The 107,867-nt window shown below is 69.2% G+C and carries 93 protein-coding genes, 3 tRNA genes and 4 pseudogenes; 58 read left to right on the top strand and 42 right to left on the bottom strand.

The window, feature by feature from the left end:
* Positions 1 to 462, top strand: a 462-nt coding sequence (locus AC5Y43_RS21775) for an MCE family protein (RefSeq protein WP_499975912.1), incomplete at its 5' end; no start/stop codon positions are given.
* Between the two features lie 9 nt (positions 463 to 471).
* Here the strand turns inward: AC5Y43_RS21775 and AC5Y43_RS21780 are convergent.
* Together AC5Y43_RS21780 and AC5Y43_RS21785 are read right to left on the bottom strand one after the other, a co-directional pair.
* Positions 472 to 544 (bottom strand) — tRNA-Arg (locus AC5Y43_RS21780).
* A 33-nt stretch (positions 545 to 577) separates the two neighbouring features.
* Positions 578 to 666 (bottom strand) — tRNA-Ser (locus AC5Y43_RS21785).
* An 89-nt stretch (positions 667 to 755) separates the two neighbouring features.
* On the opposite strand from AC5Y43_RS21785, the gene AC5Y43_RS21790 reads away from it, so the two are divergent.
* A complete protein-coding gene (locus AC5Y43_RS21790) occupies positions 756 to 1,835 on the top strand; it encodes an aromatic amino acid aminotransferase (RefSeq protein ID WP_499975916.1) in 1,080 nt (359 codons plus the stop codon).
* A complete protein-coding gene (locus AC5Y43_RS21795) occupies positions 1,832 to 2,293 on the top strand; it encodes a DUF4334 domain-containing protein (protein WP_499975918.1) in 462 nt (153 codons plus the stop codon). The genes AC5Y43_RS21790 and AC5Y43_RS21795 overlap by 4 nt, the downstream gene beginning before the upstream one ends.
* A 19-nt stretch (positions 2,294 to 2,312) precedes the next feature.
* Here the strand turns inward: AC5Y43_RS21795 and AC5Y43_RS21800 are convergent, their stop codons facing one another.
* The gene (locus AC5Y43_RS21800; RefSeq protein WP_499975921.1) at positions 2,313 to 2,735 is read right to left on the bottom strand and encodes a DUF1398 family protein; all 423 of its coding nucleotides are present in this window, start codon (positions 2,733 to 2,735) and stop codon (positions 2,313 to 2,315) included.
* 70 nt (positions 2,736 to 2,805) lie between these two features.
* On the opposite strand from AC5Y43_RS21800, the gene AC5Y43_RS21805 reads away from it, so the two are divergent.
* Complete coding sequence (locus tag AC5Y43_RS21805; RefSeq protein ID WP_499975923.1) at positions 2,806 to 3,261, top strand: MarR family winged helix-turn-helix transcriptional regulator; 456 nt, start codon at positions 2,806 to 2,808, stop codon at positions 3,259 to 3,261.
* On the opposite strand, the gene AC5Y43_RS21810 is transcribed toward AC5Y43_RS21805, so the two are convergent.
* Positions 3,236 to 3,820 carry a TIGR03086 family metal-binding protein gene (locus AC5Y43_RS21810; RefSeq protein WP_499975925.1) on the bottom strand — a complete coding sequence of 195 codons (585 nt, stop codon included), beginning with the start codon at positions 3,818 to 3,820 and terminating at the stop codon, positions 3,236 to 3,238. The two genes, AC5Y43_RS21805 and AC5Y43_RS21810, sit on opposite strands and share 26 nt — an antisense overlap.
* Before the next feature lie 23 nt (positions 3,821 to 3,843).
* Between AC5Y43_RS21810 and AC5Y43_RS21815 the strand changes: the two genes are divergently transcribed.
* From AC5Y43_RS21815 to AC5Y43_RS21830, 4 genes are read left to right on the top strand one after another with little or no spacing between them, the layout of a single operon-like run.
* Positions 3,844 to 4,668, top strand: coding sequence for a crotonase/enoyl-CoA hydratase family protein (locus tag AC5Y43_RS21815; RefSeq protein ID WP_499975927.1), 825 nt, complete (start codon positions 3,844 to 3,846; stop codon positions 4,666 to 4,668).
* Positions 4,669 to 4,693: 25 nt separating this feature from the next.
* On the top strand, positions 4,694 to 5,929 hold the full coding sequence (gene lipE, locus AC5Y43_RS21820) for a lipase LipE (RefSeq protein ID WP_499975929.1): 1,236 nt from the start codon (positions 4,694 to 4,696) through the stop codon (positions 5,927 to 5,929).
* Between the two features lie 29 nt (positions 5,930 to 5,958).
* Positions 5,959 to 6,150: a hypothetical protein gene (locus AC5Y43_RS21825; RefSeq protein WP_499975931.1), complete on the top strand. Its 192-nt coding sequence runs from the start codon at positions 5,959 to 5,961 to the stop codon at positions 6,148 to 6,150.
* Between the two features lie 46 nt (positions 6,151 to 6,196).
* A complete protein-coding gene (locus AC5Y43_RS21830) occupies positions 6,197 to 7,312 on the top strand; it encodes an Rv2629 family ribosome hibernation factor (protein ID WP_499975933.1) in 1,116 nt (371 codons plus the stop codon).
* A gap of 17 nt (positions 7,313 to 7,329) precedes the next feature.
* Here AC5Y43_RS21830 and AC5Y43_RS21835 read toward each other — a convergent pair.
* Positions 7,330 to 7,416 (bottom strand) — tRNA-Ser (locus AC5Y43_RS21835).
* Positions 7,417 to 7,453: 37 nt separating this feature from the next.
* On the opposite strand from AC5Y43_RS21835, the gene AC5Y43_RS21840 reads away from it, so the two are divergent.
* Positions 7,454 to 8,425: an NAD(P)H-quinone oxidoreductase gene (locus AC5Y43_RS21840; protein ID WP_499975934.1), complete on the top strand. Its 972-nt coding sequence runs from the start codon at positions 7,454 to 7,456 to the stop codon at positions 8,423 to 8,425.
* A 76-nt stretch (positions 8,426 to 8,501) separates the two neighbouring features.
* On the opposite strand, the gene AC5Y43_RS21845 is transcribed toward AC5Y43_RS21840, so the two are convergent.
* A complete protein-coding gene (locus tag AC5Y43_RS21845; protein ID WP_499975936.1) occupies positions 8,502 to 9,698 on the bottom strand; it encodes a cysteine desulfurase-like protein in 1,197 nt (398 codons plus the stop codon).
* Positions 9,699 to 9,819: 121 nt separating this feature from the next.
* On the opposite strand from AC5Y43_RS21845, the gene AC5Y43_RS21850 reads away from it, so the two are divergent.
* The 11 genes from AC5Y43_RS21850 to AC5Y43_RS21900 all read left to right on the top strand — a co-directional run bounded on the left by AC5Y43_RS21850 (position 9,820) and on the right by AC5Y43_RS21900 (position 23,521).
* Positions 9,820 to 11,799, top strand: coding sequence for a DUF6541 family protein (locus tag AC5Y43_RS21850; protein WP_499975938.1), 1,980 nt, complete (start codon positions 9,820 to 9,822; stop codon positions 11,797 to 11,799).
* 11 nt (positions 11,800 to 11,810) lie between these two features.
* Positions 11,811 to 12,359, top strand: a complete 549-nt coding sequence (locus AC5Y43_RS21855; protein ID WP_499975940.1) for a bacterial proteasome activator family protein — start codon at positions 11,811 to 11,813, stop codon at positions 12,357 to 12,359.
* 10 nt (positions 12,360 to 12,369) lie between these two features.
* The gene (gene wzt / locus AC5Y43_RS21860) at positions 12,370 to 13,173 is read left to right on the top strand and encodes a galactan export ABC transporter ATP-binding subunit Wzt/RfbE (protein WP_499975942.1); all 804 of its coding nucleotides are present in this window, start codon (positions 12,370 to 12,372) and stop codon (positions 13,171 to 13,173) included.
* The gene (gene glfT1, locus AC5Y43_RS21865) at positions 13,170 to 14,087 is read left to right on the top strand and encodes a galactofuranosyltransferase GlfT1 (RefSeq protein WP_499975944.1); all 918 of its coding nucleotides are present in this window, start codon (positions 13,170 to 13,172) and stop codon (positions 14,085 to 14,087) included. Before wzt ends, glfT1 begins: the two co-directional genes overlap by 4 nt.
* A complete protein-coding gene (wzm, locus tag AC5Y43_RS21870; RefSeq protein WP_499975947.1) occupies positions 14,084 to 14,914 on the top strand; it encodes a galactan export ABC transporter permease subunit Wzm/RfbD in 831 nt (276 codons plus the stop codon). Before glfT1 ends, wzm begins: the two co-directional genes overlap by 4 nt.
* Positions 14,915 to 15,321: 407 nt before the next feature.
* The gene (locus AC5Y43_RS21875) at positions 15,322 to 15,801 is read left to right on the top strand and encodes a GreA/GreB family elongation factor (RefSeq protein WP_499975951.1); all 480 of its coding nucleotides are present in this window, start codon (positions 15,322 to 15,324) and stop codon (positions 15,799 to 15,801) included.
* 7 nt (positions 15,802 to 15,808) lie between these two features.
* A complete protein-coding gene (locus AC5Y43_RS21880; RefSeq protein WP_499975953.1) occupies positions 15,809 to 16,222 on the top strand; it encodes a GtrA family protein in 414 nt (137 codons plus the stop codon).
* A 31-nt stretch (positions 16,223 to 16,253) separates the two neighbouring features.
* Positions 16,254 to 17,609 carry a decaprenylphosphoryl-beta-D-ribose oxidase gene (gene dprE1 / locus AC5Y43_RS21885; RefSeq protein ID WP_499975955.1) on the top strand — a complete coding sequence of 452 codons (1,356 nt, stop codon included), beginning with the start codon at positions 16,254 to 16,256 and terminating at the stop codon, positions 17,607 to 17,609.
* Complete coding sequence (gene dprE2, locus AC5Y43_RS21890) at positions 17,609 to 18,373, top strand: decaprenylphospho-beta-D-erythro-pentofuranosid-2-ulose 2-reductase (protein WP_499975957.1); 765 nt, start codon at positions 17,609 to 17,611, stop codon at positions 18,371 to 18,373. Before dprE1 ends, dprE2 begins: the two co-directional genes overlap by 1 nt.
* A 2-nt stretch (positions 18,374 to 18,375) precedes the next feature.
* Positions 18,376 to 20,244, top strand: coding sequence for a galactan 5-O-arabinofuranosyltransferase (locus AC5Y43_RS21895; RefSeq protein WP_499975959.1), 1,869 nt, complete (start codon positions 18,376 to 18,378; stop codon positions 20,242 to 20,244).
* 10 nt (positions 20,245 to 20,254) lie between these two features.
* Positions 20,255 to 23,521 carry an arabinosyltransferase domain-containing protein gene (locus tag AC5Y43_RS21900; RefSeq protein WP_499975960.1) on the top strand — a complete coding sequence of 1,089 codons (3,267 nt, stop codon included), beginning with the start codon at positions 20,255 to 20,257 and terminating at the stop codon, positions 23,519 to 23,521.
* Positions 23,522 to 23,524: 3 nt separating this feature from the next.
* On the opposite strand, the gene AC5Y43_RS21905 is transcribed toward AC5Y43_RS21900, so the two are convergent.
* The 6 genes from AC5Y43_RS21905 to AC5Y43_RS21930 all read right to left on the bottom strand — a co-directional run bounded on the left by AC5Y43_RS21905 (position 23,525) and on the right by AC5Y43_RS21930 (position 26,900).
* Positions 23,525 to 23,911, bottom strand: coding sequence for a hypothetical protein (locus tag AC5Y43_RS21905; protein ID WP_499975963.1), 387 nt, complete (start codon positions 23,909 to 23,911; stop codon positions 23,525 to 23,527).
* A 29-nt stretch (positions 23,912 to 23,940) separates the two neighbouring features.
* Positions 23,941 to 24,756 (bottom strand): HTTM domain-containing protein, encoded by an 816-nt coding sequence (locus AC5Y43_RS21910; protein WP_499975965.1) that lies wholly within the window; start codon positions 24,754 to 24,756, stop codon positions 23,941 to 23,943.
* Positions 24,753 to 25,247, bottom strand: coding sequence for a hypothetical protein (locus AC5Y43_RS21915; RefSeq protein ID WP_499975966.1), 495 nt, complete (start codon positions 25,245 to 25,247; stop codon positions 24,753 to 24,755). The genes AC5Y43_RS21910 and AC5Y43_RS21915 overlap by 4 nt, the downstream gene beginning before the upstream one ends.
* A gap of 39 nt (positions 25,248 to 25,286) precedes the next feature.
* Entirely contained in the window at positions 25,287 to 26,072 is a 786-nt protein-coding gene (locus tag AC5Y43_RS21920) for a hypothetical protein (RefSeq protein ID WP_499975967.1), read from the bottom strand.
* Between the two features lie 165 nt (positions 26,073 to 26,237).
* On the bottom strand, positions 26,238 to 26,573 hold the full coding sequence (locus AC5Y43_RS21925) for a hypothetical protein (RefSeq protein WP_499975969.1): 336 nt from the start codon (positions 26,571 to 26,573) through the stop codon (positions 26,238 to 26,240).
* A 30-nt stretch (positions 26,574 to 26,603) separates the two neighbouring features.
* Complete coding sequence (locus AC5Y43_RS21930; RefSeq protein WP_499975971.1) at positions 26,604 to 26,900, bottom strand: hypothetical protein; 297 nt, start codon at positions 26,898 to 26,900, stop codon at positions 26,604 to 26,606.
* A gap of 93 nt (positions 26,901 to 26,993) precedes the next feature.
* Between AC5Y43_RS21930 and AC5Y43_RS21935 the strand changes: the two genes are divergently transcribed.
* The 3 genes from AC5Y43_RS21935 to AC5Y43_RS21945 are packed head-to-tail and all read left to right on the top strand — an operon-like array spanning position 26,994 to position 28,428.
* Positions 26,994 to 27,329, top strand: a complete 336-nt coding sequence (locus AC5Y43_RS21935) for an ArsR/SmtB family transcription factor (RefSeq protein WP_499975974.1) — start codon at positions 26,994 to 26,996, stop codon at positions 27,327 to 27,329.
* Positions 27,326 to 27,808 (top strand): SRPBCC family protein, encoded by a 483-nt coding sequence (locus AC5Y43_RS21940; RefSeq protein WP_499975975.1) that lies wholly within the window; start codon positions 27,326 to 27,328, stop codon positions 27,806 to 27,808. Before AC5Y43_RS21935 ends, AC5Y43_RS21940 begins: the two co-directional genes overlap by 4 nt.
* On the top strand, positions 27,805 to 28,428 hold the full coding sequence (locus tag AC5Y43_RS21945) for a maleylpyruvate isomerase family mycothiol-dependent enzyme (RefSeq protein WP_499975977.1): 624 nt from the start codon (positions 27,805 to 27,807) through the stop codon (positions 28,426 to 28,428). The genes AC5Y43_RS21940 and AC5Y43_RS21945 overlap by 4 nt, the downstream gene beginning before the upstream one ends.
* A gap of 5 nt (positions 28,429 to 28,433) precedes the next feature.
* On the opposite strand, the gene AC5Y43_RS21950 is transcribed toward AC5Y43_RS21945, so the two are convergent.
* The gene (locus AC5Y43_RS21950) at positions 28,434 to 29,573 is read right to left on the bottom strand and encodes a BTAD domain-containing putative transcriptional regulator (RefSeq protein WP_499975978.1); all 1,140 of its coding nucleotides are present in this window, start codon (positions 29,571 to 29,573) and stop codon (positions 28,434 to 28,436) included.
* 246 nt (positions 29,574 to 29,819) lie between these two features.
* Here AC5Y43_RS21950 and AC5Y43_RS21955 point away from each other — a divergent pair, with 246 nt between their 5' ends.
* From AC5Y43_RS21955 to AC5Y43_RS21980, 6 genes are all read left to right on the top strand, one after another.
* Positions 29,820 to 33,116, top strand: a complete 3,297-nt coding sequence (locus AC5Y43_RS21955; protein ID WP_499975979.1) for an arabinosyltransferase domain-containing protein — start codon at positions 29,820 to 29,822, stop codon at positions 33,114 to 33,116.
* Positions 33,113 to 36,358, top strand: coding sequence for an arabinosyltransferase domain-containing protein (locus AC5Y43_RS21960; RefSeq protein ID WP_499975981.1), 3,246 nt, complete (start codon positions 33,113 to 33,115; stop codon positions 36,356 to 36,358). The genes AC5Y43_RS21955 and AC5Y43_RS21960 overlap by 4 nt, the downstream gene beginning before the upstream one ends.
* Before the next feature lie 117 nt (positions 36,359 to 36,475).
* On the top strand, positions 36,476 to 36,982 hold the full coding sequence (locus AC5Y43_RS21965) for a hypothetical protein (RefSeq protein WP_499975983.1): 507 nt from the start codon (positions 36,476 to 36,478) through the stop codon (positions 36,980 to 36,982).
* Positions 36,983 to 37,129: 147 nt separating this feature from the next.
* Complete coding sequence (locus tag AC5Y43_RS21970; protein WP_499975984.1) at positions 37,130 to 37,597, top strand: hypothetical protein; 468 nt, start codon at positions 37,130 to 37,132, stop codon at positions 37,595 to 37,597.
* 61 nt (positions 37,598 to 37,658) lie between these two features.
* Positions 37,659 to 39,425 (top strand): acyl-CoA dehydrogenase family protein, encoded by a 1,767-nt coding sequence (locus AC5Y43_RS21975; protein ID WP_499975987.1) that lies wholly within the window; start codon positions 37,659 to 37,661, stop codon positions 39,423 to 39,425.
* Positions 39,426 to 39,462: 37 nt separating this feature from the next.
* The gene (locus AC5Y43_RS21980) at positions 39,463 to 40,329 is read left to right on the top strand and encodes a cyclopropane mycolic acid synthase family methyltransferase (protein ID WP_499975988.1); all 867 of its coding nucleotides are present in this window, start codon (positions 39,463 to 39,465) and stop codon (positions 40,327 to 40,329) included.
* Positions 40,330 to 40,349: 20 nt separating this feature from the next.
* On the opposite strand, the gene AC5Y43_RS21985 is transcribed toward AC5Y43_RS21980, so the two are convergent.
* The 11 genes from AC5Y43_RS21985 to glf form a co-directional block, all read right to left on the bottom strand.
* Complete coding sequence (locus AC5Y43_RS21985; RefSeq protein WP_499975990.1) at positions 40,350 to 41,915, bottom strand: acyl-CoA carboxylase subunit beta; 1,566 nt, start codon at positions 41,913 to 41,915, stop codon at positions 40,350 to 40,352.
* A gap of 16 nt (positions 41,916 to 41,931) precedes the next feature.
* Positions 41,932 to 47,298 (bottom strand): polyketide synthase Pks13, encoded by a 5,367-nt coding sequence (gene pks13 / locus AC5Y43_RS21990; protein WP_499975991.1) that lies wholly within the window; start codon positions 47,296 to 47,298, stop codon positions 41,932 to 41,934.
* Positions 47,299 to 47,308: 10 nt separating this feature from the next.
* The gene (gene fadD32 / locus AC5Y43_RS21995) at positions 47,309 to 49,207 is read right to left on the bottom strand and encodes a long-chain-fatty-acid--AMP ligase FadD32 (RefSeq protein WP_499975993.1); all 1,899 of its coding nucleotides are present in this window, start codon (positions 49,205 to 49,207) and stop codon (positions 47,309 to 47,311) included.
* Between the two features lie 275 nt (positions 49,208 to 49,482).
* Positions 49,483 to 50,493 carry a carboxylesterase Culp6 gene (culp6, locus tag AC5Y43_RS22000; RefSeq protein WP_499975994.1) on the bottom strand — a complete coding sequence of 337 codons (1,011 nt, stop codon included), beginning with the start codon at positions 50,491 to 50,493 and terminating at the stop codon, positions 49,483 to 49,485.
* 123 nt (positions 50,494 to 50,616) lie between these two features.
* Positions 50,617 to 51,528: an esterase family protein gene (locus AC5Y43_RS22005; RefSeq protein ID WP_499976078.1), complete on the bottom strand. Its 912-nt coding sequence runs from the start codon at positions 51,526 to 51,528 to the stop codon at positions 50,617 to 50,619.
* 358 nt (positions 51,529 to 51,886) lie between these two features.
* A complete protein-coding gene (ag85A, locus tag AC5Y43_RS22010; RefSeq protein ID WP_499975995.1) occupies positions 51,887 to 52,927 on the bottom strand; it encodes a diacylglycerol acyltransferase/mycolyltransferase Ag85A in 1,041 nt (346 codons plus the stop codon).
* Positions 52,928 to 53,323: 396 nt separating this feature from the next.
* Positions 53,324 to 55,282, bottom strand: coding sequence for a terminal beta-(1->2)-arabinofuranosyltransferase (gene aftB / locus AC5Y43_RS22015; RefSeq protein ID WP_499975996.1), 1,959 nt, complete (start codon positions 55,280 to 55,282; stop codon positions 53,324 to 53,326).
* Complete coding sequence (locus AC5Y43_RS22020; RefSeq protein WP_499975998.1) at positions 55,269 to 56,177, bottom strand: decaprenyl-phosphate phosphoribosyltransferase; 909 nt, start codon at positions 56,175 to 56,177, stop codon at positions 55,269 to 55,271. Before AC5Y43_RS22020 ends, aftB begins: the two co-directional genes overlap by 14 nt.
* On the bottom strand, positions 56,170 to 56,709 hold the full coding sequence (locus AC5Y43_RS22025; RefSeq protein WP_499975999.1) for a phosphatase PAP2 family protein: 540 nt from the start codon (positions 56,707 to 56,709) through the stop codon (positions 56,170 to 56,172). The genes AC5Y43_RS22020 and AC5Y43_RS22025 overlap by 8 nt, the downstream gene beginning before the upstream one ends.
* Positions 56,702 to 58,597, bottom strand: coding sequence for a glycosyltransferase (locus AC5Y43_RS22030; protein ID WP_499976000.1), 1,896 nt, complete (start codon positions 58,595 to 58,597; stop codon positions 56,702 to 56,704). Before AC5Y43_RS22030 ends, AC5Y43_RS22025 begins: the two co-directional genes overlap by 8 nt.
* Positions 58,598 to 59,815 carry a UDP-galactopyranose mutase gene (gene glf, locus AC5Y43_RS22035; RefSeq protein WP_499976001.1) on the bottom strand — a complete coding sequence of 406 codons (1,218 nt, stop codon included), beginning with the start codon at positions 59,813 to 59,815 and terminating at the stop codon, positions 58,598 to 58,600. It abuts the gene before it with no gap.
* Between the two features lie 278 nt (positions 59,816 to 60,093).
* Between glf and AC5Y43_RS22040 the strand changes: the two are divergent.
* From AC5Y43_RS22040 to AC5Y43_RS22050, 3 genes and pseudogenes are all read left to right on the top strand, one after another.
* Positions 60,094 to 60,975: pseudogene (locus tag AC5Y43_RS22040) on the top strand (PirG); the annotation flags it as partial.
* A gap of 470 nt (positions 60,976 to 61,445) precedes the next feature.
* Entirely contained in the window at positions 61,446 to 63,098 is a 1,653-nt protein-coding gene (locus AC5Y43_RS22045; RefSeq protein ID WP_499976002.1) for an N-acetylmuramoyl-L-alanine amidase, read from the top strand.
* 100 nt (positions 63,099 to 63,198) lie between these two features.
* A complete protein-coding gene (locus AC5Y43_RS22050) occupies positions 63,199 to 64,746 on the top strand; it encodes a PE family protein (protein WP_499976003.1) in 1,548 nt (515 codons plus the stop codon).
* Positions 64,747 to 64,748: 2 nt separating this feature from the next.
* Here the strand turns inward: AC5Y43_RS22050 and AC5Y43_RS22055 are convergent, their stop codons facing one another.
* Genes AC5Y43_RS22055 through AC5Y43_RS22070 form a run of 4 tightly spaced genes read right to left on the bottom strand, consistent with a single transcriptional unit; the run spans position 64,749 to position 67,956 of the window.
* Positions 64,749 to 65,564, bottom strand: a complete 816-nt coding sequence (locus tag AC5Y43_RS22055) for an HAD family hydrolase (RefSeq protein ID WP_499976005.1) — start codon at positions 65,562 to 65,564, stop codon at positions 64,749 to 64,751.
* Positions 65,565 to 65,610: 46 nt separating this feature from the next.
* A complete protein-coding gene (locus AC5Y43_RS22060) occupies positions 65,611 to 66,396 on the bottom strand; it encodes a lysophospholipid acyltransferase family protein (RefSeq protein WP_499976006.1) in 786 nt (261 codons plus the stop codon).
* A 15-nt stretch (positions 66,397 to 66,411) separates the two neighbouring features.
* Complete coding sequence (locus AC5Y43_RS22065; RefSeq protein WP_499976007.1) at positions 66,412 to 67,182, bottom strand: lysophospholipid acyltransferase family protein; 771 nt, start codon at positions 67,180 to 67,182, stop codon at positions 66,412 to 66,414.
* A gap of 3 nt (positions 67,183 to 67,185) precedes the next feature.
* Entirely contained in the window at positions 67,186 to 67,956 is a 771-nt protein-coding gene (locus AC5Y43_RS22070; protein ID WP_499976008.1) for a lysophospholipid acyltransferase family protein, read from the bottom strand.
* 116 nt (positions 67,957 to 68,072) lie between these two features.
* On the opposite strand from AC5Y43_RS22070, the gene AC5Y43_RS22075 reads away from it, so the two are divergent.
* Together AC5Y43_RS22075 and AC5Y43_RS22080 are read left to right on the top strand one after the other, a co-directional pair.
* Positions 68,073 to 69,620, top strand: a complete 1,548-nt coding sequence (locus AC5Y43_RS22075; RefSeq protein WP_499976010.1) for a Rieske 2Fe-2S domain-containing protein — start codon at positions 68,073 to 68,075, stop codon at positions 69,618 to 69,620.
* Complete coding sequence (locus AC5Y43_RS22080; protein ID WP_499976011.1) at positions 69,617 to 69,949, top strand: hypothetical protein; 333 nt, start codon at positions 69,617 to 69,619, stop codon at positions 69,947 to 69,949. The genes AC5Y43_RS22075 and AC5Y43_RS22080 overlap by 4 nt, the downstream gene beginning before the upstream one ends.
* Here AC5Y43_RS22080 and AC5Y43_RS22085 read toward each other — a convergent pair.
* Both AC5Y43_RS22085 and AC5Y43_RS22090 read right to left on the bottom strand, forming a co-directional pair.
* A complete protein-coding gene (locus AC5Y43_RS22085; protein WP_499976012.1) occupies positions 69,946 to 71,523 on the bottom strand; it encodes a phytoene desaturase family protein in 1,578 nt (525 codons plus the stop codon). The genes AC5Y43_RS22080 and AC5Y43_RS22085 overlap by 4 nt on opposite strands.
* Before the next feature lie 47 nt (positions 71,524 to 71,570).
* A complete protein-coding gene (locus AC5Y43_RS22090) occupies positions 71,571 to 72,194 on the bottom strand; it encodes a TetR/AcrR family transcriptional regulator (RefSeq protein WP_499976013.1) in 624 nt (207 codons plus the stop codon).
* 86 nt (positions 72,195 to 72,280) lie between these two features.
* Between AC5Y43_RS22090 and AC5Y43_RS22095 the strand changes: the two genes are divergently transcribed.
* The gene (locus AC5Y43_RS22095) at positions 72,281 to 72,763 is read left to right on the top strand and encodes a DUF2834 domain-containing protein (RefSeq protein ID WP_499976015.1); all 483 of its coding nucleotides are present in this window, start codon (positions 72,281 to 72,283) and stop codon (positions 72,761 to 72,763) included.
* Between the two features lie 21 nt (positions 72,764 to 72,784).
* Positions 72,785 to 72,973: pseudogene (locus AC5Y43_RS22100) on the top strand (helix-turn-helix domain-containing protein); the annotation flags it as partial.
* Here the strand turns inward: AC5Y43_RS22100 and serS are convergent.
* Entirely contained in the window at positions 72,915 to 74,171 is a 1,257-nt protein-coding gene (gene serS / locus AC5Y43_RS22105; protein ID WP_499976016.1) for a serine--tRNA ligase, read from the bottom strand. The pseudogene AC5Y43_RS22100 and the gene serS sit on opposite strands and share 59 nt — an antisense overlap.
* A 129-nt stretch (positions 74,172 to 74,300) precedes the next feature.
* Here serS and AC5Y43_RS22110 point away from each other — a divergent pair, with 129 nt between their 5' ends.
* The 3 genes and pseudogenes from AC5Y43_RS22110 to AC5Y43_RS22120 all read left to right on the top strand — a co-directional run bounded on the left by AC5Y43_RS22110 (position 74,301) and on the right by AC5Y43_RS22120 (position 76,277).
* On the top strand, positions 74,301 to 75,629 hold the full coding sequence (locus AC5Y43_RS22110; protein WP_499976018.1) for a septum formation family protein: 1,329 nt from the start codon (positions 74,301 to 74,303) through the stop codon (positions 75,627 to 75,629).
* A 4-nt stretch (positions 75,630 to 75,633) separates the two neighbouring features.
* Positions 75,634 to 76,062: pseudogene (locus AC5Y43_RS22115) on the top strand (metallopeptidase family protein).
* On the top strand, positions 76,059 to 76,277 hold the full coding sequence (locus AC5Y43_RS22120; RefSeq protein WP_499976019.1) for a hypothetical protein: 219 nt from the start codon (positions 76,059 to 76,061) through the stop codon (positions 76,275 to 76,277). The pseudogene AC5Y43_RS22115 and the gene AC5Y43_RS22120 overlap by 4 nt, the downstream one beginning before the upstream one ends.
* Here the strand turns inward: AC5Y43_RS22120 and AC5Y43_RS22125 are convergent.
* Entirely contained in the window at positions 76,254 to 76,940 is a 687-nt protein-coding gene (locus AC5Y43_RS22125; RefSeq protein WP_499976021.1) for a histidine phosphatase family protein, read from the bottom strand. The genes AC5Y43_RS22120 and AC5Y43_RS22125 overlap by 24 nt on opposite strands.
* Positions 76,937 to 77,872, bottom strand: a complete 936-nt coding sequence (gene pheA, locus AC5Y43_RS22130; protein WP_499976022.1) for a prephenate dehydratase — start codon at positions 77,870 to 77,872, stop codon at positions 76,937 to 76,939. The genes AC5Y43_RS22125 and pheA overlap by 4 nt, the downstream gene beginning before the upstream one ends.
* A 95-nt stretch (positions 77,873 to 77,967) precedes the next feature.
* Between pheA and AC5Y43_RS22135 the strand changes: the two genes are divergently transcribed.
* Positions 77,968 to 78,774 (top strand): DUF2470 domain-containing protein, encoded by an 807-nt coding sequence (locus AC5Y43_RS22135; protein ID WP_499976024.1) that lies wholly within the window; start codon positions 77,968 to 77,970, stop codon positions 78,772 to 78,774.
* A 380-nt stretch (positions 78,775 to 79,154) separates the two neighbouring features.
* Complete coding sequence (locus AC5Y43_RS22140) at positions 79,155 to 80,102, top strand: LCP family protein (RefSeq protein WP_499976079.1); 948 nt, start codon at positions 79,155 to 79,157, stop codon at positions 80,100 to 80,102.
* Here AC5Y43_RS22140 and AC5Y43_RS22145 read toward each other — a convergent pair whose 3' ends face one another.
* A complete protein-coding gene (locus AC5Y43_RS22145; RefSeq protein WP_499976025.1) occupies positions 80,103 to 80,921 on the bottom strand; it encodes a glycerophosphodiester phosphodiesterase in 819 nt (272 codons plus the stop codon).
* A gap of 4 nt (positions 80,922 to 80,925) precedes the next feature.
* Complete coding sequence (locus AC5Y43_RS22150) at positions 80,926 to 81,972, bottom strand: DUF4328 domain-containing protein (protein ID WP_499976027.1); 1,047 nt, start codon at positions 81,970 to 81,972, stop codon at positions 80,926 to 80,928.
* Between the two features lie 552 nt (positions 81,973 to 82,524).
* Between AC5Y43_RS22150 and AC5Y43_RS22155 the strand changes: the two genes are divergently transcribed.
* From AC5Y43_RS22155 to rraA, 10 genes are all read left to right on the top strand, one after another.
* Positions 82,525 to 82,680 carry a hypothetical protein gene (locus tag AC5Y43_RS22155; protein ID WP_499976029.1) on the top strand — a complete coding sequence of 52 codons (156 nt, stop codon included), beginning with the start codon at positions 82,525 to 82,527 and terminating at the stop codon, positions 82,678 to 82,680.
* Between the two features lie 164 nt (positions 82,681 to 82,844).
* A complete protein-coding gene (locus AC5Y43_RS22160; protein WP_499976032.1) occupies positions 82,845 to 83,468 on the top strand; it encodes a superoxide dismutase in 624 nt (207 codons plus the stop codon).
* A 157-nt stretch (positions 83,469 to 83,625) separates the two neighbouring features.
* The gene (locus AC5Y43_RS22165; protein ID WP_499976036.1) at positions 83,626 to 84,159 is read left to right on the top strand and encodes a peptidase; all 534 of its coding nucleotides are present in this window, start codon (positions 83,626 to 83,628) and stop codon (positions 84,157 to 84,159) included.
* Positions 84,160 to 84,410: 251 nt separating this feature from the next.
* Positions 84,411 to 85,106, top strand: coding sequence for a TMEM165/GDT1 family protein (locus tag AC5Y43_RS22170; protein ID WP_499976038.1), 696 nt, complete (start codon positions 84,411 to 84,413; stop codon positions 85,104 to 85,106).
* A 453-nt stretch (positions 85,107 to 85,559) separates the two neighbouring features.
* Positions 85,560 to 85,958 (top strand): transcriptional regulator, encoded by a 399-nt coding sequence (locus AC5Y43_RS22175; RefSeq protein WP_499976040.1) that lies wholly within the window; start codon positions 85,560 to 85,562, stop codon positions 85,956 to 85,958.
* Positions 85,959 to 86,159: 201 nt separating this feature from the next.
* The gene (locus tag AC5Y43_RS22180) at positions 86,160 to 86,816 is read left to right on the top strand and encodes a DUF6474 family protein (RefSeq protein ID WP_499976042.1); all 657 of its coding nucleotides are present in this window, start codon (positions 86,160 to 86,162) and stop codon (positions 86,814 to 86,816) included.
* Positions 86,817 to 86,832: 16 nt separating this feature from the next.
* Positions 86,833 to 87,483 (top strand): YcnI family protein, encoded by a 651-nt coding sequence (locus AC5Y43_RS22185; protein WP_499976043.1) that lies wholly within the window; start codon positions 86,833 to 86,835, stop codon positions 87,481 to 87,483.
* Positions 87,480 to 88,004: a copper resistance CopC family protein gene (locus AC5Y43_RS22190; RefSeq protein ID WP_499976044.1), complete on the top strand. Its 525-nt coding sequence runs from the start codon at positions 87,480 to 87,482 to the stop codon at positions 88,002 to 88,004. Before AC5Y43_RS22185 ends, AC5Y43_RS22190 begins: the two co-directional genes overlap by 4 nt.
* 117 nt (positions 88,005 to 88,121) lie before the next feature.
* On the top strand, positions 88,122 to 88,574 hold the full coding sequence (locus AC5Y43_RS22195; RefSeq protein ID WP_499976046.1) for an Rv3852 family protein: 453 nt from the start codon (positions 88,122 to 88,124) through the stop codon (positions 88,572 to 88,574).
* Position 88,575: 1 nt separating this feature from the next.
* Positions 88,576 to 89,064, top strand: a complete 489-nt coding sequence (gene rraA / locus AC5Y43_RS22200) for a ribonuclease E activity regulator RraA (protein WP_499976047.1) — start codon at positions 88,576 to 88,578, stop codon at positions 89,062 to 89,064.
* Here rraA and AC5Y43_RS22205 read toward each other — a convergent pair.
* Positions 89,061 to 90,530: a flavin-containing monooxygenase gene (locus tag AC5Y43_RS22205; protein ID WP_499976049.1), complete on the bottom strand. Its 1,470-nt coding sequence runs from the start codon at positions 90,528 to 90,530 to the stop codon at positions 89,061 to 89,063. The two genes, rraA and AC5Y43_RS22205, sit on opposite strands and share 4 nt — an antisense overlap.
* 76 nt (positions 90,531 to 90,606) lie before the next feature.
* Between AC5Y43_RS22205 and AC5Y43_RS22210 the strand changes: the two genes are divergently transcribed.
* The 3 genes from AC5Y43_RS22210 (at position 90,607) to AC5Y43_RS22220 (ending at position 94,866) form a co-directional block, all read left to right on the top strand.
* Positions 90,607 to 91,248: a TetR/AcrR family transcriptional regulator gene (locus AC5Y43_RS22210; protein ID WP_499976051.1), complete on the top strand. Its 642-nt coding sequence runs from the start codon at positions 90,607 to 90,609 to the stop codon at positions 91,246 to 91,248.
* A 77-nt stretch (positions 91,249 to 91,325) separates the two neighbouring features.
* On the top strand, positions 91,326 to 92,525 hold the full coding sequence (dinB, locus tag AC5Y43_RS22215) for a DNA polymerase IV (RefSeq protein ID WP_499976053.1): 1,200 nt from the start codon (positions 91,326 to 91,328) through the stop codon (positions 92,523 to 92,525).
* A 403-nt stretch (positions 92,526 to 92,928) separates the two neighbouring features.
* Entirely contained in the window at positions 92,929 to 94,866 is a 1,938-nt protein-coding gene (locus AC5Y43_RS22220; protein WP_499976056.1) for a PE family protein, read from the top strand.
* 20 nt (positions 94,867 to 94,886) lie between these two features.
* Here AC5Y43_RS22220 and AC5Y43_RS22225 read toward each other — a convergent pair whose 3' ends face one another.
* Together AC5Y43_RS22225 and AC5Y43_RS22230 are read right to left on the bottom strand one after the other, a co-directional pair.
* Positions 94,887 to 95,894: a PHP domain-containing protein gene (locus AC5Y43_RS22225; RefSeq protein WP_499976058.1), complete on the bottom strand. Its 1,008-nt coding sequence runs from the start codon at positions 95,892 to 95,894 to the stop codon at positions 94,887 to 94,889.
* The gene (locus AC5Y43_RS22230; RefSeq protein ID WP_499976061.1) at positions 95,894 to 96,343 is read right to left on the bottom strand and encodes a hypothetical protein; all 450 of its coding nucleotides are present in this window, start codon (positions 96,341 to 96,343) and stop codon (positions 95,894 to 95,896) included. Before AC5Y43_RS22230 ends, AC5Y43_RS22225 begins: the two co-directional genes overlap by 1 nt.
* Before the next feature lie 49 nt (positions 96,344 to 96,392).
* Here AC5Y43_RS22230 and AC5Y43_RS22235 point away from each other — a divergent pair, with 49 nt between their 5' ends.
* On the top strand, positions 96,393 to 97,235 hold the full coding sequence (locus AC5Y43_RS22235) for an LLM class F420-dependent oxidoreductase (protein WP_499976063.1): 843 nt from the start codon (positions 96,393 to 96,395) through the stop codon (positions 97,233 to 97,235).
* Between the two features lie 358 nt (positions 97,236 to 97,593).
* Here AC5Y43_RS22235 and AC5Y43_RS22240 read toward each other — a convergent pair whose 3' ends face one another.
* Positions 97,594 to 99,060, bottom strand: a complete 1,467-nt coding sequence (locus tag AC5Y43_RS22240; protein ID WP_499976064.1) for a glutamate synthase subunit beta — start codon at positions 99,058 to 99,060, stop codon at positions 97,594 to 97,596.
* Complete coding sequence (gene gltB / locus AC5Y43_RS22245) at positions 99,053 to 103,630, bottom strand: glutamate synthase large subunit (RefSeq protein WP_499976066.1); 4,578 nt, start codon at positions 103,628 to 103,630, stop codon at positions 99,053 to 99,055. Before gltB ends, AC5Y43_RS22240 begins: the two co-directional genes overlap by 8 nt.
* Positions 103,631 to 104,095: 465 nt before the next feature.
* Between gltB and AC5Y43_RS22250 the strand changes: the two genes are divergently transcribed.
* Entirely contained in the window at positions 104,096 to 105,343 is a 1,248-nt protein-coding gene (locus AC5Y43_RS22250; protein WP_499976069.1) for a MinD/ParA family ATP-binding protein, read from the top strand.
* Here the strand turns inward: AC5Y43_RS22250 and sigI are convergent.
* Positions 105,331 to 106,191: an RNA polymerase sigma factor SigI gene (gene sigI / locus AC5Y43_RS22255; protein ID WP_499976071.1), complete on the bottom strand. Its 861-nt coding sequence runs from the start codon at positions 106,189 to 106,191 to the stop codon at positions 105,331 to 105,333. The genes AC5Y43_RS22250 and sigI overlap by 13 nt on opposite strands.
* A gap of 110 nt (positions 106,192 to 106,301) precedes the next feature.
* Between sigI and AC5Y43_RS22260 the strand changes: the two genes are divergently transcribed.
* Positions 106,302 to 107,141, top strand: coding sequence for an NAD(P)H-binding protein (locus AC5Y43_RS22260; protein WP_499976073.1), 840 nt, complete (start codon positions 106,302 to 106,304; stop codon positions 107,139 to 107,141).
* A gap of 13 nt (positions 107,142 to 107,154) precedes the next feature.
* A complete protein-coding gene (locus AC5Y43_RS22265) occupies positions 107,155 to 107,601 on the top strand; it encodes a nitroreductase family deazaflavin-dependent oxidoreductase (RefSeq protein WP_499976076.1) in 447 nt (148 codons plus the stop codon).
* Between the two features lie 103 nt (positions 107,602 to 107,704).
* Here the strand turns inward: AC5Y43_RS22265 and AC5Y43_RS22270 are convergent.
* Positions 107,705 to 107,867: pseudogene (locus AC5Y43_RS22270) on the bottom strand (hypothetical protein); the annotation flags it as partial.

Raw genomic sequence — 107,867 nt, forward strand, 5'->3', positions numbered from 1 at the left:
ACCGCGCAGCTGCTGGACACCTACAGCCCCGAGCTGTATTGCATGATTCGCAACAACCACGACATCGAACCGGCGGCTGGTGCGGCCTTGGGCAGGCACAACGGCTACTCGCTGAACATGGACATCGAAGTGACGTCCGGGCTGGGGCTGCTCGCGAACCCGGTATCGCTGGGTGCCCTCGTCGCGCTCACCATGGGCCAGGGCGCCCTGGCCGGCCTGGTGGGCGGCGCCCCCAATCCCTATGTGTGGCCGGAGAACCTGCCCCGGATCAACGCCCACGGCGGACCGGGCGGCGCGCCGGGGTGCTGGCAGCCGATCACTCGTCATCTGTGGCCGGCGCCCGAGTTGGTGATGGACACCGGCAACAGCCTCGCGCCCTACAACCACCTCGACACCGGTTCGCCGTATGCGATCGAGTACGTCTGGGGCCGTCAGGTCGGCGACAACACGATCAACCCGTAAGTCACAAAGCGCGCCCGAAGGGATTCGAACCCCCAACCTTCTGATCCGTAGTCAGATGCTCTATCCGTTGAGCTACGGGCGCCTGTCTTCAGTTGTCTAGTTCCAAAGGACCCAGCGGAGGCGAGAGGATTTGAACCTCCGGTCCCCGGTAAGGGGGACAACTCATTAGCAGTGAGTCCCATTCGGCCGCTCTGGCACGCCTCCATCGGACTTCCTGAGGGTACCCGAACCCTTTCGGCTGTCCCCGAACCGCCGGAGGCATAGCGTACACAGCGCCGACATATGCTGTCGAAGTGACCGCCCGCCTGCGCCCCGAGCTGGTCGGTCTGCCCGTCTACGTGCCCGGCAAAACGGTCCCCGGTGCCATCAAACTGGCGAGCAACGAGACGGTGCTCGGCCCGCTGCCCAGCGTGCGCGAGGCCATCGACGGGGCCACCGACCGGATCAACCGCTACCCCGACAGCGCCTGCATTCAGCTCAAGGCGGCGCTGGCCAAGCACCTCGGCTCGGATTTCGCTCCCGAGCATGTCGCGGTCGGCTGTGGTTCGGTCAGCCTGTGCCAGCAGCTGGTTCAGATCACCGCGTCGGCGGGCGACGAGGTGGTGATGGGGTGGCACAGTTTCGAGCTCTACCCGCCACAGGTCCAGGTCGCCGGCGCGGTGGCCGTCAAGGTGCCGCTGCGCGACCACACCTACGACCTGTACGCGATGCTCGCCGCGATCACCGACCGCACCAGGCTGATCTTCGTCTGCAACCCCAACAATCCGACCTCCACGGTCGTCGATCCCGACGCGCTGGCGCGCTTCGTCGAGGCGGTGCCGCCGCACATCCTGATCGCCATCGACGAGGCCTACGTCGAATACATCCGCGACGGCATGCTGCCCGACAGCTTGGCGTTGGCCCGCGCCCGCGGCAATGTCGTTGTGCTGCGGACCTTTTCGAAGGCCTACGGGATGGCGGGCCTGCGCGTCGGCTACGCGGTCGGCCACCCCGACCTGATCACCGCGCTGGACCAGGTCTACGTGCCGTTCTCGGTGACCAGCATCTCGCAGATCGCCGCGATCGCCTCGCTGGAGGCGGCCGATGAGCTGCTGGCCCGCACCGACGCCGTCGTCGCCGAGCGCAATCGGGTCAGCGCCGGGCTGCGCGGCGCGGGGTATGACCTGCCGCCGTCGCAGGCCAACTTCGTGTGGCTGCCGCTGGGCCGCCGCACCCAGGACTTCGTCGCGCGGGCCGCCGAGGCGGGCGTCGTGGTCCGCCCGTTCGCGCCCGACGGGGTGCGGGTGACCGTCGGGGCGCCGGAGGAAAACGACGCCCTGCTGCGCTTCGCCCGCGAGTGGATAACGCAAACACAACCGAGGAGTGACCGATGACCCTGGCGCGCAAGAAGTTCACCGAGTTCAAGGAGCGCGCCGGCGGCGTCGACGATGGCGAGCTCGACGACTACTGGGCGACCCTGGAGCCCGCGACCATCGAGGGCATGCTCGGCGAGTGGAAGGGCGGCGAGTTCGTCACCGGCCACAAAATGAACGGGCAGCTGGAAAAGGCGGGCTGGTTCGGCAAGACCTTCAAGTCGGCCGCCGACGTGCAGCCGTTGGTCTGCCTGGACGCCGACGGGAACAAGTTCTCCAACAAGGAGATGGGCAAGGGCGAGGCCAGCCTGTGGCTGGAGGACTTCCGCGGTGAGGTCACCGCGACGATGGTCTACGACGGCCAGCCGGTGCACGACCACTTCAAGAAGATCGACGACGACGCGGTGATGGGCATCATGAACGGCAAGGGCGTCCGCGACAACGGCAAGTACTACTACTTCTATCTGGAGCGCGTCTAGCGCCCGGTCCGCATCACCGCTAGCCGGCCGGGAGGTCGACGTCGGCGTAGGACTCCACGTACCGTTCGTCCGCGGCCCCGACGTAGGTGCAAGTCCGAGATGATAAGTCAACCTCGTAGTGCACCACACCAGCCTGCCAGCACGCCTGGGTGAACTCGCCGTAGTCCGTCTCGCCGGCCTGGTCGGCACGCAGCGCAGCGATCAACGCTTCCCGGTTCCAAGGAGCGACGTCGGCGAAGCCGTCGACGATCGGACTGGCCTGACTGACGACGGGTCCGGCTTCGGTGAAGTACAGGCTGGTAGCCGCCGGGACCATGTGCTGGTAGCGGTGTACGCCGGCTCGGCGGAGTACCTCGGCGAGGTAAGGGAAGCCGCCTACCTGCGCCCGAATGGACACAGCCCGCTTATGGGCGACTTCAAGGTTCTCGGTCGCGCTACTCATCTTGTCCTCCCTCGGATCGCTTGACATCAAAATGCTATAGTGACAACACATTGTCAAGATCGGACGTCGTATGCCTGACGATTTGGCCCTGCTGATCGCCGATATCTACGAGGCCGCGGGTGCGCTTCGCAAGTCCGGTGAGGCGATTGCGGCCGCCGAAGGACAGACCCAGGCACGCTGGCAACTGCTCAGCGTGGTGTCCGAGGAGGCGCTCAGCGTGCCTCAGGCTGCCCGCCGGCTGGGTGTGTCCCGCCAAGCCGTACAACGCGTGGCGGACCTCTTGGTTGCCGGAAATTTGGCGCAGCTGCGGCCCAACCCCGACCATCGCACGTCGCCTCTGCTCGACCTGACCCCTCGGGGCCGCCAAACACTGGAGCGAATCGCCGCGCGTGCGCGCCCCTCCAGCGCAGCACTCAGTGCCGACCTTCAGCCCGCAGACATTGCGCTGATGCGCGCGCTCTTACAACGATTGATCGCCAATGTGCATCGGCTCGAGACCGCTACCGCGCCGGGTTGCGCCCGGTGAACGCGACCAGCTGCGCCAGTGCGCCGACATCCGGCGACACGTCGACCGGGTCGTCGAACCCGGCGCCGGCGCGCACTTCGGGCCGGAGGATCCGGCGCGCCAGGTCCAGCACGTATTCGGCCAGCGGTTCGGGGGCGTCGACCTCGTGTCCCACCGCGGTGGCGTAATCCCAGGCGTGGACCAGGAATTCGAACGACAGGATCCCGCACGCCGCTTTGGCGGGCATCTCGCTTTTGCCGAACGGCACGGTGCCGTCCAGGCCGTGGCGGTGCCATGCGTCCAGGGCCGGGCGGGCCGCGGCGACGATTTGGCGTTCCACCGAATCGCTCGCGTCGGGTTCGGGGATCTCCGCGCCGACCATGCCGCCGATCGCGGTGATCGAGTTCAGCAGGTGCGCGGTCAGCTGTGCCACGTCAAACTCCGCACACGGCGTCTGCCGTGTCATGTCGTCGGCGGCGATGGGGTGCAGGACTCGCTGCAGCACGCCCAGCGTGTCCTCGGCGCTGTGCAGCTCGTCGGTCGGTACGGAATGAGGTCCGGGTCGCAGATCACGCGGCATGTTTGCCACGCTACGGTCTCGCTATGGGCGAAACATACGAATCCGTCACCGTCGAGGTCAAAGACCAGGTCGCGCAAGTGACGCTGATCGGGCCGGGCAAGGGCAACGCGATGGGGCCCGCGTTCTGGGCGGAGATGCCGGAAGTGTTCGCGGCGCTCGACTCCGACCGTGAGGTGCGGGCCATCGTGCTCACCGGATCGGGCAAGAACTTCAGCTACGGCCTGGACCTGCCGGCCATGGGCGGATCGCTGACCGCGGTCATGACCGACGGCGCGTCGGCCCGCCCGCGCGCGGAGTTCCACGCCGAGGTCCGGCGCATGCAGGACGCCATCAGCGCCGTCGCCGACTGCCGCACCCCCACCATTGCCGCCGTGCAGGGCTGGTGCATCGGCGGCGGCGTCGACCTGATCTCCGCGGTGGACATCCGCTACGCCACCGCCGACGCCAAGTTCTCGGTGCGCGAGGTCAAGCTCGCGATCGTCGCCGACGTCGGCAGCCTGGCCCGCCTGCCGCTGATCCTGTCCGACGGGCACCTGCGCGAGTTGGCGCTGACGGGCAAGGACATCGACGCGGCCCGCGCCGAGAAGATCGGTTTGGTCAACGCCGTGTACGACGACGCCGAGGCCACGCTTGCCGCGGCGCACGCCACCGCCGCCGAGATCGCCGCCAACCCGCCGCTGACCGTCCACGGCGTCAAGGACGTCCTCGACCAGCAGCGCATCGCGGCGGTGTCGGCGAGCCTGCGCTACGTCGCGGCCTGGAACGCGGCCTTCCTGCCGTCCAAGGACCTGACCGAGGGCATCTCGGCGACGTTCGCCAAGCGTCCGCCGCAGTTCACCGGGGAGTAGCGCACTGCCACGTACCCTCGCTGGGGTGACTTCCGACGGCAGAATTCGCGTCCCGGCCGATCTGGACGCCGTCACCGCGATCGGCGACGAGGACCACTCCGCAATCGACGGCGCGGCCGTCGAACGGATCTGGCAGGCCGCGCGGCACTGGTACCGGGCCGGCTTCCACCCCGCGATCCAGCTGTGCCTGCGGCACCGCGGTCGCGTCGTGCTCAACCGGGCGATCGGGCACGGCTGGGGCAACGCCCCGACCGACGACCCGGAAGCCGAGCAGGTCCTTGTCACCACGGGCACGCCGTTCTGCGTGTACTCGGCGGCCAAGGGCATCACCGCGACCGTGGTGCACATGCTCGTCGAGCGCGGCGTCTTTTCCCTCGACGACCGGGTCTGCGAATACCTGCCCGGCTACACCAGTCACGGCAAGCACCGCACCACCATCCGGCACGTCCTGACGCACAGCGCGGGTGTGCCCTTCCCCACCGGGCCGGCGCCCGACCTCAAGCGCGCCGACGACCACGAGTACGCGCAGGAGCAGCTGGGCAAGCTGCGGCCGCTGTACCGGCCGGGGCTGGTGCACATCTACCACGCGCTGACGTGGGGTCCGCTGATGCGCGAAATCATCTACGCCGCCGCGGGCAAGGACATTCGCGAAATCCTGGCCGCCGAAATCCTCGAACCGCTGGACTTCCGATGGACCAACTTCGGGGTCGCCAAGCAGGACATCCCGCTGGTTGCGCCCAGCCACGCCACCGGCCGGCCGCTGCCGGCGCCGATCGCGGCGATCTTCCGCAAGGCGATCGGCGGAACCGTGCACGAGATCATCCCCTACACCAACACCGCGGACTTCCTGTCCACCGTCGTCCCCTCGTCCAACACCGTTTCGACCGCCGACGAGCTGTCCCGGTTCGCCGAAATGTGGCGGCGCGGTGGGGAACTCGATGGCGTGCGGATCCTCAGCGCCGAACGGATGTACGGGGCCGTGCAGGAATGCCGGCGGCTGCGGCCCGACTTCGCGGTGGGCCTGCAGCCGGCGCGCTGGGGCACCGGATACATGTTGGGCACGAAACGGTTCGGGCCCTTCGGGCGCAACGCGCCGGCGGCGTTCGGGAACCTCGGCCTGGCCAACATCGCGATCTGGGCCGACCCGGCGCGCGCGCTGGCCGCCGGCGTGATCAGCAGCGGCAAACCGGGCCGCGATCCCGAAATTCGCCGCTACACCGCGCTGATGGACACCGTCGCCGCCGAGATTCCGATCGGTTGAGGCCGCCCGGCGGTGGGAACACTGCCGGGATGGCTACGTATCGAGTGCTCAACCCGAAGGGCGACGTCGTCGCCACCAAAGACATCGACAGCGCCGACAAGGCGCACGCGTGGTTCGCCGACGACGCGGTCGAGGGCAACGAACTTGGCTGGCGCATGGAAGTCGAGCAAAACGGCGAATGGCACTTCTTCGACCACAGCGAGGGCGACCGAAGCTATTAAGGGCGATCAGGGTTTGCCTGCCGACGGGCCGGGCACCCAACAACGCATGGACTCTGACCGCTTCCGCAGACTCCTCGACGCGCCGAGGCCGTTCGCGTCGGTCTACTTCGACGATTCTCACGACACGCACGATGCCGAGGCGCAACTCGAACTCAAGTGGCGGGCGGTGAAAGAAGAACTGGAAAGCCAGGGTGCCGCGCAAACCGTCATCGACGGCATCGAGGACGCGGTGCTGAACCTGCGTCCGCCGATCGGTCAGAGCGGGCGCGCGGTGATCGCCGACGCCGAGGGCGTGGTGATCAACGAGCATTTGGCGCGGGCCACCCCGGCCACGGTCGTCCGGGTTTCCGAATTGCCCTATGTCGTACCAATTCTCGAGCAGAGTTTCGACCACCCCGACTACGTGCTGGTCGAGGTCGACCACAGCGGCGCCGATATCACCACCCACATCGGTGGCACGCTGCGGTCGGAAACCGTTGACGGCGGCGGCTACCCGGTGCACAAGGCGGCCAGCGCCGAGACGGCGGGATACGGCGACCCGCAACCGCGCACCGACGAGGCCGCCCGCAAGAACGTGCGCGCCGTCGCCGACCGCGTCGGCGAGCTCGCGGAGAACAAGGGCGACAAGGGCATCGACGTCGTCTTCGTCGTCGGCGAGGTGCGGTCGCGCTCGGACCTGCTTGCCGCGCTGCCCGAACGCCTGCGGGAACGCGCGGTCGCGCTCGACGTCGGGGCGCGGCACAGCGGTCACGACTTCTCCGAGGTCGCACAGGCCATCGAGGACGAGTTCGTCAAGCGCCAGCTGCGCACGATAGACGCTGTGGCCCAACGCTTTACCGCCGAGCTCGGCCGCGATTCCGGCCTGGCCGCCGAGGGGCTCGGGGCGGTCTGCTCGGCGCTGCGCCAGGGCGCGGTCGACACGCTGATCGTCGGCGACCTCGGCGATGCGACCGTCGTCGCCGACGAGGGTTTGACGACCCTGGCCCCCGACGCGAACGTGCTGTCCGAACAGGGCGCCGCCCCGGCCAGGACGCTGCGGGCCGACGAGGCGCTGCCGCTGTTCGCGATTTCGGTCGGAGCGTCGCTGCTGCACGCCGACGAGCGGATCGCGCCCGCCGACGGCGTCGGCGCGGTGTTGCGCTACGCGCCGAGCCTGCACTGATTCGGGACCGCACGCTGCGGTGGCGGAGGGATTTGAACCCCCGGACGGTTTTAGCCGTCTCTCGCTTTCAAGGCGAGTGCATTAGGCCGCTCTGCCACGCCACCGCTAGTAAGGGTAACGGCGCTGGGTAGCGTTGGCTTCATGCGTGCCATCGTCGCCGAATCCCCCGACCAACTGTCCTGGCAGGACGTGCCCGACGCCGCCGCCGGTCCCGGCGAGGTGCTGATCAAGGTGGCCGCCGCCGGCGTCAACCGCGCCGACGTGCTGCAGGCCGCCGGCAAGTACCCACCCCCGCCTGGGGCCAGCGACATCATCGGCATGGAGGTGTCGGGCGTCGTCGCCGAGGCGGGTTCAGATGTTACCGAATGGGCTGTGGGACAACAGGTTTGCGCCCTCCTGGCCGGTGGCGGCTACGCCGAATACGTGGCGGTGCCGGCCGGTCAGGTGATGCCCATACCCGGCGATGTGGAGGTCGTCGACGCCGCCGGACTGCCGGAAGTGGCGTGCACGGTGTGGTCGAACCTGGTGATGACCGCGCACCTGGGCAAGGGCCAGCTGCTGCTGATGCACGGCGGGGCCAGCGGCATCGGCACCCACGCCATCCAGGTCGCGCGGGCGCTGGGCGCGCGGGTGGCCGTCACCGCGGGGTCGGCGGAGAAGCTGGAGTTCTGCCGCCAGCTCGGCGCCGAGATCACCATCAACTACCGCGACGAGGACTTCGTGGCCCGGCTGCGGGACGAAACCGCTGGGGCAGACGTGATTTTCGACATCATGGGCGCCGCCTACCTGGACCGCAATCTCGACGCCCTCGCCAACGACGGGCAGCTGGTCATCATCGGCATGCAGGGCGGGGTCAAGGGCGAGCTCAACCTCGGCAAGCTGCTGATGAAGCGGGCCCGGGTCATCGGCACCACCCTGCGCGCGCGGCCGGTGAGCGGCCGCAACAGCAAGAGCGAGATCGTGCAGGCGGTGACGGCCGCGGTCTGGCCGATGATCGGCGAGGGCCGGGTCCGCCCGATCATCGGCGCGCGCCTGCCCATCCAAGAGGCGGCCGCGGCGCATCGGCAGCTGGTGTCGGGCGAGGTGACCGGAAAGGTCGTGCTGACGGTCTAGCCTGGGTCGCGAGCCGAACCTGGCTGCGACCTACGGGCCGGATTTTCGCAGTGCGGTTCGGCTCGCGGACCGACGATCAGCCCAGCGAGGCCAGCGCGCGCACCAGCTGGTCCACCTCGGCCGTCGTCGAATAATGCGCCAGCCCGACGGTGACGGCACCGCCCACGTCGTTGACGCCCAGCACGTCCAGCGCGCGGGAACTCTCGTTGGAGACGGCCAGAATCCCGTTGTCCGCCAGGCGCTGCACCACGCGCTCGGCGGGGACCTCCTGCAGGGCGAAGCTGACAACCGGTATCTGCGCTTCGGGGCGGCCGATGACCATCACCAACGGCAGCGACCGCAACGACACCATCAGGTAGTCGAAGACCCGATGGAGGTACGACGCGGCGGACTGGGTCGAGACCGAGAGGCGCTCGCGGCGGCTGCCGCGGGCGGACTCGTCGAGCGCGGCGAGGTACTCGATGCTGGCGACCAACCCGGCCAGCAGGCCGTACTGGTGCGCACCGACCTCCAGGCGGGCGGGTCCGGCGGCCTGCGGGTCGGTCGAGACCGCGCCGAACGTGTTGATCAGCGCCGGGTCGCGGAACACCATCGCACCGATCGGCGGGCCTCCCCACGCCAGCGCGTTCACCGCGACGACGTCGGCGTCGGTTTCCTTGACGTCGAGCAACCGGTAGGGCGCGGCGGCGGAATGGTCGACCACCACCAGCCCGCCGACCTCGTGCACCAGCTTGGTCATCGCCCGCAGATCGGTGACGGTACCGAGCGTCCCCGACGCCGAAGCGACGGCGACCAGCCGGGTCGACTTCCCGATCAGGCCCTCCCACTGCCACGTCGGCAGCTCGCCGGTCTCGATGTCGATCTCCGCCCACTTCACCTTGGCGCCGTAGCGGTGCGCCGCCCGCAGCCACGGGGCGATGTTGGCTTCGTCGTCGAGCCGGCTGACGATCACCTCGTAGCCAAGGCCGGCTCGCGAGGACGACGCCTCGGCCAGCGACGACAACAAGATGGCGCGATCGGCGCCCAGCACGACGCCCGCCGGGTCGGCGTTGAACAGGTCGGCCACCGCCTCGCGCGCCGCGTCCAGGATGGTGGCGCTGCGCCGCGCCGACGGGTGTGCGCCGACGGTGGTGGCGCTGGACCGACGGAACGCCGTAGACACGGTGGTCGCGACGGAATCGGGGATGAGCATCCCGGCCGGGGCGTCGAAGTGCACCCATCCGTCACCCAGCGACGGATGAAGTCCGCGCACCCGGGCGACGTCGTAAGCCATGCCAGCCACCTTAGAGCTTCCGCAATTCCGCGAAATTGTGACGGTAGCGGGTGCCCCCTAGGCATTCCAGCCGGGACGAGGCTTGGCGAGCCCGGGCCACCCGGGCAGCCATACTAGTCGAGTGGGGCTCTGGATCGGAACGCTGCTCGCACTGTTCTTGCTGATCGCGCCCGGTGTGATCGTCGCCCGGATCGGCCAGCTAACTTGGCCGGTCGCTATTGCGGTTGGCCCGGCGCTGACATACGGCGTGGTGGCGATGGCGATCATTCCCTTCGGCGCGCTCGGAATCCCTTGGAACGGTTGGACTGCGCTGGCCGCGCTTGTCGCGGTGAGTGTGGTGGCGATCGGTTTGCAGCTGGCACTCGCCCGCTACCGCGAGACCGCGGCCACCGAGGCCGAATCCCGCGGAATCGGCCGCGGGCCCGCGGTGCTGGTGGCCGCCGGCGTGCTGCTGGGCGTTGCGCTGGTCATGTGGGCGGCCTACCGCGGCCTGACCCATTGGGAGTCGGTGCCCAGCACCTGGGACGCGGTCTGGCATGCCAACGAGGTGCGCTACATCCTCGACACCGGCCAGGCGTCGTCCACCCACATGGGCGAGCTCCGCAACGTCGAGACGCATCAAACGCTGTATTACCCGTCGGTGTTCCACGCCCTGACGGCCGTTTACTGTCAGCTGACCGGGGCGGCGCCCACCACCGGCTACACCATCAATTCGCTGGCCGCGGCGGTGTGGCTTTTCCCGACCGGCGCCGCCACACTCACCTGGTTCCTGCTGCGACCGCTCGGCACGCAGTGGCGCGCGGCGAGCGTGGCAGCCACGGCGGCGGCGCTGTCGGCATCGTTCACGGCGGTGCCCTACGTCGAGTTCGGGGTCGCGGCGATGCCCAACCTGGCCGGCTACGGGGTCGCGGTTCCGACCTTCGTGCTGGTCGCCTCGACGCTGCGGCACCGCGACCGGATCCCGGCGGCGGTGCTGGCGCTGGTGGGTGTCTTCTCGGTGCACATCACCGGAGGTTTCGTCGTTCTTTTGTTCTTGTCGGCGTGGTGGCTGTTGGGCCTGTTGCGGCAACCGGTGCGGGGCCGGGTCGCGGATTTGGTGACGCTCGCCGGGGTCGTCGTCGCCGCCGGGTTGATCCTGCTGCCGCAATTCATCAGCGTCCGGCAACAGGAAGACGTCATCGCCGGACACTCTTTCCTGACCCACCGCACGAAGCCGCAGGGACTTTTCGACGCCGTCTTCCAGCATTCGCGCCATCTCAACGACTTCCCGGTCCAGTACGGGCTGATCGCGCTGGTGGCCCTGGGCGGGATCATCCTGCTGGCCAAGCGGATCTGGTGGCCGCTGGCGGTATGGCTGCTGCTGGTGGTGGTGGACGTCGACGCCGGCGCCCCGCTGGGCGGCCCGATCGGCGCGCTGGCCGGGGCATTCGGCGAGTTCTTCTACAAGGATCCGCGACGGATCTCGGCCGCCATCACGCTGGTGCTCGAACCGATGGCGGGCATCGCGTTGTTTGCGATCGTCACCGCGGGCGTGGCGCTCGCCAAAAGAGTGGCTGGTCGGTACAAACCGCGACCTGACCCGTTCTGGACCGCCGCCACGGCGGTCCTTCTGCTGGTGGCCACCGTGCTCATCGGCCGGCACTACCTGTACCGGCACCTGGTGCTGTTCGGCGACAAGTACGACTCGGTGATCGTCGACCAGCGCGACCTGATGGCGATGGCCTACCTCGCCACGCTGCCCGACGCGCGCGACACCGTGATCGGCAACTCGAACGTCGACGGCACCGCCTGGATGTACGCCGTGGCCAATCTGCATCCGCTGTGGACGCACTACGACTTTCCGCAGCAGACCGGCCCGGGCTACTACCGCTACATCTTCTGGACCTCGGCGCGCAAAGGCGAATCCGATCCGAAGGTGGTCGAGGCGATTAAGGCGCTCGATATCAGGTACATCTTGACCAGCACGCCGAACGTGAGGGGGTTCGCCACCCCGGACGGGCTAGTGTCTCTGGATAAATCGACGTCGTGGGCGCTGATCTACGACAACGGTGGGGCCAGGATTTACGAATGGCGCGGCACCGCCCCGGCCACCCACCCCTAGGTCGCAAGAGGATGGTGAATGGAATGACCAGCGGCAACGACGGCCCGGACGCCGACGGCATCGAGGTCATCGGCGGCGTCGACCCGCGGATCATGGCGCTTCGCGCCATGGACGACGAGGGCGGAGACGACGACGAGCGCTCGCTGACCGACCTGGTCGAACAGCCCGCCAAGGTGATGCGGATCGGCACCATGATCAAACAGCTCCTCGAGGAGGTCCGCGCGGCACCGCTGGACGAGGCCAGCCGCAACCGGCTGCGCGAGATCCACGCCACCAGCATCCGTGAGCTCGAAGACGGCCTGGCGCCCGAGTTGCGCGAGGAACTGGATCGGCTGACGCTGCCGTTCAACGAGGGCGCCGCGCCGTCGGACGCCGAATTGCGCATCGCCCAGGCGCAATTGGTCGGTTGGCTGGAAGGACTGTTCCACGGCATCCAGACCGCGCTGTTCGCCCAACAGATGGCCGCCCGGGCGCAGCTGGAGCAGATGCGTCAGGGCGCGCTGCCCCCGGGCATCAGCCGGGGCCACGGGCCGGGCTCGGGCACCGGGCAGTACCTGTAAGCAGGTGACGGTGCCGGGTCCAGGTCCGCATATCGAGACGCGCGACGCGTGGGTGGAATTTCCCATCTTCGATGCCAAGTCGCGGTCGTTGAAGAAGGCTTTCCTGGGCAAGGCGGGCGGCACGATCGGCCGCAACAACTCCAACGTCGTGGTCATCGAGGCGTTGCGCGACATCACGATGTCGCTGGAGCTGGGCGACCGCGTCGGCCTGGTCGGGCACAACGGCGCCGGAAAATCGACACTGCTGCGGCTACTTTCGGGCATCTACGAACCCACCCGCGGCTGGGCCAAGGTCACCGGCCGGGTCGCGCCCGTCTTCGATCTCGGCGTCGGCATGGACCCCGAGATCTCCGGCTACGAGAACATCATCATCCGCGGCCTGTTCCTCGGGCAGACCCGAAAGCAGATGTTGTCCAAAGTCGACGAGATCGCCGAGTTCACCGAGCTGGGTGACTACCTGTCGATGCCGCTGCGCACCTACTCCACCGGGATGCGGGTCCGCCTGGCGATGGGCGTGGTCACCAGCATCGACCCCGAGATCCTGCTGCTCGACGAGGGCATCGGCGCGGTGGACGCCGACTTCTTGAAGAAGGCGCAGTCGCGGTTGCAGAGCCTTGTGGAACGATCCGGAATCCTGGTGTTCGCCAGCCATTCCAACGAATTCTTGGCCCGGCTGTGCAAGACCGCGATGTGGATCGACCACGGCGTCATCCGCATGACCGGGGGCATCGAGGACGTGGTGCGCGCGTACGAGGGCGAGGACGCGGCCCGGCACGTGCGCGAGGTGCTGGCCGAGACCGCCGGACAGCCATGACCGAGACCGTCTTCGCCGTCGTGGTGACCCACCGGCGCCCCGACGAGCTGGCCAAGTCGCTCGACGTGCTGAGCACCCAGACCCGGCTGCCCGACCACCTGATCGTGGTCGACAACGACGGATCATCGGGCGACGGCCGCGTCCGCGAACTGGTTGCCGGGCAACCGATTCCGACGACCTACCTGGGCTCGCGCCGCAACCTCGGCGGGGCGGGCGGTTTCGCGCTGGGCATGTTGCACGCGCTGGCCCAGGGCGCCGACTGGGTGTGGCTCGCCGACGACGACGGGCGGCCCCAGGACTCCCGCGTGCTGGCGACGCTGCTGGGCTGCGCCGAGAAGTACGGCCTGGCCGAGGTGTCGCCGATGGTGTGCAACATGAACGACCCCCAGCGGCTGGCGTTTCCGCTGCGGCGCGGGCTGGTATGGCGCAGGCGCGCAAGCGAATTGCGCACCGAGCCCGGGCAGGAACTGCTGCGCGGGATCGCGTCGCTGTTCAACGGCGCGCTGTTCAAGGCGTCGACGCTGGACGCGATCGGCGTGCCGGACCTGCGGCTGTTCATCCGCGGCGACGAAGTCGAGATGCACCGCCGCCTGGTGCGCTCCGGCCTGCCGTTCGGAACCTGCCTGGACGCGATCTATCTGCACCCGTGCGGATCCGACGAATTCCGGCCGATCCTGGGCGGCCGGATGCACACCCAGTACCCCGACGACCACGCCAAGCGGTTCTTCACCTACCGCAACCGCGGGTATCTGCTGTCGCAGCCGGGCCTGCGCAAGCTGCTGGCCCAGGAATGGCTTCGGTTCGGCTGGTTCTTCCTGGTGACCCGCCGCGACCCGGCGGGCCTCGTGGAGTGGATTCGGTTGCGCCGCTTGGGGCGTCGTGAGCGGTTCGGGAAGCCTGGAGGACGCGCATGACGTTCATCGACGCGGCGGCACAGTCGCGGACGCTGGCCCGCGCCCGCGGCGATCTGGCCGCCGGATTCCGCCGCCACGAGCTGTGGCTGCACCTGGGCTGGCAGGACATCAAGCAGCGCTACCGCCGTTCGGTTCTCGGGCCGTTCTGGATCACCATCGCGACCGGCACCACCGCCGTCGCGATGGGCGGCCTGTATTCCAAGCTGTTCCACCTCGAGCTGGCGGTGCACCTCCCGTACGTGACGCTCGGGCTGATCATCTGGAACCTGATCAACGCGTCGATCCTGGAGGGCGCGGACGTGTTCGTCGCCAACGAGGGACTGATCAAGCAGTTGCCGACGCCGCTCTCGGTGCACGTCTACCGGCTGGTGTGGCGGCAGATGATCCTGTTCGCGCACAACATCGTCATCTACGGCGTCGTCGCGATCATCTATCCCAAGCCGTGGTCGTGGGCCGATCTCTCGGTCCTGCCGGCGCTGGTGCTGATCGTGGCCAATTGCATCTGGGTGTCCCTGTGTTTCGGCATCCTGGCCACCCGCTACCGCGACATCGGGCCGCTGCTGTTTTCGGTCGTGCAGCTGCTGTTCTTCATGACGCCGATCATCTGGAACGACGACACCCTGCGGCAACAGGGTGCCGGACGCTGGTCGAGCATCGTCGAGCTCAACCCGCTGCTGCATTACCTCGACATCGTCCGGGCTCCGCTGCTGGGCTCGCATCAGGAACTGCGGCACTGGGTGGTGGTCCTGGTGCTGACCGTCGTCGGCTGGGTGCTGGCGGCGTTCGCGATGCGCCAATATCGCGCCCGCGTGCCGTACTGGGTTTGAGTCCGGGGCCGCCAAGAATTCTTCAAGGGGCCGTCGAGGCGCCTTTCCGACGCTGGGTCGCATCAACACGACCAGGCTCGGGCGGGAGCACCGGATAATGAGTTGGCGGCCCGGCGCTGGGCATAGCCGGGGACGTTGGGAGTGAATCCTGGGCCTTGGTTGTGAAGGCTGGGCGGAGCTTTCGGCCGCCGATGCCGCCCTACGCTCACAACCAGGTGCGTGGGTTCACACTCGAGGTCGTCAGGTCACACCCGGCGCACACCGGGGATAAATCCGCGGCCGTTGTGGGTATGCACGTGTGCAACAACAAATACTGCAGGCCGCGTAGGGTGGCGGCCGTCTGGCGGTGGTGCAACACTGTAGCGCTACGGCCAGCAGCGACGGCAGACAGGAATCGGGTCGACGACGTGAGAAAAAAAGCCCAATCGGCGGCGGACGCGGCGCGGGAGAATCTCGCCGCGGAGCTGGACCGGCTGAAGCAGCGCCGCGACCGCCTGGAAGTCGAGGTCAAAAACGACCGCGGCATGATCGGTGATCACGGCGACGCCGCCGAGGCGATCCAACGCGCCGACGAACTCGTCGTTCTCGGCGACCGGATCAACGAGCTGGACCGGCGGCTGCGGAGCGGGCCCTCAGCCTCGGACGACGGGGAAACGCTGCCCGGCGGCACCGAGGTGACGCTGCGGTTCCCCGACGGCGAGGTCGTCACGATGCACGTGATCTCCATCGTCGAGGAGACTCCGATCGGCCGCGAGGCCGAGACGTTGACCGCGCGCAGCCCGTTGGGCCAGGCCCTGGCGGGGCACAAAGCCGGCGACACGGTGACCTACTCGACGCCGCAAGGGGAGAACCAGGTCGAGCTGATCTCGGTCAAGCTGCCCAAATAGCTCGCCCATGTCTGCAGCCGCGCCGCCGCGCCCACAGCTGAGTCTGACGACGCAGGTGTGGCGCTTCGTCGTCACCGGTGGCCTGGCCGGTATCGTCGACTTCGGCCTCTACCTGGTGCTGCACGGGCTGGGCCTGCCCTGGGACCCCGCCAAGATGCTCAGCTGGTGCGCCGGCACCATCACCGCCTACCTGATCAACCGTCGCTGGACGTTTCAGGCGGCGCCCAGTACGGCACGGTTCGTCGCCGTCATGGTGCTGTACGGCATCACCTTCGCGGTGCAGGTGGGCCTCAATCACTTGTGCCTGGCCTTGCTGCACTACCGGGGGTGGGCGGTGCCCGTCGCGTTCGTGATCGCGCAGGGCACCGCGACGGTGATCAACTTCGTCGTGCAGCGAGTCGTGATCTTCCGCATCCGCTGAGCCCTGCGCGCAGGCGGTACCCTCTTTGTCGATGTTCACCACCAAACGGCTCACCGGCTGGGGCCGCACCGCGCCCTCCGTGGCGACGGTGCTTTCGACCCGCGACCCGGACGAAATCGCCAAGGCGGTCGCGGACGCCGGCGACCGCGGCGTGATCGCGCGCGGGCTGGGCCGCTCCTACGGCGACAACGCGCAAAACGGCGGCGGGCTGGTCATCGACATGACGGCGCTCGACCGCATCCACTCGATCAGCGCCGACACCCGGCTGGTCGATGTCGACGCCGGGGTCAACCTCGACCAATTGATGAAGGCGGCGCTGCCGTTCGGGCTGTGGGTGCCGGTGTTGCCGGGAACCCGGCAGGTCACGATCGGCGGGGCGATCGCCTGCGACATCCACGGCAAGAATCATCACAGCGCCGGCAGCTTCGGCGACCACGTGCGCGGCATGGACCTGCTGACCGCCGACGGCGAGATCCGCCGCCTGACTCCCCACGGCGACGATTCCGAACTGTTCTGGGCCACGGTCGGGGGCAACGGCCTGACCGGCATCATCCTGCGCGCGATCGTCGAGATGACGCCGACGGAGACGGCGTATTTCATCGCCGACGGCGACGTCACCGGCAGCCTCGACGAAACGATCGCGTTTCACAGCGACGGCAGCGAGGCCGACTACACCTATTCCAGCGCCTGGTTCGACGCGATCAGCGCGCCGCCCAGATTGGGGCGCGCGGCCATTTCGCGCGGCTCGCTGGCCAGGCTGGATCAGCTGCCCAAGAAGCTACAGCGCAACCCGCTGAAATTCGAGGCGCCACAACTTCTTACGCTGCCCGACATTTTCCCGAACGGGCTGGCGAACAAGTACACGTTCATGCCGATCGGCGAACTGTGGTTCCGCAAATCGGGAACCTACCGCGGCAAGATCCAGAATTTGACGCAGTTCTACCATCCGCTGGACATGTTCGGCGAATGGAACCGCGCCTACGGCCCGGCAGGCTTCGGTCAGTATCAGTTCGTGGTGCCCACCACCGCCGTCGAGGAATTCAAGGGCATCATCCACGACATCCAGAAATCGGGACACTACTCGTTTCTCAATGTGTTCAAGCTGTTCGGCCCGGGCAACCAAGCGCCGCTGAGCTTTCCGATTCCGGGCTGGAACGTCTGCGTCGACTTTCCCGTCAAGCCCGGGCTCAACGAGTTCCTCAACGAACTCGATCGCCGCGTGCTGGAATTCGGTGGGCGGGTCTACACCGCCAAGGATTCCCGCGTCAGCGCCGAAACCTTCCACGCCATGTATCCGCGCATAGACGACTGGATTGCGGTGCGCCGCAAGGTCGATCCCACCGGGGTGTTCGTTTCCGACATGGCCCGACGTTTGGAGCTGCTGTAATGGTGCTGGACGCCGTGGGAAACCCCCAGACAATCCTGCTGCTCGGTGGTACCTCCGAGATCGGGCTCGCCATCTGCGAGCGCTATCTGCAGAACGCCCACGCCCGAATCATCCTGGCGGCCATGCCCGACGACCCGGGCCGCGACGACGCCGTGGCCCAGATGAAGGCCGCGGGCGCCAGGTCGGTGGAGCTGATCGATTTCGAGGCCACCGCCCCCGACACTCACCCCAAAATGATCGACGCGGCCTTCGCCAACGGCGATGTCGATGTGGCCATCGTGGCCTTCGGCATACTCGGGGACGCAGAGGAGCTGTGGCAAAACCAGCACAAGGCGGTCCTCGCCGCCGAAATCAACTACACGGCAGCCGTTTCGGTGGGCGTGCTGCTCGCCGAGAAGATGCGCGCCCAGGGCTTCGGCCAGATCATCGCGATGAGCACGGTCGCCGGCGAGCGGGTGCGGCGGTCCAACTTCGTCTACGGCTCCACCAAGGCCGGCCTGGACGGCTTCTACCTGGGTCTCTCGGAGGCGTTGCGCGACTACGGCGTTCGCGTCCTCGTGATCCGGCCGGGCCAGGTGCGGACCCGGATGAGCGCGCACATCAAGGAAGCCCCGCTGACCGTCGACAAGGAGTACGTCGCCAACCTCGCGGTGACCTCGGCCGTAAAAGGTAAGGAATTGGTTTGGGCGCCAGCAGCATTCCGTTACGTGATGATGGTGTTGCGACACATCCCGCGGGGCATCTTCCGCAAGCTGCCAATCTGAGCATGCGCAACGCGCTGGCCACCCTGGGCCAGATGGCTGTGGCGGTCGTCGTCGCGGTGATCGTCGCGGCGGTGTCGCTGATCGCCATCTCCCGCGTGCAATGGCCGGCCTTCCCGTCGTCGAACCAACTGCACGCGCTGACCACCGTCGGGCAGGTCGGCTGCCTGGCCGGGCTGCTCGCCGTGGGCTGGTTGTGGCGGCGTGGGTCCCGGCTGCCGGCCCAGCTGGGCGGGCTGGTGTTCGTCTCCGCGTTCACCGTCGTGACATTGGGCATGCCGCTGGGGGCCACCCGGCTGTACCTGTTCGGCATCTCCGTCGACCAGCAGTTCCGCACCGAATACCTGACCCGGCTCACCGACAGCCCGGCCCTGCACGACATGACCTATATCGGGCTGCCGTCGTTCTACCCTCCGGGCTGGTTCTGGATCGGCGGGCGCATCGCGGCGCTGACGGGAACGCCGGCCTGGGAGATGTACAAGCCGTGGGCGATCACGTCGATCACGATCGCGGTCGCCGTCGCGCTGGTGCTGTGGGCGCGGATGATCCGCTTCGAGTACGCGGTCGTCGTCACCGCCGCGACCACCGCGGTGACGCTCGCCTACAGCTCGCCGGAGCCCTACTCCGCGATGATCACCATGCTGCTGCCGCCGGTGCTGGTGCTGGCCTGGTCGGGCCTGCGCGCCGGCGGGCGGGGCGGTTGGGCCGCGGTGATCGGCGCGGGGTTGTTCCTCGGGTTCACGGCCACCTGGTACACGCTGCTGCTGGCCTTCAGCGCGTTCACGATCGCGCTGATGGCGCTGGCCCTGGCCGCCGCGCGCTGGCGGCAACACGGCGTCAAAGCCGCGCTGGATCCGCTGCGCAGGCTCGCCGTCATCGCCGTCATCACGGCGGCCATCGGGATCACCACCTGGCTGCCGTTCGCGCTGCGCGTGGCGACCAGCCCGGTCAGCAACAGCGGCAGCGCCTTCCACTACCTGCCCGCCGACGGAGCCGAGCTGACCTTCCCGATGCTGCAGTTTTCGCTGCTCGGCGCGTTCTGCATGGTGGGCACGCTGTGGCTGGTCGTGAGAGCCCGTTCGTCGGTGCGGGCGGGCGCGCTGGCGATCGGCGTGCTGGCCGTCTACCTGTGGTCGCTGCTGTCGATGCTGACCACGCTGGCGCGCACCACGCTGCTGTCGTTTCGGCTGCAGCCGACGCTGAGCGTGCTGCTGGTCGCCGCCGGCGCGTTCGGGGTTCTCGAGGCGGCGCTGGCGCTCAGGCATCGCAGCCGCGCGGTCGTCCCGGTGGCCGGCGCCATCGGCCTGGCCGCCGCCATCGCGTTCAGCCAGGACATCCCCGACGTGCTGCGCCCGGACCTGACCATCGCCTACACCGACACCGACGGCCACGGTCAGCGCGGCGACCGGCGCCCGCCCAGTTCCGAGAAGTTCTACTCCGACATCGACGCCGCCATCCGCAAGACCACCGGCAAACCGCGGGACCGGATCGTGGTGATGACCGCCGACTACAGCTTCCTGTCCTACTACCCCTACTGGGGCTTTCAGGGCCTGACGTCGCACTACGCCAACCCGCTGGCGCAGTTCGACCTGCGGGCCGCACAGATCGAGAAGTGGTCCAAGCTCAAGACCGCCGATGAGTTCATCCACGCGCTGGACACCTCGCCGTGGCCGCCGCCGACGGTGTTCCTCATGCGCCGCGGCGCAAACGGCAACTACACGTTGCGGTTGGCCCAGGACGTGTACCCCAACCAGCCCAACGTGCGCCGCTACACCGTCGACCTGCCGGCGGCCCTGTTCGCCGATCCGCGTTTCGTCGTCGACACCGTCGGTCCGTTCGTGCTGGCCATCCGCAAGCCGGCGGCCCGACCGTGACGAGCAGCTGATGGCCACCGAAACCTCGGCTGACTTGGCCGAAGAACTACCATCTACCCCCGTGGACGACGCGGGAGGAAACCACCGGATCGCCCGGGTGGTCGCTACCGTCGCCGGCCTCCTCGGGGCGCTGCTCGCGATCGCCACCCCGCTGCTGCCGGTCAACCAGACCACCGCCCAGCTGAACTGGCCGCAAAACGGGACGTTCGGGAGCGTCGAGGCGCCGCTGATCGGCTACGTGGCCACCGACCTGAACATCACCGTGCCCTGCCAGGCCGCCGCCGGGCTGGCGGGCCCGGGCAACGCCGGCAAGACGGTGCTGCTGTCCACGGTGCCCAAGCAGGCCCCCAAGGCCGTCGACCGCGGGCTGCTCATCCAGCGCGCCAACGACGAGCTGGTGCTGGTGGTCCGCAACGTCCCGGTGGTGACGGCCCCACTGAGCCAGGTGCTCGGGCCGGCCTGCCGGCGGTTGACGTTCACCGCGCACGCCGACCGCGTCGTCGCCGAATTCGTCGGCCTGACCCAGGGCCCCAACGCCGAGCACCCCGGTGCGCCGCTGCGCGGGGAGAAGAGCGGCTACGACTTCCGGCCCCAGATCGTCGGCGTGTTCACCGATCTCGCCGGACCGGCCCCGCCGGGGCTGAGCTTCTCGGCGACCGTCGACACCCGCTACAGCAGCAGCCCCACCCAGCTGAAGATGGCCGCGATGATCCTCGGGGTGGTGCTGACCGTGGCCGCGCTGGTCGCGCTGCACGTCCTCGACACCGCCGACGGCACCCGGCACCGCCGCTTCCTGCCGGCGCGGTGGTGGTCGATCGGCGGCCTGGACGCCCTCGTCATCGCCGTGCTGGTGTGGTGGCACTTCGTCGGCGCCAACACCTCCGACGACGGCTACATCCTGACCATGGCCCGGGTGTCCGAGCACGCCGGCTACATGGCCAACTACTACCGGTGGTTCGGTACCCCCGAGGCCCCGTTCGGCTGGTACTACGACCTGCTGGCGCTGTGGGCCCACGTCAGCACCACCAGCATCTGGATGCGCCTGCCCACGCTGGCCATGGCGCTGACCTGCTGGTGGGTGATCAGCCGGGAAGTCATGCCGCGGCTGGGGCACGCCGTCAAACGGAACCGGGCCGCGGCCTGGACGGCGGCGGGCATGTTCCTGGCCGTGTGGCTGCCGCTGGACAACGGCCTGCGTCCCGAGCCGATCATCGCCCTGGGCATCCTGCTGACCTGGTGCTCGGTGGAACGCGCGGTGGCCACCAGCCGGCTGCTGCCGGTGGCGATCGCGTGCATCATCGGCGCGCTGACCCTGTTCTCCGGGCCGACCGGGATCGCGTCGATCGGCGCGCTGCTGGTCGCGATCGGGCCGCTGCGCACGATCCTGCACCGCCGGTCCACCAGGTTCGGCGCGCTGCCGCTGGTGGCGCCGCTGGTGGCCGCCGTGACCGTCGCCGCCATCCTGATCTTCCGCGACCAGACCCTGACCGGCGAATTGCAGGCGACCGCACTCAAGCGCGCCGTCGGGCCCAGCCTGAGCTGGTTCGACGAACACACCCGCTACGAGCGGCTGTTCATGGCCAGCCCCGACGGCTCGGTCGCTCGCCGCTTCGCGGTGCTGGCGCTGGTTTTGGCGCTGGGCATCACGGTCGCAATGTCGTTGCGCAAGGGCCGAATTCCGGGCACGGCCGGCGGTCCGAGCCGCCGCATCGTCGGGATCACCATCATCTCGTTCGCCGCGATGATGTTCACCCCCACCAAATGGACCCATCACTTCGGTGTGTTCGCCGGGCTGGCCGGGCCGCTGGGCGCGCTGGCCGCGGTCGCGGTGACCTCCGTGGCGATGCGGTCGCGACGCAACCGCACGGTGTTCGCGGCCGTGGTCCTGTTCCTGGTGGCGCTGTCGTTCGCCAGCGTCAACGGCTGGTGGTATGTCTCCAATTTCGGTGTGCCATGGTCGAATTCGTTCCCAGCATGGCATTACGCATTCGCCACCGCGCTGCTCGTGCTGACCCTGCTGGTGCTACTGCTGGCCGCCTGGTTCCACTTCGTCGCTCCGGACAACGGGCCACCGAAAACCCGCTACGGGGCCCGCGCGGCCGGAATCGTCCAGTCGCCGTTGGCAATTGCGACGTGGGTGCTGGTGGTGTTCGAGGTTGCGTCGCTGACACTGGCGATGACCGCGCAGTACCCCGCGTGGTCGGTGGGCCGTTCCAACCTCGAGGCGTTGACGGGCAAGTCCTGCGGCCTGGCCGAGGACGTGCTGGTGGAGCCCGACCCCACCGCCGGCATGCTCACGCCGATGGGCGCCCCCGTCGCGGACGCGCTGGGGGCGGGTCTGTCGGAAGCCTTCACGCCCAACGGCATCCCCGCCGACGTCCGCGCCGACCCGGTGATGGAGCGCCCGGGCGACCGCAGTTTCATCAACGACGACAAGCTGACCACCGGCGCCGAGGCCGGCACCGAGGGCGGCACCAACCCGGCACCGGGAATCAACGGCTCGGCGGCCCAATTGCCCTACAGCCTGGATCCCGCCCGCACGCCCGTGCTGGGCAGCTGGCGCCCGGGCATCCAGGTGCCCGCCCGGCTGCGGTCGGGGTGGTACCGGCTGCCGGCCCGGGACGCGGCGCGGCCGCTGCTGGTGGTCAGCGCGGCCGGCCGCTTCGACCCCCGGGAGGTCCAGGTGCAGTGGGCCACCGACGACCAGGCGGCAGGCGGCCATCCCGGCGGTTCGTTCCAATTCGCCGACGTCGGCGCCTCCCCGGCCTGGCGCAACCTGCGGTTGCCGCTGTCGGCCATCCCGGCCGATGCCACCCAGGTCCGCCTCGTCGCCGACGACGAAGACCTGGCCCCGCAACACTGGATCGCGCTGACGCCGCCGCGGATTCCGCAACTGCGCACGCTGCAGGACGTGGTGGGGTCGAAGGACCCGGTGTTCTTGGACTGGCTGGTCGGCCTGGCGTTCCCCTGCCAGCGGCCGTTCGGCCATCAGAACGGCGTCGACGAGGCCCCGAAGTGGCGCATCCTGCCCGACCGGTTCGGCGCCGAGGCCAACTCACCGGTGATGGACAACCTCGGCGGCGGCCCGCTGGGCGTCACCGAGTTGCTGGTGAAGGCGACGACCATGGCCACCTATCTCAAGGACGACTGGTCGCGTGACTGGGGATCGCTGCAACGGTTGACGCCCTACTACCCCAACGCGCAGCCCGCCCAGCTGCAGCTGGGCACGGCCACGCGCAGCGGCCTGTGGGGCCCGGCGCCGCTGCGCAAGACTTAGCGTCTAGTGCCTCCGCCAACCAGCTTCAGTCGCGAGTGTCGACGGATCGCGGATACCGAAGTCGCCGACCCGCAACGTTATTGGGAAGAAGATGAACCCGAACTCGGGTAGCCCTTCGCCGTCGTCGGGAACCAGGGTGATGAAATCAAACGATTCGGTCTGGTCACCCGTTCGATGGGCCGTTGTCGCCGAGGCGGATGAACTCAAGATCCATCGTCCCCGCAGAACGCCGACCGTCAAATCGCCTTCTTCGATCAGCCGGAAGGTTTGGTCGTCGCGCAGTTCCAGCTGATAAGTCCGGTGCGTCGTGTCCGCACCGATACCGATACTCGGCGCGGGCGGGGATGCGGAGTATGTGCCGATCCATGCGAAGCCATTGTCGACTGGCATGAAACCGGACTCTACAACGTTGAGCCGGACTAAAACCCGCGAGATTCGACGCAAAAGGCAATCGCCGGATACGTCGCCACGAACGCCACAAAGAAGGTGTTGAGCCCCATGACGACGGCGTTGACGAAGTGAAATGCGATGCCGACGCACAGCAGGCTCGCCGCAATCGGGGGCGGCGCGACCAGAACGATCGGAGACATGCTCTCCCACAAGATGATCAGCCAGCTGACTGCAATGGAGGTGTGCCGTCGCGCCGCCAGGAACGCCGAAATCCGCTGCTGCCCGTACATCGAAGTCTGAGCTATCGCGACGAGGAAGCTGCCGTCTCGCCACCCTCGCGCGGAGAGCTTGGCGACACCGGCGACGAAGTATGAGAGGCACGCTTGCAGGGCGACGAACCACAGGTAGATGCGTGACGCACCGGCGGCGATCGGCAGGGTCACCAGGGCGAGGCCACCGACGAGTATCCACAGCATCTGATCGGCACCGTCCAGGCCATAACTACTGTGCAGCAACACCAGAAGCGACGTCAGCGCTAAGGGGACCGTCAGCACAGGGCTCACCGCGAACGGGCCGGGTAGAACCAACACCGCGACGGCGAAGGCAGCACGCACCGCCAACACCGCGAGCACGCTCGGATAGCGCACGGCCACATCCAGACTGGCACCGAGGAGACCACTCGCGAGCCGCCGGTGTCGAAGCCGAGTGATGGACCAGGACATCAAACCCGCATCATCCAGCGACTGTGGTCGACATAGGAACTCCAGACTGCAGATGAGCAGGCCGAGCGCGGTCATCTTGGCGACAACGAGTAAGGCGGTGTGCGCGTCGGAGAAGACGTTCACAGTCGGTGAAACCCCGAAACGTAGACGATTCGCTTGTCCTCAGTATCGGCGCTGGCACTGGCGCGCATCATAAGAAACCGGGTGAAGTGCGGTGGGGTTGTCCGTGGTAGGCGCGAGATGTAGTTAAGCAGTGTGAGGTAAGGAACCGACACCGCGATGCCTTTGTCATCCGCCGCGAGGTGCACGTTCATCTGTTGCTCGACATCGAAAAGCGCTTTGCGCAAACGCTTGTCGGGGTTCCACGCCAGATTGAACCAACGGCGCCGGCCGTTGATTCTCACCTCGGTCCATTCACTCAGGGTTCCGTCTCCATATTTGTCTTGGTAGAGAAAGTGGCAATCGTGGCGTGCGGGTATCGGGGCGAAGAACTGCCAATTCGGGACGAGCAGCAGCTGATCGTGTCGCCGGATCACCTTGCTCGAACGGGGAAGGTAGACGAGAACCGACGCCAACAGCCACACCGCGAAAACCGTGGCGATCGCGATCTGCATTGTCCGGTAACGGCTCCTGGAAAACCGGTCGATCGGGGACTATTGGCTCCGGCCGCGGAGTCGGGTGCGCAGCAGGCGTCGTCGCACCTCTAGCAACTGGTCGATCGACGCCGAATCATCGAACCCCGCGAGTTCGTCCTCCGAGAGTCGGTCGATCTGATCATCGACCCTCATCGCCGCAACCGTCACCACTACTGTGATCCCGACGGCGCCCGCGACCAAACCCGCCGCCAAAGCCACGCCCCACCAGGTGGTGGCTTCGCAGACCGCTGCCTCGACCATGCGGTCGGCGGGTGCGGCTGCGAGCAACGTTCTTTCGGCATCGGTCAAAGGCGGCGCAATCTGCACCACAACCCCGTCGAGCTCCAGGTCGCTATCGGGTTGATAGTACTCAGCGAGGGCGCAACCGTCTGGGGAAAGCCGGCCGCCCGTGTAGGCCAACGCCGTCCCCACCAGTTCCGCGCCCTCGGGAAGGAACAACCCGCGGTTGAGAACTTCGCCGCCGTGCAGGAAGTGCGCGAACACCGGCGCTGCGGCCATCGCCTCGGCGATGGCCTGGCTTGCCGCATGCGAGGGTTCCTCGGACACCTGGTGGCCGTAGCGTGAGCGCAGTTGATCGGCACTGTTCTCATCGCCGCGGGCCGCGGCCCGCACCGCGTCGAGCACCGCGGATCCGCGCCGGGCGATGAAGACGAGCAGCGACCCCGGGAACCCGATCGCGGATTGCGAGCCGTCGATCACCTCGAGCGGCGTCGTCCGCATCGGCCGTGCCCGGGCCTCGGCGGTGACGATGGCGTACGGCCCGTCGAGATTCTCCTCAGGCATGCGACCTCGCTCTCGTATCGAGTGCAGCGCGCGGCAGTGTGCATCACCGTATACCAGGAGAAACGCGTTGAGCCAGGGCTGAAATGAATCACTTTTCGGCGCTTTACTTCCGGGTCCGTTTGGGAGAACAGCGGACGACCGGCCTCTGCGCAAGACGTAGTCGCGTCAGCCTCCCGGTGGCTCGGGACAGAAGAACAGGCCGCAATTTCCCGGCGGCTTGCGGATTGGCGCGGGCGGGTCAGGGCCGTCCCAAATGGTGTTCCACCGGCCGCCGACGTTGCCCTTCGGGCCGCCCACGAGCAGGTACCAGGTGTGGCAGGCGCCCATGTCCCACCGGATGTCGGCCTGCGGCAGGGGCTGTCCCGGGCACCATTGATGCGGCCCTTCCGCCCACGCGTCGGCGTGCGCGGTCCCGGTGGCCGCGGCGAAACCCGCCGCCGCCACGCCGGCCGACAGCACCGCCCCGGCGATCGTCCGCTTCCACGTTCGAGGGGTGTTCATGGCTGATTCCTTCTGTCGTCCCTTGTCGTGTCACAGCCCGGGCAGGCACAGCCCGGGGATGCAGCCGAGATTCGGCGGCGGACGGTCGCCCTCGTAGACGAAGTGGCCGCGGTTGGCCTGGAACCCGTAGTCGACCCAGTACCAGGTGTGGCAGACGTTCATGTCCCACACCACGTCGGTTTCCGGTAGGTGTTGGCCCGGGCACCACTGGTACGGACCCCTCGGGCCGGCCTGGGCGGTGCCCGCGGCCAGCCCGCATCCCGCCACCCCGACGGTGCCCGAGAGCAGTGCCCCGGCGACGATCCGCTTCAGGTAGCCGGTGTTCATGTGACGAAGTGTGCCGCCGGGCCTTAGTGAAATCCTTGCGAATTTGTTGTGGGCGTTGCTTCGCACGTATTGGTAAGTCTAGACTTACGGTTCGTGGCCACTTACCAAGCCGCTCGAAACGGGGACGCCTGGGTGGCCCTGGCCGACGGGACCCGGCGCGCCATCGTGGAACGCCTCGCGCACGGCGGCCCGGCGCCCGTCGGCGAGCTGGCCCGCGATCTGCCCGTCAGCCGGCCCGCCGTCTCGCAGCACCTCAAGGTGCTCAAGTCCGCGGGACTGGTTCGCGACCGCGCCTCGGGAACCCGTCGGGTCTATCAGCTCGACCCCACCGGCCTGCAGGCGTTGCGCGCCGAGCTGGACCGCTTCTGGGCCCAAGCGCTGGCCAACTATGCGCAGCTGATCGACGAGAGCAAAGGAGAGCCGTCATGACCCGAACCCCGAACGTCGCACACCATGTCGTCGTCGACGCCCCGATCGAGCGCGCCTTCGCCGTCTTCACCGACCGATTCGGCGACTTCAAGCCGCGCGAGCACAACCTGCTCGCCGTCCCGATCGCCGAGACGGTCTTCGAGGCCCGCGTGGGCGGGCACATTTACGACCGCGGCGTCGACGGCAGCGTGTGCCGGTGGGCGCGCATCCTGCTCTACGAGCCACCCCACCGCGTCGTGTTCGCCTGGGACATCGGCTCCACCTGGCAGGTGCAGGCCGACCCGTCGAGGGCCAGCGAGGTCGAGATCCGCTTCACCGCAGAGTCGCGCGAGCGCACGCGCGTCGACCTCGAGCACCGCCACCTGGACCGCCACGGTGCGGGCTGGGAGTCCGTCGCCCGGGGTGTCGACGGTGACGCGGGCTGGCCGCTGTACCTGGACCGCTACGTTGCCCTGCTCGGCACCGGAGTCCACCAGTGACGGAGACCCTGATGACCATGGCCCGCGCCGAGCGGGCCGACCTCGCGGATTTTCTGGCCACGTTGTCGCCCCAGGACTGGGCGGCGCCGAGCCTGTGCACCAAGTGGACCGTCAAAGATGTTGTCGCGCATGTGGTCAGCTACGAGGAGCTCGGCCCTCTCGGGCTGCTGGGGCGGTTCGCCAAGGGCGCGATCGTACGGGCCAACCAGGTGGGCGTCGACGAGTTCGCCGAGCTGAGCCCCGAACAGCTGCTGGAGTTCCTGCGCAATCACCTCCAACCCCGGGGGCTGACGGCGGGTTTCGGCGGCATGATCGCACTCGTCGACGGCACCATCCATCACCAGGACATCCGCCGCGCGCTCGGTCGTCCGCGCAACGTCCCGGCCGACCGGCTCGCGCGGGTGCTGGCGCTGGTGCCGGGCAATCCGAGGCTCGGCGCCGGGCGCCGGGTCAGGGGACTTCGGCTGCGCGCCACCGACATCGACTGGGCCCACGGCAGCGGGCCCGAGGTCACCGGCCCCGGCGAGGCGCTGTTGCTGGCGATGTCCGGGCGCCCCGCGGCGCTCGCCGACCTCGACGGCCCGGGCCTGCGCACGCTGGCCGGGCGCCTGCGCAAGTAGCGCCGTCAGGCGGGGCCGACCTCGAAGGTGAACTCGAGGTTGCCGATGCGGATGTGGTCGCCGTCGGCCAGCGTGGCGCTGCCCCGGATGCGCTGGCCCTGCACCTCCACGCCGTTGGTCGACCGCAGGTCGGTCATCATGAAACCCGTTCCGGTGTCGGTGATCACGGCGTGGTGGCGACTGACGTCGGTGTCGTCGAGCACGATGTCGTTGTCGGTGTAACGCCCGATCCGGGTGATCGCGCCCGCCAGCCGATACAGCCGTCCCCGCGGGCCGCGCAGCCCGGCCGCCGCGGAGTCCGCGAGCGGTATCGACGACGTCGTCGGCTCGAAGCTGGCGGCGCCGCGCTTGTGCGTGGTCAGCTCGCCCGCCCTGGCGCCCACCGGTTCCTGGCGCAGGATCCGCTCGTGCAGGGCGCTGACCGTCGGGCCGGGGTCGATGCCGAGCCCCTCGGCCAGCGCCGTCTTGAGCCGCCGGTAGGCGCCGAGGGCATCGGACTGACGTTCGGTCATGTAGTAGGCGACGATCAGCTGCGCCCACAGCGGTTCGCGGTAGGGATGTTCGGCGGTGAGCGCCTCTAGCTCGCCGATGACCCCGTCGGCGCGCCCGCACGCGATCTCCGCCTCGGCGCGCGCGGTGTGGGCCGCCACCTTTTCTTCGGTCAGCGCGGTGGCGAAGGCGTCGACGAACGCGAAGCCGCGCAGGTCGTCGAGCACCGGCCCGCGCCACTCGCCCAGCGCCAACGACAGGTTCCTGCTGGCCTCTTCGTAGCGTCCGGCGGCGGCGGCCTGCGTTCCGGCCACCTTCGCCGCGGTGAAGCGTCCCAGGTCGCAGTCGGCGTCGGCGACACTGAGCTGGTAGCCGGGCGGGGCGCTGGCCAGCACCTGGTTGGCGTCGGCGCCGGCCGAGCGCAGCAGCCGGCGCAGGTTGGAGACGTGGGCCTGGATGCTGGTGCGCGCGGCCGGCACCGGATCCTCGTCCCACACCGCGTTGATCAACGAGTCGACGGACACCGCCCGGTTGCGGTTGATCAGCAGCATGGCCAGCACCGCCCGCTGCTTCGGGGCGCCCACCGGCACCCGCACGCCGTGGCTTGTCAGCAGCAAGGGTCCCAAGGCGCCGAACCCGAGACCCGTGTTCGTCATCGCGCTGCCAGCCTCCCGCGTCATCGGAGCGGTTCCGGGTGCTCCCGGGTCCCCATTTTGAACGCAAACGTTGGGACGAGAGTTTATTTCGTGCGCCGGCCGCGCCAAACCACAACAGCCCGTCGAGACTGCACACAGATCGCGGCCGGCCCCCCGCAAGGCGCGCTGGACGCAGACTCGGCGACAAATCGTTGAGCGGCCCTGCGTCCTCACCCGAGCAGGCGGCGTCCCCTACCATCGAGCCTCGTGCCCCACGACGGACCCCACGACGGAAATGAGCGATCGCAGCGCATCCCGTTGATCGCCGCCGTCGCGGGATTGGTGGGCCTGCTGCTGTGCCTGATCGTCCCGCTGCTGCCGGTGAAGCAGACGACGGCGACGGTCCTGTGGCCGCAGGGCACCACAGACGGGCACGTCACCCAGGTCACCGCCCCGCTGGTGTCGGGCGCGCCGCGCGCGCTGGACGTCTCCATCCCCTGCTCGGCCATGGCGACCCTGCCGCCCAGCGGCGGCCTGGTCGTCTCGACCCTGCCGGCCGGCGGCGTGGACGCCGGCAAGAACGGGCTGTTCGTGCGCGCGGACAAGGACGTGATCGTCGTCGCCTTCCGCGACACCGTGGCCGCGGTGGCGCAGCGGTCGGCCGTCGCGGCCAGCGCCTGCAGCGTGCTGCACCTGTGGGCCGACGTGGGCGCGGCGGGCGCGGACTTCGTCGGCATCCCCGGCGCCTCCGGCGTCCTGCCGTCCGAGAAGAAGCCTCAGGTCGGCGGGATCTTCACCGACCTGAAGGTGCCGCCGCAGCCGGGGTTGTCGGCGCGCGTCGACATCGACACCCGGTTCATCTTGGCGCCGACGGCCCTCAAGAAGGTCGTGCTGGTCGTGGGCGGGCTGGCGGTGCTCGTCGCCATCGTGGGGCTCGCGGCCCTGGATCGGCGCAGCCGCGGCCCATTCCGCACGAGGTGGCGCGTCGGCGCCGCGACTCCCCCGCGAGCGGGAGGTGCCCCCAGGCTCGCCGACGCCGGGGTGATCGCGACGCTGCTGCTCTGGCATGTCATCGGCGCCACCTCGTCGGACGACGGGTACAACCTGACCATCGCGCGGATCGCGCCGAAGGCCGGCTACGTCGTCAACTACTACCGGTACTTCGGCACCACCGAGGCGCCGTTCGACTGGTATCTCGCGATGCTGTCCAAACTGGCTTCGATCAGCACCGCCGGCGTGTGGATGCGGCTGCCGGCCACGCTGGCCGGGATCGCGGGCTGGCTGATCATCTCCCACTGGGTGCTGCGGCGGCTGGGGCCCGCGCGCGGCGGCCTGGCCACCAACCGGGTGGCGGTGTTCACCGCGGGTGCGGTATTCCTGGCCGCGTGGCTGCCGTTCAACAACGGGCTGCGTCCCGAGCCGCTGATCGCGCTCGGCGTGCTGGTCACCTGGGTGCTGGTGGAACGCGCCATCGCGCTGGGCCGGCTGGCGCCCTCCGCGGTCGCGATCGTGGTCGCGATGCTGACCGCCGCCCTGGCGCCGCAGGGGCTGATCGCCGTCGCCCCGCTGCTGACCGGCGCCCGCGCCATCGCCCAGGTGATCCGGCGGCGCCGGGCGGCCGACGGGTTGTTGGCACCGCTGGCGGTGCTGGCCGCCGCGGTGTCGTCGATCGCGCTGGTGGTGTTCCGCAGCCAGACGCTGGCCACGGTCGCCGAGTCGGCGCGCATCAAGTACAAGGTCGGGCCGACGATCGCCTGGTACCAGGACTGGCTGCGCTACTACTTCCTGACCGTGGAAAGCAACGCCGAAGGATCGATGGCGCGGCGGTTCGCCGTGCTGGTGATGCTGCTGTGCCTGTTCGGGATGCTGGTCGTGCTGCTGCGCCGCGGCGCGGTGCCGGGGCTGGCGACCGGCCCGGCGTGGCGGTTGATCGGTGCCACCGCGATCGGCCTGCTGCTGCTGACGTTCACGCCGACGAAGTGGGCCGTGCAGTTCGGCGCGTTCGCGGGGGTGACCGGCGCGCTGGGGGCGGTCACCGCGTTCACGCTGGCGCGCCTCGGCCTGCACAACCGCCGCAACCTGACGTTGTACGTGACCGCGCTGCTGTTCGTGCTCGCGGTGGCGACCTCCGGCATCAACGGCTGGTTCGACGTCGCCAACTACGGGGTGCCGTGGTACGACATCCAGCCGGTCGTGGCCAGCCACCCGGTGACGTCGATGTTCCTGACGTTGTCGATCATCACCGGCCTGCTGGCCGCCTGGCAGCACTTCCGGATGGACTACGCCGGCCACACCGAGGTCAAGGACAACCGGCGCAACCGCGTGCTGGCGTCGACCCCCCTGCTGGTGGTCGCGACGATCATGGTCGTCGGCGAAGTCGCCTCGCTGACCAAGGGCGCGGTCTTCCGGTACCCGCTCTACACCATCGGCAAGGCCAATCTCGCCGCCATCAGTTCGGGCCTCTCCACGACCAGCTGCGCCATGGCCGACGACGTGTTGACCGAGCCCGACCCCAATGTCGGCCTGCTGCAACCGCTTCCGGGGCAGGCGTTCGGCCCGGACGGCCCGCTCGGGGGCGCCAATCCGGTCGGCTTCAAACCCGACGGCGTGGGCGGTGACCTGAGGTCCTACCCGGTGGTGACCAAGCCGGGGGTGGTGAACTCCGACGCGTCGCCCAACAAGCCCAACGCGGCCATGAGCGACTCCGCGGGCACCGCCGGCGGGAAAGGCCCTGCGGGAGTGAACGGTTCGCATGCGGCGCTGCCGTTCGGCCTCGACCCGGCGCGCACCCCGGTGATGGGCAGCTACGGGGAGAACTCGCTGGCCGCCACCGCCACCTCCGCCTGGTACCAGCTGCCCCCGCGCACCGGCGACCGCCCGATCGTCGCGGTGACGGCATCCGGTGCGATCTGGTCGTACAAGGAGGACGGCACCTTCACCTACGGCCAGTCGCTGAAGCTGCAGTGGGGCGTCGCCCACCCGGACGGCACCACCCAGCCGCTCGCGGAGGTGCAGCCGATCGACATCGGGCCGGAGCCGGCGTGGCGCAACCTGCGCTTCCCGTTGACGTGGGCGCCCCCGGAGGCCAATGTGGCACGCATCGTCGCCTACGACCCGAACCTGAGCTCGGATCAGTGGTTCGCGTTCACGCCGCCGCGGGTCCCGGTGCTGCAGACCCTGCAGCAGCTGTTCGGTTCGCGCGACCCGGTACTGATGGACATCGCCACCGCCGCAAACTTCCCGTGCCAGCGGCCGTTCTCCGAACACCTTGGCGTTGCCGAACTTCCGCGGTACCGCATCCTGCCCGATCACAAACAAACGGCGTCGTCGTCCAACGGGTGGCAGGCGGGCGAGGCCGGCGGGCCGTTCCTGTTCCTGCAGACAATGCTGCGCACCGCGACGGTCCCGACGTATCTGCGCGGCGACTGGCATCGCGACTGGGGATCGGTCGAGCAGTACTTCCGGTTGGTGCCGGCTGAGCAGGCGCCGGACGCCGCGATCGAACAGGGTGTGATGACAGTGCACGGCTGGAGCCGGCCGGGACCGATTCGGGCCCTGCCATGAGCGTGATCGACGAACGGGCGGCCACCTCGCGGCGTGAGACGCGCGACGGCGTGCGGGTGACGCGCTGGGTCGCGACGATCGCCGGGCTGATCGGCTTCGTCCTGTCGGTCGCCACGCCGCTGCTGCCGGTCGTGCAGACCACCGCGACCCTGAACTGGCCGCAAAGCGGACAACTGAACAACGTTACGGCGCCACTGATTTCGCTGACCCCCGTCGACGTGACGGCGACCGTGCCGTGCTCGCTGGTGCGGGGCCTGCCGCCCGACGGCGGGGTGGTGCTGAGCACCGCGCCCAAGAAGGGCAAGGACGCCGCCCTCAACGCGCTGTTCGTCGTCGTCAACGGCAAGCGGGTCGACGTCACCGACCGCAACGTGGTGATCGCCAGCGCGCCCCGCGATCAGGTTGCCTCCCCGCAATGCCGGCACATCGAGATCACGTCGACCAAAGCGGGCGCGTTCGCCACGTTCGTCGGGCTCAATGATGCGGCGGGCAAACCCATTTCGGGCGGCTTCCCCGACCCGAACCTGCGGCCGCAGATCGTGGGGGTGTTCACCGACCTGAGCGGCCCGGCCCCGCCGGATCTGAAGTTGTCGGCGAACATCGACACCCGGTTCTCCACGACCCCGACCACGCTGAAACTGACCGCGATCGTGCTGGCGATCCTGGCCACCGTCGTCTCGCTGGTCGCGCTGTGGCGCCTCGACCAGCTCGACGGTCACCGGATGCGGCGACTGATCCCGGCGAACTGGCGCACCTTCACCGTCGCCGACGCCACGGTGATCGCCGGGTTCGTGCTCTGGCACGTGATCGGCGCGAACTCGTCGGACGACGGCTACATCCTGGGCATGGCCCGCGTCGCCGACCGGGCCGGCTACATGTCGAACTACTTCCGCTGGTTCGGCAGCCCGGAGGACCCGTTCGGCTGGTACTACAACCTGCTGGCGCTGATGACCCACGTCACCGACGCCAGCCTGTGGATGCGGCTGCCGGATCTGGTCGCCGGGCTGGTGTGCTGGCTGCTGCTGTCGCGCGAGGTGCTCCCCCGGCTCGGACCCGCGGTCGCCTCCAGCAAGGCCGCCAACTGGGCGGCGGGCCTGGTGCTGCTGACGGCGTGGATGCCGTTCGACAACGGCCTGCGCCCCGAGCCGATCATCGCCGTCGGTTCGCTGATCACCTACGTGCTGATCGAACGCTCCATGCGGTACAGCCGGCTGACCCCCGCGGCGCTGGCCGTCATCACCGCGGCCTTCACGCTCGGCGTCCAGCCCACCGGGCTGATCGCGGTCGCCGCGTTGATCGCCGGTGGGCGCCCGATCCTGCGCATCCTGGTGCGCCGCCACCGGTTGGTCGGTACCTGGCCGCTGGTGGCGCCCATGCTGGCGGCGGGTGCGGTGATCCTGACGGTCGTGTTCGCCGACCAGACGCTGTCGACGGTGTTGGAAGCCACCAGGATTCGCACCTCGATCGGGCCCAGCCAGGCCTGGTACACGGAGAACCTGCGCTACTACTACCTGATTCTGCCCACCGTGGACGGCTCGCTGTCGCGCCGGTTCGGCTTCCTGGTCACCGCGCTGTGCCTGTTCACGGCGGTATTTATCATGTTGCGGCGCAAGCGAGTTCCCGGCGTGGCGCGCGGTCCGGCGTGGCGGCTGATGGGTGTCATCTTCGGCACCATGTTCTTCCTGATGTTCACCCCCACCAAGTGGGTGCACCACTTCGGGCTGTTCGCCGCGGTGGGCGCGGCGATGGCCGCGCTGACCACCGTGCTGGTGTCGCATGAGATATTGCGCTGGTCGCGCAACCGGATGGCGTTTTTGGCGGCGCTGCTGTTCGTGCTGGCGCTGTGTTTCGCCACCACCAACGGCTGGTGGTACGTGTCCAGCTACGGTGTTCCGTTCAACAGCGCGATGCCGCGAATCGGCGGAATCTCCATCAGCACAATCTTTTTCGCCCTGTTCGCGATTGCCGCGCTGTGGGCGGTGTATCTGCACTTCGCGGCCCGGAGCCGCGGCGAGGGGCGCCTGGCGCGGGCGCTGACGGCTGCGCCCGTCCCCATTGCGGCCGGCTTCATGGCGCTGGTGTTCATCGGGTCGATGGTGGCCGGCATCGTTCGTCAGTACCCGACCTACTCCAACGCCTGGGACAACCTGCGGGAATTCAGCGGGGGCTGCGGCCTGGCCGACGACGTGCTCGTCGAGCCGGACAGCAACGTCGGCTTCATGGCGCCCCTCAAACTCGGGGAGCGCGGCGACTACGGCCCGCTGGGCCTGTTGGGCGGCGTCAACCCGACGGGGTTCAACCCCAACGGCGTGCCCGAACGCACCCTGGCCGAGTCGATCAAGGAGACGACGGTGGCGCAGCCCGGCACCGACTACGACTGGGACGCCCCGACCAAGCTCGACGCGCCGGGCGTCAACGGCTCGCTGGTGCCCCTGCCCTACGGGCTTGACCCCGACCGGGTTCCGGTGGCGGGCAGCTACACCACCGGCGCGCAGCAGCAGAGCAGGCTGACGTCGGCGTGGTACCGGCTGCCCAAGCCGGACGACGGCCACCCGCTGGTCGTGGTGACCGCCGCCGGCAAGATCACCGGCAACAGCATCCTGCACCACCACACCAGCGGCCAGACCGTCGCGCTCGAGTACGGCAGGCCCGGTCCCGGCGGGCCCGACGATGTGCGGGCGGCCGGCCGGCTGACCCCCTTCGACCTCTACGGGGAGCAGCCGAAGACCTGGCGCAACCTGCGCTACGCCCGCTCCGAGATGCCCGCGGACGCCGTCGCCGTGCGGGTGGTCGCCGAGGATCTGTCGCTGACGCCGGAGGACTGGATCGCGGTGACCCCGCCGCGCGTGCCCGAGCTGCGCTCCCTGCAGGAGTACGTCGGCTCGTCGCAGCCGGTGCTGATGGACTGGGCCGTGGGGCTGGCGTTCCCCTGCCAACAGCCGATGCTGCACGTCAACGGCGTCACCGAGATCCCGAAGTTCCGCATCACGCCGGACTACAACGCCAAGAAGCAGGACACCGACACCTGGCAGGACGGCGTCAACGGCGGCCTGCTGGGCATCACCGACCTGCTGCTGCGCGCCCACGTGATGTCGACCTACCTGTCCCGCGACTGGGGCCGCGACTGGGGCTCGCTGCGCAAGTTCGACACCCTCGTGGATGCCGGGCCCGCGCAACTGCAGCTGGGCACCGCGACCCGCAGCGGGCTGTGGTCGCCGGGGCCGATCCGCATCAAGCCCTGACGCGCGGCCGGCAATTGACGTTCAAGTAATTCCGGCCGGATGTTTACCGCGGTAAACCGCCTGGCAATAACTACTTTCCCTGTGGCGTACCTAACAGGAAAGTACGAAGGTGATCCCATGCACGTGCTGACACGTTTCGGGGCTTGTGGTGCGGCGATCGTCGCGTTGACCGCACCGGCGGCGACGGGCGAGAGTGTCACCGCGGCCGCCGAGGGCGGCACCATCGTCGCTTTGGTCAGCTCGTTGCGGCGGTGCGACTTCAGCCGGGTGACCGAGGCGGCGCAGGTGCCCCACCCGCCCCTGGGCACTGGATCGGCGGTGATCAACACCTCCGGGTCGCGCGCCGTCGCGCAGGTGCACGTGACGATTCCGAACGAGCCCGGCACCCATTTCGACGTCGGCCTGATCCAGCTACCCCGGCCCTCCTCGGCGCCCTGTGGTCCCGGGGATCCGGGCACCGCGTTCACCGGCATGGACACCGACGCCGCCGGCAACGCCACAGTGACCGTTCAGGACAGCCTTCGTCAGGGCACGACGGGCGTCTGGGTGATTGTCGAGCGCGCCAACCCGCACTCCCAGAACCCGGCGGAGTTCTACACCTCCGAATTCGTGGTGCCGGCGTAAAGCGCATCGGCACCCGACGTCGTGGCGCGCACTGTCGCCGAGCTTTCATCACCGGAGGACGAAGGCCTCGAACGGACGGGACTTCGGTCCCTTTCCCGCGCTTCGACCGAATGATCCGATGGGGGAATACGAATCGGAGGTACCGCAATGAACGGTTCACCGGAGTCTCAGGCACCGACGCGCACGCTCGCCCGCGCGCTCGGCCCCTTCCTGGTCATCGTCGACGCCACGGCAGTGACCCGTTCTGCCGACATGCAGACGCTCCTGTCTCAGTTCGAGGCGAATTCGCTGTGGACATGGGTGAGCGGCGCCTTCATCCTGCTGCTTGGCCTTCTCGTCGTCGCCGTACACCAGTATTGGCGCGGCGCCGCGGCGATCATCGTGTCGCTCCTCGGCTGGCTGATCGCGCTGCGCGGGCTGCTCCTTCTCTCCTTTCCCCGGGCTTTCGTGTCGTTGGCCAACGACATGGTCGGCGCGCAAGGCTGGTGGATCGCGGCCTGCCTCCTCTTCGCGCTGATCGGGCTGTACCTGACCTACGTCGGCTGGGCTCCAGTCGTAGGCCGGTCCGGGTCGCACGCGGCAGAATCGGCCCCGGGTCTTCGCCCAGCGGCATGATCGAGCGAACTCACGGGTGAGCGCCTACCGCTTGGTGTTTCGGCTGTAATACCGTCGCCGTATGAGCCCGTTTTCTCCGTTCTCCACGCCGGAAAAGGCGCAGCGCTACGAGACGGACAGGTACCGCGGCGCGGTGGGCCTCAACTGGTACCGCACGGACCCCACCCTGCAGTTCACCATGTCCTACTACCTGCGCCCCGACGAGCTGGCGGTGGTCGAGCCCCACCTGGCCAGCATGGGCGAGCTGATGGGCGGCCCGGTCGCGCGATGGGCCGAGGAGACCGACCGCGACCCGCCCCGGCTCGAGCGCTACGACAAGTGGGGCCACGACGTCAGCCGGGTCGTCATGCCGGCGTCGTTCACGCAGTCCAAGCGCGCGGTGCTGGACGCCCAGCAGGCCCTGCGCGACGACGCGCGCGCGGCCAAGGTGAGCTCGGGCCTGGGCCTGTTCGCGTCGAACTATCTGCTCAACCAGGCCGACATCGGGATGGGCTGCGCGCTCGGAACCGGCGGCGGCATGGTCCAGTCACTGGTTGCCGCCTACGCGCCGCCCGACGTTCGTGAGCACGTGCTCGCCAAGTTCGCCTCCGGTGAGTGGGCGGGCGAGACGGCGCAGCTGCTCACCGAACGCACCGGTGGCTCCGATTTGGGCGCGCTGGAGGCGACGGCCACCCGCAGCGGTGATTCGTGGCTTCTGAACGGCGTCAAGTGGTTTGCCTCCAACTGCGCCGGCGAGGCGTTCGTCGTGCTGGCCAAACCCGAAGGCGCGCCGGACTCCACGCGCGGCGTCGCCAACTTCCTGGTGCTGCGCACCCGCCGCGACGGGTCGCGCAACGGGGTGCGGGTGCGCCGCCTGAAGGACAAGCTCGGCACCCGCTCGGTGGCCTCCGGCGAGGTGGAATTCGTTGACGCCGAGGCGTTTTTGCTCTCGGGTGAGCCCGGCACGTCCGACGCCGGCCCGTCGGACGGCAAGGGCCTCGGCCGCATGATGGAACTCACCAACGCCGCGCGCCTGGGCATCGCGTTGTTCGGTCTGGCCAACGCCCGCCGCGCGCTGGTCGAAGCGCTGTGCTACGCCCGGCAGCGCCGGGCGTTCGGCGGTGCGCTCATCGACAAGCCGCTGATGCGGCGCAAGCTCGCCGAGCTGATCGTCGACGTCGAGGCGGCGCAAGCACTCGTATTCGACGGGACCGGCGCGCCCAACCATCGCCAACCCCGCGGCGTGCGCCAACGCATCGCGGTGCCCGTCACCAAGCTCAGGGTGTGCCGGCTCGGCATCACGGCGGCCTCCGACGCGATCGAGATCCACGGCGGCAACGGCTACATCGAAAACTGGCCGGTGGCAAGGCTTTTGCGCGACGCCCAGGTCAACACCATCTGGGAGGGCCCGGACAACATCCTGTGCCTGGACGTGCGGCGCGGCATCGAGCGGGCCCGCGCGCACGAGGCGCTGCTGGCGCGGCTGCGCGATGCCGTCTCGGTGTCCGACGATGACGAGACCACCGGCCTGGTCGCCGGTCGCGTCGAGGACCTCGACGCGGCGATCACCGCGTGGAGCAAACTCGACGGGGGCCCGCACAAGGACATCGCCGAGGCGCGGCTATTCCCCCTGGCCCAGTTCATGGGTGACGTCTACGCGGGCGCGCTGCTCATCGAGCAGGCCGCCTGGGAGCGCGAAACGCGCGGGGGGGACCGCAAGGCGCTGGTGGCCCGGCTGTATGCGCAGCGCTACCTCGCCGATCGCGGTCCGCTGCGCGGTATCGACGCCGACTCCGACGAGGCGCTGGAGCGCTTCGACGAGTTGGTCGACGGGGCGCTGGCGCTCTGAGCCTTAGAGTGGTACACGACCCCCGCGAAAGGTAAGGATGACTGACGAGCTGACGCCGCATTTCGAGGACGTGCAGTCGCACTACGACCTCTCCGACGACTTCTTCCGCCTGTTCCTCGACCGCACCCAGATGTATACGTGCGCCTACTGGCTGGGCGGCGACGACATGACTCTGGAACAGGCGCAGATCGCCAAAATCGACCTCTCGCTGAGCAAATTGGGCTTGCAGCCGGGCATGACAATGCTGGACCTTGGCTGCGGCTGGGGCGCTGCCACGATGCGCGCCATCGAGAAATACGACGTCAACGTCGTCGCCCTGACGCTGTCCAAGAACCAGGTCGCCCACGTCGAGCAGCTGTTCGCCGCGTCGGACAGCCCGCGGGCCAAGCGGGTGTTACTCGAGGGCTGGGAGCGGTTTCACGACCCGGTGGACCGGATCCTTGCGATCGGCGCGTTCGAGCATGTCGGCTACGACCGCTACGACCCCTTCTTCGCACGGACTTACGAGCTGTTGCCGAGCGGCGGCACGATGCTGTTGCACACGATCACCGTCCTGTCGGAGAAAGAGATCATCGAGTCCGGCCTGCCGCTCACTCCGGCGATTGTCGAATTCAGCGACTTCATGAAAACCGAAATCTTTCCCGGCGGCTTCCTGCCGACCATCGAGATGGTCCAGACATTCTCGGCGAAGGCCGGCTTCAGGCTCAAGCGTCGCCAATCGCTGCAGCGGCATTACGCCAAGACCCTGGACGTCTGGGCCGCGGGGCTCGAGGCGCACAAAACCGAGGCCATCGCGTTGCAGTCCGAAGAGGTCTACGAGATGTACATGAAGTACCTGACCGGCTGCGCGAACCTGTTCCGCAAGGGCTACATCGACCTCAACCAGTTCACCCTGCGCAAGTAACGCTCGGCGCGTTCGGCGGCCTAGACCGGGATGAGGCCGTGCTTGCGCGCGACGCGGAACCACAACTGCTTGTCGCGCAGCAGGTGCATCGACTTGCGCAGCAGCAGCCGCGTCTCGTGCGGGTCGATGACCGCGTCGATGAAGCCGCGTTCGGCGGCCGTCCACGGGATCGCCATGTTGAGGTTGTAACCCTCGATGAAGTCCTTCTTGATCTGCTGCGCCTCGGGCGTGGTCGGGTCCGGGAACCGCTTCATCAGCAGCTGGGCGGCGCCCTCGGCGCCGATCACCGCGATGCGCGCGGTGGGCCAGGCGAAGTTGAAGTCGGCGGTCAGCTGCCGCGACCCCATCACCGCGTATGCGCCGCCGTAGGACTTGCGGATCGTGATCGTCACCTTCGGCACGTCGGCCTCCACGACGGCGTAGAGGAACCGGCCGCCGCGCTTGATGATGCCCCGCTTCTCCTCCTCGGCGCCCGGCAGGAACCCGGGGGTGTCCACCACGAAGACCAGCGGGATGTTGAACGCGTCGCAGAACCGGATGAACCGCGCCGCCTTGTCGGAGGCCTCGTTGTCGATGGCCCCCGACATGTGCATGGGCTGGTTGGCGATGACGCCGACCGGGTGGCCGTCGACGCGCGCGTATCCGGTGATGATGGCGGGGCCGTGCTGCGCGGCGACGTCGAGGAAGTCGCCGTCGTCGAAGATGCGCAGCAGGATCTCGTGCATGTCGTAGGCCGCGTTGTCGGAGTCGGGCACGATGGCGTCGAGCTCCAGGTCGGTCGGCGTGATCTCGGGCTCCAGCCCCGGGTTGACGATCGGGGGCTTGTCGAAGCAGTTGGACGGCAGGAACGACAGGTAGTCGCGGACGTACTGGAACGCCGCGGCCTCCGAGTCGACCACCTGGTGAATGTTGCCGTAGCGGGACTGGGCATCCGAGCCGCCGAGCTCGTCGAGGGTGACCTCCTCGCCGGTGACCTCCCGAATCACGTCGGGGCCGGTGACGAAGAAGTAGCCCTGGTCGCGCACCGAGACCAGCAGATCGTCCTGGATCGGCGAATACACCGCGCCCCCAGCGCATTTGCCGAAGATCAGCGAGATCTGCGGCACCAGTCCGGACAGCGCCTCGTGCCGGCGCCCGAGCTCGGCGTACCACGCCAGCGAGGTGACCGCGTCCTGGATCCGGGCGCCGCCCGAGTCCTGGATGCCGATGATCGGGCAGCCGACCATCGCGCACCACTCCATCAGCCGCGCGACCTTGCGGCCGAACATCTCGCCGACGGTGCCCTGGAACACCGTCTGGTCGTGGGAGAACACCCCGACCGGCCGGCCGTCGATCATGGCGTGCCCGGTGACGCAGCCGTCCCCGTAGAGCGCGTTCGGGTCGTTCGGCGTCTTGGCCAGCGCCCCGACCTCGAAGAAGGTGCCCGGGTCGACGAGCGCGTGGACGCGGGCGCGGGCGCTGGGGATGCCCTTCTTGTCGCGCTTGGCGGCGGCCTTCTCGCCGCCAGGCTCCTGGGCCAGCTCGAGGCGGGCGTGCAGCTCGGCCAGTTTTTCGGCGGTGGTGTGCTGAATGGGAGCTGGCGCCATCTCCGTCACTACAGGCCTACCTAACTTGTTGTGAGTTGTCCGGCTGTCGCCGTGCCTCGATCCCGTTGAGCGCCTGGGTCATGTGCGCGCCGACCTTGGCGATGATCGGCTCGTCGATGGCCTGGATGTGCTCGCCACCGATCGCGACGACCTCGAGGTCGGACACGTACTCGCCCCAGCCGCCGTCCGGCTTGCGCACGGCGTAACGCGGCTCGAACATGATCGCGTCGTCATGGTAGCGATCGGCCATGTAGAGCGTGACGTGCCCGTCGTAGGGCTGGATCCGGGCGGTGTCGATCGCCCTGTTGTCCAGGTACGACGTGCGCTGGTGCTCGATGATGCCGGCCGGGATCTGCACCCCGCTCTGGCTGACCGCCTCCAGCACGAACCGGATCTGGCCCTCGTCGTCGAGCTCCTCGAGCTGCTCGTAGGGGATCTCCGGGATGGTCACGTTGAACGTCTTCTCGGCGAACCGGGCGTAGCGGTCCCAGCGCTTGCGGACCTCCTCCTTGGTCTGCGGGACCTCCTCGCCCGCGCGCACCGCGTCGATCAGGCCGACCCACGCGACGTCCTTGCCCAGCTGCTTGAGCCCGATCGCGCAGGCGTAGGCCAGCACACCGCCCAGCGACCAGCCGGCCAGGATGTAGGGCCCGTCGCCCTGCATCTCGATCAGCTTCGGAACGTATTGCGCCGCACGCTCTTCGATCGTGCCCTCGACGCGCTCGAGGCCGTACATCGGGGTGTCCGACGGCAGCCGGTTGAGCAGCGGCTCGTAGACCACGGTGGAACCGCCGGCCGGGTGGAACACGAACACCGGTGTCTTCGTGCTGCCCTCCGGGCGGGCCCGCAGGGTGCGGACGAAGCCGTCGATCACGCCGGCCTCCAGGTAGCCCCGCACCTTCTCGGCCAGCGCCTCGATGTTCTCCGACGTCAGCACGTCCTCGGCGGAGATGGGGCCTTCGGCGCGCTCCGAGAGCCGTTGCGCCATCTTGGCGGCGGCGGCGGCGTCGAGCTTGGGCAGCGGGTTGAAGATGCCGCCCGGGGACTTGCCCGTCACGATCGCCCACGTGGCGAACGTGACCCGCTCGGCGGCGTCGCGCGGGGGCACGTCGGAGTTGAGCGCCTTGGCGACCGCCTCGGAGTTCAGGGCTTCGGCGGCCCCGGCGAGATTCGGCTTGGCGCCGTTGCCCGCGGCGGGGCCCGACGGGTCCGTCGGCGGCGGTGGGACGGCAACGTCGGACGCCGGCGGTGCTTGCGTCTGCGGCTCCGCCTGCGGGTCGGGCGCCGGCGCCGCCACCGAGGCCGGCGACGCGCCGCTGAGCAACTCGGCCTGCGCCCGCGCGATCTCCTCGGCCGTCTGCGTCTTCTGGTGCTCGTGCAGCTGCTCGACCTCGTCGCGGTGCTCGACCGCGTACTCGATCAGTTTCTCGACGGCGTAGAGGTTGGCGTCGCGCACGGCCGTCAGCTGGATCGGCGGAAGGTCGAAGTCGTATTCGACGCGGTTCTTGATCCGCACCGCCATCAGCGAGTCCAGGCCCAGCTCGATCAGCGGCACCTCCCACGGCAGGTCCTCGGGCTCGTAGCCCATGGCCGCGCCGACGATGGCGCCGAGCCGCTCGGCGATGGTCTCCCCCGAGTCCGGCGTCCACTTGGTGAAACCCGTCGGCATGTAGCGGTTGGTGAGGCTGTCCGACAGCGTGCCGCCGCCGTCCTCGGCCGGCGCCTCGGTCGCGTCCGCCGCGACGCCGTCCGCCGGGGCCGCGACCGCGGTGCCGGCGCCGACTTGGGTGTTGAAGGCGGGCAGCACCGACGCCGCGCCGCCCCGGGTCACCAGCGCGTCGTACACCAGCGTGAAGGACTCGTCGATGCGGGCATGCACCTGAACCGACGCGCCGCCGGGATGCCGCGTCAGGGTCGTCACCAGCCGCGAGCCCTCGCCCGGGTTCGCGCGCTGCTCGGCCGCGGCCAGCTGCGCGTCCGGAAGCACTTCGGCCGCAGCCGTTTTCACCAACGCCGACAGGTCGGTGAGGCCGCGGGGCGCGTACTCCCAGACGTGCCGGCCGTCCGGCAGCGCGACGTGGTTGCCCGGCATGATCACCGCGCCGCTGCCGGTGGACAGGTGCACGTCCAGCCAGTGCTCCTTGCGCTTGAACCGGGTCGGCGGGATGTTCGCGTAATCGGCGGGCCCCTGAGCGCGGCTGAACAGCGTCCGCACGTCCAGGTCGTGGCCGTAGACGTAGAGCTGCGCCATGGTCGAGACCATCGACTCGACCTCGTCCTGCTTGCGGGCCAGCGTCGGGATCAGCTGTGCATCATGCAGCCCGGCCGACGCCGTCGTCAGGCCCACCTGCATCAGCGCGACCGGGTTGGGCGCCAGCTCCAGGAAGGTGGTGTGCCCGCTGTCGACGGCGTTGCGGATCCCGTGGGTGAAGTACACGGAATGCCGCAGGCCCTTCTTCCAGTAGTCGACGTCGTGGATGGGCTCGCCGCCGGGCTTGACGTAGCTGCCCTCGTGCACCGTCGAGTAGATCCCGGCGGTCGGGCTCAGCGGCTTGATGCCCTGCAGTTCCGCGGCGAGCTCGCCGAGCAGCGGGTCCATCTGCGACGTGTGGCTGGCGCCCTTGGTCTGGAACTTGCGGGCGAACTTGCCCTCGGACTCGGCGCGGGCGATGATCGCGTCCACCTGCTCGGGCGGGCCGCCGATGACGGTCTGGGTGGGCGCGGCGTAGACGCACACCTCAAGATCAGGAAAGTCGGAGAACACCGTCTTGATCTCCTCGGCGGAGTACTCCACCAGCGCCATCAGCCGGATGTACTCGCCGAACAGCATCGCCTCGCCCTCGCCCATGAGGTGCGAGCGCGAGCAGATGGCCCGGGTGGCGTCGCGCAGCGACAGGCCGCCGGCGAAGTACGCCGACGCGGCCTCGCCCAGCGACTGCCCGACCACCGCCGCGGGCTTGGCGCCGTGGTGCTTGAGCAGCTCACCCAGCGCGATCTGGATCGCGAAGATGGTGACCTGGGTGGTCTCGATGCCGTAGTCCTGCGAGTCGTCGAGGATCAGCTCGAGCACCGAGTAGCCCAGCTCGTCCTGGACCAGCCCGTCGACCTTCTCGATCCACTCGGCGAACACCGCGTCGCGCAAATACAGGCTCTTGCCCATCTTGCGGTGCTGCGCGCCGAACCCGGCCAGCACCCACACCGGCCCGTTGGTCACCGGCCCGTCGGTGCTGAACACGTTGGGCCGCTGCTTGCCCTCGGCGACGGCGCGCAGGCCCTTGACGGCCTCGTCGTGGTCGTGGGCCAGCACCACCGCGCGCGAGCGCCCGTGGTTGCGCCGCGACAGCGACCGGCCGATCGCCTCCAGCGACGACGCCTGGCCCTCGGGGGTTTCCATCCAGTCCGCGAGCTCGGCGGCCGCGGCCTTCTTGCGCGACGTCAAGAACCCCGACACCGCGATGGGGACCACGGGTGCTGGAAGTTCTTGCGCCGCAAGCTCTTCCAGCGCGGCCTCTTTGAGCCGCAGCGCCTCGTCGGTCGGGCCCGGCAGGTCGGACTCTTCTTCCTCGGGCCCCGGCTCGTCGGTGATGATGTTGCCGAAGTCGTCGAACCGCAACGAGTGGGCGTCGAACGTGGGCGCTCCCCCGCCAGCGGGAGGTGCCCCCACGGCCGGGGCGGTGGCCTCGGCGGGCGCTTCGGGAGCCGGCTCGGGCTCTTTCTCGATGACGTCGCGCGGCAGGACCTCGCGCAGCACCACGTGCGCGTTGGCGCCGCCGAAGCCGAAGCTCGACACCCCGGCGAGCGCGTAGCCACCGTAGCGGGGCCAGTCGGTTGCCTGGTCGACGAACTTCAGGTGCATCGCGTCCCAGTCGATGTACGGGCTGGGGCCGGCGAAGTTGATGGACGGCGGCAGCTTGTCGTGCTGCAGCGCCAGCGTCACCTTGGCCAGGCTGGCCACGCCGGCGGCCGACTCCAGGTGCCCGACATTGGTTTTCACCGCGCCCAGCAGCGCCGGACGGTCGGCCGGGCGCCCACGGCCGACGACCCGGCCCAGCGCCTCGGCCTCGATCGGGTCGCCCAGGACGGTGCCGGTGCCGTGCGCCTCGACGTAGTCGACGGTGCGCGGATCGATGCCGGCGTCCTTGTAGGCCCGGCGCAGGACGTCGGCCTGCGCGTCCTGGTTGGGCGCGATCAGGCCGTTGGACCGGCCGTCGTGGTTGATCGCGGTACCCGCGATCACGGCCAGGATCTGGTCGCCGTCGCGGCGGGCGTCGTCGACCCGCTTGAGCACCAGCATGCCGGCACCCTCCGAGCGGGTGTAGCCGTCGGCGTCCGACGAGAACGACTTGATCCGGCCGTCGGGGGCCAGCACCGCGCCGATCTCGTCGAACCCGAGCGTCACCGCGGGGGTGATCAGCGCGTTGACGCCGCCGGCCACCGCGACGTCGCACTCGCCGTTGCGCAGCGCCTGCACGGCTTGATGGGTCGCCACCAACGAACTCGAGCAGGCGGTGTCGACGGCGACCGAGGGCCCGCGGAAGTCGTAGAAATAGGACACCCGGTTGGCGATGATCGCGTGGGAGTTCCCGGTGATGGCGTAGGGGTGCGCGACGGTCGGGTCGGAGATGGCCAGGAATTGGTAGTCGTTGTTGGTGAAGCCGACGTAGACGCCGACGGCCTCGCCCCGCAGGCTCGACGCCGGGATGCGCGCGTGCTCGAGCGCCTCCCACGTCAGCTCCAGCGCCATCCGCTGCTGCGGGTCGATGTTGTCGGCCTCGGTCTTGGCGATCGCGAAGAACTCGGAGTCGAAGCCCTTGATGTCCTTCAGGTAGCCGCCGCGGGTGCGGGCCTTCGCGACGCGCTCGGCCAGCCGCGGCTCTTCGAGGAACTCCTCCCAGCGCCCCTCGGGCAGGTCGGTGATGGCGTCGCGGCCCTCCAGCAGTGCCTGCCACATTTCGTCGGGGCTGTTCATGTCGCCGGGCAGTCGCGTCGACAAACCGACGATCGCGATGTCGACGCGCTCGGCGGGTCCCTTGCGCGACCAGTCGGTGACGTCGTCGCCGGAGGTGTCCACCTCGGGCTCGCCCTCGATGATCCGGGTCGCCAGCGACTCGATGGTCGGGTGCTGGAACGCCACCGCGACCGACAGCGTGACGCCGGTCATGTCCTCGATGTCGGCGGCCATCGACACGGCGTCGCGCGACGACAGGCCCAGCTCGACCATCGGCACCGACTCGTCGATCGAGTCCGGTGACTGCCCGGTGGCCTTGGCCACGTACTCGCGCAGCCACTGGCGCATCTCGGGGACGGTTAGCTCGGCCTTCTTGGCGGGCACGTTCGCGGCGGGAGCGGTTTCGGCAGTGGTTTCAGGTTCGATGTCAGTCATGGTGTCGTGTTCAGTCCGTTGAGCTGGCGAAGGCGGTCGGGGAGCCGACGCCGCTGCGAAGGCTTCCGTCGAGGTAGGCGGCGCGGCACGCGCGGCGCCCGATTTTGCCGCTGGAGGTGCGCGGAATCGTGCCGGCCTGCACCAGCAGCAGGTCGCGCACGGTCACCCCGTGACGCACCGCGATGGCGGCCCGGATGTCGTCGGCGATGGGTTGGTAGTCGAGCTTGTGCGTGCCGGCGGCGCGCTCGGCGACGATCACCAGCTGCTCGGAGGTGTCCTCGGCGTCGTACTTGATGCCGGCGTGCGGGTTGTCGAACACCACCTGCGGCAGCTGGTTGGCCGGTACCGAGAAGGCGGCGACGTAGCCGGTCCGCAGTGCCCGGCTGGCCTCCTGCGCCGAGTACTCCAGGTCCTGCGGGTAGTGGTTGCGGCCGTCGATGATGACCAGGTCCTTGATCCGGCCCGCTATATAGAGGTGGTCGTTGAAGTAGGTGCCGTAGTCACCTGTGCGCACCCACTGGCCATCGTCGGCCGCGCCCTCGGCGTGCGACTGGCTGATCCGCGACTTGAGGATGTTCTTGAAGGTCTCGGTGGTCTCGGCTTCCTTACCCCAGTAGCCGACGCCCAGGTTCTTGCCGTGCAACCAGATCTCGCCGATGTGTCCGTCGGGCAGCTCGCTGGCCGTGTCGGGATCGACGATGACCGCCCACTCGTCGACGCCGATGACGCCCGCGGAAACCTGCGCGACGGCGTTGGGCGCGTCGGCGGGAACCTCGACGAAACGCTGGTTGTTCAGTTCGTCGCGGTCGACGTGGATGACGGTCGGCGCCTCGTCCATCGGGGTGGTCGAAACGAACAGCGTCGCCTCGGCCAGCCCGTAGGACGGCTTGATCGCCGTCTCGCGCAGGCCGTAGGGCGCGAACGCCTCGTAGAACTTGCGCATCGACGCCGGGGAGACCGGCTCGCTGCCGTTGAGGATCCCCTTGACGTTGCTGAGGTCCAGCGGCGGCTCCCCCTCCTTGGGCACGCCGCGCACCGCGGCATGTTCGAAGGCGAAGTTCGGCGCCACGGTGAAAACCTCGCAATCCGGGGCGTCGTCGGGCTTGCGCGCCATTTCCCGGATCCAACGGCCGGGCCGGCGCACGAACGCGGCCGGGGTCATGAACGTGAAGTTGTGGCCGAGCACCGGCGACAGCAGCGCCGTGATCAGGCCCATGTCGTGGAAGAACGGCAGCCAGCTCAGGCCGCGGTCGCCCTCCTTGCCCTCCAGCCCGACCAGCACCTGCAGCACGTTGGTGGGCAGGTTGAGGTGCGTGATCTGCACGCCGGTCGGGGTCCGGGTGGAGCCCGACGTGTACTGCAGGTAGGCGATCGTGTTCTCGTCCGCCTCGGGCTCCTGCCAGGTGGCGGCGACCTCGTCGGGCACCGCGTCGACGGCGATGACGCGGGGGCGTTCTTTGGCCGCCCGGGCGCGGATGAACTTGCGGACACCTTCGGCGGCCTCGGTGGTGGTCAGGATCGTCGAGGGGGAGCAGTCGTCGAGCACGGCGTGCAGGCGGCCGACGTGGCCGGGCTCGCTGGGGTCGAACAGGGGCACCGCGATCCGGCCGGCGTACAGGGCGCCGAAGAAGGCGATCAGGTAGTGCAGGTTCTGCGGGCACAGGATGGCGATGCGGTCGCCCGGCTGGGTGACCTGCTGCAGGCGGGCGCCCACCGCACGGTTGCGGGCGCTGAAGTCGCGCCAGACGATGTCGCGGGCCACCCCGTCGCGCTCGGTGGAGAAGTCGATGAACCGATACGCCAGCCTGTCGCCGCGAACCTTCGCCCACTTCTCAACGTGACGAACCAGGTTCGTGTTGTCCGGGAACCTGATTCTTCCATTCACGATGAACGGGTTGTGGTACGCCATGCCGCCTCTCCTGTCACAACCTATTGATGCCGGCTACGCCGACGGGTCCTCTATACACGAGCCAGCGGGGACACGCTCGGGGCGCCGGTCCGTGCTGGCTTGGGCCCTTATCGGGGACGCGACGACGTTCTCGATTGCTCTTAGTTTTCTCTTAATGTTAAGGGTCGCCTCGCGGCAGGCCAAATCACAAGGTACCGCCGATCACGCTTGGCAAGCAGGTAGGTAACGGCTGTGTCCACTGTGTCCGCCCCCGCCCATTCGCATCCGGCCGAGCCCTATCCATGTTTGGGGTGCGGCGCGTTTTGGATCAGACCGCGCGCCCAATTCAGCGTCCAATCGGTCGCCGGCGCCCCGTCCAGGTTCCAGAACTGCGTCGTGGCATACAGCGCGTGGACGGGTTGGCCGGCGCCGCCGGCCAGGGTGTTCAGCGTGGCAGGCAGGTTGGCGACGCTGAAGGCCTCGTTCGGCGCGGAGCAGATCAGGTCGCCGGGGGCGCAGATTTCGTTGGTCTTGCCGTTCAGCGCCCCGAACCCGCCCGGCCGCTCGCCGGTCATGGTCAGGCCGAGCCCGGACAGCACCGGCACCTCGTGCAGGGTGATCTCGGCGCCCTGTCCCGGCGGGTTGGGCCCGACGTCGTTGCCCACCCCCTCCTGGCGGCGGCCGTCAGCGATCAACGTCACACCGAGGACCAGGTCGTCGTCGACGGGGCCGCGCCCGTTGCCGATGTCGCTGGCGATGTCGCCGGCGATCACCGCGCCCTGGGAGAAGCCCAGCAGCACGTAGCTGGTCAACGGGCACTTGTCGTTCATGTCGGCCATCGCCTTGACGGTCGCGCGGGTGCCTTCGGCCCGGCTGTCGTTGTAGGACATCTGCGGGTCGCCGCTGAGCGGATTGTGGAACTGCGCCGTGTACGGCACCGTGAACGTCTGCACCCGCGACGCCGGGAACTGCTGCGCGATCTCCGCGGTCGCGTTGTGCAGCAGCGCATTTGGAAATTGCATCGGGTTGAGCGGGTCGTCCTGCACCGACGACTCCCACGTGCCGGGCACGTTGATCAGCTGCACGTCCGGGCACGACGCGTCCTGGAACGCCGGCCGCGGCTTGTGCGGACGGCTGGTCGTCGACGACGGCGGCAGAATCCCGGGCGGCACCGCGCTGGGCGGGGTGTCGGGGCCGCGCAGCAGCAACACCACCGCCACCACGACCAGCAACACGACAGCGGCCACCGCCAGGGCGGCAATCCAGGCCAGGATCCGGTGGCGTTTCCGCCGCGCGCTCGTCGTCATGTTCTCCCGCTAGCAGGGTCGGTAGGTCGCGGCTCGATCAACGCCGCGGACGTCCGTCCCGCCCGCTGCCGCGACCCCCTACACGGTACCGGCGTTTTCAGCCGGCCTATCCCGTGCCGACGACTACCGGATGGCCCCGACGATGTCGCCGGACATGGCCCCCAGCTGGCCCGACCACGAGCCCCAGCCGTTGTCGCCGCCGCCGGGGAAGTCGAAGTGTCCGTTGTGCCCGCCGACGGAGCGGTACTGCTGGTAGAACATTCGGCTGTTGCCCATCGCCTGGCCGGCCTGGCCGATCATCGCGGCGTCGTCGCCGCCCATGTTGGTGGGGCTGTAGACCCACACGCGAGTGTTGTTCTGCGCCAGCAGCGCGACGTGCACGTAGGGGTCGTGCCATTTCCACCGGCCCAGCTGCGGCGCCCCCCACATGCCGTTGCCGTCCACGCCGCCGAACTGCTGCAGCCCGGCCAGGATCGCGCCGTTGGTCGTGGTGTCCGACGGGTAGAGGAACCCGGACAGCGAGCCGGCGAAGCCGAAACGGTCCGGGTGGAAGGCCGCCAGCGCCATCGCGGCGTAGCCACCCTGGGACGCGCCGACGGCGGCATGGCCCCCGGGCGCGAGGCCTTTGTTGGCGGCCAGCCAGTCGGGCAGCTCGCTGGACAGGAACGTGTCCCACTGCTTGCTGCCGTCCTGCTCCCAGTTGGTGTACATGCTGAACGCGCCGCCGGCGGGCGCCACCACCGAGATCCCCTTGCCGCCCAGCGTGTTCATCGCGTTGCCGGCGGTCACCCAGTTGCTCACGTCCGGGGCCGCGTTGAAGGCATCCAACAGGTAAACGGCGTGCGGACCGCCGCCCAGGAAGGCCACCGGGATGTCGCGGCCCATCGCCGCCGACGGCACCATCAGGCTCTCGTAGCCCGCCGCCCGCGCCGTGCCGAACGGCCCCAATAAAGGCGAGGCGGGCGCGGCGACCGCCAGTCCGACCGCCAGCACGGCCACCCAGAACAATCGAAGAAGCGCTGACATACCCCGCACGACCGTCATGTCCACCCTCCATCGTCTAGTCGCTGAAAGCACATTAGCCAGCGGCCAAGTTCCCCCGACCGCGGGGTAGTGAAACACGTCACACCCGGCCCAAACGACTGGCCGGGCCGAGGGGTCCGGCGGCGGGGCGCAGCGCCGGCTTTTCCGGCCACGGCGTTGAGTGTGAATCCTGGCCTTTCGGCGTGAACCCTGGGCGGGGCTTTCAGCCCGGTTTGCGCCCACGCTGCACAATCGAAGCCGAGGATTCACAGCCGATGGCGGGACTGTTGCGTTGGCTCCCGGCCAAAAACAACTGGCGGCGGAGACCCCGAAGGATTCCGCCGCCAGTCGCGTTGCTCGGTGCTCTCTCTTAGGTGCCCTGCCCCTGGTTGCCCGCGGCCGCGGCGGTGGCCGGGCCGGCGCCCGGCGTCGCGCCCAGCGTCGACTGCAGGTCGCCCTTCATGGCGTTGAGCTGGGAACCCCAGTACGGCCAGTCGTGGGTGCCATTGGCGTCGAAGTTGAAGATCGCGTTGTGGCCGCCGGCGCCGTTGTACGCCTCCTGGAACTTCAGGTTGGAAGTCCGCACGAAGCCCTCGAGGAACTTCGCCGGCAGGTTGTCGCCACCCAGGTCCGACGGCTTGCCGTTGCCGCAGTAGATCCAGATGCGGGTGTTGTTCGCGACCAGCTTGCCGACCTGCAGCGACGGGTCGTTGCGCTGCCACGCCGGGTCCTCCTTGGGGCCCCACATGTCGGCGGCCTTGTAGCCACCGGCGTCACCCATGGCCAGGCCGATCAGCGACGGGCCCATGCCCTGCGACGGGTCCAGCAGCGCCGACAGCGAGCCGGCGTAGACGAACTGGTTCGGGTGGTAGGCGGCCAGGATCAGCGCCGACGAGCCCGCCATCGACAGGCCGACGGCGGCGCTGCCGGTCGGCTTGACCTGCTTATTGCTCTGCAGGTACGCCGGCAGTTCGCTGGTCAGGAAGGTCTCCCACTTGTACGTGGTGCAGCCGGCCTTGCCGCAGGCGGGCTTGTACCAGTCGGAGTAGAAGCTGGACTGCCCACCGACCGGCATGACGACCGAGATGCCCGACTGGTTGTACCACTCGAACGCGGGGGTGTTGATGTCCCAGCCGTTGTAGTCGTCCTGCGCGCGCATCCCGTCGAGCAGGTACAGCGCCGGCGAGTCCGCGCCGCCACTCTGGAACTGAATCTTGATGTTGCGGCCCATGGCGGCCGAGGGAACCTGCAGGTACTCCACCGGCAGACCTGGGCGCGAGAACGCCCCAGCGGTCGCCGAGCCCCCCACGGCGCCAATCAGACCCGATAGCAGGGCCGCACCAACGGCACCCACCATGAGCCGGCGCGGCATCCCAGCCGCGGCGCCCCGAAACCTGTCGACAAGCGTCATTCTTGCTTCCTCATCCTTCCGGCCTTACGGCGCACTCAACCGATTCGGCGCAACCTCGAATTGGTTCGGACTGCATACGCGTCCTGATCGCCCGGTTCCTCCTCGGGCCCTCGTCGGCCCGCATCGTCACCGCGCTCAGCGCAGCAGTGCCCGTGTAGTCAACCACATCTTCGGTCGTGGGCCCTCATCGAGCGGCTCAGGCAAACCGTGATCCGGCGCACCTTCCCAATTTCCTGCGCGCCAAACAATCCCGTTTCCGATCGCAATTACGCATGTGCCCGGCGCGCGTCGGCCACAGGTGAGGGCATAGATGCGAAGTTGCTGGCAACGCCGGCCGGAGAGCTGCGCCGGAGCGGTTCGAGATCGGTGGAAAAAAATTTTCCGGCCGGGCCGCCCTCACTCGTGGGGAGGCGGCGGTATCGGCTCCGGAACCGGCAGCCCGCACCTGGCGAGCTCGTAGAGCGGAACGCGATCGATGCGGTACTTGGTGAACTCGAAGGAGTGCACGACGTTGGACACGAAGCGGTGCAAGGTCATTGGGGCCCGCACCGAACTGAGCACCGCTTGGGTCTCGGGGCATTTCAGGGCCGCCACGGCCTGGGCGACCCAATTCGCGTCCAGGTAGCCCGGGATTCCCGGATACATCTTGACCCACGGGCCGTCGGCGATCACCCAGTCCGGGAAGAGGTTCTTGTCGTGGCCGATGCGACCGTGTTTCAGCCGCTCGGTGTGCTGGGCAAGCGGGTTTGCCAGTCCGATCTGGTCGATCACCCGCACATCGAGCCCGACGTTCATGCCCAGCATGCCCAGGTTGGTGAAAAACACCGTGTGCTGGGGCTTTTGCGGCGTGTCGCCGTTCGGGTTGGTTCCCGGCGCGGGCTGCGCCATCGGCACCAGGTCCCATTGAATGTAGTTGCCCGACGGTAGCAGCAACGCCCCTTCCGGAGTGTTGTCGAGCGCCGTGAGAACGGCGGCCATCCGCGGGTAGTCGAGGTAGTCGGCGGCCGTCAGCGGGTGCGCGTGCCCGGTGGCCTGCGCATAGAACCGGCGCTCGTCGACGATCCCCGAATAGGTGACGTGGGTGGCGTCGTCGCCCATCCCGGGGGAGTTTGCTGCCCACAGCGACCACCCGGCCACACCGAGCCACAGAGCGCCCGCGGCACCGGCCACCCAATAGCCCGTTTCCCGCGAATAGTCCTGCCCGTCGGGGACGGCGACCGGGATGACCGCGACGGGGGCCAGCAAACAAAACACCGGGGCCAGCAGCACCCGAGCGTGCATGAAATCGCCGCCCTGCCGAATCCAGTAGAGGCCCTGCAGCAGCCCGCTGACCAGCACGAACGCCACCACGGCCGGCGGGCTTTGGACGGCGCGCGCCAAGCGGCCGTAGTCGGCGGCCCGGACGGGACGAAGGAACGACGGGCGCCGACGCGCCGCGACCATGAGGGCGCCCAACGGCACCAGCAGCACCACCGGCACCCACACCGCGTAGGGCGCGTCGAAGTTCGAGAGGTAGATCATCCCCTGCGACCACTTGTCGCCGGCGGCGTCCTTGGCCAGCGCGGTGCCCGGGACCAGCAGCCCGTAGTAGCCCATCCGGAAGATCTCGTAGGCGACCGGCACGAATCCGCCCGCCACCACGACCAAAACGCGGCGTCCCCGGGTGCGGGCCGCGACCAGCATCATGATCAGCGCGAGCCCGCCCATCAGCGCCAGCTCCGGCCGGACCAGGACGCTGAACCCGGCGACAAACGCCAGGGCGCCGAGGAACAACGGGCTGTCCGGCCGGCCGCGGACCGGCTGCGCCCAGCACACCATCATCCACCACAGCAATCCCAGATAGGCCAGCATCAGGCCGCTCTCCAGGCCGGAGGTGGCAAAGTCACGCGCCGGTGGCAGCGCGATGTAGACCAGCGCCCCGGCGGGCACCACGATCGCCCGCCGACCCCGCAGGCCGGGCGCGTACAACCGGCCCGTGCCCAGCATCAACAGGGCCACACCCAGCAACGAAAGCCCCAGGGCCAGGGCCAGGGCCACGTATTCCATGCGCAGCGGCCCGCCGATCCAGCTGCCGACGTAGACCAGGTACGTCCACGCCGTGGACGTGTTCGCCTCGATCCGCTCGCCCTGGTTGAAGACCGGGCCGTTACCGGCCAGCAAATTGCGCACCGTGCGCAGCACGATGAGCCCGTCGTCGGCGATCCAGCGCCGCTGCCAGGCCCCCCAGGCGAACAGGACGGCCACCAGCGCCACGCTGCCCCAGAGGCTGACCCGGACCCAGGCGTGGTAGCGGAACAGCACCCGGCGCATCACACCCAGCTTCAGCGCCTTCAGGTCGGTGCTAGCCGAAGGCAACGGCGGCCCCGACCGTCGCGATCCACGCCACCGCCAGCAGCTGCAAGACACGGTCGCGCAGCGCGATGTCCTCGGGCTCGCCGGCCAGGCCGCCGTCGACGTCGACCGCGTAGCGCAGGATCGCGATGGTCCAGGGGACCATCGACACCGTGAACCAGCCCGCCGAGCCGTGGTCGCGCTCGAAGGCCCACAGCCCGTAGCACATCACCACCGCGGTGGCCGACAAAGTCCAGACGAAGCGCAGGTAGGTGCCCGTGTAGCTCTCCAGCGCCTTGCGGATCGCGGCGCCGGTGCGCTCGGCCAGTTGCAGCTCGGCGTAGCGCTTGCCGGCCACCATGAACAGCGACGCGAACGCCGCCACCAGCAAGAACCACTGCGACAGCCGGGTGTCGGTGGCCGCACCCCCGGCGATGGCGCGGATCAAATACGCCGACGACACGATGCAGATGTCCACCACCGCTTGGTGTTTGAGGCCGAAGCAATACGCCAGCTGCATGCCGAGGTAGACCGCCATCACCACGGCGAGGTTGGGCGTCAACCACCAGGCCACGCCGAGCGACGCCACCGCGAGCACCACGGCCAGGGTGTACGCCAGCCATTCGGGCACCACGCCCGCCGCGATCGGGCGGAACCGTTTGGTGGGGTGTTCGCGGTCGGCCTCGACGTCCCGGACGTCGTTGACCAGGTACACCGCGGAGGCCGCCAGGCTGAACACCACGAAGGCCACCAGCACCTGGAGGCCCAGCAGGCCGTAGTCGTAGCGGTAGCCGCGGCCCGCTGCGCTCAGCGGCGCCGCCAGCACCAGCACGTTCTTCACCCACTGCCGCGGGCGTATCGCCTTGACCACGCCGGCGATCAGGTTCCCCGGCGGCCCGACAACCACGTCGTCACTCACTTGTGCGGAACCTCTCGCCGATTCGACACACGATCCCGGCGACGGTGGCGCCGAGGGCCGCGCCGCAGGCCACGTCGCTGGGATAGTGCACGCCCAGCAGTATCCGCGACAGCGCCATGGGGGGAACGAGCAGCGCCGGAAGGGGCAGGCCGGTGGCCCGGCCCATCAGGATGGCCGCGGCCGTGGTGGAGGTGGCGTGCGCCGACGGGAAGCTGAGCGGGCTGGGCGTGCCGACGTTGACCGCGACGGCCGGGTGATGCGGCCGTTTGCGGCGCACCAGCCGTTTGACCAGCACCGCCGCCGCATGCGCGACGAACGCGCCGGCCCCCGCCGCCAGCCACTCCCGGCGCTGTGCCGGCATCAGCAGCGCTCCGAGCGCCGCCACCACGAGCCACCCGATGCTGTGCTCGCCGAAGTGGGACAGCCCGCGCGCCGCGGTCAGGACGCCGGGCCGGTCGGCCAGCGCCGACTGAACGGCCACCAGCGCGGCCACTTCACCGCGCGGGGCGTCTGACGGGGGGACTTCAGCCATGTCTCGGCTCGTCGTGGGCCAGGGTCAGGACCGTTTCCCACTTCTGCTTGCTGGACAGCACCGGCAGTGCCTCGCGGTACACCCGCCGCATCTCGTCGAACCGGCTTGCCAGCTGCCGCTGCCGCCGCACGGACTGCAACAGCAGCGACACCATCTTCGCCCGGTCGCGCTGGCGGTAGACCACCCCGCACCCGTCGGCGGTGGTGACCGTGGCCCCGTCGAGGGTGCACAGCCGGAACCAGCGCGCGTCCTGGGTCGCGACGTTGAACTCCGGGCGCCGGTGCGCTTCGGGGTCGGCCTTCGTCATGTTGTGCACGATTCCGCGCGCCAGCCGGTAGCCGATGGACACCGGGTTGACCGGTGGCTTCATCGCCTTGCTCTGGTGCCGGGGCGGGGGCAGTTCGCTCGCCGCCGGCAGCACGACGGCGTCGGGGTATTTTTTGCGCAGGCGGTGCACGTCGGGCAGCGCGCTTTCCAGGATCGAGAAGATGTGTTCGGGGCCGGCCAGGAAGTCGTCGATGGCCTTGTTCTGGATCGCCACGGTCGAATATTCAAGGCAGGCAAGGTGTTTCAGCGTGGCCTTGAGGTGGCTGCGGACCAAGCCGGCGATGTCGCCGTCCCAGTGCATCGCGGCGACCACCAGCCGGTTGCGCAGATGGAAATAGGCCTGCCAGTCGATGGCGTCGTCCTTGTCGCTCCAGGCCATGTGCCAGATCGCGGCGCCCGGCAGGGTCACCGTCGGGTACCCGTGCTCGGCGGCCCGCAGGCCGTAGTCGGCGTCGTCCCACTTGATGAACAGCGGCAACGGCTGCCCGAGCTCCTCGGCGACCTGCCGCGGGATCATGCACGTCCACCAGCCGTTGTAGTCGACGTCGATGCGGCGGTGCAGCAGCTTGCTGCGTTCGCTGTCGTCGTTCAACGGATATTCGGCGAAGTCGTGGTCGTACTCCGCGTGCGGCGCGGCGGTCCACATGAAGTTCGACGGGTTGACGACCTCGCCCATGATGTGCAGGTGCGACGGCTCCTGCAGGTTGAGCATCTGGCCGCCCACCAGCATCGGGGTCCTGGCGAAGCGGTGCATCGCCAGCACCCGCAGGATCGAGTCGGGCTCGATGCGGATGTCGTCGTCCATGAACAGGATCTGTTGGCAGTCGGTGTTTTTCAGCGCCTCGTACATCACCCGGCTGTAGCCGCCGGAGCCGCCGAGGTTGGGCTGGTCGTGGATAGACAGCCGGTTGCCCAGCCGGGCGGCCGCGGCGGGGAAGTCGGGGTGATCGCGCACCTTGCGCACGCCTTGGTCGGGCACGATCACCGCCCCGATCACCTCGTCCACCAACGGGTCGGCGGTGAGCTCGGCCAGCGCGTTGGCGCAGTCGGCGGGGCGGTTGAACGTCGGGATGCCGACGGCGATGTTGGCCTTGACCGGGGCCGGCTCGGTCGCATACCAGCCGCCGCCGAGCAGGGTGACGTCCGCGTCGGTGTTGACGTCGAACCAGATCCAGCCGCCGTCCTCGAACGGCCGCAGCGACACCTCGATCTCGACGACGGCGGGTTCGTCTTCGGCGCCGGAGAATTGGCGTCCCTCCACGAAGATGCGCGCACCGGTGGCCTTGGTGCGGTAGACGTCGACGCGGCCCGCCCCGGTCATCTCGACGCGCAGCACCACCGACTGGCAGATCGACCAGCGCCGCCAGTAGCTGGCCGGGAACGCGTTGAAGTACGTGGCGAACGACACCTCGGACTCCGCGCCGATCTGCAGCGAGGTCCGCGACGTCGCATGCGCGCGGCGGGCATTGGTGGTCGACTCCTCCAGGTACAGCTTGCGCACGTCGAGGGGCTCGCCCGGGCGCGGCAGGATGATCCGGGAAAGCAAACTCACAGCAGTCATTTACGCGCGCACCTCGATGTTTCCGTCCTTTTCCACCAGCGGGGCGCCCTCGCGCAGGTGCGGCGCGAGGGTGTTGTCGTACATGTTCAGGGCGCTGGCGATCGCCATGTGCATATCCAGATATTGGTAGGTGCCCAGCCGGCCACCGAACAGCACCTTCGATGACGCGGTCTCGGACTTCGCCCGCGCCCGGTAGGCGGCCAGCAAGGCGCGGTCGGCCTCGGTGTTGATCGGGTAGTAGGGCTCGTCGTCGTCTCCGGCGAAGCGGGAGTACTCGCGCATGATCACCGTCTTGTCGGCCGGATAGTCACGCTCGGTGTGGAAGTGCCGGAATTCGTGGATGCGGGTGTACGGCACGTCGGGATCGTTGTAGTTCATCACCGGTGTCCCCTGGAAATCGCCGGTCGGCAGCACCTCGACCTCGAAGTCCAGGGTGCGCCAGCCGAGGCGGCCGTCGGCGTAGTCGAAGTAGCGGTCCAGCGGGCCGGTGTAAACGACGGGGGCCGACGGGGACTCTTGGCGCAGCTGGTCGCGCACGTCGAACCAGTCGGTGTCCAGCCTGACCTCGATGCGGTCGTCGTCGGCCATCTTGGTCAGCCACGCCGTGTAGCCGTCGAGCGGCAGTCCCTCGTAGGTGTCGCTGAAGTACCGGTTGTCGAAGGTGTAGCGCACCGGCAGCCTGCTGATGACGGCCGCCGGGAGCTCAACGGGGTCGGTCTGCCACTGCTTGGCCGTGTAGCCCTTGACGAACGCCTCGTAGAGCGGCCGGCCGATCAGCGAGATGGCCTTCTCCTCGAGGTTTTTCGCGTCCGCGGTGTCGATCTCGGCTGCCTGCTCGGCGATCAGCCGCCGCGCTTCGTCCGGGGTGAAGTACTTGCCGAAGAACTGCGACACCAGGCCCAGCCCCATCGGGAACTGGTAGGCCTGGCCGTTGTGCATCGCGAACACCCGGTGGCGGTAGTCGGTGAACTCGGTGAACTGCCGCACGTAGTCCCAGACCCTCTTGTTAGAGGTGTGGAACAGGTGGGCGCCGTACTTGTGCACCTCGATGCCGGTCTGCGGCTCGGCCTCCGAGTACGCGTTGCCCCCGATGTGCGGGCGCCGTTCGACGACGAGCACGCGCTTCCCGAGTTGGGTAGCCACGCGCTCGGCAATGGTCAGGCCGAAGAATCCGGAGCCGACGACGAAGAGGTCAAAGCGACCAGGCGGAGAAGTCATCGGTTGCTTAGGGTATCCGACCGCGCCGGCCTAACCCATTTGGCGAGGCCCGGAAGTCGGAATTAGGCCAGGTGCCAATCACTTTCGGGGGCCCCTGGACGGGCCCGGGACCGCGGTCACGGTCGTAGTCGCAATTACCTCACGATTCAATCTCAGCACTCCAGTCACAGAAATCTCACTCGTACCATCGACTCTGTGTGCTTCATGCCGGATAGGACGGGCAGGACACGCCGACACAACAAGCAGTGCAAATAGTTGTCCAGATTGAGGAGACTTCCGTGCCGAACCGACGCCGACGCAAGCTTTCGACAGCCATGAGCGCGGTCGCCGCCGTGGCAGTGGCGAGTCCTTGCGCATACTTCCTGGTTTACGAGTCGACCGCCGACAGCAAGCCGGCCGAGCACCACGAGTTCAAGCAGGCCGCGGTGATGAACGACCTGCCGGGCGAGCTGATGGGCGCCCTGTCGCAGGGGCTGTCGCAGTTCGGGATCAACCTGCCGCCGGTGCCCGCCCTGACCGGCACCGGTACCGGCGCTTCGGGCCTGGGCACCACGGGCCTGACGAGTCCGGGTCTCACCAGCCCGGGGCTGACCAGTCCCGGCCTGACCAGCCCGGGCTTGACGAGCCCGGGGCTGACGAGCCCGGGGCTGACGAGCCCGGGTCTGACGAGCCCGGCCCTGGCGAATCCCGGGCTGCCGCCCATCACCCCCGGGGTCACCACGCCGGGCGCGGCGGCGGTCCCGACGGTGCCCACAGTGCCGGCCGCGGGGCTCAACCCGGCGCTGGCCAACCCCGGGCTGACCAGTCCGGCGGGCCTCACCCCGGGCATCGGCAGTCCCACGCTCACCCCCAGCGAGGTGCCCATCGACTCGACGACCGGCTTGGACCCGGGCGTCGGCGGCACGTACCCGATCCTCGGTGACCCCTCGACGCTCGGCGGCGGTTCGCCGATCGCGTCCGGCGGCACCGGGGGCGGCACCGGCGGCGGTGGCGGGCTGATGAACGACTTGATGCAAGCCGCCAACCAGCTGGGCGCCAACCAGGCCATCGACCTGCTCAAGGGCCTGGTGATGCCGGCCATCACGCAGGGCATTCAGCAGAGTGCCGCGGGCGCGCCGGGTGCCGCCGCAGGCGCCCTGCCGGCCGCCGCCGGCGCCGCGACGGCGCTGCCGGGCGCGGCGGGCGCGCTGCCGGCCGCCGCGGGTGCCCTGCCGGGCGCCGCCGCTGCGCTGCCTGGTGCCGCCGGTGCCTTGCCGGGTGCCGCCGGTGCGCTGCCGGCCGCGGCGGGCGCCCTGCCGGGTGCAGCGGCCGCGGCCCCGGGTGCCGTCGCGGGTGCCCTGCCGGGTGCCGCGGCCGCGGCCCCGGGTGCTGTCGCCGGTGCGCTGCCGGCCGCGGCGGGCGCGCTGCCGGCCGCCGCGGGCGCCGTGCCGGGTGCCACCGGGGCGCTGACCGGCGCGGCCGCGCCGGCCCTGCCGCACTAGGCCTCGTAAAAACGGGAGGAACCTGTCCCCTGACGGCACCGCAGAGTCGCCCCTCTGCGGTGCCGTCGAACAGGTTTTCGTGGAGTTTTAACGGCCCAACCCTCGTGTCGCCTCATTATTAACATGAGAAACACACGTAACATCAGCTGGTGTCGTCCCGCAGCCGCGCGCCAACGATGTTGCTCACCGCCATCGCGGCAACCGTCCTCATCGTCTCGTGGATCGGCGACGCGACCCGCGACCGTGACACCCCCGAGCCGGCCGGGCCCCGCGACACCCAGCTCGCCGAGCAGCCGTTGATCGGACTCGGCGGCGGGGTCACGGTTCGCGAGCTCGGCCAGGACACCCCGTTCTCGTTGGTGGCGCTCACCGGCGACCTCGCCGGCACGTCCACCCGGGTGCGCGCGAAGCACGCCGACGGTTCCTGGGGGCCCTGGTATCAGACCGAGTACGAAACCGCGGCCCCCGATATCGGACCAGCCGGCCCCGCGGGGCCGGGCGGGCCGAGCGAGGGCCCGCGCAGCACGGATCCGGTGTTCGTCGGCGCCACCACGACGGTCCAGATCGCGGTCACCCGGCCGATCGACGCCCCGGTAACCCAACCGCCGGCGGCCGCCCGGACGAACGAGGACCTGGGATACCGGCCGGCCTCCAAGGAACAGTCCTTCGCGCAGAACATCTCCGCGATCCTCATCTCGCCGCCGCAGGCGCCGGCCCGGACGCAGTGGACGCCGCCGTCGGGGGTCATGATGCCCGGCCAGCCGCCCAGCATCATCAGCCGGGCGGAATGGGGTGCCGACGAGTCGCTGCGCTGCGGTAGCCCCCAGTACGACAACGGAATTCGCGCCGCGGTCATCCACCACACCGCCGGCAGCAACGACTACTCCCCGCTGGAATCGGCCGGCATCGTCAAGGCGATCTACACCTACCACAGCAAGACGTTGGGCTGGTGCGACATCGCGTACAACGCGCTGGTCGACAAGTACGGCCAAGTGTTCGAGGGCAGTGCCGGCGGCCTGACCAAGGCCGTCGAGGCCTTCCATACCGGCGGATTCAACCGCAACACGTGGGGCGTGGCGATGATCGGCAACTTCGACGACGTGGCCCCGACACCGATCCAGCTGCGCACCGTGGGCCGGCTGCTGGGCTGGCGGCTCGGCATGGACAGTGTCGACCCCAAGGGCACGGTGGCACTGGAATCGGCCGGTAGCCACTACACGACCTTCCCGGCCGGCGCCGTCGCGAATCTACCCACCATTTTTACCCACCGCGACGTCGGAAACACCGATTGCCCGGGCAATGCCGCCTACGCGCTGATGGACGAAATCCGGGACATCGCCTCGCATTTCAACGATCCACCTGAGGAGCTGATCAACGCGCTGAAGGGCGGTGCGATCTACGAGCACTGGCTGGCGATCGGCGGCATGAACAGCGTCCTGGGCGCACCCACCTCGCCGGAAGACGACGCGGCCGGGGGCGCCCGCTTCGCCACGTTCGCCAAGGGCGCGATGTACTGGTCGCCCGAGATCGGCGCGGAGCCGGTGACCGGGGCCATCTACGACGCCTGGGCGTCGCTTAGCTACGAGCGGGGCCCGCTCGGGCTGCCGACCAGCGCGGAAATACAAGAGCCCCTGCGCATTACGCAGAACTTCCAGCACGGCACCCTGAACTACGAGCGGCTGACCGGCAACGTCAGCGAGGTCGTCGACGGGATCACGACGCCACTGTCGGCGCAGCCCCCGAGCGGACCTGAGGTACCGCCCGAACACTTCTCGCTGCCGTCGCATCCCGCCGCGACCTGAAAGTTTCAGGCGTTTCCCACCGAGGCGTGGTCCAGGTCACATACGCTCGAGGTGCCCCGGAACGGCGGCGCCGCGGGGAGCGAGTCGAGGGGAGACGGCCGTGTCGTTCGTGGTCACAGAACCGCAGCTGATGACGGCCGCGGCCGAAAACCTGGCGGGCATCCGGTCGAGCCTGGGGGAGGCGGCCGCCGCCGCGGCGGCACCCACGACGGGCGTCGCCGCCGCCGCCGCCGACGACGTGTCCGCGGCGATCTCGCAGCTGTTCGGCGCGTACGGGCGGCAATTCCAGGCCGCCACCGCGCAGGCGGCGGCGTTCCATGACGAGTTCGTGAGCCTGTTGAACGGCGGCGCGGCGGCCTATCTCGGCACCGAGGTCGCCAACGCCGAGCGGGCTCTGCTGGGCGCCGCGTTGCCGGCATCGAACGCAGCCGCCGCGGTGGTTCCGGGCGGCGCGTACGGGCAGCTCATCGCCAACACGACCGCCAACCTGGAAGCCCTTTTCGGCACCTGGAGCGCCGACCCGTTCCCGATCCTGCGCCAGGTCGCGGTCAACCAGCTGGGTTACTGGCAGCAGATCGCGGCCGCGCTGACCAACACCATCGGAAACTTCCCCGCCCTGGTGGCGAACCTGCCGGCGGCCATCCAGGCCGGCATCCAGCAGCTCGTGACCTTCCCGTACGCCGCCTACATCCAGCAGTTCGTCGCCGCGCAGATCGGCTTCGCCCAGAGTTTCGCCACGAACCTCAACGCCGCGGTCACCGGCATCATCGCCGGCTGGCCCGCTTTCCGAGACGGGCTTCAGGTGGCGTGGCAGGCGGTCCTGGCGGGCAATTACTACGGCGCGGTGCAGGACGTCGGGCAGGCCTTCGCGAATCTGCTGGTGACCGGGGCCGATCCGGGCACCCCGACCATCAATCTGGTGAGCTTCGACATTCGCAGTCTCACTGCCACCCTGACCGCCACGGTCAATCCCACACTGCTCGGCCCGCTGGGGAATCTGTTCGCCCTGGGAAACATCCCGGGGCAGGATGCGCAGTACCTCACCGACCTGATGCCGCCGTCCATCCTCCGGCAGATGTCGCAGAATTTCACCAACGCGCTCAATGTGCTGACCGTCCCCAGCATTTCGGCGACCGCGACCATGCGGGTGCCTCTCCTGGGGCTTCAATCGACCACCGGGACGCTCAGCGCCTACTTCGGCCTGCCGCTGGTGCTCACCTACGCCGCGGCGGGCGCGCCGTTCGCCGGATTGGAGGGGCTTGCCACCTCCGCGACCGCGGTGCAGCAGGCGCTGCTGGCCGGCAACCCCGTGGGCGCGCTGACTGCGCTGGCGGAAGCGCCGGCCGTCGTGGCGAACGGCTTCCTCAACGGCGAGACCATCGTGGATATGACCATCCCGGTCCCAGTAAACTTCACGGTGCCGATTATCGGCCCCGTCAGCTTCACCCTGCCGATCATCCTGCACCTGCCCTTCGACGGCCTCCTCGTTCCGCCCCACCCGCTCACCGCGACAATCGATTTCAGCGTCCTGCCGGGTGGGGTACCGGTTCCGGTCACCATCTTCGGCACGCCGTTCATGGGCCTGGGCCCGCTGCTGGTCAACTACATACCCCAGCAGATCGCGGCGGCCATCGCACCGACCGGATAGCGTTAGAGCCACCAGCGTTCCAGCACCCGGCCCACCCCGTCGTCGGTGTTGGGCGCGGTGACCTCGTCGGCGACGGCCAGCACGTCGGGATGCGCGTTGCCCATGGCCACGCCGTGGCCGGCCCACCGCAGCATGGGTAGGTCGTTGGGCATGTCGCCGAACGCCACCACCTCGGTGCTGGTGATGCCCATCGGTTTGGCGACCTCCTCGACGCCGCTCGCCTTGCTGATCCCCAGCGGCACGATCTCCACCAGCCCGTTGTTGGTGGAGTAGGTGATATCACCTTCGATGCCAACGTGTTTGGCGAGCGCGGCGGCCATGTCCGCGCTGCGCGCCCCGCTCTTGCGGATCAGCAGTTTGACCGCGGGCGCGCTGAGCAGGTCGTCGATCGACACCTCGGTGTTGTCCGGGTTGAGCCACGCGTGCTCGTAGCCCGGCGAGCTGACGAACTGCGGCGTTGCCGTGTCATGGGCGCGCTCACCGATCCGCTCGACGGCCAGACCCGCGCCCGGGATGACCCGGGTCGCCAGCTCGGCGAGCTCGGCCAGGGCGTCGACCGCCAGTGTCCGCGCCGACAACACCCGGTCGGTGGCGGGATCGTAGAGGACGGCGCCGTTGGCGCACACCGTTATCGGCGCGAAACCCAGCGCGTCCACGACGGGACGTATCCAGCGCGGCGGACGCCCGGTCGCCACCACGAACTGCGCTCCATCGGCGACCGCGGCGCGCACCGCGCCGCGGGTGCGCGCGGAGATGGTTTCGTTTTCGTCGAGCAGGGTGCCATCGACGTCGCAGGCGATCAGCGCCGGCGAGCGCATTGTGAAGTCACTTTGAAGTCATCGAGATTGATCTGCCTTGCCGCTCTTAGTGCAATCCGCTCTGTGTTTGCCCCGGCCGCGTCACACCGTCGGTCCCGTACTTTTGCATACGCTGCTGCAGTTCGACCAACCGGATCTCCCGGGAATCCTCCTGGTTCGGGGCGCCACCACCGAGGCGCCGCGGCACCCAGTACTCGCCGCCGGGGTGGGGATACTCCTCCTGCACCCGGTACAGCAACGCGTTCATCGCCTGTCGCAACGCGGCGTTGAGTTGCTCGGCGGTTCCCTGCGGCTGCACAGGGCGCCCCACGGCCACGGTGATCGGAACCTTGTTGCGCAGCACCTTCTTCGGGTGATCTTTGGGCCAAATCCGGTGGGCCCCCCAGACGATCGTCGGGATCAGCGGCACTTGCGCCTCCAGCGCCATGCGCGCGGCGCCGGTCTTGAACTCCCTGAGCTCATAGCTGCGGCTGATCGTGGCCTCCGGATGCATCCCGATGAGCTGGCCCTCGCGCATCCGCTGTACGGCCACGTCGAACGCGTCGTGTCCCGACCGGCGGTCGACCGGGATGAGCCGGGCGTGCTTGATCACGTAGTTGACCACCTTCACGTCGGCCATTTCGGCCTTGATCATGAAGTACATGCGGCGTCCGCGCTCCTTGACGGCGAGCAACGACGGGAGCCAGTCGAGGTAGCTGGTGTGGTTCTGGGCGAGCAGCGCACCGCCGCGCGCCGGGATGTTCTCCAAGCCCTGAAAAGTGAATCTCGTTCCCTGCATGGCCACGAGCGGCGGGACGATCCACTCGCCAAACCGGTAGAACGGCTCTGCCATGTCCTTCTCCTTGCGCTACCGCGACTGAGGCGGCGGGGTACGGTTGCCGCCCTTGCCGGCGGCTCGGGCCGCAGTCTCGTCGGCCTCGATCCGGGCAGCCTCGTCCATGGTCGGGGCGGCGCCGCCGAGCCGGTGCGGCACCCAGTACGCGCCCGCGGGATGCGGATACCGGTCCTGCGCCCGGTGCAGCAGCGTCGTCATCGATGCGCGCAGGGCGTCGGTGGTGGACGCGGTGTCGTTGCCCGCGCGCACCGGCTCACCCACCGCAACGGTGATCGGCACCCGGTTGCGGACGAGGTGCCGCGGGTGGTCCTTGGTCCAGATGCGCTGCGCGCCCCAGACGATCACCGGGACGATCGGCACGCCCGCTTCGGTGGCCATCCGGGCCGCGCCCGTCTTGAATTCCTTGAGCTCGAAGCTGCGGCTGATGGTGGCCTCGGGGTAGACGCCGACCAGCTCGCCCTCGCGCAGGCGCCGCACGGCGACCGCGTAGGCGTCCGCCCCCGCGCCGCGGTCCACCGGAATGGTGCGGGTGCGTTTGATCAGGAAGTTGACCATCTTCACCTGCTGCATCTCGGCCTTGATCATGAATCGGAGCCGACGGTGCCGCCGGTGCGCGGCCAACGCCGCGGGCAGGAAGTCGACGTAGCTGGTGTGGTTGATCGCGATCACCGCGCCGCCGCGATCCGGGATGTTCTCCTCGCCGGTGTAGGTGATGTGGGTGCGGGTGGCGAAGACGACTAGCTGGGCCAAGACCTCGAGGATGCGAAACGTGGGCTCCGCCATCGGCTACTGCTCCGGCGCCCCAGCGGCCCGGGCGCGATGGGCCGCGCGGGCGGCGGCCTCATCGGCCTCCAGGCGCGCCGCGTCAGCTAACGACGGCGCGCCGCCGCCGAGCCGGTGCGGCACCCAGAACTCCCCGGCCGGGTGGGGCCCATAACGCTCTTGGGCCCGCTCCAGCAAATGCTGCATCCGCGAATGCAGTAGCGCCCGCAATTCGTCGATGGCCAGCGTCGGTTGAATCGGTTCCCCCACCACCACCACCACGGGCACCTTGGGCCGCACCAGCTTTTTGCGGTGGCCCTTGGTCCAGATCCGCTGCGCACCCCAGACAATGTGCGGAACGATCGGCACCCCCGCCTCGACCGCCATCCGCGCGGCCCCCGATTTGAACTCTTTGATTTCGAAGCTGCGGCTGATCGTGGCCTCCGGGTAGACCCCGACCAGCTCGCCGTCCTTGAGGTTTCTGACGGCGGCTTCATAGGACGCGGCGCCGTCGCCCCGATCCACCGGGATATGCCGCAGGCTGCGCATGATCGGCCCGGTGATCTTGTGGTCGAACACCTCCCGCTTGGCCATGAACCGCACCTTGCGGCCGAGGCCCTGCCGGTAGGCGGGCAGGCCCGCGAACGTGAAATCCAGGTAGCCGGTGTGGTTGATCGCGATGACGGCGCCGCCGCTCTTCGGTAGGTTCTCGACGCCCTCTACCGCGATCTTGAGACCCTGGATGCGCCATATCAACCGGGCAAGCCGAATGGCGGTCCCGTATGCCGGTTCCACAGCACTTAGCCTAGTGCCACCGGGCGGGCGCCGCGTGAGCCGGAAAACGCGGGCAGCGGCGCGCTAAGCTCGGGGGCTGAGACCCCGTCCACCGTCTGTCCCCCCGAAAGGTATTTGTGCAGGTCACCAGCGTAGGCCACGCCGGATTCCTGGTTCAGACCCACGCGGGCAACATCCTTTGTGACCCCTGGGTCAATCCCGCCTACTTCGCGTCCTGGTTCCCCTACCCGGACAACAGCGCGCTGGACTGGGACCGGTTGGGCGACTGCGACTACCTGTACATCTCGCACCTGCACAGGGATCACTTCGACGCCAGGAACCTGCGCGAGCACGTCAACAAGGATGCGGTGGTGCTGCTGCCCGACTTCCCGGTGCCCGACCTGCGAAACGAGTTGCAAACGCTGGGGTTTCATCGGTTCTTCGAGACCACCGACTCGACCAGGCACCGCATCGACGGGCCCAAGGGCGCGCTCGACGTCATGATCATCGCGCTGCGCGCCCCGGCCGACGGCCCGATCGGCGACTCGGCGCTGGTGGTTTCCGACGGCACCACAACGGTTTTCAACATGAATGACGCCCGGCCGGTGGACCTGGATGTGCTCGATGCCTTCGGCCCCGTGGACGTGCACCTGCTGCAGTACTCCGGGGCGATCTGGTACCCGATGGTCTACGACATGCCGGCCCGCGCCAAGGAATCCTTCGGCACCCAGAAACGGCAGCGGCAGATGGACCGCGCCCGCCAGTACATCGCCGACGTGGGGGCGAGCTGGGTCGTGCCGTCGGCGGGGCCGCCGTGCTTTTTGGACGCCGAGTTGCGCCACCTCAACGACGACCACGGCGACCCGGCCAACATCTTCCCCGACCAAATGGTCTTCCTGGAGCAGATGCGCGCGCACGGGCACGACGGCGGCCTGCTGATGATGCCCGGCTCGACCGCGGACGTCACCGGAGCCACACTGAATTCGCTTCGTCACCCCCTTCCGACCGACGAAGTCGAGGCCATCTTCACCACCGGCAAATCCGCTTACCTCGCCGACTACGCCGAGCGGATGGCCCCCGTGCTGGCCGCCGAGCGCGCCGGCTGGGCCCCCGCCACCGGCGAGCCGCTGCTCGACCAACTGCGCGCGCTGTTCGAACCGATCATGGCGCAAAGCGACGAGATCTGCGACGGCATCGGCTACCCCGTCGAGCTCGTCATCGGGCCCGAGACCGTGGTCCTGGACTTCCCGAAAAGATCGGTGCGCGAACGGATTCCCGACGAGAAGGTCCGCTACGGCTTCGCCATCGCACCGGAGCTGGTGCGCACCGTGCTGCGCGACAACGAACCCGACTGGGTCAACACCATCTTCTTGTCGACCCGCTTTGAGGCGTGGCGCGTCGGTGGCTACAACGAATACCTGTACACCTTCTTCAAATGCCTGACCGACGAACGGATCGCCTACGCCGACGGATGGTTCGGCGAGACCCACGACGACTCCGCGTCGATCACGCTGGACGGCTGGGAGATTCAGCGCCGCTGCCCCCACCTCAAGGCCGACCTGTCGAAATTCGGTGTGGTGGATGGCAACACGTTGACCTGTAACCTGCACGGCTGGCAGTGGCGATTGGACGATGGTCGCTGCCTGACCGCGCGCGGTCACCAACTGCGGAGCTCGAAGAAATGAACTTTTCCTACGATGACGGCCTGGTCCAGCTGGACCGGACGGCGATCACGTTGCGCCGCTACCACTTTCCGTCGGGTACGTCGAAGGTCATCGCGCTGGACACGATCCGCGGGTACCGGGCCGAGCCGTTGGGCAAATTCGTGCACCGGTTCCGGATCTGGGGCAGCTCCGACTTCCGCCGCTGGCTTCCGCTGGACGTGCAGCGGCCGTTGCGGTCGACGCTGGTCACGCTGGACGTCCCGGGCACCTGGCCCAGCCCCGCGTTCACGCCGGCGCGCGCCGAGGAGTTCCTCGCGCTGCTGGACGAACTGCTGAGCCGGCGCGGCTAGCGACCCAGATCGGCCAGCGCCTGCCGGGCGGCGTTGTAGCCGGGGATGAAGGTGATTCCCGGGCCGCCGTGGCAGCCGGCGCTGCCCAGGTACAACCCCTCGATTGGAATCGGTTGGCCGAGAAAGCCTTTCGGCCCAGGCCGGTTGGGTCCGATCTGGTTGGCGTTCAACAGCCCGTGGCAGTAGTCGCCGCCGGGGGCGCCGAACATCACCCCCATGTGCCGGGGCGTGAACGTGGTGTGCCGGGTGATGCTGGCTTCGAAATTCGGTGCGAGCCGGGTGATCTTGTCGATCACCCGCTGGCCCATCTCGACCTTCGCCTGGCCATAGCTTCCCGAGTCTCCCGAGTCCTGGCCCTCGATGGGGAACCACAGCGCGAATGCCGACGCGGCGTGCTTGCCCGCGGGCGCCAGGTCCGGGTCGTTTTGCGAGGGGATCTGCAACACCAGCGTCGGGTCGGCCGGGACGATCCCGCGCCGGCAGTCCTCCCACTGCTGCTGGACCTCCTCCGGGGTGCAGAAAATGCCGATGGACGCCTGCATGGCCGGGTCGTTGAGGGACTCGTACGGCGCGGCGAACCGCGGGGCCTCGTCCAGCGCGAAGTGCATCTGCAGGTAGCTGCCGCGGTGGTCGATGCGCGCGTAACGCTCACGGATGTCGGCGGGCAGCGCCGCGGGGTCGATCATCTCGTTGAGCGTGACGTCGGGCGCGATTCCGGAGACGACGATCGGCGCGGTGAACGTCTCGCCCGCCTCGGTGCGCACGCCGGTCACCCTCCCCCCGGAGACCAGGATTTCGGTCACCTTGGTGCGCAACAGCACCTCGCCGCCGTGGCGTTCCACCAGCTCCCCCAGGTGAGCGGTGAGCGCGCCGATGCCGCCGCGCAGCTTCTTCATCTGCATGGTGTCCCCGTCGGGAACGCCCAGCCCGAAGGCCAGCGCCGCCGCGCTGCCCGGGGTGGCCGGCCCCCGGTAGAGGGTGTTGACGGCCAGCACGGTCATCGAGCCGCGCAGCGCGCCGTGCTTCTCGCGGTCCGGCAGGTAGCGGTCCAACACATCGGTGACCGAGCCGAAGAGCATGTCGTCGATGGCCGAGCGCTCGAATTCGTTGGTGGCACAGGCATACATCTCGTCCAGGCTTTTGGGCGCCGTGCCGGCCTCGAATCGGCCCAGCGCCCGCGTCGGCGCCTGGCTCCACCCCATCAGCCCCGCCATCCCGTTGACGGCGTCGGCCCCGTGCACCTCGTTGAGGTGGGTGATCAACTTGATCGGGTCGCTGTACTGGACCAGCGGCTCGTCGCCGACGCCACGCAGCGCCACCGACATCACGTCCAGGTCGATGGTGGGCAGGGTGTCCAGGCCCAGCGCCTCGACAACCACCGACGACGTGGGGAACTGCACCGAGCCGGCGATCTCGAAGCGGTAGCCGTCGAAAAGCTCGACCGTGGAGGCCATCCCGCCGGCGTACAGCTTGGCGTCGAGGCAGACCGTCCGCAGCCCGGCCTTCTGCAGCAGCACCGCCGCGGCCAGCCCGTTGTGCCCGGCGCCGATGACGATCGCGTCGTATTCAGACATCTCGACCTCCCGCCCTGCAGGCTGGCATGGCACCAAAGTTTTGTCAATTATGACGAAACTACGGTCAGCCACGTGCCGGAGATGCCGTCGCGCAGCGCTTCGAGCGCGAGGTGCGACATCCGGGCCAGCTCGCCGAGGGATCGCTCGTTTCCGACCATCCAGGCCTCCATCGCCCCGAAGACCGCGGCGGCGATGCAGCGGGCGGTCACCGCGCTTCGCAGCCGGGCGTCGGGCGCGAGCTCCGTCGCCCGGCTACGTTTGCGCAGTTGCGCCTCGATGGCATCGGCGAGGTCTGCCTGCACGTCACGGATGTGGCGGACGATGCGGCCCTGGTCGAGGTCGCCGCCGCGCAGCGCCGCGATTTTCGTCACGGCCTCGACGTCGTAGGGAAACGCGAAGATGGCCGACTGGACGGAGTCGATCACGGGTTCGTCGGCGGGTCTCGCGTCCAGCGCGGCCCGAAACCAGTTGAGTCCGGTGTAGTCGGCGAACAGCAAGTCGTGCTTCGAGGCGAAGTGCCGGTAGAAGGTTCGCAGCGACACCCCGGCGTCCCCGGCGATCTGCTCGGCCGAGGTGTCCTCGACGCCCTGGGCCAAAAACCGCACCACGGCGGCCTGGCGCAGCGCCTCGCGGGTGCGTTCGCTGCGCGCGGTCTGCGCCGGCCGGACCATGTCAGCAAGGTACCAAGCAATGATTTTGGCGTCCCGCCGGTTTTGACATTATTGACAAAACTTGCGGGCGAGGTGAGACTGCGGCCATGGTCTCGCTTCTCGTGCACGCGGTTCTCGGGCTCTCCGTCATCGGCTGGATCGTCGCCTCCAACGCCAAGGTCTTCTCGCGGCCGGCCGGCGGCCCGTTGTTTTCGCCGCTGGAATGTGTGTACTACGTCGTCGGCGCCGCCTCGGTCGTGCTGGGCTGGTGGTTCAACATCCACTTCGTGCAGCAATACGCCCAGGGGACGACGAACCCGATCTGGGGTCCCGGCAGCTGGGCCGACTACATCCGGCTGATGTTCACCAACCCGGCCGCCAGCTCGGCCAGCCAGGACTACACGATCGCGAATGTGATTCTGCTGCCGCTGTTCACCATCGTCGACGGCTATCGCCGGGGGCTGCGGCGCCCGTGGCTGTACTTCGTGTCCAGCCTGTTCACCAGCTTCGCCTTCGCGTTCGCCTTCTACTTCGCGACCATGGAGCGTCAGCGCCGGCACGCCCAATCCCGCGAGGCGATAAACGCCTAAGCGGCAACCGGTTTGGTGGCGCACGCGCTGGTGCTGCTCGCCCAGCACCATGACGTCACTTCCGTTGCGTCCCAATGTGGTTGGGCCACGCCCAGCGCCTTCATCGACACCTACAGGCGCGCCTTCGGGCGCACGCCTGGCCGGACGACGCTCAACTCGGCTCGAGCACCTCGGTACCGACGAACGGAACCAGCGCGGCCGGCACCCTGACGCTGCCGTCGGGCCGCTGGTGGTTCTCCAGGATCGCGACCAGCCAGCGGGTGGTGCCCAGCGTGCCGTTGAGCGTGGCCGCGGTCTGCGGCTTGCCGTTCTCGTCGCGGTAGCGCGTCGCCAGCCGGCGCGCCTGGAAGGTGGTGCAGTTCGACGTCGACGTGAGCTCGCGGTAGGCCCCCTGCGTGGGAACCCATGCCTCGCAATCGAATTTGCGCGCGGCCGAGGAGCCGAGGTCGCCCGCGGCCACGTCGATCACCCGGTACGGCACCTCGATGCGGGCCAGCATCTCGCGCTGCCAGCCCAGCAGCCGCTGGTGTTCGGCCTCGGCCTCGTCGGGCTTGCAGTAGACGAACCCCTCGACCTTGTCGAACTGGTGCACCCGGATGATGCCGCGGGTGTCCTTGCCGTGGCTGCCGGCCTCGCGCCGGAAACACGAGGACCAGCCCGCATAGCGCCGCGGGCCGCCGGACAGGTCCAGGATCTCGCCGGAGTGATAGCCGGCCAGCGGCACTTCGGACGTGCCGACCAGGTAGAGGTCGTCGGCCTCCAGCCGGTACACCTCCTCGGCGTGGGCGCCCAGAAATCCGGTGCCGGCCATCACCTCCGGGCGCACCAGCACCGGCGGGATCATCGGCACGAAGCCGTTGTCGACGGCCAGCCGCAGGGCCAGCTGCAGCAGACCCAGCTGCAACAGGGCACCCCGCCCGGTCAGGAAATAGAACCGCGAGCCGGAGACCTTGGCGCCGCGCGCCATGTCGATGAGTCCCAGCGATTCGCCGAGTTCCAGGTGGTCTCTGGGGCTTTCGAGTGCGGCCGGCTCACCGACCACGTCGAGGACCCGGTAGTCGTCCTCCCCGCCGGCGGGCACGCCGTCGACGACGACGTTCGAGATCGCCATGTGCGCCGCGGTGAACGCCGTCTCGGCGCCGGCCTGGGCTGCCTCGGCGGCCTTGACCCGCTCGGCGAGGTCCTTGGCGCGCTGCAGCAGGGCCGGGCGTTCGTCGGCCGACGCGGCGCCCACGCTCTTGCTGGCGGCCTTCTGCTCGGCGCGCAGATCGTCGGCGGCCGAGATCGCCGAGCGGCGCTCGGCGTCGGCGGTCAGCAGGGCGTCCACCAGCGCGGGGTCTTCGCCGCGGCTGGCTTGCGAGCGGCGCACGGCATCGGGGTCTTCCCGGAGCAGCTTCAGGTCGATCACGGCCCCGACATTACTTTTGCGGTCCCGCCCGGCCGGCAGAGTATCCCGGCCCCCCAGCCCACAGGCCCCAGTAATTGACATCCACAACTTTCGTCACGCCACCCAACGGGCCCTGTCAGAATGGAACGGATGTCGCAAGCGCCTGAGGAGCAAGTTTCGCAAGCCGCGGAGGCTCACCGCCCCGGCAGCTTTCGGTGGCCGCGCGGGTTGCAGGCGACCGCGACCCGGCGGGCGCTGTTGCTGACCGCGCTCGGCGGGTTGTTGATCGCCGGTGTGGCCACTGCCATTCCGGTCGGCACCGGGCCCGGGCGGTTGGCCGGCTACATCAACCCGGTGCCCAGCACCGGGAGCAAGAGCGACGCCGCGTTCAACCGCGCCAAGACCGGTGACTGCCTGATGTGGCCGGACGTCACCCCGGAGTCGGCCGGCATCGTCAACTGCGCCGACGACCACAAGTTCGAGGTCGCCGAGTCCGTCGACATGCGGACATTTCCCGGCTCGGAGTACGGGCCCAACGCCGCCCCGCCCTCGCCGGCCCGGATCCAGCAGATGACCCAGGAGCAGTGCGAGCCCGCCGTCCAGACCTATTTGGGGCCCAAGTTCGACCCGAACAGCAAGTTCATGGTCAGCCTGCTGTGGGCCGGTGATCGGGCCTGGCGTCAGTCCGGTGATCGCCGCATGCTGTGTGGCCTGCAACTGCCGGGGGCCAACAACCGGCAGGAGGTCTTCAAGGGCAAGGTCTCCGACGTCGACCAATCCAAGGTCTGGCCGGCCGGCACCTGCCTGGGCATCGACTCGGCCACCAACCAGCCGATCGATGTCCCCGTGGACTGCGCGGCGCCGCACGCGATGGAGGTCACCGGCCGGGTGAACCTGGCCGAGAAGTTCCCGGGCGGGCTGCCCGCCGAGCCCGACCAGGACGGGTTCATCAAGGATTCGTGCACCAAGATGACGGACGCCTACCTCGCGCCCACCAAGCTGCGCACCACCACGCTGACGCTGATCTACCCGACCGTGTCGCTGCAGAGTTGGGCGGCGGGCAGTCGCTCGGTCGCGTGCAGCATCGGCGCGACGCTGGGTAACGGTGGCTGGGCCACGCTGGTGAACAGCGCCAAGGGCCAGTTGCTGATCAACGGTCAGCCGCCCATCGCCCCGCCCGACATCCCCGAGGAGCGGCTGACGATGCCGCCGATCCCGGTGGTTCAGGCGCCGAGCCAGCCCACCAGCAGCGCGCCGGACGCCATCCCGCCCAACAATCAGCACCTGCCGCAGCAGCCGGTCGTGACCCCGCCGCGCGCGCCGGCCACCCAGGCGCCGCAGGATGTCCCGGCTCCGCCCGCCGACGCCGGGGCTCCGCCACCACCCCCGGCGCCCCCCGCGCCAGAGGCGCCCCCGGCACCACCGCCCCCGCCGGAGGCACCGCCGGCCGCGCCGGCCGGACCCGCGCCGGCGGGCTAGCCGGGTGCCCGTGCGGATGGACCCTCGGCGGTTCGACGAGCTGGTCTCCGATGCCCTGGACCTGATCCCGCCCGAGTTGGCGGCCGCGATGGACAACGTCGTGATCCTGGTCGAGGACCGGCACCCCGAGGACGCCGAACTGCTCGGGCTGTACGAAGGGGTGGCGCTGACCGAGCGCGACTGGAACTACGCCGGGGCGCTGCCGGACGCCATCACGATCTACCGCGAGGCGCTGCTGGACGCCTGCGACTCGGACGACGACGTGGTCGAGGAGGTGGCGGTCACGGTGATCCACGAAATCGCCCATCATTTCGGCATCGACGACGACCGGCTGGAAGAACTGGGCTGGTCCTGAAAGCCCGGGGGAAAACGGCCCGCTGGCGGGCGCGGCATCCCGACATCGTCGGACCCGGGTGCTATGAACGGCGTATGAGCGCTGAGTGCCGCGAGTGCCGGGCGGGCTTGGATCACTGCCACGGCACCATCGTTCGTCACAGCTTCGGCCGGTTTTGGGGCCGGTCGGAATGCACCGAACCGGACTGCGACAGCCCCGAGCTGTTACCGCACGCGTTCGTGGTCGATTGCGACGCAGTCGGCTGCGAATGCGCGGACGCAGAGCAGCGGTCAGCCCATCGGGTCGGTGCTTGAGCGGACGGCGTCCGCGACCGGGGTCGCGTCGGCCTGCGGGTAGAACGGCGGCGTGGCGGCGCCCCAGCGCAGGCAGCTCCACCGCCCGTCGGTGATCGGGGCCAACACCACCGATTCGGCGTTTTCCAGGTGGTTGTCCAGCGCGAAGGTGCTGTCCACCCCGGCCAGGACCGCCGAGGCCAGCCGGATCGCCGCGCCGTGGCTGACGACGACGAGGTCGCCGTTCCAGCCGGCATCGTCGAGGTAGCGCATCCGCAGTTCGGTCAGCGCCGGCACGACGCGCTCCAGCACGTCGTTGCCCGTCTCGCCGCCGGGCAGCGCCACGTCGAGCTCGCCGTGATGCCAGCGCTCGTAGATCGCGTTGAATTCCGCGACGGCCTCGTCGTCGTTGCGATTCTCCAGGCTGCCGACCTGCACCTCGTGGATGCCGGCGACTTCCAGGGCGCCCAGGTCGACCTCCGCGCCGATCACCCCGGCCGTCTGCGACGCCCGCGTGGCCACCGAGTGGGCGAGCAGCGCCGGCCGTCCCCACCCGTGGGCGAACGCCCGGGCCTGGTCGCGGCCCAACGGCGTCAGCTCCGCGCCCGGCGGCCGGGTGTCCAGCCTGCGCTCGACGTTGCCGTAGGACTGCCCGTGCCGCAGCAACACCAGCCGACCGCTCATCGCTCCGGTCCCACGTCGGGTTTGCCGTCCCGCAGCCGCGCCAGCCAGCGCGACGCCTCGTCGGCCGGCGGCGGCGACACCCCGGCTGCCGACCCCGTCGGCCACGAACCCAGATACCTCACATCGGCACAACGACGGTGCAGCGCCATGAGTGCCTCGGCGACGGCGCCGTCGTCGATGTGGCCGACGCAGTCGGCGAAGAACAGGTAGGTTCCGAGTTCCGTTCGGGTGGGGCGGGATTCGATGCGGGTCAGGTCGATGCCGCGGATGCCGAATTCGGCCAGCGCCGACAGCAGCGCGCCCGGCACGTTGTCGATGCGCAGCACCACCGACGTTCGATCGGCTCCGGTGCGGGCCGGCGGCGGTCCGGGCAGCCCGATCAGGACGAAGCGGGTGCGCGCATTGGGTTCGTCGACGACGCCGTCGGCCAGGGTGGCCAGGCCCCAGTGCGACGCGGCCAGCGGCGAGGTGATCGCGGCGTCGGCCTGGCCCTCGGCCACCTGCCGTGCCGCGTCGGCGTTGGAGTAGGCCGGCCGCAGTTCTGCCCCGGGCAGGTGGGCGGCCAGCCACTGGCGCACCTGCGCCACCGCCACCGGGAACGCCGCCACCGTGCGCACGTCGCCGGCGCCGAGCCCGGCGTTGACGACGATGCTGAAGGCGACGTCCAGCGTCGTCTCGGCGAACACCTGCAGCGGCGAACCGATCGCCAGGCTGTCCAGGGTCGGGATGACCGAGCCGTCGATCGAGTTCTCGATCGGCACGCAGGCGTAATCGGCGTCACCGTCGCGCACCGCGTCGAGGGCCGCAGGCGTGCTCTCGATGGGCAACTGCCGCACGGCCCCCCGCTCGGGGACCAGCCCGGCGGCCGTGATCTGCCGCAGCGCCGCCTCGGTGAACGTCCCTTCCGGACCGAGATAGGCGATGCGGACCACGCCACAACCCTAATGGCGCCGGCCGCCAAACAAGCCTTGCGACGGCCCGGGTCGTAAGTTAACTTAGGCTTACCTAATATCGTCGAGGAGGACGAGTGACACCGCTGAGCAGCACCGCACCGACGACCGCCGAACGCATCCGCAGCGCCTGCGCGCGGGCCGGCGGCGCGCTGTTGGCCCTCGACGGGGCGACCGGGGCGGCGCGCCAGGACCCGGTCGCCACGCCGGTACATCACCTGCTGCCCGACGGATCCTTCGCGGTGGCGCTGCCCGTCGGCTTCGGGGGCCAGGCAGAGTGGCCGGCCTGCGGATCGCAGGCGCTGCTGGAGCTGACGGACTACGCGCCGCTCCCGTTGCGCGAGCCGGTCCGGTCGCTGGTGTGGGTGCGCGGGCGCCTGCATCGGGTCCCGGCCGACATGGTGACCGACGTGCTCGACCTGATCGCCGCCGAGTGCCCCGACCCGGCGCTGCTTCAGGTCCAGACCCCCCGCTCGGCCCCCGCCGACGGGGACGTCCGCTACACGCTGCTGCGGCTGGAGGTCGCATCCGTGGTCGTCACCGACGCCAGCGGCGCGGAGCCCGTCGCCGTCACGGACCTGCTCGCCGCCCGGCCCGATCCCTTCTGCGAGGTCGAGGCCGGCCTGTTGTGGCATCTGGACACCGTCCATAACGACGTGGTGGCTCGGCTCGTCTCGAGGCTGCCGGCGCCGTTGCGGCGTGGCCCGGTTCGCCCGCTCGGCCTCGACCGCTACGGCGTGCGGTTCCGCGTCGAGGGCGACGACGGCGACCAGGATGTCCGGCTGGCGTTCCATCGACCGGTGGACGACATGACCGGCCTGAGCCAGGCCATCCGGGTGCTGATGGGCTGCCCGTTCATCAACGGGCTGCGGGCGCGCCGGTAGCGGCGACACGCCGCGCGGTGTTCGCCTATCGAGTGTGAACGGGTGGCTTTCAGTGTGCGGGTAGGGCGGGATTCGGGCCGGGTTTGCGCCCTGGGCTCACGGCGAAAGCCCTGGCTTCACAGTCGACGCCCGGGCCAGGCACGGCGGACACGTACGTTATCCGGGTGAGCGGCGACCGATCACCCGCGCGGCGGCGGCCCGGCGCGCGGCGAAGCCCCGAGCCGTCGCAGTCGCTGCCCCGGGTGGTCGCCCCGGTACCGCCGCCCGTCGAACCGGCGACGACGCCGTTGCCCCGGGTGGCGCGACCGGTCCCCCCATCGAGCCCTCCACCGCGACCCGTCGGCCCGCGGGCGCGCCGCACGCCCCGGCGCTGGGTCCGGGTGTGCGCGCTCGCCGTGCTGATCGCCGCGCTGCTCGCCGGCGCGGGCATCGTGGGCGGGGCCGCGTGGTTCGACACCAAGCTGCGCCGCGAGCCGGTGCTGGCCGACTACGCCGGCCGGCCGGGCGCCGGCCGCGGCACGAACTGGCTGGTCGTCGGGTCGGACAGCCGCCTGGGTCTGACCGCCGAGCAGCAGCAAGGCCTCGCGACCGGCGGCGATATCGGCAACAGCCGCACCGACACGATCCTGCTGGTGCACGTGCCGGAGGTTCGGTCGGGCATCGCGGCGACGGTGGTGTCGATCCCACGCGATTCCTATGTGCCGATCGCCGAGCACGGCAGGGACAAGATCAACGCGGCGTTCGCGATCGGCGGGGCGCCCTTGCTGGCCCGGACCGTCGAGCGGGCCACCGGGCTGCGCCTCGACCACTACGTCGAGATCGGGTTCGGCGGCTTCGCCGACCTGGTCGACGCTCTGGGTGGGGTGACCGTGTGCCCGGCCGCGCCGATCTCCGACCCGCTGGCCGGTATCGACCTGCCGGCCGGCTGCCAGCAACTCGGCGGCCGCGACGCGCTCGGCTACGTCAGGACCCGTGACACCCCGCGCGCCGATCTCGACCGGATGGCCAACCAGCGCCAGTTCGTGGCCGCGCTGCTGCGCCGCGCCGCCAGCCCGGCGGTGTGGCTGGACCCGCTGCGCTGGTATTCGGTGCCGCGCGCGGCCGTCGGCGCTTTGACCGTCGATGGCGGCGACCATGTGTGGGACCTGGCCCGGCTCGGCTGGGAGCTGCACCAATCCCCCGCCGCGCTGGCCGTCCCGATCGGCGAATTCACCTCCGGCGATGCCGGGGCGGTGGTGGTGTGGAACCATTCCGCGGCCGACGAGTTGTTCGGCGCCCTCGCCGCTGATGCGCCGGTGCCCGCCGCGGCGCGCGAGGGGCAGCCGTAGCTAGTCGTCGCCCGCGGGCCCGTTGTGCAACCAGGCCTTGGTGCGACCCGGGTGATGGGTGGCAAGCCATGCCACCCCGACATCGCGACAGAAGTCGATGTCGTCGTATTCGTCGACGTTCCAGCAGTACACCGCCCTGCCCTGGGCGACGGCGCGGTCCACCAGTTGCGGATAGTCCTTCAGCGTGGCCAACGAGGGCCCGACGGCGGTGGCGCCGACCGCGGTGGCCGCGGTGCTGGCCAGGTAGCGCGCGGTCTTGCCGAGCAGCACCGTCGGCAGCAGCGGGGCGGCTCGCCGGATCCGCCAGACCGCGGCCGCCGAGAACGACATCACCACGGCGCGCGACCTGTCGGCCGAGGCGGGTGCGGCCAACCCGAAACGGTGTAGCAGCGCCAGCAGCTTAGTTTCCACCAGGGAGCCGTAGCGAACCGGGTGCTTGGTCTCGATGAACAGCTTCACGGGCCGGCGCCAGTCCAACACGAGCGCGACGAGGGCGTCGAGCGTCAACAAGCTGGTGTCGCCATGAGCACCGTCCGCCCGCCAGCTCTCGTGCCAGGCACCGTATTCGAGCTCGCGCAACTCGGCGAGCGTCATCGTGCTGACCAGACCGGCGCCCGTGGACGTCCGGTCCAGGCGGCGGTCATGCACGCAGACGAGGTGGCCGTCGCGGGTTAGCCGCACGTCGCATTCCACGCCGTCGGCGCCCTGCTTGAGCGCGAGATCGTACGCGGCGAGGGTGTGTTCGGGCCGAGCCGCCGAAGCCCCCCGATGGGCGACGACATAGGGATGCCCGGCGAGCACCTCTTCGGCCCACGGCATACCCCTATGCTGCCGGTTCCTGCCCCTCCAGCTCAACCGCACCGTCCGGCGTGCGACCGGCGGGGTGTTCCGGTTCCACCACGACCCATCGGTGCGCGGGCCGTTCGACCGGTTTGCGCTCGAACCCTTCGAAGACCCGGCCCGCGGCGGCCAGGGTGACCGCCGCGAGCAGATAGCCCAAGACCATCAGCACCGTGTTGTCGGCGATGCCCTGGGCGTCCGTGGCGAAGCTGCTGAAGATGGCGAAGATCGAGACCAGGTAACTGAAAATCCACGCGATCCACCACTCCAGGATCGGCCTTCGCAACCGTGGATAGTGCTCTTCGACGGTCGCCAGCTCGATGACGTACACCGGCGCCCACAGCAGGTTCGCCAGCGGCACCACGCACCCGGCCCACAAAGCCCGGACGGAACGCGGCTCGGGCAGGTCGTGATGCGAAAACACCGCCGCCCGCCGCGCGATCAACCACCGGATCAGCAGCACGCCGGAGGCGATCACCGCGGCGAAGGCCGCCACGCTCGCCAGAATTCCGACCCAGTCCGCGACGGCGGCCAAAATGGAGTTCAGCAGGATGTTCCGGTTGATGATCAACAGCACGTAGCGGGCCACATACACCAGGGCGGCTCCGCCGAGGACCAGCACGCTCAATAACAGCGTGGTGCGAACGACCGGCGCCGACGGGCCTGTCCGCGAAGGCTTTTCGGATGTCGCCGGAGCCTGGTCGACGCGATCGGCCAGCCCCCAGCGCGGTATGACGGCGTAGTGCGGCGTGGGGCCCAAGGACCGTCGCCCGCGCCGCGCGGGCGGCGCCGCGCCGGGTCGCACCGCGATCCAGCGAAAGCCGGCCGGCAGCCGCGGCGGGGTGCGCTGCCAGGCTGGGACCGCCGGTGGTCTCGTCGGGGGCGGGCCGGCCTCGGCGGTCCAGCGCGGGTCGGCCGTCGGCGCGTCCGCCAGCGGCGCCATCAGCGCCCCGCGGCAGCGGGGGCACCAATCGCGCCGCCGCTCGCGCACGTTCCAGCGCGTGCCGCATTGGGAGCACACCTGGATCACCGGACCAGCGTAGCGCCGGTGACGATGCCGGCCGCGCTAGCGGCCGGTTGAGGAGGCGGCGCAATCGGACACAGCGCCGGTGACGATGCCGGCCGCGCTAGCGGCCGGTTGAGGAGGCGGCGCAATCGGACACAGCGCCGGTGACGACGCCGGCCGCGCTAGCGTCCGGTTGAGCAGCGGACAGCCCCCCACAACCCGGGATCGGCGCGGCCCGCCGCAGACGGCCGGGCAACACAACAGTTTCCTAGGGCTATCCACAGTTTCCACAGGTTTATCCACAATTGACGGCCGGGTACATACCGCGTCAGCAAGCGCTATCGGTCGCCCCCGGACCGCAGTTGTGGATAACCGACGGGTGGTACGCCTGTGCCATAAACAACCCCGTCCGGCACCGGAGCGAAATGGATTGGCTCGCTAAGCATCTCTGGCGCGGGAGCGCCATTGGTGCGGCGCATTTCTCAACTTCGGCGCGAGGGGTTATGATCACCGTCACGAAAAACCGTTGTGACTCACCTCACTAAACGGGTGGGGGGTGCAGGTGAAAGGCGCTTGATGGCCACGCATTCGTTCGGTCCGGGTTCGTCGGCCGCGTCGAACTCGTTTCCCGGCTCGCCCGCCTGTAACCACAGCTACAGCGTCGCCGCGTTGCGCGCCGCCCTCATCGCGCTGGCGCTGCTCGCGGTTCTTGCCGTCATAGTCCTGTCTTGAAATCACCACAGCCGGGTAACCCGCTCTCGTAGCGCTCGTCCTTGCGGCGCGCGCGGTCATGGAGCAGGGTTGACTGGTGAAGCTCGGGCGTGGCCGCCGCGTGGCGGAGTCCGTGCGAATGCGCGTCAAGACGATCATCACCGATCATTGAGGAAAGGAATGCCGTGGCTGAATACACCCTGCCCGACTTGGACTGGGACTACGCAGCGCTGGAACCGCACATCTCCGGTCAGATCAACGAGATCCATCACAGCAAGCACCACGCCACCTACGTCAAGGGCCTCAACGACGCCATTGCCAAACTCGAGGAGGCGCGCTCCAACGACGACCACGCCGCGATCTTCCTGAACGAGAAGAACCTGGCTTTCCATCTCGGCGGCCACGTCAACCACTCGATCTGGTGGAAGAACCTGTCGCCGGACGGCGGCGACAAGCCGACCGGCGACCTCGCGGCGGCCATCGACGACGCGTTCGGGTCATTCGACAAATTCCGCGCTCAGTTCAGTGCCGCCGCCAACGGATTGCAGGGGTCGGGATGGGCCGTGCTCGGTTACGACACCCTCGGCGGCCGCCTGCTGACCTTCCAGCTCTACGACCAGCAGGCCAACGTCCCCCTCGGCATCATTCCGCTGCTGCAGGTCGACATGTGGGAGCACGCCTTCTACCTGCAGTACAAGAACGTCAAGGCGGACTACGTCAAGGCTTTCTGGAACGTCGTCAATTGGGCGGACGTGCAGAAGCGCTACGCGGCGGCGACGTCGAAGACCAATGGGCTGATTTTCGGCTGACACTGTTTTCGCAAACGCGGCGGGCGCCACGCGGATCGCGTGGCGCCCTTGCCTTTCCCGGCCGTGTCGAGTTGCAACGCCCCTGAACCGCATGCATGCTGAATTATTCGAGTTACCGGTGTGGTTAATCGGCGGAGAAGTCACACGGGAGGTCGGAATGGAGACCGGGTCAGACCGTCCTATCGGGGTTTCCCCGTTCCATGCTCGTGGCGCCCTGAAAGGGTTTGTGATCTCTGGGCGTTGGCCCGATTCGACGAAAGAGTGGGCCCAACTTCTCATGGTGGCGGTCAGAGTCGCGTCATTGCCCGGATTGCTCTCCACCACAACGGTTTTCGGTGCACGCGAGGAACTGCCCGACGAACCCGAGCCGGGCACCGTGGGGCTGGTGCTGGCCGAGGGCACCGTCTTCGGTGAATCAGCCATCCAGCCAGGGTATTTCGCCGACCATCAACCGCCGGCGTTGTTGATGCTGCATCCGCCCTCGGAGACCACGCCCTCGCTGCCGGAATGCACCGGGGCGGCGTCCGGATGCGTGTTGCTGCCCGGACTGCCGTACCTCGGGCTGGAGCACCGGGCTGCCTGGGTCGAGGCGGAGGCCGACGGGACCATCACCTCCATGGTGAGCCGGGTCGGGGTCGACCCCATCAGCCATCCCGACACGGCGATTCTGGCGATGCTGCTTGCGGCATAAGGCAATTCGAACCCGCGAATTCGGCGACCGAATCGTCAAATACGGGTTCCCGAACTTGGGCTTCTTTCTGGCGTCGGGGCGATCTGCCCGTTAGCCTGGGACCGTTATCGAAGGGGAGTAGCCCCGAATCGTCGTGTCGACATACTGGCGCATAGCCCGGCCGGCGAACCGGGCCCATTGGGCCGGTGGGCGAGACCTTCGACCGGTGTTCGGTGGATCGTCACCGACGACGTGTCGAAAGGTCGCCCCGCATGCTCGCCGCCACGCTGCTGACCCTCGGGGTGGTCTTCGTCGCCGAACTCGGCGACAGGTCCCAGCTGATCACCATGACCTATGCCCTGCGCTACCGGTGGTGGGTGGTGTTGACCGGCGTGGCGATCGCCTCATGCATGGTGCACGGCGTCACGGTGGCGATCGGGCACTTCCTCGGCGCCACACTCCCGGCGCGCCCGATCGCGTTCGCGTCGGCGATCGCATTCCTGATCTTCGCGGTGTGGGCGTGGCGCGAGGGCGGCACCGACGACCCGGGCGCGTCGGCCGACCGGGAACCGCGCCTCGCGCTGCTGACCGTGGTGTCCTCGTTCACGCTCGCCGAACTGAGCGACAAGACGTCGCTGGCGACGGTCACGCTGGCCAGCCATCACGACTGGGCCGGCGTATGGATCGGTTCCACCCTGGGCATGGTGTTGGCCGACGCGCTGGCCATTGGCGTCGGGATGCTGCTGCACCGGCGACTTCCCCATGGTTTTCTGCACGCCCTGGCCAGCCTGCTCTTCCTGATGTTCGGGCTGTGGATGCTGTTCGACGGCGCGCTTGGGTGGCGCCCGGTGGCTGTCGGCGTGACCGTTTCGGTGGCGCTGGCCGCCGTCTCGGTGAGCGCGGCGCAAACTCTGCGCCGGCACCGAAGAGAAGCTGCCCCCACGGGGAGGTCGCCGGCCGTCACCTGAAACGCCCGCGGCGGCCGTCTCGCTCACGCCGCTGCGCCTCCGCTCGCCCCCGGGGGTATCTTCGGGGGCCATAAGGTGCACCCTTGCCCCGTTTGGTGGCCGAGTTTCGAACTGACAGCAAAGGATGTCAACAAGGGGGCCGAGTTGCAAGCCGGTTGCGGTGCGACTGCCCAGCATCGTCGCCCGGGTCGTCCGCCCCGCCGCGATGCCGACGGCCCGCCACCCTGGCCGCGGACCCGGATTCTGCGGATAACCTGTGAGTTTCACCGAATACGTGGACACTTCAGCGAATTAGTTAGACCCTCGTCGAGTGGGCATTCGGCAACCGTCGGCAACGTCGGTGCCGAACCGCCCGGGGTTTGCACCTGGCCGCCGGCCTAAACCGTCGCTACCATGGTCAGCAAATACACCTAGGTAACAATTCACTTCTCCAGCCCAGTGGAGGTCATATCGATGAGCACGACGTTCGCTGCCCGCCTCAACCGCTTGTTCGACACCGTGTATCCACCCGGACGCGGGCCGCACACCTCGGCGGAGGTGATAGCGGCGCTCAAGGCGGAGGGCATCACGATGTCGGCTCCCTACCTGTCCCAGCTACGTTCGGGCAACCGCACCAACCCGTCGTCGGCCACCATGGCCGCCCTGGCCAACTTCTTCCGCATCAAGCCGGCCTACTTCACCGACGACGAGTACTACGAAAAGCTCGACAAGGAGTTGTCGTGGTTGTCCTCGATGCGCGACGACGGCGTGCGCCGCATCGCGGCGGCCGCCGCGGAGTTGTCGCCGCAGGCACAGCGGGACGTCGTGGAGCGCGTCAACGAGTTGCGCCGCCTGGAGCGCCTGGACGCCTAGTGGCGATCGCAAGCGCGGCGAATGCCGGGCGTGCCGGGTCGCCACCATCGGCCTAGCGGACGCCCACGCCGGGCGCGGCGGAACATCGCAACCTGAACGGTTGCCGTCGGCGTATTCCGATTAGGGTTGGCTCTCGAGGATCGCGCGCACGCGAGCGCGACGCACAATGCCAGCCAGCGAGATCACCGGGAGGCGGCGGGAATGGGCTTGTTCCGCACGCGAAAGAGTCGCGCGACGCGGCGCGCCGAGGCCCGCGCGATCCGGGCCCGCGCCAAACTCGACGCGAAGCTGGCCGCCAAGAACGACGCTCGCCGGCTCAAGGCGGACCGCCGCGGAGCGGAGCGCGCGCTTCGGGCGCAGGTCAAGTCGCAGCGCGACAGTGACCGGACGGCCCTGAAGGTCGCCGAGGCTGAGCTGAAGGCGGCACGCGAGGGCAGGCTGCTGTCGCCGGCGCGGATCCGCCGGGTCCTGACGGTGTCCCGGCTGCTGGCACCTGTCCTGACGCCGCTGGTCTACCGGGCCGCAATGGCCGCCCGCGCGCTCATCGACCAGCGGCGCGCGGATCAGCTCGGCGTTCCGCTGGCGCAGATCGGCCAGTTCTCCGGGCACGGCGCCCAGCTGTCGGCCCGCATTGCCGGGGCGGAAAAGTCGCTGCGGATGGTGCAGGAACGCAAGCCCAAGGACAACGAGACCCGCCAGTTCGTCGCCGCCATCACTGAACGGCTCGCCGACCTGGCGGCGGCGGTCACCGCCGCGGAGAACATGCCGGCCGTGCGACGCCGGGCCGCGCACGCCGCGATCTCGCCGCAGCTCGACGGCATCGAGGCGGACCTGATGGCCCGCCTCGGGTTGACCTGACGACCACCGGCTTCAGATGTCACGCCACCCCGGGCGCGTCCTGATCCCGCTCGCCGCGGCCGCCGCGCTGTATCTGGGTGCCGCGGTGGGCCTCCCGTCGGCCTGGGCGCACGTCCACGCCAGCACCGACAACCCCGTGCGGGGCAGCACCGCGATCGTCACCTTCAAGGTGCCCAACGAATCCAGCACCGGCGCGGCCACCACCGGGCTGACCGTCGCCCTGCCCAACGCGGGCTCCGCCAGCACCGAGACCCTGCCCGGGTGGACGGCCAGGCTCGACCGCGACGCCGCATCCGGCACCGTCCGCTCGGTGACCTGGACCGCCGCGCCCAACGGCGGGATCGGCGTGGACCAGTTCGCGCTGTTCCGGCTGTCGGTGCAGCTGCCCGATGCCGACACGGTCAGCTTCCCCGCCACGCAGACTTACGCCGACGGGACGGTCGTGAAGTGGGACCAGCCGCCGTTGCCCGGTGGCGGGGAGCCCGAACACCCGGCGCCCGCGCTGACGCTCGCGACGGCGGCCGGGGCACCGCATGCGCACCACTCGGGACCCGGAGCGCCCGCGCCGCCCACGTCAGCGGACAACACCGCCCGCATCCTGGGCGGGGCGGCCCTGGTGGTCGCCGCTCTGGGGGTCGCGCTCGCGCTGATCCGCCGACGGGCATGACGCGCCGGGCCGTCGTCGCGTGGCTGGGCCTGCTGCTGGCCGTCATGCTGTCGGCCGCGACCCTGACCGCCCAGCAGGCGGCCGCGCACGCCGCGCGCGTGTCCGCCGACCCCGCCGACAACGCGGTCCTGCCGACCGGTCCCGGCCGGGCGAGCGCGACGTTCAACGAACGGCTGCAGACCACGTTCGCGGCGATGACCGTCGTCGGACCCGACGGCAACGTGTGGTCGACCGGGGAGCCGAGCGTGCAGGGCGCGGTCGTTTCCGTCGGCCTGCGACCGCTCGGGCCGGCCGGCACCTACACGGTCAACTACCGCGTGACGTCAGCCGACGGCCACGTGGTGTCCGGGTCCTGGTCGTTTCGCCTGACGGTCCCGGGCACCGGTTCGCCCGGGCCGCGCGCAGCGGGCCCGGCGGTTGCCGGCGGCGGCATCCCGGTGTGGCCGTTTGTGGTGGTAGCGGTCGCGCTGGTCGCCGCGGCCGGCCTGTGGTCGCTGCGGCGCGGGCGTTCAGGGCCCTGAGCGGCTCGCGGGTGCTCGAGGAACCCCAGCGCCCTCGCCGCCGAGGCCCCGCCGCCCGCCCTGGCATGATGGGAATCGGCGCGCGAGACATCGAGACAGCTGTAAAGGAGCGGCCGAATGACCGACCCGCAGGACCACCCCGACAGCGGACCCGACGGCGCCCCAATCCCACCGGAGCAGAAACCTCCGGCTGAGGCCGTCAAGAAGGCCGCCAAGAAGGCTCCTGCGAAGAAGGCTCCCGCCAAAAAGGCTCCTGCGAAGAAAGCGCCCGCCAAGAAGGCGCCCGCGAAGAAAGCCCCGGCCAAGAAGGCCCCTGCCAAAAGCGCCGAGCCCCCGCGGCCGGCCGAGCAACCACTCGGGGTGCAGCAGCGGATCGAAACCAACGGCCAACTCGCCGCGGCCGCCAAAGATGCTGCGGCACAAGCTAAGTCGACCGTTGACGAAGCTCCCGACCCCGTCTCACCGCACGCCGCGCCCGCCGCGCCGAGCCAATCGCCGGTGCCGCTGATCGTCGCCGTCGCGCTGAGCCTGTTGGCGATCCTGCTGATCCGGCAGCTGCGGCGCCGCTGAGGTGAGGGTGCGCTTCCAGCCGACTGCCGATCTGGTCGACAGCATCGGTGCGGATGCGCGCAGCTGCGACCTGCAATTCCGCCAGTTCGGCGGCCGTTCGGAATTCGCCGGGCCGATCAGCACCGTGCGCTGCTTCCAGGACAACGCTCAGCTGAAATCGGTGCTCTCGGGCCCGGGCGACGGCGGGGTGCTCGTGATCGACGGCGCCGGCTCGCTGCACACCGCGCTGGTCGGGGACGTCATCGCCGAGTTGGCCCGCTCCAACGGCTGGGCGGGCCTGATCATCAACGGCGCGGTGCGCGACGCGGCAGCGCTGCGCGGCATCGACCTCGGCATCAAGGCGCTGGGTACCAATCCACGCAAGAGCACCAAGACCGGGGCCGGGGAGCGCGACGTTGAAATCAGCCTGGGCGGCGTGGCTTTCGTGCCCGGCGAGATCGCCTACAGCGACGACGACGGCATCATCGTCGTGTCGGCCGCCCAGCGCTAAGCCGCTACCGCCGCGCGTTTCTTGGAGAACCGCAGTCCCTCGTCGGCGACCTTGCCGCGGCGGATCGTGCGCATGTCGAAGAAGTAGTTCTGCTTGAGCCGCCACGGCGCCCGCGACCCCGACTTGGGCAGGATGTCCATCGAACGCTGAAAGTAGCCGGGATTGAAGTCCATGAACGGCAGCTCGTCGACGTCCTTACCCGGATGTTGTGGCTCCACGATGTCAAAACCCTTGGCGTCCATGTAGTTCAGCAGCCGGCAGACGAATTCGGAGACAAGGTCCGCCTTCAGCGTCCACGACGCATTGGTGTACCCGAAGGTGATCGCGAAGTTCGGGATCCCGGAGAACATCAGTCCCTTGTAGGTCATCAACGACGGCAGGTCGACGGGCTGACCGTTCCTGGTCGGCTGCACCCCGCCCAGCAGCTGCATGTTCAAACCCGTTGCGGTGACGATGATGTCGGCCTGCAGCTCCTCACCCGAGGTGAGCTTGACGCCGGTTTTGGTGAACCGGTCGATGGTGTCGGTGACGACGTCGGCCTTGCCATGCCGGATGGTCCGGAAGAAGTCACCATCGGGGGCCAGGCACAGCCGCTGGTCCCATACGTTGTAGCTCGGCCCGAAGTGCTTCTCGACGTCGTAGCCCTTCGGCAGGCGCCGCTGCGCCATCGTCATCAACGTCTTGCGCATGTAGGCGGGGCGCTTGCGTGAAAGCTGATACTGGAAAGTGCTGAACGCGATGGCCTTCCAGCGATTCGCGATGTGCGCAAGCCGCTCGGGCAGCCACCGGTTGGCGCGCACGGCGAACGGGTCGACCCCCGGCAGCGAGCCGATGTAGGTCGGCGAGCGCTGCAGCATCGTGACGTGGCCGGAGCCCGAGTTGACCAGGGCCGGGATCAGGGTGATCGCCGTGGCCCCCGAGCCGATGACGACGATCTTCTTGCCCGCGTAGTCCAGGTCCTCAGGCCAATGCTGCGGATGCACGATCGTGCCGCCGAAGTCCTCGGCGCCGGGGAAGGTGGGCGAGTAGCCCTCGTCGTAGTTGTAGTAGCCGGTGCAGGCGAACACGAATGAACAAGTCATCTCGCTGCGCCGGCCGTCGTGCTCGACGGTCACCGACCAGCGGTTCTCGGCGTCCGACCAATCGGCGGCGATCACCCGGTGGCCGTAGCGAATGTGGCGGTCGATCCCGTTCTCGACCGCGGTCTCCCTGATGTAGGCCTTGATGGCGGCGCCGTCGGCGATCGACTTCGCCGAGCGCCATGGCTTGAAGCGGAACCCCAGGGTGAACATGTCCGAGTCCGACCGGATGCCCGGGTATTTGAACAGGTCCCAGGTGCCGCCGAGGTCGTCGCGGCGTTCCAGGATGGCGTAGCTCTTGGTGGGGCAGCGGTCCTGCAGGTGCCAGGCGGCGCTGATCCCCGAGATGCCGGCGCCGACGATGAGGACGTCGAGGTGCTCAGTCATGTGGCCACGCTATCAACGGTGTGTCGAGTCCGTCAACACCATGTTGAAACTCTCAACACCGTGTAAAGTGGCGGCCGTGACTACCGCCGGCCAGACTCGTGCCCTGCGCGGCCGCCGCGCCATCCGGCCCTCGGGCGACGACCGCGAGCAGGCGATCCTCGCGACGGCCGAGCGGCTCCTGGAAGAGCGCGGATTCGCCGGCATCTCCGTCGACGACCTGGCCAGGGGCGCCGGTCTGTCGCGACCGACGTTCTACTTTTATTTCAAGTCCAAGGAGGCGGTGCTGATCTCGCTGCTGGAGCCGGTCATCGCCCGCGCCGACTCCGAGTTCGACGGCGCGGTGCAGCGGCTGCCGACGGACCCACGCCGGGTCTGGCGCAACGGGATCAAGGCCTTTTTCACCGCGTTCAGCTCGCACCGCACGCTGGCGCGGGCCGCGACCGAGGCGCTGGCCACCAGCTCGGAGCTGCGGTCGGTGTGGTTGGGCTTCATGCAGAAGTGGATCGACCAGACGGCGGCCATGATCACCGCCGAGCGGGCGCGCGGGGCCGCCCCCGAGACCATCCCGGCCGCCGACCTGGCGACCTCGCTGAATCAGATGAACGAGCGCACGATGATGGCCGCGCTGTCGGCCGAGACGCCCGCAGTCGAGGAGGACCGCGTCGTCGACACGCTCACCCACATCTGGGTCACGAGCATCTACGGCGAGGCCCACTAAGTGGCGATCGCAAGCGCGGCGTAGCCGGGCGACGCGGGTCGCCACCATCGGATGACGTCGGACCCGCGTGCGAACATATGTTCGTGCGGTGCGACGCGTCCATTCTGCACGCGGACCTGGATTCGTTCTATGCGTCCGTCGAACAGCGCGACGACCCGGCGTTGCGCGGTCGCCCCGTGATCGTCGGCGGCGGGGTGGTGCTGGCGGCCAGTTATGAGGCCAAGGCGCACGGCGTGCGCACCGCGATGGGCGGGGCGCAGGCGCGACGACTGTGTCCCCACGCGGTGGTGGTGCCGCCCCGGATGGCGGCGTATTCGCGCGCCAGCGACGACGTGTTCGAGGTGTTCCGCGACTGCACGCCGCTCGTGGAGGCGCTCTCGGTGGACGAAGCCTTCCTGGACGTCGGCGGTCTGCGCCGGGTCTCCGGCACGCCGGTTCAGGTCGCAGAACGGCTGCGGGCCGACGTGCGCGACCGCGTCGGCCTGCCCATCACCGTCGGGATCGCCCGCACGAAGTTCCTCGCCAAGGTTGCCAGCCAGGAAGCCAAGCCCGACGGGCTGCTGCTGGTACCACCCGACCGGGAGCTGGCGTTTTTGCGCCCGCTGCCGGTGCGTCGTTTGTGGGGCGTGGGTGCGGTGACCGCCGAGAAGCTGCACGCGCACGGCCTGGCGACCGTCGCCGACGTCGCCGAGCTCACCGAGTCGACGCTGGCATCGCTGCTCGGCGCGGCCATGGGCCGTCAGCTGTACGCGTTGTCGCGCAACCTCGATCGCCGCCGGGTGACCACCTGCGTGCGCCGCCGCTCCATCGGTGCGCAGCGGGCGCTCGGCCGGGCGGGCAACCGCATGTCGGCCGCCGAGGTCGACGCGGTGGTGGTCAACCTGATCGACCGGATCACCGGGCGGATGCGCGCCGCCGGGCGCACCGGCCGCACGGTGGTGCTGCGCCTGCGCTTCGACGACTTCGGCCGGGCGACGCGCTCACACACGTTGCCGCTGGCCACGTCGGCGACGCAGCCCATCCTGGCCGCCGCGCGGCGGCTCGTCGCGTCCGCTGCGCCGTTGATCGCCGAACGAGGGCTGACGCTGGTCGGGTTCGCGGTGTCGGGCATCGACCGCAGCGGCGCGCAGCAGCTCATGCTGCCGTTCGGCGGCGAATCGCCGGCGATAGACGCGGCCATCGACCGGGTGCGCGACCGCTACGGCAAGTCCGCACTGACCCACGCTGTGTTGCTCGGTCGCGACCCGGGCTTCGAGATTCCGCACCTACCCGACTAATTTCTTTTTCTACAAGAGCGGTTGTCAATTCTCGTCAGCGCGGGACGGCATTCGATTCTTTGGCATACGCGCAAGGTTTCAGCCGCAAACCGCGTACGCGTTGCAACGCAAGGGCCGGAGGTCACAAACTGCCCGCATTCCGCGAATTACTCCGCGCGTTTCTGCCTAGGAGCATGGCGTAACCAACCATTGGCCGATGCGTTCTCTGAATGGGCGCCGGCCAGTCGTTCTGGCGTGCAGACGCCGCACACAGATCGTTTTTCTGAATGTCTACGGCCCGCGGCGCGACAAGAGCTTAGCAAAATTTTGCCGCGTGGAATCGTTTCGGAATCCCAACTGAAAGCGTACATTCTCAGCTACCCATAGCGTGCCCGTGGAAGTTCCCTGTGAAGAGGAGCAGTAAATGTCGCCTTTCGTCCTGATTTCTCCTGAAGTCGTTACCACCGCATCGTCGGACTTGAACGGGATCGGATCGGCGATCACGTCGGCCAACGCGGCGGCGGCGGGCTCGACGACATCGATATTGGTCGCGGCCAACGATGAGATTTCGGCAGCGATTTCGCAGGTGTTCGGCAGTTTCGCGCAGGAGTTTCAGACACTCAGCGCCCGGGCGACGCTTTTTCATGACCAATTCGTGCAGTCATTGGCGTCAGGAGCGGGGCAGTATGTGGCCGCCGAGGCGGCCAATGTCGCGGCGGCCAACGCGGACCCGCTGACGGCCTTGGTCGGCGAAATCCAGGCCCTCGGGTTGCCGCCCGGGCCGGTCAAGCTGCTGACGGGGCGCCCGCTGATCGGCAACGGGGCCGACGGGGCGCCAGGGACCGGGCAGGCCGGGGGCAACGGCGGGTGGCTGATCGGCAACGGCGGCAACGGCGGGTCCGGCGGGCTCGGGCAGAACGGCGGGGCCGGAGGGTCGGCGGGCTTGTGGGGCCATGGCGGTAACGGCGGAGCCGGCGGCAACGGCAAGCCCATCTCCAGCCCCGCGGGCGGAAACGGCGGGGCGGGCGGGGCCAACGGGTGGTTCGGCGGCGGCCCAGGCGGGGCCGGCGGGGCGGGCGGGGCCGGCATCACCGCCCCGTTCGGGGGTGGCGGGCATGGGGGGGATGGCGGGGCCGGGGGGGCCAACCGGCAGCTGCTTTCCCCGTTCGGCACCGCCGGGGCCGGCGGGGCCGGCGGCGCCGGCGGGTACGGCGGAACGCTTCCTCCAGGCCCCATAGTCGGGGCCGGCGCGAATGGCGGGCATGGCGGGGCCGGCGGCCACGGTGGGGCCGGCGGCGCGAACCTGGCCCTACTCGGCGGGCATGGCGGGGCGGGCGGCCTGGGCGGCAACGGCGGGCTAGGCGGCAACGGCGGCACCGGCGCAGATGGCGCCACGAACCTACCTACCCATCTCGGGGGCAGCGGCGGTATCGGTGGCGATGGCGGTGCCGCCGGTGCTGGTGGGGCCGGCGGCACCGGTGGAGGGTTCCTCGGACTCGCCGGCGCCGGCGGCGGCGGCGGCACAGGTGGCGCCGGGGGTACCGGCGGTACCGGCGGCGCTGCCGACGGCTCCCTTCTCAAGGGTTATGCCGGTCAAGGCGGCCAGGGTGGCCACGGTGGCGCCGGTGGGGCCGGTGGCAACTCCAGCGGCGCAATCAACGGCACAGGCGGCGGCGGTGGGCATGGCGGCACCGGCGGTAACGGCGGTCAAGGCCAGACCGATCCGGTCAGCGGCAACGAAGTCTTCGGCGGCGGCGGGGGCGGCGGCGGTGCCGGCGGCACGGGCGGCCACGTCGGTGGCGGCGGGACCGGAGGCGGTAGCGGCACCGGCGGCGACGGCGGGTCCGGCGGCTACGGCGGGACCGCCTTAACAACGAGTGGAGGTCTCCCCCAGGCTTTGGGGATCGGCGGCGCCGGGGGCGGCGGCGGTGCCGGTGCGCCCGGCGGCGGGGCAGGCGGCGCCGGGGGCGGCGGCGGTGGGGGCGCTACCGCAGTAACAACCTCGGCCGCGGGCGGCGGCGGGGGTGGGGGCGGAGGAGCGGCCATCGCCGGCGGCACCGCCGGAGGCGGAGGTGCTGGTGGTGGCGCGTTCAACCTCACCAATATCGCGGCCCTCGGTCTCGGCGGAAGCGGCGCCGGCACCGGCACCGGCGGCGGCGGTGGCGGCGGCGCCGTCGTCAACGCGAACTCCTACGCGGGCAACCTCGGCACCGACGGTGCCGCCGGAGGGACGGGCGGCATCGGAGCCAATGGTGGTGTCTTCCACAACAGCGGAGGTGACGCGGGCACCGCTGGCGTCGGCGGCTCCGGCGGGCACGGCGTCGTTCCATCCAGCAATGACGGGGGCGCCGGGCAGCCCTGACGGCGGCCATCGCGGCCCGGCTAGCTCGACCCCGTCCACTCCAGCAGCTTGTCGGCCGGCCAGGTGTTGACGATCCGATCGACGGGCACGCCGGCGTCCAGGGCGCGCTGGGCGCCGTAGCCGAGGAAGTCCAGCTGCCCGGGCGCGTGCGCGTCGGTGTCGATGCTGAACACGCAGCCGATCTCCAGCGCCTGCTTGAGCAGTCGGGTCGGGGGGTCGCGGCGCTCGGGGCGGGAGTTGATCTCCACGGCCGTCCCGTGGTCGCGGCAGGCGGTGAACACCGCCTGGGCGTCAAACTTCGATTCGGGCCGGATGCCGCGGCCGCCGGAGACCAGCCGGCCCGTGCAGTGGCCGAGCACGTCGGTGTGCGGATTGGAGACGGCGTTGATCATCCGGCGGGTCATCGCCGCGGAAGCCATCGACAGCTTCGAGTGCACGCTGGCCACGACGACGTCGAGGCGTTCGAGCAGTTCGGGTTCCTGGTCCAGGCTGCCGTCGTCGAGGATGTCGACCTCGATCCCGGTGAGGATGCGCAGCGGCGCGAACTGCTCGCGCAGCCTGTCGATCACGTCGAGCTGTGCGCGCAAGCGTTCCGGCGACAAGCCGTTGGCGATCGTCAGCCGAGGTGAGTGGTCGGTCAGCGCGCAGTACTCGTGGCCCAGCTCGAGTGCCGTGGCCATCATCTCGTCGATCGGCGCCGAGCCGTCCGACCAGTTCGAATGCAGGTGCAGGTCACCGCGCAGCGCCGCCCGGATGTCGCCGCCCCCGAGATCCTCTGCGGCCGCACGCAATTCGGCCAGCAGGTCGGGTTCGCGACCGGACCAGGCCTGGTCGATGACCTTGGCCGTCTTGGGCCCGATGCCCGGCAGCGTCTGCCAGCTGTTGGCCTGGCCGTGCCGCTCACGCGCCGCATCGTCGAGGCCCTCGATGATGTCGGCAGCGTTGCGATAGGCCATCACCCGCCGGGGGTCGTGGCGGCTCCGGTCCTTGTAGTAGGCGATCTGCCTCAGGGCGGCGACCGGATCCATCACACCAACTGGCCGGCGATGAACCCGGCGAGGATCACGCCGAAGCCGCCGATCTCGCCGAGGATGAGCAGGGCCATCGACACCTTGGTGCCACGGTCGGGGTGCTCGAACTGGTTCTCGGTGTCGCGCCGCGCGCCGTGATAGATGTAGGCGAGGATGGCCGAGACGAAGAAGAACACCACGACCATCGCCGCGGTCAGGTTGACCCAGACCGGCCACGCGCTCAACTCCACGAACACCGCGATCAGCAGGGTCGCAAAGGAATAGAGCAACGCCGCCCGGTGGGCGATGTCGACGTAGACATGGGCGCGGTGATCCTCGGCCACCATGATCTGGCGGTACTTCCAGACCCCGAGAATCAGCGCCAGCAAAAAGATCAGGCCGGCGGCGAGCAGGGTGATTTTGGTGTCGGTCCCGAGGGCGCAGCAGATGCAAGTCGCAGGAGTCATCGTCTGGCCAGTTTAGTTGCCCTTAATAACCCCGGACTACCGTCGGGCCATGCGATTCGCGTTCAAGACCTCACCCCAAAACACCACCTGGGCCGACATGCTCGCCGTGTGGCAGGCCGCCGACGACATCGACGTCTTCGAGTCCGGCTGGACGTTCGACCACTTCTATCCGATCTTTTCCGACAGCGCCGGACCGTGCCTGGAGGGCTGGACGACGCTGACCGCGCTGGCGCAGGCCACCAAACGACTGCGGGTGGGCACCCTGGTCACCGGGATCCACTATCGCCACCCCGCGGTGCTGGCCAACATGGTCGCGGCGCTCGACGTCATCTCCGGCGGTCGCGTCGAGCTAGGCATCGGCGCGGGCTGGAACGAGGAGGAGTCGGGCGCCTACGGCATCGAGTTGGGGTCGATCAAGGAACGCTTCGACCGGTTCGAGGAGGCCTGCCAGGTGCTGATCAGCCTGCTGAGCGAGGAGACCACCGATTTCGCCGGCAAGTACTACCAGCTCAAGGAAGCCCGGAACGAGCCCAAAGGCCCGCAGCGCCCGCATCCGCCGATCTGCATCGGCGGCAGTGGCGAAAAGCGCACGCTGCCGATCACCGCGCGGTACGCCCAGCACTGGAACTTCGCCGGCGGCTCGCCCGAGGAGTTCGCGCGCAAGCGCGACGTGCTGGCCGCACGGTGCGCGGACATCGGCCGCGATCCCAAGGAGATCACCCTGTCGGCGCACCTGTTCCTGGGGCCCGACCGCAACTACGGGAAGGTTGTCGAGGACGCCGCCGCGCTGGCCGCCGAAGGTCTGGACCTCGGCATCGTCTACATCGCGCCGCCCCACGACGCCGTCGTCCTGGAACCGCTGGCCGAGACGATCCGGCAATCGGGGCTGTGAGACCCGGGCCGAGCAAACTTATTTTTGCGCCGATCGCGCTCCAGCGCGGTGCTTACACGCCGAAGAGCATCAATTCTTCCGCGGTGATCAGGCGCTCGTGCTTAGCGGGGAATTCGCGGCTCTTGACCGGGTGACGGAACCATGACCAGGCGATTCGCCCCATCCGTGATCGAGGTAACGGGTTGATTTGCACTGTGATCACTCCTGCGGTCGATCCGATCAACCGGGACTCCCCCCGAAGTCAGCCCATGACTTCGATGTGATCGAGCCCACAGCAATCTATTAGACAACAATCGTCTGGCAAACGTGGGCAGAAACGCCGAATTGAATTCTTTTGTTTCTGGTGTGACTACTGTGACTACTGGAGCGGTGCCGTCGTGGGCTTGATCGGCGCCGGCAGCGCCGTCTCCCCCATCAGGAACCGGTCCACGCCGGCCGCGGCCGCCCGGCCCTCGGCTATCGCCCAAACGATCAGCGACTGGCCGCGACCCATGTCGCCGGCAACGAACACACCGGGCACCGAAGTGTCGAAGTCGGCCGCGCGCGCGACGTTCCCGCGGTCGGTGAGCTTGACGCCGAGGTCGGTGAGCAGGCCCGGCTTCTCCGGGCCGACGAATCCCATCGCCAGCAACACCAGGTCGGCCTCGAGTTCGAAGTCGGAGCCCTCGACACTGACGAACTTGCCGTCCTGCATGGTCACCTCGTGGGCTTTGAGCCCGGTGACGCGCCCGTCCTTGCCGACGAACTCCTCGGTGTTGACCGAGAACACCCGCTCGCCACCCTCCTCGTGCGCGGCCGACACCCGGTACATCAGCGGGTAGGTCGGCCACGGAGTGGACTCGGCGCGGGTGTCCGGCGGGCGCGGCATGATCTCGAACTGGTGCACCGCGATCGCGCCCTGCCGGTGCACGGTCCCCAGGCAGTCGGCCCCGGTGTCGCCGCCGCCGATGATGATGACCTTCTTGCCCTTGGCGGTGATCGGCGGCTCGCCGTCCGGCCCTAGGACGTCGTCACCTTCTTGCACCCGGTTGCCCCACGGCAGGTATTCCATCGCCTGGTGGATGCCGTCGAGATCGCGGCCCGGAATGGGCAGGTCACGCCAGGCGGTTGCGCCGCCGGCCAGCACCACCGCGTCGAAGTCGGCGCGCAACTGCTCGGCGGTGATGTCGACCCCGACGTTGACATTCGCCCGGAATTCGGTGCCCTCGGCGCGCATCTGGTCCAGCCGACGGTCCAGGATGCGCTTTTCCATCTTGAACTCGGGGATGCCGTAGCGCAGCAGGCCACCGATGCGGTCCTCGCGCTCGAAGACCGTCACGCTGTGGCCCGCGCGGGTCAGTTGCTGCGCGGCGGCCAGGCCCGCGGGCCCCGAACCGACCACGGCCACGGTCTTTCCGGTCAGCTTCTCCGGGGGAAGCGGCGCCACGAAGCCTTCCTCGAAGGCCCGCTCGATGATTTCGTACTCGATTTGCTTGATCGTGACCGGATCCTGGTTGATGCCGAGCACGCACGCCGGCTCGCACGGCGCCGGGCAGAGCCGGCCGGTGAAATCCGGGAAGTTGTTGGTGGCATGCAGCCGTTCAATGGCGTCGCGCCACCGGCCCCGGCGCACCAGGTCGTTCCACTCCGGGATCAGGTTGCCCAGCGGACATCCGTTGTGGCAGAAGGGAATGCCGCAGTCCATGCAGCGGGTCGCCTGCTCGCGCAGGGTCTCTTCTTCGAAGTCTTCGTAGACTTCGTTCCAGTCGCGCAGACGCAGCGGGACAGGCCGGCGCTTCGGCAATTCCCGATGGGTGTATTTCAGAAAGCCGCTGGGATCAGCCATGCGCCGCCGCCATGATCGCTTTGTCGATGTCGACGCCGTCGCGCTCGGCCTCGGCGATCGCCTGCAGCACCCGCTTGTAGTCGCGCGGCATCACCTTGGCGAAGTGCCGCTGCTGCCCCGGCCAGTCGGCCAGGATCCGTTGACCCACCGCGGAATCGGTGGCGTCGACGTGCGCCTGAACGGTGGCGTGCAGGAACTCCACGTCGTCGCCGTCGAGGGTCTCGAGCTCCACCATTTCGGCGTTGAGGCTGTTCGGAAGTTCGCCGTCGGGGTCGTACACGTAGGCCACACCGCCGGACATGCCCGCCGCGAAGTTGCGGCCGGTGCGACCCAGGATGACGACCTTGCCGCCGGTCATGTATTCGCACCCGTGATCGCCGACGCCCTCGACCACGGCGTGGGCGCCGGAGTTGCGGACCGCGAACCGTTCGCCGACCACGCCGCGCAGGTAAACCTCCCCGCTGGTGGCCCCGAACAGGATCACGTTGCCGCCGATGATGTTGTCCTCTGCGACGTAGTCGGCCGGCGCGTTGTCCGACGGCCGCACCACGATGCGGCCACCCGAGAGCCCCTTGCCGACGTAGTCGTTGGCGTCGCCGTAGACCCGCAACGTGATGCCGCGGGGAACGAATGCACCGAAGCTGTTGCCGGCGGAACCGTCGAACGTGATGTCGATCGTTCCGTCCGGCAGGCCTTGGCCGCCATAGGCTTTCGTCAGTTCGTGGCCGAGCATGGTGCCCACCGTGCGGTTGACGTTGCTGATCGTGGTGGAAAAACGGACCGGCTTGCCCGAATCCAGCGCCTCGCGACTCATCACGATCAGCTGCTGATCGAGCGCCTTGTCCAGCCCGTGGTCCTGGCGCGAGCTGCAGTACAGGTCCTGGTTCATGAACGCCGACTCCGGCTCGTGCAGCACGGGTGTCAGGTCCAGCTTGTGCGCCTTCCAGTGCGCGCGCGCCAGCGTGGTGTCCAGCGATCCGACCTGGCCCACGGCCTCGTTGAAGGTCCGGAAGCCCAACTGCGCCATGTACTCCCGCACCTCTTCGGCGATGAACAGGAAGAAGTTCTCCACGAACTCGGGCTGGCCGGTGAACCGCTCGCGCAACACCGGGTTCTGGGTGGCGACGCCGACCGGGCAGGTGTCCAGGTGGCACACCCGCATCATGATGCAGCCGGCGACCACCAGCGGGGCGGTGGCAAAGCCGAATTCCTCGGCGCCCAGCAGCGCGCCGATCATCACGTCGCGGCCGGTCTTGAGCTGGCCGTCCACCTGGACCACGATCCGGTCACGTAAGCCGTTGAGCAGCAACGTCTGCTGGGTCTCGGCCAGGCCGAGTTCCCAGGGGGCGCCCGCGTGCTTCTGTGAGGTCAGCGGGGTCGCCCCGGTGCCGCCGTCGTGCCCGGAGATCAGCACCACGTCGGCGTGCGCCTTGGAAACGCCGGCCGCGACCGTGCCCACCCCGTTCTCGGAAACCAGCTTCACGTGCACGCGCGCGGCCGGGTTGGCGTTCTTCAGGTCGTGGATCAGCTGCGCCAGGTCCTCGATGGAGTAAATGTCGTGGTGCGGCGGCGGCGAGATCAATCCGACGCCGGGTGTGGAGTGCCGCACCTCGGCGACCCACGGGTATACCTTGTGCCCCGGAAGCTGGCCTCCCTCACCGGGTTTCGCGCCCTGGGCCATCTTGATCTGGATGTCGGAGCAGTTGGTCAGGTAGTGCGAGGTGACCCCGAACCGGGCGGAGGCGACCTGCTTGATCGCGCTGCGGCGCCAGTCCCCGTTGGGGTCGCGCTCGAAGCGCCTGACGTCCTCGCCGCCCTCACCGCTGTTGGAGCGGCCGCCGAGGCGGTTCATCGCGATGGCCAGCGTCTCGTGCGCCTCGGCGGAGATGGAGCCGTAGCTCATCGCGCCGGTCGAGAAGCGCTTGACGATCTCGCTGGCGGGCTCGACCTCGTCCAGCGGCACCGGCGGGCGCACGTCGCCGCGGAACTTCAGCAGGCCGCGCAGCGAGGCCATCCGCTCGCTCTGGTCGTCGACGAGGCGGGTGTATTCCTTGAAGATCTTGTACTGCCCGGTGCGGGTGGCGTGCTGCAGCTTGAAGACGGTCTCGGGGTTGAAGAGGTGGTACTCCCCCTCGCGGCGCCACTGGTAGTCGCCGCCAACCTCGAGCTCGCGATGCGCGCGCGAGTCCGGCCGGTCGATGAAGGCCAGCTGGTGGCGGGTGGCCACGTCGGTGGCGATGTCCTCCAGGGTGATACCGCCGGTGGGGCAGCTCAGCCCGGTGAAGTACTCGTCGAGCACGTCCTCCGAGATGCCGACCGCCTGGAACAGCTGCGCACCGGTGTAGGAGGCCAGCGTCGAAATGCCCATCTTGGACATCACTTTCAGCACGCCCTTGCCGGCCGCCTTGACGTAGTTGTTCAGCGCCTTGTTGCGGTCCAATCCGTTGAAGTCGCCGCGGTCGAGCATGTCCTCGATCGACTCGAACGCCAGGTAGGGGTTGACCGCCGCCGCGCCGAAGCCGACCAGCGCCGCCATGTGGTGCACCTCGCGGGCGTCGCCGGTCTCGACGACCAGGCCGACCTGGGTGCGCGTCCGGTCACGCACCAGGTGATGGTGCACCGCCGCGACCGCGAGCACCGACGGGATGGGCGCCAGTCGCTCGTCGGACTCGCGGTCGGAAATGATGATGACCCGGGCGCCGTCGGCGATGGCCGCCGACGCCTGCGCGCGCACGTCCTCGAGCGCGGCGGCCAGCCCGGCGCCGCCGTCGGCGACCGGGTACAGGCAGCGAATCACCTTGGAGCGCATGCCGTGCGGGCGCCCGTTGACCTCGTCGGCGGGGTCCAGGTGGATCAGCTTGGCCAGCTCGTAGTTCCGCAGGATCGGCTGCTGCAGCACGATCTGATGGCAGGAGTTCTCGTCGGGATTGAGCAGGTCGCGCTCGCCGCCGGTGGTGCCCTGCAGGCTGGTCACCACCTCCTCGCGGATGGCGTCCAGCGGCGGGTTGGTGACCTGGGCGAAGAGCTGGTGGAAGTAGTCGTAGAGCATCCGCGGGCGCTGCGACAACACCGCCACCGGGGTGTCGGTGCCCATCGAGCCGATCGGCTCGGCGCCGGAACGCACCATCGGCGCCACCAGCAGGTTGAGTTCCTCGTAGGTGTAGCCAAAAGCCTGCTGCCGCTTGACCAGTCGCTCGTGCGGCATCCGCACGTACTTGCCCGCCGGCAGGTCGTCGAGCGGGACCAGGCCCTTGTCGAGCCATTCCTGATACGGGTGCTCGGCGGCCAGCTCGGCTTTGATCTCCTCGTCGGAGACGATGCGGCCCTGGGCGGTGTCGACCAGGAACATCCGGCCGGGCTGCAGCCGCATGCGGCGAACCACCTTGGCCGGGTCCAGGTCGAGCACACCGGCCTCGGAGGCCATCACCACCAGGCCGTCGTCGGTGACCCAGATCCGCGAGGGGCGCAAGCCATTCCGGTCGAGCACTGCGCCGATGATGGTGCCGTCGGTGAACGTCATCGACGCCGGGCCGTCCCACGGCTCCATCAGCGAGGCGTGGTACTGGTAGAACGCCCGGCGCGCGGGATCCATCGACTCGTGGCGCTCCCACGCCTCGGGGATCATCATCAACACCGCGTGGGCCAGGCTGCGCCCGCCCAGGTGCAGCAGTTCGAGCGCCTCGTCGAAGCGAGCGGTGTCCGAGGCGCCCGGGGTACAGATCGGGAAGAGCTTCTCGACGTCGTCGCCGAAGAGGTCGGTCTTGATCAACGCCTCACGCGCGTGCATCCAGTTCTCGTTGCCGGTGACGGTGTTGATCTCGCCGTTGTGGGCGATGCGGCGGAACGGGTGCGCCAGCGGCCAGGACGGAAAGGTGTTGGTGGAGAACCGCGAGTGCACGATCCCCAGCGCGCTGGTGAGCCGATCGTCTTGCAGGTCAAGGTAAAACGCCTTGAGCTGCGGGGTGGTCAGCATGCCCTTGTAGATGAGCGTCTGGCCGGAAAGGCTTGGGAAGTACACGGTTTCGCGCCCCGGCCCGTCCTGGCCGGGACCTTTGGTGCCCAGTTCGTGTTCCGCGCGCTTGCGTACCACGTAGGCGCGGCGCTCCAGCTCCATGTCGGAGGCGCCCGTCATGAACACCTGCCGGAAGGTCGGCATCGCGTCACGCGACAGCGCGCCCAGCGACGAGTCGTCGGTGGGCACGTTGCGCCAACCCAGCACCTCGAGGCCCTCGGCCTCGGCGATCTTTTCCACGGCGGCGCAGGCGGCCGCGGCGTCCTTGGACGACTGCGGCAAAAACGCGATGCCGGTGGCGTAGCTGCCGGCGGGGGGCAATTCGAAGTCGACGACTTCGCGCAGGAACGCGTCGGGAACCTGGATCAGGATGCCGGCGCCGTCACCGCTGCGCGGCTCCGCGCCCTGGGCGCCGCGGTGCTCGAGGTTGAGCAGCGCGGTGATGGCCTTGTCGACGATGTCTCGGCTGCGGCGGCCGTGCATATCGACGACCATGGCTACCCCGCACGAATCGTGCTCGAACGCGGGGTTGTATAACCCGACGCGCTTGGGCGTCATATGCACCTGACCCTTCACCAGAACGTTCCAGCGGCCGTGCGAGGCCGTTACGAGCTGCTCCGCCGGGGCCGGTGAGGCCCCTTTGGCTTGTCGATTTGGGCTGTTCCCCAGGCGGAATGGGATCCGGTTAGGGATTCGTCCGTGCAGCGCTGAACGGTGGCCTGGAACCGGTCTCGACAAGTCGTAAAACGATATGACAATACCCGCCTGACATGCCAACTTCGTCAAGTCTAACCGCCCGCTGGCAGCGCGGTAAATTCGCTGCGACGGGCGACCGACGGCAGCGCCGACCTGCTGTTCGGGGCTGGTATTCGCCCGGTTCCGCCGTCGAATCTAGCCGACCACCGGCGGCAACCACGAATCGCGCGCGTTTGCTGTGATTGCGCTCACGCACGGCAGCCTTGCGCGGGAGTTTGCGCGCCACTCGGGCGGTTGACGCGACCGTGCGTGGCCGATACTGGGCCCATGAACGAGCGCGACGAATTCCTGCGCGACCGTCTGCGACCCGACCAGCCCGCCGCCCCTCCGGCGCCCCCCGTACACCCGGTAACTCCGCCCGGCCCCCCGCCCGGGGATCCCCGCCCCGCGCCGACCTCTCCCCCGGTCGCGCCCCCGCCCGTGCCGAGGCCCGCTCCCCCCGGCCCGCCGGGGCCGCCCCCGCCGCAGCACCGCCCCGGCGTTCCTCCGGTCCCGCCGGCCGCACCGCACCCGCCCGCACCCCCGCCGCGACGATCCGCGCCGCCGCAGCAGCAGCAGACACCCCGCGCGGCGCCGCCCGCGGCGCCACAGCGGCCCCCGGCCACGCCGTCGTTCACGACCGAACTGCCTGAGCGCGGCTGGCGCCGCCTCGTGCGGCTGGTCACCTTTGGTCTGGTCAAGCCGGGCCCGTCGGCGGCACAGCGGCAGGAGGCGCAATTCGAGGCGGCCATCCGAACGGCCCTGCACGGCAATTACAAGCTGGGCGTGCTCGGCAAGGGCGGCGTCGGCAAGACGTCGGTCGCCGCGAGCGTGGGATCGCTGTTTGCCCGGCTGCGCCGGCAGGACCACGTGGTGGCGATCGACGCCGACACCGCGTTCGGCCGATTGAGCAGCCGGATCGACCCGCGGTCGATGGGCTCGTTCTGGGAGTTGACCGGCGACAAGAACCTGCGCTCCTTCGCCGAGGTGGTCGGGCGCCTCGGCCGCAATCCCGCCGGCCTGCACGTGCTGGGTGGCGAGCCGGCGTCGGGCCCACGGCGGGTGCTCGATCCCGCGATCTACCGGGAGGCCGCCCGGCGGCTGGACCGCCACTTCACGATCTCGGTCATCGACTGCGGCTCGACGATGGACTCGCCGGTGACCCAGGAGGTGCTGCGCGACCTGGACGCGCTGATCGTGGTCTCCTCACCATGGGCCGACGGGGCCTCCGCGGCCGCCCGGACCATGGAGTGGCTGTCGGACCGGGGCCTGACGGAGCTGCTGGGCCACACCATCGTGGTGCTCAACGACTCCGACGGCCACGCCGACAAGCGCACCCGGGAGTCGCTGGCGCGCGAGTTCGTCGAGCACGGACAACCGGTGATCGAAGTGCCCTTCGATCCCCATCTGCGGCCCGGCGGCGTCATCGACGTGGACGGCGAGATGGCCCCGGCGACGCGGCGCAAGTTTCTCGAGGTCACCGCGACGATCGCGGGCTACTTCGCGGCGCGGCCGGACGCGCGTCAGGAGCGCTGACCGGCGCGGGCCGACGGGTCGGCGACGGCCTCGATCTTGGTCACCAGGTGACCGCGGATCGTCAGCACGATCGCCGCGAAGAGCCGGCGCTCGGCGAAGGCCAACACCGCCGGTTGCCCGGCCGGACCGCTGACCAGGGTGACCTCCGGCCCGAGGTAGCGCAGGAGGTTGGTGGCCACGGCGTGCGCCCCGTGGTTGACCTGTGGCGGCGGCGCCGGGTCGGCCAGGACGGTGCCCACACCCCAGACCGTCGGATCCAGCACGGCGGTCAACCCCGCGATGTCGCCGTTGGCGCACGCGGTGATGAACTTCTCGGTGACGAGCTGGTGCTCGGACGAGGCCACCTCGTTCAGTTTCGGTTGCGCCGCAGTGATTTTGGCCCGCGCACGCCGCGCCAGCTGGCGGCAGGTGCCCACCGGGCGGCCGACGGTCTCGGCGATCGAGTCGAACGGGACCCCGAACACGTCGTGCAGCACGAAGGCGACCCGTTCGGCGGGGTTGAGACGGCGCAGCACCTCCAGGAGCGCGGTGCGGACCTCGTCGTCGAGGGTGATCCGGTCGGCGGGGTCCGACCGCGGCGACGACGGCTGCTCGACCTCTCCGGGCCACTCGCGGCGGGCGCGCGCCGAGCGCACCTGATCCAGGCACAGCCGGCTTGCCACCACCGTCAGCCAGGCCCGCACGTCGTCGATCTCGTGGGGATCGGTGCGGGAGAGCCGCAAAAACGCCTCCTGCGCAACGTCTTCGGCGTCGCCGACGTCGCCGAGCATCTGGTAGGCCAGGTTGACCAGATACGGGCGGTGACGGCGCCACGCCTCGGTGACCTGTTCGGCGGGTGACTGGCTCATGACTCTTCGACGATCCGGCGGGCCAAAAAGTTACGCGTTTCGCATGTAACTTTCCCACCTTTCGCGCCGTCGTAGAAGCACCACAGAAAACAGCCGAAAGGAACCATTCCATGACCATCATCGTCACCGGAGCGACGGGCAACGTCGGGCGTCCGCTCGTCGCCGCACTTGTGGCCGCGGGCGCCCAGGTCCGCGTGGTCACCCGCGCACCCGGCTCCGCCGGATTTCCCTCGGGTGTCGAGGTATTCGGGTCGGCCACCGACGCGCTGCCGGGGGCGTCGGCGGTGTTCCTCAACTCCCGGGCGCTCGGCGCGCAGCTACCCGACGTGGTCGCGCGCTGCCGCCCCGCCGGAGTCACCAAGCTCGTCGCGCTATCGGCGATCAACGCCGACGACGACTTCGGCCGGCAGCCATCGCGGTTCCGAGGGGACCGCAACAAGGAGGTCGAGCAGCTCGCCGTCGATTCCGGGCTGGACTGGGTGAGCCTGCGGCCCGCGGTCTTCGCGACCAACTTCTCCGGAATGTGGGCGGCGCAGATCCGCGCCGGCGACGTGGTGGGTGGCCCGTTCGCCGCGGCGTCGTCGGCACCGATCGTGGAGAGCGACATCGCGGCGGTAGCGGCGCGGGCATTTCTCACCGATGATCTTGTGGGCCAACGCATCCCGCTGACGGGGCCGCAGGCGTTCACCAACTCCGAGCTGGTCGGGATCGTCGGCGAGGTGCTCGGCCGCCCGCTGCACTATCGGGAGGTGCCGGCGGAGCAGGTGCGGCAACGGTTCATCGGTTTGGGGTTCTCGGCCGGGTTCGCCGACGCCTATACCGCGATGCTCGCCGAGACGCTCGACAAGGCCGCCCTGATCACCCACGACGTCGAGAAGATCCTCGGCCGCCCGGCGACCCCGTTCGCGCAGTGGGTGGGCGAGCACCGCGATCTGTTCACCGAGTCCTAGCAGGGAGACCGACATGTCCGAACCGCGTCCGCCGCGCTACCTCAAACCCATGAACCGGTTCATGATGGCCGTCCAGCGGCTGGGGATCCCCACCGGCCCCGCCATGGTGCTGACCGTGCCCGGCCGCAAGTCCGGTCAGCCGCGCAGTACCCCGATGACACCGTTCGAGTTTCGGGGCGGCCTCTACGTGGTGGCCGGCTACCCCGGCGCCGACTGGGCCGCCAACGCCCGCGCCGCGGGCACCGGCACGCTCAGCCGCGGCCGGCGATCACGCGAAGTCAGGATCGTCGAACTCGACCCCGAGGAGGCGCGCCCGGTGCTGCGCGAGTTCTCCGTCAAAGTGCCGGTGGGTGTTTCGTTCGCGAAGCGCTGCGGGATGGTGCGCGACGGAACGGCCGACGAATTCGAAGCACTGGCGGGCCGGGTCGCCGTGTTCCGGTTCGAGCCGAGCGGTCCATGACCGGCCGCATCCGATCCGGCTTCGAATCGGTGCGGACAAAGCGAGAACGGAATTGCCGGCTGCCTCAACCAATTTCGCCCTCGATGCGAGGCTCCTAACCCGGTTAGTTGTTGGTCGGTGGTGGCTGGGGTTGGAAGGGCTCGTACCACCACCAGTCGGCGCGCTCGCCGATGGGTCCGGGGCAGGGCGCTACCGCGGGCGGGGGTTGGGTCGGTGGGCGGGCAAGCGATCCCGGGTTCAGTGGTCGCCCGTCGCTGTCGGTGACA

It is taken from the genome of Mycobacterium sp. NGS57 (assembly GCF_059812405.1).

Coding starts and splice junctions, on each gene's coding strand:
- AC5Y43_RS21795 (WP_499975918.1), top strand. CDS start 1,832: ATGACCCTGGCGCGCAAGAAGTTCACCGAGTTCAAGGAGCGCGCCGGC.
- AC5Y43_RS21800 (WP_499975921.1), bottom strand. CDS start 2,735: ATGAGTAGCGCGACCGAGAACCTTGAAGTCGCCCATAAGCGGGCTGTG.
- AC5Y43_RS21805 (WP_499975923.1), top strand. CDS start 2,806: ATGCCTGACGATTTGGCCCTGCTGATCGCCGATATCTACGAGGCCGCG.
- AC5Y43_RS21810 (WP_499975925.1), bottom strand. CDS start 3,820: ATGCCGCGTGATCTGCGACCCGGACCTCATTCCGTACCGACCGACGAG.
- AC5Y43_RS21815 (WP_499975927.1), top strand. CDS start 3,844: ATGGGCGAAACATACGAATCCGTCACCGTCGAGGTCAAAGACCAGGTC.
- AC5Y43_RS21825 (WP_499975931.1), top strand. CDS start 5,959: ATGGCTACGTATCGAGTGCTCAACCCGAAGGGCGACGTCGTCGCCACC.
- AC5Y43_RS21830 (WP_499975933.1), top strand. CDS start 6,197: ATGGACTCTGACCGCTTCCGCAGACTCCTCGACGCGCCGAGGCCGTTC.
- AC5Y43_RS21840 (WP_499975934.1), top strand. CDS start 7,454: ATGCGTGCCATCGTCGCCGAATCCCCCGACCAACTGTCCTGGCAGGAC.
- AC5Y43_RS21845 (WP_499975936.1), bottom strand. CDS start 9,698: ATGGCTTACGACGTCGCCCGGGTGCGCGGACTTCATCCGTCGCTGGGT.
- AC5Y43_RS21855 (WP_499975940.1), top strand. CDS start 11,811: ATGGTGAATGGAATGACCAGCGGCAACGACGGCCCGGACGCCGACGGC.
- glfT1 (WP_499975944.1), top strand. CDS start 13,170: ATGACCGAGACCGTCTTCGCCGTCGTGGTGACCCACCGGCGCCCCGAC.
- wzm (WP_499975947.1), top strand. CDS start 14,084: ATGACGTTCATCGACGCGGCGGCACAGTCGCGGACGCTGGCCCGCGCC.
- AC5Y43_RS21880 (WP_499975953.1), top strand. CDS start 15,809: ATGTCTGCAGCCGCGCCGCCGCGCCCACAGCTGAGTCTGACGACGCAG.
- dprE1 (WP_499975955.1), top strand. CDS start 16,254: ATGTTCACCACCAAACGGCTCACCGGCTGGGGCCGCACCGCGCCCTCC.
- dprE2 (WP_499975957.1), top strand. CDS start 17,609: ATGGTGCTGGACGCCGTGGGAAACCCCCAGACAATCCTGCTGCTCGGT.
- AC5Y43_RS21895 (WP_499975959.1), top strand. CDS start 18,376: ATGCGCAACGCGCTGGCCACCCTGGGCCAGATGGCTGTGGCGGTCGTC.
- AC5Y43_RS21900 (WP_499975960.1), top strand. CDS start 20,255: ATGGCCACCGAAACCTCGGCTGACTTGGCCGAAGAACTACCATCTACC.
- AC5Y43_RS21905 (WP_499975963.1), bottom strand. CDS start 23,911: ATGCCAGTCGACAATGGCTTCGCATGGATCGGCACATACTCCGCATCC.
- AC5Y43_RS21915 (WP_499975966.1), bottom strand. CDS start 25,247: ATGCAGATCGCGATCGCCACGGTTTTCGCGGTGTGGCTGTTGGCGTCG.
- AC5Y43_RS21920 (WP_499975967.1), bottom strand. CDS start 26,072: ATGCCTGAGGAGAATCTCGACGGGCCGTACGCCATCGTCACCGCCGAG.
- AC5Y43_RS21925 (WP_499975969.1), bottom strand. CDS start 26,573: ATGAACACCCCTCGAACGTGGAAGCGGACGATCGCCGGGGCGGTGCTG.
- AC5Y43_RS21930 (WP_499975971.1), bottom strand. CDS start 26,900: ATGAACACCGGCTACCTGAAGCGGATCGTCGCCGGGGCACTGCTCTCG.
- AC5Y43_RS21940 (WP_499975975.1), top strand. CDS start 27,326: ATGACCCGAACCCCGAACGTCGCACACCATGTCGTCGTCGACGCCCCG.
- AC5Y43_RS21950 (WP_499975978.1), bottom strand. CDS start 29,573: ATGACGAACACGGGTCTCGGGTTCGGCGCCTTGGGACCCTTGCTGCTG.
- AC5Y43_RS21960 (WP_499975981.1), top strand. CDS start 33,113: ATGAGCGTGATCGACGAACGGGCGGCCACCTCGCGGCGTGAGACGCGC.
- AC5Y43_RS21965 (WP_499975983.1), top strand. CDS start 36,476: ATGCACGTGCTGACACGTTTCGGGGCTTGTGGTGCGGCGATCGTCGCG.
- AC5Y43_RS21970 (WP_499975984.1), top strand. CDS start 37,130: ATGAACGGTTCACCGGAGTCTCAGGCACCGACGCGCACGCTCGCCCGC.
- AC5Y43_RS21975 (WP_499975987.1), top strand. CDS start 37,659: ATGAGCCCGTTTTCTCCGTTCTCCACGCCGGAAAAGGCGCAGCGCTAC.
- AC5Y43_RS21980 (WP_499975988.1), top strand. CDS start 39,463: ATGACTGACGAGCTGACGCCGCATTTCGAGGACGTGCAGTCGCACTAC.
- AC5Y43_RS21985 (WP_499975990.1), bottom strand. CDS start 41,915: ATGGCGCCAGCTCCCATTCAGCACACCACCGCCGAAAAACTGGCCGAG.
- pks13 (WP_499975991.1), bottom strand. CDS start 47,298: ATGACTGACATCGAACCTGAAACCACTGCCGAAACCGCTCCCGCCGCG.
- fadD32 (WP_499975993.1), bottom strand. CDS start 49,207: ATGGCGTACCACAACCCGTTCATCGTGAATGGAAGAATCAGGTTCCCG.
- culp6 (WP_499975994.1), bottom strand. CDS start 50,493: ATGACGACGAGCGCGCGGCGGAAACGCCACCGGATCCTGGCCTGGATT.
- ag85A (WP_499975995.1), bottom strand. CDS start 52,927: ATGACGCTTGTCGACAGGTTTCGGGGCGCCGCGGCTGGGATGCCGCGC.
- AC5Y43_RS22025 (WP_499975999.1), bottom strand. CDS start 56,709: ATGGCTGAAGTCCCCCCGTCAGACGCCCCGCGCGGTGAAGTGGCCGCG.
- AC5Y43_RS22030 (WP_499976000.1), bottom strand. CDS start 58,597: ATGACTGCTGTGAGTTTGCTTTCCCGGATCATCCTGCCGCGCCCGGGC.
- glf (WP_499976001.1), bottom strand. CDS start 59,815: ATGACTTCTCCGCCTGGTCGCTTTGACCTCTTCGTCGTCGGCTCCGGA.
- AC5Y43_RS22055 (WP_499976005.1), bottom strand. CDS start 65,564: ATGCGCTCGCCGGCGCTGATCGCCTGCGACGTCGATGGCACCCTGCTC.
- AC5Y43_RS22060 (WP_499976006.1), bottom strand. CDS start 66,396: ATGGCAGAGCCGTTCTACCGGTTTGGCGAGTGGATCGTCCCGCCGCTC.
- AC5Y43_RS22065 (WP_499976007.1), bottom strand. CDS start 67,182: ATGGCGGAGCCCACGTTTCGCATCCTCGAGGTCTTGGCCCAGCTAGTC.
- AC5Y43_RS22080 (WP_499976011.1), top strand. CDS start 69,617: ATGAACTTTTCCTACGATGACGGCCTGGTCCAGCTGGACCGGACGGCG.
- AC5Y43_RS22085 (WP_499976012.1), bottom strand. CDS start 71,523: ATGTCTGAATACGACGCGATCGTCATCGGCGCCGGGCACAACGGGCTG.
- AC5Y43_RS22090 (WP_499976013.1), bottom strand. CDS start 72,194: ATGGTCCGGCCGGCGCAGACCGCGCGCAGCGAACGCACCCGCGAGGCG.
- AC5Y43_RS22095 (WP_499976015.1), top strand. CDS start 72,281: ATGGTCTCGCTTCTCGTGCACGCGGTTCTCGGGCTCTCCGTCATCGGC.
- AC5Y43_RS22110 (WP_499976018.1), top strand. CDS start 74,301: ATGTCGCAAGCGCCTGAGGAGCAAGTTTCGCAAGCCGCGGAGGCTCAC.
- AC5Y43_RS22120 (WP_499976019.1), top strand. CDS start 76,059: ATGAGCGCTGAGTGCCGCGAGTGCCGGGCGGGCTTGGATCACTGCCAC.
- AC5Y43_RS22125 (WP_499976021.1), bottom strand. CDS start 76,940: ATGAGCGGTCGGCTGGTGTTGCTGCGGCACGGGCAGTCCTACGGCAAC.
- AC5Y43_RS22145 (WP_499976025.1), bottom strand. CDS start 80,921: ATGCCGTGGGCCGAAGAGGTGCTCGCCGGGCATCCCTATGTCGTCGCC.
- AC5Y43_RS22155 (WP_499976029.1), top strand. CDS start 82,525: ATGGCCACGCATTCGTTCGGTCCGGGTTCGTCGGCCGCGTCGAACTCG.
- AC5Y43_RS22165 (WP_499976036.1), top strand. CDS start 83,626: ATGGAGACCGGGTCAGACCGTCCTATCGGGGTTTCCCCGTTCCATGCT.
- AC5Y43_RS22170 (WP_499976038.1), top strand. CDS start 84,411: ATGCTCGCCGCCACGCTGCTGACCCTCGGGGTGGTCTTCGTCGCCGAA.
- AC5Y43_RS22175 (WP_499976040.1), top strand. CDS start 85,560: ATGAGCACGACGTTCGCTGCCCGCCTCAACCGCTTGTTCGACACCGTG.
- AC5Y43_RS22180 (WP_499976042.1), top strand. CDS start 86,160: ATGGGCTTGTTCCGCACGCGAAAGAGTCGCGCGACGCGGCGCGCCGAG.
- AC5Y43_RS22185 (WP_499976043.1), top strand. CDS start 86,833: ATGTCACGCCACCCCGGGCGCGTCCTGATCCCGCTCGCCGCGGCCGCC.
- AC5Y43_RS22190 (WP_499976044.1), top strand. CDS start 87,480: ATGACGCGCCGGGCCGTCGTCGCGTGGCTGGGCCTGCTGCTGGCCGTC.
- AC5Y43_RS22195 (WP_499976046.1), top strand. CDS start 88,122: ATGACCGACCCGCAGGACCACCCCGACAGCGGACCCGACGGCGCCCCA.
- AC5Y43_RS22205 (WP_499976049.1), bottom strand. CDS start 90,530: ATGACTGAGCACCTCGACGTCCTCATCGTCGGCGCCGGCATCTCGGGG.
- dinB (WP_499976053.1), top strand. CDS start 91,326: ATGTTCGTGCGGTGCGACGCGTCCATTCTGCACGCGGACCTGGATTCG.
- AC5Y43_RS22220 (WP_499976056.1), top strand. CDS start 92,929: ATGTCGCCTTTCGTCCTGATTTCTCCTGAAGTCGTTACCACCGCATCG.
- AC5Y43_RS22225 (WP_499976058.1), bottom strand. CDS start 95,894: ATGGATCCGGTCGCCGCCCTGAGGCAGATCGCCTACTACAAGGACCGG.
- AC5Y43_RS22230 (WP_499976061.1), bottom strand. CDS start 96,343: ATGACTCCTGCGACTTGCATCTGCTGCGCCCTCGGGACCGACACCAAA.
- AC5Y43_RS22235 (WP_499976063.1), top strand. CDS start 96,393: ATGCGATTCGCGTTCAAGACCTCACCCCAAAACACCACCTGGGCCGAC.
- AC5Y43_RS22240 (WP_499976064.1), bottom strand. CDS start 99,060: ATGGCTGATCCCAGCGGCTTTCTGAAATACACCCATCGGGAATTGCCG.
- gltB (WP_499976066.1), bottom strand. CDS start 103,630: ATGACGCCCAAGCGCGTCGGGTTATACAACCCCGCGTTCGAGCACGAT.
- AC5Y43_RS22250 (WP_499976069.1), top strand. CDS start 104,096: ATGAACGAGCGCGACGAATTCCTGCGCGACCGTCTGCGACCCGACCAG.
- sigI (WP_499976071.1), bottom strand. CDS start 106,191: ATGAGCCAGTCACCCGCCGAACAGGTCACCGAGGCGTGGCGCCGTCAC.
- AC5Y43_RS22260 (WP_499976073.1), top strand. CDS start 106,302: ATGACCATCATCGTCACCGGAGCGACGGGCAACGTCGGGCGTCCGCTC.
- AC5Y43_RS22265 (WP_499976076.1), top strand. CDS start 107,155: ATGTCCGAACCGCGTCCGCCGCGCTACCTCAAACCCATGAACCGGTTC.